At 49.6% G+C, this 115343-nt stretch carries 117 protein-coding genes, 1 tRNA gene and 2 CRISPR repeat arrays (1 of these 120 only partly in view); of the genes, 42 read left to right on the top strand and 76 right to left on the bottom strand.

The window, feature by feature from the left end; all coding sequences use genetic code 11:
• Positions 1-96: 96 nt before the first annotated feature.
• From cydD to FEK43_RS07425, 5 genes are all read left to right on the top strand, one after another.
• Positions 97-1863 carry a cysteine/glutathione ABC transporter permease/ATP-binding protein CydD gene (gene cydD, locus FEK43_RS07405; RefSeq protein ID WP_138158486.1) on the top strand — a complete coding sequence of 589 codons (1767 nt, stop codon included), beginning with the start codon at positions 97-99 and terminating at the stop codon, positions 1861-1863.
• Positions 1864-3585: a cysteine/glutathione ABC transporter ATP-binding protein/permease CydC gene (cydC, locus tag FEK43_RS07410; RefSeq protein WP_135406302.1), complete on the top strand. Its 1722-nt coding sequence runs from the start codon at positions 1864-1866 to the stop codon at positions 3583-3585.
• A 44-nt stretch (positions 3586-3629) separates the two neighbouring features.
• Entirely contained in the window at positions 3630-4334 is a 705-nt protein-coding gene (aat, locus tag FEK43_RS07415; protein ID WP_130205277.1) for a leucyl/phenylalanyl-tRNA--protein transferase, read from the top strand.
• 284 nt (positions 4335-4618) lie between these two features.
• Positions 4619-4837 carry a translation initiation factor IF-1 gene (infA, locus tag FEK43_RS07420; RefSeq protein ID WP_001040187.1) on the top strand — a complete coding sequence of 73 codons (219 nt, stop codon included), beginning with the start codon at positions 4619-4621 and terminating at the stop codon, positions 4835-4837.
• 111 nt (positions 4838-4948) lie between these two features.
• A CRISPR array of direct repeats spans positions 4949-5276; the repeat unit is 28 nt; unit sequence TTTCTAAGCTGCCTGTACGGCAGTGAAC.
• Positions 5277-5619: 343 nt separating this feature from the next.
• Positions 5620-5707 (top strand) — tRNA-Ser (locus FEK43_RS07425).
• Between the two features lie 301 nt (positions 5708-6008).
• Here FEK43_RS07425 and FEK43_RS07430 read toward each other — a convergent pair.
• The 13 genes from FEK43_RS07430 to FEK43_RS23020 form a co-directional block, all read right to left on the bottom strand.
• Positions 6009-7022, bottom strand: a complete 1014-nt coding sequence (locus tag FEK43_RS07430; RefSeq protein ID WP_135408966.1) for a fimbrial protein — start codon at positions 7020-7022, stop codon at positions 6009-6011.
• Between the two features lie 11 nt (positions 7023-7033).
• Positions 7034-9520: a fimbrial biogenesis outer membrane usher protein gene (locus tag FEK43_RS07435; RefSeq protein WP_135408964.1), complete on the bottom strand. Its 2487-nt coding sequence runs from the start codon at positions 9518-9520 to the stop codon at positions 7034-7036.
• Positions 9521-9534: 14 nt separating this feature from the next.
• Entirely contained in the window at positions 9535-10215 is a 681-nt protein-coding gene (locus tag FEK43_RS07440; RefSeq protein ID WP_138158488.1) for a fimbrial assembly chaperone, read from the bottom strand.
• Between the two features lie 53 nt (positions 10216-10268).
• Positions 10269-10817 (bottom strand): fimbrial protein YehD, encoded by a 549-nt coding sequence (gene yehD / locus FEK43_RS07445; protein ID WP_135408962.1) that lies wholly within the window; start codon positions 10815-10817, stop codon positions 10269-10271.
• Between the two features lie 385 nt (positions 10818-11202).
• Positions 11203-11757 carry a type I-F CRISPR-associated endoribonuclease Cas6/Csy4 gene (gene cas6f, locus FEK43_RS07450; RefSeq protein ID WP_130261260.1) on the bottom strand — a complete coding sequence of 185 codons (555 nt, stop codon included), beginning with the start codon at positions 11755-11757 and terminating at the stop codon, positions 11203-11205.
• A gap of 10 nt (positions 11758-11767) precedes the next feature.
• Positions 11768-12769, bottom strand: a complete 1002-nt coding sequence (gene csy3 / locus FEK43_RS07455; RefSeq protein WP_135408960.1) for a type I-F CRISPR-associated protein Csy3 — start codon at positions 12767-12769, stop codon at positions 11768-11770.
• A gap of 10 nt (positions 12770-12779) precedes the next feature.
• Entirely contained in the window at positions 12780-13703 is a 924-nt protein-coding gene (gene csy2, locus FEK43_RS07460) for a type I-F CRISPR-associated protein Csy2 (RefSeq protein WP_135408958.1), read from the bottom strand.
• Complete coding sequence (csy1, locus tag FEK43_RS07465; RefSeq protein WP_131162678.1) at positions 13700-15007, bottom strand: type I-F CRISPR-associated protein Csy1; 1308 nt, start codon at positions 15005-15007, stop codon at positions 13700-13702. Before csy1 ends, csy2 begins: the two co-directional genes overlap by 4 nt.
• Positions 15008-15334: 327 nt before the next feature.
• Positions 15335-18568, bottom strand: coding sequence for a type I-F CRISPR-associated helicase Cas3f (gene cas3f, locus FEK43_RS07475; protein ID WP_138158490.1), 3234 nt, complete (start codon positions 18566-18568; stop codon positions 15335-15337).
• Positions 18565-19548: a type I-F CRISPR-associated endonuclease Cas1f gene (gene cas1f / locus FEK43_RS07480; protein WP_135408956.1), complete on the bottom strand. Its 984-nt coding sequence runs from the start codon at positions 19546-19548 to the stop codon at positions 18565-18567. The genes cas3f and cas1f overlap by 4 nt, the downstream gene beginning before the upstream one ends.
• 171 nt (positions 19549-19719) lie before the next feature.
• Positions 19720-20708: a CRISPR direct-repeat array (repeat unit 28 nt; unit sequence TTTCTAAGCTGCCTGTACGGCAGTGAAC).
• Positions 20709-20921: 213 nt separating this feature from the next.
• Positions 20922-23198: an ATP-dependent Clp protease ATP-binding subunit ClpA gene (clpA, locus tag FEK43_RS07485; RefSeq protein ID WP_130205255.1), complete on the bottom strand. Its 2277-nt coding sequence runs from the start codon at positions 23196-23198 to the stop codon at positions 20922-20924.
• 30 nt (positions 23199-23228) lie between these two features.
• Positions 23229-23549 carry an ATP-dependent Clp protease adapter ClpS gene (gene clpS / locus FEK43_RS07490; protein WP_000520781.1) on the bottom strand — a complete coding sequence of 107 codons (321 nt, stop codon included), beginning with the start codon at positions 23547-23549 and terminating at the stop codon, positions 23229-23231.
• A gap of 98 nt (positions 23550-23647) precedes the next feature.
• Entirely contained in the window at positions 23648-23722 is a 75-nt protein-coding gene (locus FEK43_RS23020; RefSeq protein ID WP_214251107.1) for a hypothetical protein, read from the bottom strand.
• A gap of 149 nt (positions 23723-23871) precedes the next feature.
• Between FEK43_RS23020 and cspD the strand changes: the two genes are divergently transcribed.
• On the top strand, positions 23872-24096 hold the full coding sequence (gene cspD / locus FEK43_RS07495) for a cold shock-like protein CspD (protein WP_064530179.1): 225 nt from the start codon (positions 23872-23874) through the stop codon (positions 24094-24096).
• Positions 24097-24168: 72 nt separating this feature from the next.
• Here cspD and macB read toward each other — a convergent pair whose 3' ends face one another.
• Together macB and macA are read right to left on the bottom strand one after the other, a co-directional pair.
• A complete protein-coding gene (macB, locus tag FEK43_RS07500) occupies positions 24169-26115 on the bottom strand; it encodes a macrolide ABC transporter ATP-binding protein/permease MacB (RefSeq protein ID WP_135406294.1) in 1947 nt (648 codons plus the stop codon).
• Positions 26112-27227: a macrolide transporter subunit MacA gene (gene macA / locus FEK43_RS07505; protein ID WP_135406293.1), complete on the bottom strand. Its 1116-nt coding sequence runs from the start codon at positions 27225-27227 to the stop codon at positions 26112-26114. Before macA ends, macB begins: the two co-directional genes overlap by 4 nt.
• Positions 27228-27378: 151 nt before the next feature.
• Here macA and FEK43_RS07510 point away from each other — a divergent pair, with 151 nt between their 5' ends.
• A complete protein-coding gene (locus FEK43_RS07510; protein ID WP_130261265.1) occupies positions 27379-28335 on the top strand; it encodes a VirK/YbjX family protein in 957 nt (318 codons plus the stop codon).
• Here the strand turns inward: FEK43_RS07510 and FEK43_RS07515 are convergent.
• Positions 28332-29990 (bottom strand): ATP-dependent endonuclease, encoded by a 1659-nt coding sequence (locus tag FEK43_RS07515; protein WP_130205249.1) that lies wholly within the window; start codon positions 29988-29990, stop codon positions 28332-28334. The two genes, FEK43_RS07510 and FEK43_RS07515, sit on opposite strands and share 4 nt — an antisense overlap.
• A 425-nt stretch (positions 29991-30415) precedes the next feature.
• Between FEK43_RS07515 and aqpZ the strand changes: the two genes are divergently transcribed.
• The 8 genes from aqpZ to FEK43_RS07560 all read left to right on the top strand — a co-directional run bounded on the left by aqpZ (position 30416) and on the right by FEK43_RS07560 (position 40687).
• Positions 30416-31111 (top strand): aquaporin Z, encoded by a 696-nt coding sequence (gene aqpZ / locus FEK43_RS07520; RefSeq protein ID WP_130205247.1) that lies wholly within the window; start codon positions 30416-30418, stop codon positions 31109-31111.
• 457 nt (positions 31112-31568) lie between these two features.
• Positions 31569-32468 (top strand): L-lysine exporter LysO, encoded by a 900-nt coding sequence (lysO, locus tag FEK43_RS07530; protein WP_130205245.1) that lies wholly within the window; start codon positions 31569-31571, stop codon positions 32466-32468.
• 143 nt (positions 32469-32611) lie between these two features.
• Positions 32612-34264 (top strand): hydroxylamine reductase, encoded by a 1653-nt coding sequence (gene hcp, locus FEK43_RS07535; RefSeq protein WP_130205243.1) that lies wholly within the window; start codon positions 32612-32614, stop codon positions 34262-34264.
• Between the two features lie 11 nt (positions 34265-34275).
• Entirely contained in the window at positions 34276-35244 is a 969-nt protein-coding gene (gene hcr / locus FEK43_RS07540; RefSeq protein ID WP_135406292.1) for an NADH oxidoreductase, read from the top strand.
• 132 nt (positions 35245-35376) lie between these two features.
• Entirely contained in the window at positions 35377-37095 is a 1719-nt protein-coding gene (gene poxB, locus FEK43_RS07545; RefSeq protein WP_130205239.1) for a ubiquinone-dependent pyruvate dehydrogenase, read from the top strand.
• A gap of 36 nt (positions 37096-37131) precedes the next feature.
• On the top strand, positions 37132-38133 hold the full coding sequence (gene ltaE / locus FEK43_RS07550) for a low-specificity L-threonine aldolase (RefSeq protein WP_135406291.1): 1002 nt from the start codon (positions 37132-37134) through the stop codon (positions 38131-38133).
• A 10-nt stretch (positions 38134-38143) separates the two neighbouring features.
• Complete coding sequence (locus tag FEK43_RS07555; RefSeq protein ID WP_135406290.1) at positions 38144-39574, top strand: SDR family oxidoreductase; 1431 nt, start codon at positions 38144-38146, stop codon at positions 39572-39574.
• 99 nt (positions 39575-39673) lie between these two features.
• Complete coding sequence (locus FEK43_RS07560) at positions 39674-40687, top strand: NAD(P)-dependent oxidoreductase (RefSeq protein WP_130205719.1); 1014 nt, start codon at positions 39674-39676, stop codon at positions 40685-40687.
• Here the strand turns inward: FEK43_RS07560 and FEK43_RS07565 are convergent.
• Both FEK43_RS07565 and FEK43_RS07570 read right to left on the bottom strand, forming a co-directional pair.
• Positions 40684-41514, bottom strand: a complete 831-nt coding sequence (locus FEK43_RS07565) for an N-acetylmuramoyl-L-alanine amidase (protein ID WP_135406289.1) — start codon at positions 41512-41514, stop codon at positions 40684-40686. The two genes, FEK43_RS07560 and FEK43_RS07565, sit on opposite strands and share 4 nt — an antisense overlap.
• Positions 41511-41834 (bottom strand): heavy metal-binding domain-containing protein, encoded by a 324-nt coding sequence (locus tag FEK43_RS07570; protein WP_135406288.1) that lies wholly within the window; start codon positions 41832-41834, stop codon positions 41511-41513. The genes FEK43_RS07565 and FEK43_RS07570 overlap by 4 nt, the downstream gene beginning before the upstream one ends.
• 125 nt (positions 41835-41959) lie before the next feature.
• Here FEK43_RS07570 and FEK43_RS07575 point away from each other — a divergent pair, with 125 nt between their 5' ends.
• The 6 genes from FEK43_RS07575 to artJ all read left to right on the top strand — a co-directional run bounded on the left by FEK43_RS07575 (position 41960) and on the right by artJ (position 46569).
• Positions 41960-42475: a lipoprotein gene (locus FEK43_RS07575; RefSeq protein WP_135406287.1), complete on the top strand. Its 516-nt coding sequence runs from the start codon at positions 41960-41962 to the stop codon at positions 42473-42475.
• A gap of 217 nt (positions 42476-42692) precedes the next feature.
• Positions 42693-43421, top strand: a complete 729-nt coding sequence (gene artP, locus FEK43_RS07580; protein ID WP_000027211.1) for an arginine ABC transporter ATP-binding protein ArtP — start codon at positions 42693-42695, stop codon at positions 43419-43421.
• A 17-nt stretch (positions 43422-43438) separates the two neighbouring features.
• Entirely contained in the window at positions 43439-44170 is a 732-nt protein-coding gene (artI, locus tag FEK43_RS07585) for an arginine ABC transporter substrate-binding protein ArtI (RefSeq protein WP_105454365.1), read from the top strand.
• A 6-nt stretch (positions 44171-44176) separates the two neighbouring features.
• A complete protein-coding gene (artQ, locus tag FEK43_RS07590) occupies positions 44177-44893 on the top strand; it encodes an arginine ABC transporter permease ArtQ (protein WP_130205229.1) in 717 nt (238 codons plus the stop codon).
• Positions 44893-45561 carry an arginine ABC transporter permease ArtM gene (gene artM, locus FEK43_RS07595; RefSeq protein ID WP_000464489.1) on the top strand — a complete coding sequence of 223 codons (669 nt, stop codon included), beginning with the start codon at positions 44893-44895 and terminating at the stop codon, positions 45559-45561. Before artQ ends, artM begins: the two co-directional genes overlap by 1 nt.
• Before the next feature lie 276 nt (positions 45562-45837).
• A complete protein-coding gene (gene artJ, locus FEK43_RS07600; protein ID WP_135406286.1) occupies positions 45838-46569 on the top strand; it encodes an arginine ABC transporter substrate-binding protein ArtJ in 732 nt (243 codons plus the stop codon).
• A 174-nt stretch (positions 46570-46743) separates the two neighbouring features.
• On the opposite strand, the gene rlmC is transcribed toward artJ, so the two are convergent.
• From rlmC to FEK43_RS07650, 10 genes are all read right to left on the bottom strand, one after another.
• A complete protein-coding gene (gene rlmC, locus FEK43_RS07605) occupies positions 46744-47871 on the bottom strand; it encodes a 23S rRNA (uracil(747)-C(5))-methyltransferase RlmC (protein WP_135406285.1) in 1128 nt (375 codons plus the stop codon).
• A 40-nt stretch (positions 47872-47911) separates the two neighbouring features.
• Positions 47912-48400 carry a YbjO family protein gene (locus FEK43_RS07610; protein WP_135406284.1) on the bottom strand — a complete coding sequence of 163 codons (489 nt, stop codon included), beginning with the start codon at positions 48398-48400 and terminating at the stop codon, positions 47912-47914.
• Positions 48401-48459: 59 nt separating this feature from the next.
• Complete coding sequence (gene potI / locus FEK43_RS07615; RefSeq protein WP_130258187.1) at positions 48460-49305, bottom strand: putrescine ABC transporter permease PotI; 846 nt, start codon at positions 49303-49305, stop codon at positions 48460-48462.
• On the bottom strand, positions 49302-50246 hold the full coding sequence (gene potH, locus FEK43_RS07620; protein ID WP_130205217.1) for a putrescine ABC transporter permease PotH: 945 nt from the start codon (positions 50244-50246) through the stop codon (positions 49302-49304). Before potH ends, potI begins: the two co-directional genes overlap by 4 nt.
• Before the next feature lie 9 nt (positions 50247-50255).
• Entirely contained in the window at positions 50256-51389 is a 1134-nt protein-coding gene (potG, locus tag FEK43_RS07625; RefSeq protein WP_130214734.1) for a putrescine ABC transporter ATP-binding subunit PotG, read from the bottom strand.
• A gap of 94 nt (positions 51390-51483) precedes the next feature.
• Positions 51484-52596, bottom strand: a complete 1113-nt coding sequence (gene potF / locus FEK43_RS07630; RefSeq protein WP_130205213.1) for a spermidine/putrescine ABC transporter substrate-binding protein PotF — start codon at positions 52594-52596, stop codon at positions 51484-51486.
• Between the two features lie 350 nt (positions 52597-52946).
• Positions 52947-53423, bottom strand: coding sequence for a YbjN domain-containing protein (locus tag FEK43_RS07635; RefSeq protein WP_000203025.1), 477 nt, complete (start codon positions 53421-53423; stop codon positions 52947-52949).
• Positions 53424-53510: 87 nt separating this feature from the next.
• Complete coding sequence (gene rimK / locus FEK43_RS07640; protein WP_130205211.1) at positions 53511-54413, bottom strand: 30S ribosomal protein S6--L-glutamate ligase; 903 nt, start codon at positions 54411-54413, stop codon at positions 53511-53513.
• Between the two features lie 60 nt (positions 54414-54473).
• Positions 54474-55196 (bottom strand): nitroreductase NfsA, encoded by a 723-nt coding sequence (nfsA, locus tag FEK43_RS07645; protein ID WP_130205209.1) that lies wholly within the window; start codon positions 55194-55196, stop codon positions 54474-54476.
• Positions 55180-55467, bottom strand: coding sequence for a DUF1418 family protein (locus FEK43_RS07650; protein ID WP_130205207.1), 288 nt, complete (start codon positions 55465-55467; stop codon positions 55180-55182). The genes nfsA and FEK43_RS07650 overlap by 17 nt, the downstream gene beginning before the upstream one ends.
• Positions 55468-55626: 159 nt before the next feature.
• Here FEK43_RS07650 and FEK43_RS07655 point away from each other — a divergent pair, with 159 nt between their 5' ends.
• Positions 55627-55884: a GrxA family glutaredoxin gene (locus tag FEK43_RS07655; protein ID WP_130205205.1), complete on the top strand. Its 258-nt coding sequence runs from the start codon at positions 55627-55629 to the stop codon at positions 55882-55884.
• A gap of 31 nt (positions 55885-55915) precedes the next feature.
• Here FEK43_RS07655 and FEK43_RS07660 read toward each other — a convergent pair whose 3' ends face one another.
• Positions 55916-56293: an inner membrane protein YbjM gene (locus FEK43_RS07660; RefSeq protein ID WP_130205203.1), complete on the bottom strand. Its 378-nt coding sequence runs from the start codon at positions 56291-56293 to the stop codon at positions 55916-55918.
• A 267-nt stretch (positions 56294-56560) separates the two neighbouring features.
• On the opposite strand from FEK43_RS07660, the gene FEK43_RS07665 reads away from it, so the two are divergent.
• On the top strand, positions 56561-58246 hold the full coding sequence (locus FEK43_RS07665) for an aspartate:alanine antiporter (RefSeq protein ID WP_130205201.1): 1686 nt from the start codon (positions 56561-56563) through the stop codon (positions 58244-58246).
• Between the two features lie 235 nt (positions 58247-58481).
• Here FEK43_RS07665 and FEK43_RS07670 read toward each other — a convergent pair whose 3' ends face one another.
• The 8 genes from FEK43_RS07670 to FEK43_RS07705 form a co-directional block, all read right to left on the bottom strand.
• Positions 58482-58700: an ogr/Delta-like zinc finger family protein gene (locus FEK43_RS07670; RefSeq protein WP_135406301.1), complete on the bottom strand. Its 219-nt coding sequence runs from the start codon at positions 58698-58700 to the stop codon at positions 58482-58484.
• A 90-nt stretch (positions 58701-58790) separates the two neighbouring features.
• A complete protein-coding gene (locus tag FEK43_RS07675) occupies positions 58791-59891 on the bottom strand; it encodes a phage late control D family protein (RefSeq protein ID WP_135406283.1) in 1101 nt (366 codons plus the stop codon).
• The gene (locus tag FEK43_RS07680; RefSeq protein ID WP_047612750.1) at positions 59888-60373 is read right to left on the bottom strand and encodes a phage tail protein; all 486 of its coding nucleotides are present in this window, start codon (positions 60371-60373) and stop codon (positions 59888-59890) included. The genes FEK43_RS07675 and FEK43_RS07680 overlap by 4 nt, the downstream gene beginning before the upstream one ends.
• Positions 60370-63447, bottom strand: a complete 3078-nt coding sequence (locus tag FEK43_RS07685; protein WP_135406282.1) for a phage tail tape measure protein — start codon at positions 63445-63447, stop codon at positions 60370-60372. Before FEK43_RS07685 ends, FEK43_RS07680 begins: the two co-directional genes overlap by 4 nt.
• Positions 63440-63559 (bottom strand): GpE family phage tail protein, encoded by a 120-nt coding sequence (locus tag FEK43_RS07690; protein ID WP_000763311.1) that lies wholly within the window; start codon positions 63557-63559, stop codon positions 63440-63442. Before FEK43_RS07690 ends, FEK43_RS07685 begins: the two co-directional genes overlap by 8 nt.
• A gap of 14 nt (positions 63560-63573) precedes the next feature.
• On the bottom strand, positions 63574-63876 hold the full coding sequence (locus tag FEK43_RS07695) for a phage tail assembly protein (RefSeq protein ID WP_001281016.1): 303 nt from the start codon (positions 63874-63876) through the stop codon (positions 63574-63576).
• Positions 63877-63930: 54 nt separating this feature from the next.
• A complete protein-coding gene (locus FEK43_RS07700) occupies positions 63931-64446 on the bottom strand; it encodes a phage major tail tube protein (protein WP_001207661.1) in 516 nt (171 codons plus the stop codon).
• Positions 64447-64455: 9 nt separating this feature from the next.
• Positions 64456-65628 carry a phage tail sheath protein gene (locus FEK43_RS07705; RefSeq protein ID WP_000046146.1) on the bottom strand — a complete coding sequence of 391 codons (1173 nt, stop codon included), beginning with the start codon at positions 65626-65628 and terminating at the stop codon, positions 64456-64458.
• A 186-nt stretch (positions 65629-65814) separates the two neighbouring features.
• On the opposite strand from FEK43_RS07705, the gene FEK43_RS07710 reads away from it, so the two are divergent.
• Positions 65815-66804, top strand: coding sequence for an acyltransferase family protein (locus FEK43_RS07710; RefSeq protein WP_138158492.1), 990 nt, complete (start codon positions 65815-65817; stop codon positions 66802-66804).
• A gap of 20 nt (positions 66805-66824) precedes the next feature.
• Here the strand turns inward: FEK43_RS07710 and FEK43_RS07715 are convergent, their stop codons facing one another.
• From FEK43_RS07715 to FEK43_RS07740, 6 genes are read right to left on the bottom strand one after another with little or no spacing between them, the layout of a single operon-like run.
• Positions 66825-67424, bottom strand: a complete 600-nt coding sequence (locus tag FEK43_RS07715) for a tail fiber assembly protein (protein WP_138158494.1) — start codon at positions 67422-67424, stop codon at positions 66825-66827.
• Entirely contained in the window at positions 67424-69049 is a 1626-nt protein-coding gene (locus tag FEK43_RS07720) for a phage tail protein (RefSeq protein ID WP_135406280.1), read from the bottom strand. The genes FEK43_RS07715 and FEK43_RS07720 overlap by 1 nt, the downstream gene beginning before the upstream one ends.
• Positions 69046-69651, bottom strand: a complete 606-nt coding sequence (locus FEK43_RS07725) for a phage tail protein I (RefSeq protein ID WP_103253977.1) — start codon at positions 69649-69651, stop codon at positions 69046-69048. The genes FEK43_RS07720 and FEK43_RS07725 overlap by 4 nt, the downstream gene beginning before the upstream one ends.
• A complete protein-coding gene (locus FEK43_RS07730) occupies positions 69644-70552 on the bottom strand; it encodes a baseplate assembly protein (RefSeq protein WP_135406279.1) in 909 nt (302 codons plus the stop codon). Before FEK43_RS07730 ends, FEK43_RS07725 begins: the two co-directional genes overlap by 8 nt.
• Positions 70539-70898: a GPW/gp25 family protein gene (locus FEK43_RS07735; RefSeq protein ID WP_000177580.1), complete on the bottom strand. Its 360-nt coding sequence runs from the start codon at positions 70896-70898 to the stop codon at positions 70539-70541. Before FEK43_RS07735 ends, FEK43_RS07730 begins: the two co-directional genes overlap by 14 nt.
• Positions 70895-71473 carry a phage baseplate assembly protein V gene (locus FEK43_RS07740; protein WP_135406278.1) on the bottom strand — a complete coding sequence of 193 codons (579 nt, stop codon included), beginning with the start codon at positions 71471-71473 and terminating at the stop codon, positions 70895-70897. Before FEK43_RS07740 ends, FEK43_RS07735 begins: the two co-directional genes overlap by 4 nt.
• A gap of 93 nt (positions 71474-71566) precedes the next feature.
• On the opposite strand from FEK43_RS07740, the gene FEK43_RS07745 reads away from it, so the two are divergent.
• A complete protein-coding gene (locus tag FEK43_RS07745) occupies positions 71567-72472 on the top strand; it encodes a hypothetical protein (protein ID WP_138158496.1) in 906 nt (301 codons plus the stop codon).
• Here FEK43_RS07745 and FEK43_RS07750 read toward each other — a convergent pair.
• From FEK43_RS07750 to FEK43_RS07800, 11 genes are all read right to left on the bottom strand, one after another.
• Positions 72461-72907, bottom strand: coding sequence for a phage virion morphogenesis protein (locus FEK43_RS07750; RefSeq protein WP_135406277.1), 447 nt, complete (start codon positions 72905-72907; stop codon positions 72461-72463). The genes FEK43_RS07745 and FEK43_RS07750 overlap by 12 nt on opposite strands.
• Entirely contained in the window at positions 72900-73331 is a 432-nt protein-coding gene (locus FEK43_RS07755) for a phage tail protein (RefSeq protein WP_113450089.1), read from the bottom strand. Before FEK43_RS07755 ends, FEK43_RS07750 begins: the two co-directional genes overlap by 8 nt.
• Positions 73294-73542, bottom strand: coding sequence for an Rz1-like lysis system protein LysC (lysC, locus tag FEK43_RS23025; protein WP_240783006.1), 249 nt, complete (start codon positions 73540-73542; stop codon positions 73294-73296). Before lysC ends, FEK43_RS07755 begins: the two co-directional genes overlap by 38 nt.
• Positions 73427-73855, bottom strand: coding sequence for an Rz-like lysis system protein LysB (lysB, locus tag FEK43_RS07765; RefSeq protein WP_135406275.1), 429 nt, complete (start codon positions 73853-73855; stop codon positions 73427-73429). Before lysB ends, lysC begins: the two co-directional genes overlap by 116 nt.
• Entirely contained in the window at positions 73852-74367 is a 516-nt protein-coding gene (locus FEK43_RS07770) for a lysozyme (protein WP_001069908.1), read from the bottom strand. Before FEK43_RS07770 ends, lysB begins: the two co-directional genes overlap by 4 nt.
• A complete protein-coding gene (locus FEK43_RS07775) occupies positions 74348-74563 on the bottom strand; it encodes an HP1 family phage holin (RefSeq protein WP_000171568.1) in 216 nt (71 codons plus the stop codon). The genes FEK43_RS07770 and FEK43_RS07775 overlap by 20 nt, the downstream gene beginning before the upstream one ends.
• Positions 74564-74566: 3 nt before the next feature.
• Positions 74567-74770: a tail protein X gene (locus FEK43_RS07780; RefSeq protein ID WP_000868175.1), complete on the bottom strand. Its 204-nt coding sequence runs from the start codon at positions 74768-74770 to the stop codon at positions 74567-74569.
• Positions 74770-75234, bottom strand: a complete 465-nt coding sequence (locus FEK43_RS07785; RefSeq protein ID WP_000673523.1) for a head completion/stabilization protein — start codon at positions 75232-75234, stop codon at positions 74770-74772. The genes FEK43_RS07780 and FEK43_RS07785 overlap by 1 nt, the downstream gene beginning before the upstream one ends.
• A 95-nt stretch (positions 75235-75329) precedes the next feature.
• The gene (locus FEK43_RS07790; RefSeq protein ID WP_135406274.1) at positions 75330-75980 is read right to left on the bottom strand and encodes a terminase endonuclease subunit; all 651 of its coding nucleotides are present in this window, start codon (positions 75978-75980) and stop codon (positions 75330-75332) included.
• Positions 75981-75983: 3 nt separating this feature from the next.
• Complete coding sequence (locus tag FEK43_RS07795; protein WP_085453641.1) at positions 75984-77039, bottom strand: phage major capsid protein, P2 family; 1056 nt, start codon at positions 77037-77039, stop codon at positions 75984-75986.
• Between the two features lie 16 nt (positions 77040-77055).
• Positions 77056-77889, bottom strand: coding sequence for a GPO family capsid scaffolding protein (locus tag FEK43_RS07800; RefSeq protein ID WP_001710117.1), 834 nt, complete (start codon positions 77887-77889; stop codon positions 77056-77058).
• A gap of 142 nt (positions 77890-78031) precedes the next feature.
• On the opposite strand from FEK43_RS07800, the gene FEK43_RS07805 reads away from it, so the two are divergent.
• Positions 78032-79798, top strand: coding sequence for a terminase ATPase subunit family protein (locus FEK43_RS07805; RefSeq protein ID WP_017465770.1), 1767 nt, complete (start codon positions 78032-78034; stop codon positions 79796-79798).
• Positions 79798-80823: a phage portal protein gene (locus tag FEK43_RS07810; protein WP_135406273.1), complete on the top strand. Its 1026-nt coding sequence runs from the start codon at positions 79798-79800 to the stop codon at positions 80821-80823. Before FEK43_RS07805 ends, FEK43_RS07810 begins: the two co-directional genes overlap by 1 nt.
• Here FEK43_RS07810 and FEK43_RS07815 read toward each other — a convergent pair.
• Genes FEK43_RS07815 through FEK43_RS07825 form a run of 3 tightly spaced genes read right to left on the bottom strand, consistent with a single transcriptional unit; the run spans position 80820 to position 83046 of the window.
• Positions 80820-81464 (bottom strand): hypothetical protein, encoded by a 645-nt coding sequence (locus FEK43_RS07815; protein ID WP_135406272.1) that lies wholly within the window; start codon positions 81462-81464, stop codon positions 80820-80822. The two genes, FEK43_RS07810 and FEK43_RS07815, sit on opposite strands and share 4 nt — an antisense overlap.
• A gap of 5 nt (positions 81465-81469) precedes the next feature.
• A complete protein-coding gene (locus FEK43_RS07820) occupies positions 81470-81883 on the bottom strand; it encodes a DUF4325 domain-containing protein (protein ID WP_095474242.1) in 414 nt (137 codons plus the stop codon).
• Positions 81884-81897: 14 nt separating this feature from the next.
• Positions 81898-83046 carry a hypothetical protein gene (locus FEK43_RS07825; protein WP_049143191.1) on the bottom strand — a complete coding sequence of 383 codons (1149 nt, stop codon included), beginning with the start codon at positions 83044-83046 and terminating at the stop codon, positions 81898-81900.
• Positions 83047-83454: 408 nt separating this feature from the next.
• Here FEK43_RS07825 and FEK43_RS07830 point away from each other — a divergent pair, with 408 nt between their 5' ends.
• A complete protein-coding gene (locus FEK43_RS07830) occupies positions 83455-83865 on the top strand; it encodes an ASCH domain-containing protein (RefSeq protein ID WP_096985638.1) in 411 nt (136 codons plus the stop codon).
• A gap of 190 nt (positions 83866-84055) precedes the next feature.
• On the opposite strand, the gene FEK43_RS07835 is transcribed toward FEK43_RS07830, so the two are convergent.
• The 7 genes from FEK43_RS07835 to FEK43_RS07865 all read right to left on the bottom strand — a co-directional run bounded on the left by FEK43_RS07835 (position 84056) and on the right by FEK43_RS07865 (position 88776).
• The gene (locus FEK43_RS07835; protein ID WP_001217575.1) at positions 84056-84289 is read right to left on the bottom strand and encodes a DinI-like family protein; all 234 of its coding nucleotides are present in this window, start codon (positions 84287-84289) and stop codon (positions 84056-84058) included.
• Positions 84290-84299: 10 nt separating this feature from the next.
• Positions 84300-84488 (bottom strand): hypothetical protein, encoded by a 189-nt coding sequence (locus tag FEK43_RS07840; RefSeq protein ID WP_001154434.1) that lies wholly within the window; start codon positions 84486-84488, stop codon positions 84300-84302.
• Positions 84489-84641: 153 nt separating this feature from the next.
• A complete protein-coding gene (locus FEK43_RS07845; RefSeq protein ID WP_135406268.1) occupies positions 84642-87056 on the bottom strand; it encodes a replication endonuclease in 2415 nt (804 codons plus the stop codon).
• Positions 87053-87910 (bottom strand): DNA adenine methylase, encoded by an 858-nt coding sequence (locus tag FEK43_RS07850; protein WP_135406267.1) that lies wholly within the window; start codon positions 87908-87910, stop codon positions 87053-87055. The genes FEK43_RS07845 and FEK43_RS07850 overlap by 4 nt, the downstream gene beginning before the upstream one ends.
• Positions 87907-88134 carry a TraR/DksA family transcriptional regulator gene (locus FEK43_RS07855; RefSeq protein ID WP_000752613.1) on the bottom strand — a complete coding sequence of 76 codons (228 nt, stop codon included), beginning with the start codon at positions 88132-88134 and terminating at the stop codon, positions 87907-87909. Before FEK43_RS07855 ends, FEK43_RS07850 begins: the two co-directional genes overlap by 4 nt.
• Positions 88134-88367, bottom strand: coding sequence for a DUF2732 family protein (locus tag FEK43_RS07860; protein WP_001244230.1), 234 nt, complete (start codon positions 88365-88367; stop codon positions 88134-88136). The genes FEK43_RS07855 and FEK43_RS07860 overlap by 1 nt, the downstream gene beginning before the upstream one ends.
• Positions 88368-88434: 67 nt before the next feature.
• Positions 88435-88776 carry a DUF5347 domain-containing protein gene (locus FEK43_RS07865; RefSeq protein WP_135406266.1) on the bottom strand — a complete coding sequence of 114 codons (342 nt, stop codon included), beginning with the start codon at positions 88774-88776 and terminating at the stop codon, positions 88435-88437.
• 81 nt (positions 88777-88857) lie between these two features.
• On the opposite strand from FEK43_RS07865, the gene FEK43_RS07870 reads away from it, so the two are divergent.
• Positions 88858-89106, top strand: a complete 249-nt coding sequence (locus FEK43_RS07870; protein ID WP_000934004.1) for a hypothetical protein — start codon at positions 88858-88860, stop codon at positions 89104-89106.
• Between the two features lie 85 nt (positions 89107-89191).
• Here FEK43_RS07870 and FEK43_RS23370 read toward each other — a convergent pair whose 3' ends face one another.
• From FEK43_RS23370 to FEK43_RS07885, 3 genes are read right to left on the bottom strand one after another with little or no spacing between them, the layout of a single operon-like run.
• Entirely contained in the window at positions 89192-89488 is a 297-nt protein-coding gene (locus FEK43_RS23370; RefSeq protein ID WP_135406265.1) for a phage filamentation protein Fil family protein, read from the bottom strand.
• A gap of 7 nt (positions 89489-89495) precedes the next feature.
• Complete coding sequence (locus FEK43_RS07880; protein ID WP_000460893.1) at positions 89496-90005, bottom strand: phage regulatory CII family protein; 510 nt, start codon at positions 90003-90005, stop codon at positions 89496-89498.
• 32 nt (positions 90006-90037) lie between these two features.
• Positions 90038-90259, bottom strand: a complete 222-nt coding sequence (locus FEK43_RS07885) for a hypothetical protein (protein WP_000188448.1) — start codon at positions 90257-90259, stop codon at positions 90038-90040.
• An 87-nt stretch (positions 90260-90346) separates the two neighbouring features.
• Between FEK43_RS07885 and FEK43_RS07890 the strand changes: the two genes are divergently transcribed.
• The 4 genes from FEK43_RS07890 to FEK43_RS07905 all read left to right on the top strand — a co-directional run bounded on the left by FEK43_RS07890 (position 90347) and on the right by FEK43_RS07905 (position 94533).
• Positions 90347-91285 (top strand): phage repressor protein CI, encoded by a 939-nt coding sequence (locus FEK43_RS07890; RefSeq protein ID WP_135406264.1) that lies wholly within the window; start codon positions 90347-90349, stop codon positions 91283-91285.
• Between the two features lie 43 nt (positions 91286-91328).
• A complete protein-coding gene (locus tag FEK43_RS07895; RefSeq protein ID WP_138158498.1) occupies positions 91329-93098 on the top strand; it encodes an AAA family ATPase in 1770 nt (589 codons plus the stop codon).
• 73 nt (positions 93099-93171) lie between these two features.
• Positions 93172-94203 carry a tyrosine-type recombinase/integrase gene (locus FEK43_RS07900; protein WP_135406263.1) on the top strand — a complete coding sequence of 344 codons (1032 nt, stop codon included), beginning with the start codon at positions 93172-93174 and terminating at the stop codon, positions 94201-94203.
• Between the two features lie 60 nt (positions 94204-94263).
• A complete protein-coding gene (locus FEK43_RS07905) occupies positions 94264-94533 on the top strand; it encodes a hypothetical protein (protein WP_001004343.1) in 270 nt (89 codons plus the stop codon).
• An 81-nt stretch (positions 94534-94614) separates the two neighbouring features.
• Here the strand turns inward: FEK43_RS07905 and FEK43_RS07910 are convergent, their stop codons facing one another.
• Positions 94615-95220 carry a TetR/AcrR family transcriptional regulator gene (locus FEK43_RS07910; protein WP_135406262.1) on the bottom strand — a complete coding sequence of 202 codons (606 nt, stop codon included), beginning with the start codon at positions 95218-95220 and terminating at the stop codon, positions 94615-94617.
• An 83-nt stretch (positions 95221-95303) separates the two neighbouring features.
• On the opposite strand from FEK43_RS07910, the gene FEK43_RS07915 reads away from it, so the two are divergent.
• The 3 genes from FEK43_RS07915 to ybjH all read left to right on the top strand — a co-directional run bounded on the left by FEK43_RS07915 (position 95304) and on the right by ybjH (position 97696).
• Positions 95304-96512 (top strand): MFS transporter, encoded by a 1209-nt coding sequence (locus FEK43_RS07915; RefSeq protein ID WP_135406261.1) that lies wholly within the window; start codon positions 95304-95306, stop codon positions 96510-96512.
• Positions 96512-97327, top strand: a complete 816-nt coding sequence (gene ybjI / locus FEK43_RS07920) for a 5-amino-6-(5-phospho-D-ribitylamino)uracil phosphatase (RefSeq protein ID WP_130205195.1) — start codon at positions 96512-96514, stop codon at positions 97325-97327. Before FEK43_RS07915 ends, ybjI begins: the two co-directional genes overlap by 1 nt.
• A gap of 84 nt (positions 97328-97411) precedes the next feature.
• Positions 97412-97696, top strand: coding sequence for a protein YbjH (ybjH, locus tag FEK43_RS07925; protein ID WP_130259746.1), 285 nt, complete (start codon positions 97412-97414; stop codon positions 97694-97696).
• A 41-nt stretch (positions 97697-97737) separates the two neighbouring features.
• Here ybjH and mdfA read toward each other — a convergent pair whose 3' ends face one another.
• Positions 97738-98970, bottom strand: a complete 1233-nt coding sequence (gene mdfA / locus FEK43_RS07930; RefSeq protein ID WP_135406260.1) for a multidrug efflux MFS transporter MdfA — start codon at positions 98968-98970, stop codon at positions 97738-97740.
• A 273-nt stretch (positions 98971-99243) separates the two neighbouring features.
• Between mdfA and ybjG the strand changes: the two genes are divergently transcribed.
• Positions 99244-99840, top strand: coding sequence for an undecaprenyl-diphosphate phosphatase (ybjG, locus tag FEK43_RS07935; protein ID WP_135406299.1), 597 nt, complete (start codon positions 99244-99246; stop codon positions 99838-99840).
• A 57-nt stretch (positions 99841-99897) separates the two neighbouring features.
• Positions 99898-100656 (top strand): DNA-binding transcriptional repressor DeoR, encoded by a 759-nt coding sequence (gene deoR, locus FEK43_RS07940; protein ID WP_130259747.1) that lies wholly within the window; start codon positions 99898-99900, stop codon positions 100654-100656.
• 47 nt (positions 100657-100703) lie between these two features.
• Here deoR and dacC read toward each other — a convergent pair whose 3' ends face one another.
• Positions 100704-101906, bottom strand: coding sequence for a serine-type D-Ala-D-Ala carboxypeptidase (gene dacC, locus FEK43_RS07945; protein WP_130214756.1), 1203 nt, complete (start codon positions 101904-101906; stop codon positions 100704-100706).
• 246 nt (positions 101907-102152) lie between these two features.
• Here dacC and gstB point away from each other — a divergent pair, with 246 nt between their 5' ends.
• Positions 102153-102779 (top strand): glutathione S-transferase GstB, encoded by a 627-nt coding sequence (gstB, locus tag FEK43_RS07950; protein ID WP_130222154.1) that lies wholly within the window; start codon positions 102153-102155, stop codon positions 102777-102779.
• On the opposite strand, the gene FEK43_RS07955 is transcribed toward gstB, so the two are convergent.
• The 3 genes from FEK43_RS07955 to FEK43_RS07965 form a co-directional block, all read right to left on the bottom strand.
• Entirely contained in the window at positions 102776-103894 is a 1119-nt protein-coding gene (locus tag FEK43_RS07955) for a PQQ-dependent sugar dehydrogenase (RefSeq protein WP_135406259.1), read from the bottom strand. The two genes, gstB and FEK43_RS07955, sit on opposite strands and share 4 nt — an antisense overlap.
• Positions 103895-104003: 109 nt before the next feature.
• Positions 104004-104387 (bottom strand): biofilm formation regulator BssR, encoded by a 384-nt coding sequence (gene bssR, locus FEK43_RS07960; RefSeq protein ID WP_130259751.1) that lies wholly within the window; start codon positions 104385-104387, stop codon positions 104004-104006.
• Positions 104388-104491: 104 nt separating this feature from the next.
• Positions 104492-106546 (bottom strand): beta-galactosidase, encoded by a 2055-nt coding sequence (locus tag FEK43_RS07965; RefSeq protein WP_138158500.1) that lies wholly within the window; start codon positions 106544-106546, stop codon positions 104492-104494.
• Positions 106547-106779: 233 nt separating this feature from the next.
• Between FEK43_RS07965 and FEK43_RS07970 the strand changes: the two genes are divergently transcribed.
• The 3 genes from FEK43_RS07970 to rimO all read left to right on the top strand — a co-directional run bounded on the left by FEK43_RS07970 (position 106780) and on the right by rimO (position 110804).
• Positions 106780-107862: a LacI family DNA-binding transcriptional regulator gene (locus FEK43_RS07970; protein WP_131162159.1), complete on the top strand. Its 1083-nt coding sequence runs from the start codon at positions 106780-106782 to the stop codon at positions 107860-107862.
• Between the two features lie 253 nt (positions 107863-108115).
• On the top strand, positions 108116-109351 hold the full coding sequence (locus FEK43_RS07975; protein WP_130259824.1) for an oligosaccharide MFS transporter: 1236 nt from the start codon (positions 108116-108118) through the stop codon (positions 109349-109351).
• A 127-nt stretch (positions 109352-109478) separates the two neighbouring features.
• Positions 109479-110804, top strand: coding sequence for a 30S ribosomal protein S12 methylthiotransferase RimO (gene rimO / locus FEK43_RS07980; protein ID WP_130205175.1), 1326 nt, complete (start codon positions 109479-109481; stop codon positions 110802-110804).
• 46 nt (positions 110805-110850) lie between these two features.
• Here the strand turns inward: rimO and FEK43_RS07985 are convergent, their stop codons facing one another.
• From FEK43_RS07985 to gsiD, 3 genes are all read right to left on the bottom strand, one after another.
• Positions 110851-112179 (bottom strand): GGDEF domain-containing protein, encoded by a 1329-nt coding sequence (locus FEK43_RS07985; RefSeq protein WP_130205173.1) that lies wholly within the window; start codon positions 112177-112179, stop codon positions 110851-110853.
• Positions 112180-112186: 7 nt separating this feature from the next.
• Positions 112187-114535 carry an EAL domain-containing protein gene (locus tag FEK43_RS07990; RefSeq protein WP_138158502.1) on the bottom strand — a complete coding sequence of 783 codons (2349 nt, stop codon included), beginning with the start codon at positions 114533-114535 and terminating at the stop codon, positions 112187-112189.
• A gap of 177 nt (positions 114536-114712) precedes the next feature.
• Positions 114713-115343, bottom strand: the 3' portion of a protein-coding gene (gsiD, locus tag FEK43_RS07995; protein ID WP_135406257.1) for a glutathione ABC transporter permease GsiD. The gene runs 281 nt beyond the window's last position; 631 of the gene's 912 nt are visible here — the last part of the coding sequence; its start codon lies off the right edge, out of view — the gene reads right to left on this strand; it ends in the stop codon at positions 114713-114715.

Consider the following 115343-nt stretch of genomic DNA (forward strand, 5'->3'; position numbering starts at 1 on the left):
GAAGGCGACACCATGCGACTATGGGTCGCCTTTATTTTTTCCCCGTTGTAACATTGCTCTGCAAATAATTCTGATAACTCACCTGCTAAGCGTGCAATGAATAAATCCCGTCAAAAAGAGTTAACCCGCTGGTTAAAACAGCAAAGCGTCATCTCCCAACGTTGGCTGAATATTTCTCGTCTGCTGGGCTTTGTGAGCGGCATATTAATAATTGCCCAGGCCTGGTTTATGGCGCGAATTCTGCAACATATGATTATGGAGAACATCCCCCGAGAAGCCTTGCTGCTTCCCTTTACCTTGCTGGTGATGACCTTTGTGCTACGTGCATGGGTGGTCTGGTTACGCGAACGGGTGGGCTATCACGCCGGGCAACATATTCGTTTTGCCATCCGCCGCCAGGTTCTTGACCGTTTGCAGCAGGCGGGGCCGGCCTGGATTCAGGGCAAACCTGCGGGGAGCTGGGCGACGCTGGTGCTTGAGCAAATTGACGATATGCATGATTACTATGCTCGCTACCTACCGCAAATGGCGCTGGCAGTCTCAGTGCCACTACTGATTGTCGTCGCAATTTTCCCTTCTAACTGGGCCGCGGCACTTATTTTACTCGGCACTGCACCGTTAATTCCGTTGTTTATGGCTTTAGTTGGGATGGGTGCTGCCGATGCTAACCGACGCAACTTTCTCGCGCTTGCTCGCTTAAGTGGGCATTTTCTCGATCGTCTGCGCGGCATGGAAACCCTGCGTATTTTTGGTCGTGGCGAGGCTGAAATTGAAAGTATCCGTTCGGCTTCGGAAGATTTTCGCCAACGGACCATGGAAGTATTACGCCTGGCGTTTTTATCCTCCGGTATTCTTGAATTCTTTACCTCGCTGTCGATTGCCCTGGTCGCGGTGTACTTTGGTTTCTCTTATCTTGGTGAGCTGGATTTCGGCCACTACAGCACGGGCGTGACGTTGGCTGCGGGCTTCCTTGCGTTGATCCTCGCCCCCGAGTTTTTCCAGCCGTTACGTGATCTCGGCACGTTTTATCATGCCAAAGCCCAGGCTGTTGGCGCGGCTGACAGCCTGAAAACATTTATGGAAACACCGCTCGCCCATCCACAGCGTGGTGACGTTGAGTTAACGTCTACCGAACCAGTGACCATTGAAGCCAAAGAGCTGTTCATCACATCGCCTGAAGGTAAAACACTGGCTGGCCCGCTGAACTTTACACTACCTGCAGGCAAACGTGCGGTACTGGTGGGACGAAGCGGATCCGGGAAAAGTTCACTATTAAATGCGCTTTCCGGTTTTCTCTCTTATCAAGGCTCGCTGCAAATCAACGGCATTGAATTGCGGGATTTATCTCCGGAATCATGGCGAAAACATCTCTCATGGGTTGGCCAGAATCCGCAATTACCCGCGGCAACAGTACGAGACAATGTGCTGCTGGCACGACCGGATGCCAGCGAGCAAGAGTTACAAACGGCCCTGGATAACGCCTGGGTCAGTGAGTTTCTGCCGCTCCTGCCGCAAGGTATCGATACTCCCGTGGGCGATCAGGCAGCTCGCCTTTCCGTAGGTCAGGCACAACGTGTGGCCGTAGCGCGTGCATTACTTCATCCCTGCTCACTGTTATTACTGGATGAACCTGCAGCCAGCCTCGATGCACACAGCGAGCAGCGTGTGATGCAGGCGCTAAACGCAGCCTCGCAGCGCCAGACAACGCTGATGGTCACCCACCAATTAGAAGATCTCGCTGACTGGGACGTCATTTGGGTGATGCAGGATGGCCAAATTATCGAGCAAGGTTGTTACGCTGATTTAAGCGTGGCTAACGGTCCATTCGCCACGTTGCTGGCCCACCGTCAGGAGGAGATTTAAATGCACGCGTTACTTCCTTATCTGGCTCTATATAAGCGTCATAAGTGGATGTTAAGTCTTGGTATTGTGCTGGCAATTGTCACACTGCTCGCCAGTATCGGCTTGTTGACGCTTTCTGGTTGGTTCCTCTCCGCTTCGGCAGTGGCGGGAGTTGCAGGACTGTACAGCTTTAACTACATGCTACCTGCCGCAGGTGTACGTGGCGCGGCAATCACCCGCACCGCCGGGCGCTATTTTGAACGTCTGGTGAGTCACGATGCGACTTTCCGCGTGTTGCAGCATTTGCGCATTTACACCTTCAGCAAGCTGTTGCCTCTCTCCCCTGCCGGGCTGGCCCGCTATCGCCAGGGCGAATTGCTCAACCGCGTCGTCGCCGATGTTGATACGCTCGATCATCTTTACTTGCGCGTTATCTCACCGCTGGTAGGGGCTTTTGTGGTAATTATGGTGGTGACTGTCGGGTTAAGTTTTCTTGATTTCACCCTCGCCTTCACGCTGGGCGGCATTATGTTGCTGACGCTTTTCCTGATGCCGCCGCTGTTTTATCGAGCGGGGAAAAGCACCGGGCAAAACCTTACCCATCTTCGCGGTCAGTATCGCCAACAGTTAACCGCCTGGCTGCAAGGGCAAGCTGAACTGACCATTTTTGGTGCCAGCGATCGTTATCGTACGCAGTTAGAGAACACCGAAATTCAGTGGCTGGAAGCGCAACGTCGTCAGTCCGAACTGACTGCGCTCTCGCAGGCAATTATGCTGTTGATTGGCGCGCTGGCGGTGATTCTGATGCTATGGATGGCCTCCGGCGGCGTTGGCGGTAATAGCCAGCCGGGTGCGTTAATTGCGCTGTTTGTCTTCTGTGCATTGGCTGCATTCGAAGCCCTGGCTCCGGTGACAGGTGCATTTCAGCATCTGGGGCAAGTTATTGCTTCTGCCGTGCGTATCACTGACTTAACTGACCAAAAACCAGAAGTGACCTTTCCGGATACTCAGTCCGCCGTTCCTGAGCAGGTTTCCCTGACATTACGGGATGTTGTGTTCACTTATCCGGAACAATCCCAACAAGCGCTCAAAGGGATTTCTCTTCAGGCAAACGCCGGAGAACATATTGCGATTCTCGGGCGAACCGGATGCGGCAAATCAACGTTGTTACAACTTCTAACCCGTGCATGGGACCCGCAACAGGGTGAGATTTTGCTTAACGGCAGCCCGATCTCTGACCTGAATGAATCGACATTGCGCCAGACCATCAGCGTTGTGCCGCAGCGAGTGCATCTGTTTAGCGCCACACTGCGCGATAATCTGTTACTCGCCGCACCTGGCGCTACTGATGAGACTCTTGCTGAAATTCTCCGTCGTGTCGGTCTGGAGAAACTACTCGAAGACACAGGGCTCAACAGTTGGTTGGGAGAAGGCGGACGTCAGCTTTCCGGCGGCGAACTGCGTCGTCTGGCTATCGCCCGTGCGCTATTGCACGATGCGCCGTTAGTATTGCTGGATGAACCAACCGAAGGCTTAGATGCCACGACTGAAAGTCAGATCCTCGAATTACTGACTGAAATGATGCGTGAGAAAACGCTATTGATGGTTACACATCGGCTGCGTGGACTTTCACATTTTCAGCAAATAATAGTGATGGACAACGGGCAAATTATTGAACAAGGTACTCATGCAGAACTGCTTGCCAGACAGGGGCGTTATTACCAGTTTAAGCAGGGTTTGTAAGCTATTATTGAACGATCCGACTTGCGTAGTGGAGTTTTGCAGTCATGCGCCTGGTTCAGCTTTCTCGCCATTCAATAGCCTTCCCTTCCCCGGAAGGCGCATTACGTGAGCCTAACGGTCTGCTGGCGCTGGGAGGCGATCTTAGCCCTGCGCGGCTGCTCATGGCTTATCAGCGCGGTATTTTCCCGTGGTTTTCTCCGGGCGATCCTATTCTCTGGTGGTCGCCTGATCCTCGTGCGGTTTTATGGCCTGAATCACTGCACATCAGCCGCAGCATGAAACGTTTTCATAAGCGCTCTCCCTATCGCGTCACGCTGAATTACGCGTTTGGTCAGGTCATTGAAGGCTGCGCCAGCGATCGCGAAGAAGGGACCTGGATAACGCGTGACGTCGTCGAAGCCTACCATCGTCTTCACGAGTTGGGCCATGCCCATTCCATAGAAGTGTGGCGTGAAGGCGAAATTGTCGGCGGCATGTACGGCGTAGCGCAGGGAACACTGTTTTGTGGCGAGTCGATGTTCAGCCGCATGGAGAATGCCTCGAAAACAGCGCTCCTGGTTTTTTGTGACGAATTTATCCGCCACGGCGGCAAGCTTATCGACTGCCAGGTATTAAATGACCATACGGCCTCGCTTGGTGCCTGCGAAATTCCTCGCCGGGATTACCTCAATTATCTCAATCAACTGCGCCCCGAACGGTTACCAAATAATTTCTGGGTACCACGGCGATTGTTTTCACCACAAGAATGAATGTTTTCGGCACATTTCTCCCCAGAGTGTTATAATTGCGGTCGCAGAGTTGGTTATGCTCATTACTCCGCTGCCGATAAGGAATTTTTCGCGTCAGGTAACGCCCACCGTTTATCTCACCGCTCCCTTATACGTTGCGCTTATAGTGCGGCTTAGCCGTGTGTTTTCGGAGTTATGTGCCAAACCTGTTTGTTGCGAATTAGCGCACAAATCTTTACTTATTTACAGAACTTCGGCATTATCTTGCCGGTTCAAATTACGGTAGTGATACCCCAGAGGATTAGATGGCCAAAGAAGACAATATTGAAATGCAAGGTACCGTTCTTGAAACGTTGCCTAATACCATGTTCCGCGTAGAGTTAGAAAACGGTCACGTGGTTACTGCACACATCTCCGGTAAAATGCGCAAAAACTACATCCGCATCCTGACGGGCGACAAAGTGACTGTTGAACTGACCCCGTACGACCTGAGCAAAGGCCGCATTGTCTTCCGTAGTCGCTGATTGCTTTACCGCCTGATGGGCGAAGAGAAAGAACGAGTAAAAGGTCGGTTTAACCGGCCTTTTTTGCGTCTGGAGTTACGGGGAATAAATATTGGAGGATGGAGTGTTGTGTTTGAAAACTGCCTGTACGGCAGTGAACGCTTGCCCCCTCAAGCCCCGCGCCGCGCATCGTTTCTAAGCTGCCTGTACGGCAGTGAACCAACGCGGTTTGAGTCGGCTGGCTCATACCTGTTTCTAAGCTGCCTGTACGGCAGTGAACGGCCTGCTGCGTTTTGGCTGGTCTACGCTCACTTTCTAAGCTGCCTGTACGGCAGTGAACACCGTCGGAACGGACGTCTCGCCGTTCGAGGCTTTCTAAGCTGCCTGTACGGCAGTGAACAAAGAGCGGGGAATGATTTTTAACGGCGAGATTTTCTAAGCTGCCTGTACGGCAGTGAACTGGAATAATAGCAGACTATCCGATTGATTTACTGTTAAAACTTACACAGTCGTAGATTCAAACCCTTTTTCCAGACTTCAAAATAGAAATAAACAAAATCAATGAGTTACATTTCAACCTAAAAAAAGGGTCGATTTGGTACTTCTTCAATCTCATATTTTATACATAGCTTTTGATAAACTATCGAACAGAACACATACGATCATAATCTCCGTCACGCAAACTGCGTGTTCATTGCGTAACCAAACGAATCAATCTCTATAAATTCTTCTTGACCGTTTTACTCCAACTCCCTATAGTAGCGCCCCGTTGCCACCCATGAGGTCAGGCAGCAAAACAATTTGGTGAGGTGTCCGAGTGGCTGAAGGAGCACGCCTGGAAAGTGTGTATACGGCAACGTATCCGGGGTTCGAATCCCCGCCTCACCGCCATCTTCTGAGAAGAGCTCGTACGAAAGTACGGGCTTTTTTTCGCATGTGACCCGTCCTGGCGGGGTGAGAAGCCCGGACCCGGGTTCGACAACTGGCGGCAGCCAGTTGGACAGACCGCGAACGCAGTGAGTGGGCTGCCCGCAGGGCGAGCGAAGCGAGTCAATCCCCGCCTCACCGCCATCTTCTAAGAAGAGCTCGTACGAAAGTACGGGCTTTTTTTTCGCATTAATGCGCCTTAAATAAAAAACACGTACTTCCTCTTCGAAAGTACGTGAAAATCAGTGGCTGATTACTATACCCACTAGTCGTAGGATACGGCAAATATGGCTTTGCTTTGGACTTCTCCAGGCTGTAGTGCTTCCTCCTTCACGCGGACATATTTCGCGGTAATCGGGAAGGTGTACTGATTCTCAATGGCGACCATTTTAGTTAATTTGTTCATCAGTGTATCGCCCAGCTTTAACGGTGTCGTTGCGTTACCATTATAAATCTGGAACCCAACTCCCTTAGCACCATTAAGCGATGTGTTTTTCAGAATGGTTCCACTATCATCCCATTCACCGCGCGCAACTTTAAAAGTCACTGGATTAGTCGTGACGTTATAAACACTGTCACAATTTAAAACCAGATCTATAGAACCTGATTTTGTGTTATTGGCAGATTGCATCTCACTTATCGTTGTTTCTGGCATTCTTATTTCGTAAGTCGGTTGCGAGAAACTACAGGTTGTAGGTTTGTGTTTGATGCTAAATTCTATATTCTGAGTATAAGAAACATCACTATTTAGTCGCCCAGAAAACCAACAATAAAGCCATGATATGATATTATTATTGCAAGAGTTATCTGTTAGTATGCTAATAGCGGGGCGCGGGATGGTTATCTTGTCGATATTGGTGGTTATTGTATGGTCTACTTTACTCGTTGGTGCAACATATTCTGCCTTAAGAGTGAATGGCTTGGTATTTATAACATCCTGAGTGTTATATTCTTTTGGAGAAGCACCCAAGGAATCAGTTCCAGTAGAAACAGGAAAACCACTACTCTCAAGGTTAAATTTCATAAAAATTGATTTCCCCGAATCCGACTCTCTAAGTTCAACGATATAATCTTTTAACGGTGTTGCATAATACATTTTATCGCTTGTTGCATTACATGTGAACGTATCCACTAAGTTTGTATTAATCACAGCCGTTACCGTATCTTGTGCCATATCTAGTTCTATCGTTTGGCTTGCTGTTGTATTAGGCCCCAAGGTACATTTAGCCTGTCCCAAAAATGGCAAAGCCAGTAAAAACAAAAACCAATATTTCTTCATAAACAAATCCTTTAACGACAAATATAAACTTTATTCTCATCAATAACATTATCAAAGGTAATAGTGCAGAATTGTTCCTGCTGTTTATTAACCGAGACGCGAATCGACGCGGGAACATCATTGGTGCGAATAAATATCCGACTTCCCTGTCCTACTAAGCCCACATTATTGCCACTTTCATCTTCAACCTCATAACCAAACGGCAACGGAGAGCCATCAGGTCGTTGGGAGATGAAATACCAGGGTTTGCGTTTATCAGTATCAAACTGCGTCATCACTACCGCCCCACGATAAGGAACGGTGTTTTTACGGTTACCCAGTAGCGCCACATCGCTTTTACTGTCGGCAATATCCAACATCAACGTATTTTCACGATACGGCGTCAGGTTGTCATAAATAGCGTAGCCTCTGCTATCCGTTGTCAGGTAACGATATCCCTGCACCGCCGCTCCCTCCAGTCCCGGCGCTTTGACGATGGCGAACGTATCGGAAAGTCTGGGAGCCAGTGCCACACCGTCTGACCACGCGACTAAACCGCCTTGAATATTACCGCTAATCTGTTGATATCTTTTCGACTGGCTATAGCTGCCACCAATAGTCGCCAATGGCGCACGCCAGGTCAGGTTTCCACCTGCTGTTGTTTCGCTGTCCTGGTGTTGATGGCTTAAGTTAGCCCCGTAGCTGAACTGATCGCGACTCCCCGCTACACCGCTGAGGCTGGTATTATTCGACCGATAGCCGTCTTTATCAAAAGTGGTTGAGTTAGAAACAAATAAATCTCGTCGTTTTTCAGTGATTCCATCGCCCCACGAGAAGGGAATTGAGAAATATAAGTTAATGCGTCTATCTTCGCGGTTATCTTCATCGTAGGTCTGGCTAACAGACAAGGTATAACTAAGGCGTTCCCAGGAGTTCGAGTAGCTGAGTTGATAATCTTTCCCTGTCCCGCTGCGTTCCCAATAATCCCGCCATTGACCGCTGACCGACAGATATCCCCAATTTTCCGGTAATGACTGGTTTATATTTACAGAAAAGCTGTTCTTACGACCAAAATCGTACTGATAATAGTCAGCGATATCATAAACTGAGTCATCTTCTCGACTATAGCTTTTCCTGTTATTTGCCCAAACGTGATCGTTAAAAGTACGATAATCCCGAGAAGAATAACGCCAGGCTGCCAGCGAAAATTGCGTTCCACTTTGAGAGAGATATTTGTTCCAAGCAATCTGATAACTTTGACCATTAAATACATCACCGTTATCTTGCTCACTGTGTGAATGGGTAAAATCAACCGATACAGCACCAATCGGTGTATTCCATCCCGTGCCGAGAACAAACGATGAGTAATTATCAGACAGCTGCGTGCCAGCATAGAGAGTCAGCAAATTATTAAGGCCATACTGATAGCTTCCCTGAATAAAATCTGACTGATCGCTGGCGCCCTCAATACGGCTACGTCCGGCAGCAAATTCATATTTCGAAACGCCCGGTTGCAACATATTTGGTACAGATGAATAAGGTACACGATAACGCGACACCGAACCGTCAGCTTCTTTTACGGTAACTTCCAGATCTGCACCACCACCAGCAAGTTGCAAATCATCAATGGCGAATGGACCTGGCGGAACCTCTTTCTGGTAAACCACAAAGCCATTTTGTTCGATAGTGACAAGCGCGTTACTTTGGGCAACACCTCGTACCACAGGAGTAAAATTCTGTTTAGAGTTCGGCAACATCTGCATATCGCGCCAAAGGCGTACACCGCGAAAACGCACGGAGTCAAAAACATCGGAGCCAGTATACATTTCACCAGCACGCAATGTGCCAAGAATTTGTGGAATTCCGCGCTCCAGATATAACGTGTTACTCTTCCATTTACCGCTGCTCTCGTCACTTTTCGTATAATTGGCATTTGAATGCAACTGCCAGCCCAGAAGATTCAAACCACTATTCAGATTTAAATAGCTACTTTTATTATCTCCTCCGTGCTTATAATTACTGTAATACTGACTGGCATAATAAGACGTATATAATGCGTTTATCCCGCGATCCCATGCCTCAGGCGGGACATATCCGCGTTCATACTCAATGACATAGGCCTGGGGTACACTTAACTTCAGGTTAAAATGCCCAATATCATAGTCAACGCTGCCGCCCTGTACCGCTTCCCGAAGTGGTACGCATTCTACGCTTTTATCGATATTAATTCCTTCAGTGAGGATACCTATTTGCTTTAACTGCTCCCAGGATAAACATGTTGCATCCGGATCATCTTTAATATCGACATTATAATGTCCGCGCCACTGATTATTCAGGTAAACATCCATATCATAGATACCGGGCATCGGCTTATCACTATCAATATGATAGTCAGAAATTTTTTCCCCATTTAATCCGCCAATCATAAAATGGGTGTCAAATGTTTCATCTTCCGCCCATGCAGACGAAGTTGCCAACACCGACAGGATAGCCAGCGTAATAGAATTAAGTTTAGACATAATCAATCCCTGATCTATTTGACAGTTTTTACTTTTTCACTCAAATAGTTTCCATGATCATCAATCAGCGTAACATTGTACTGGCTAACAACGGAAGATGTGGTGACGGTCTGTTCTGACCAGGGTGCTAGCACCAGCGTTTCTTTATTTAATTTGGTATTGCCTTTCAGTTCAGGAATAGTTATCCAGTTCGCTGAATTATTTTTTATATTAATACCATTACTGACAGTTCTTATATTCAGTCGAGAAAAACTTCCTTTATCGACACCAGCTATACCCTCCGGACGATAAATAAATTTGATGCGGTTTTGCATCGCGAATTTGATGCCATTTTTACCTTCTAATTCGGGATGATTAGGTGGGATGTCTAACACATTAAGGAAGAACAGGCTTTCGCGATCTTTAGGTAGTGTATTCGCCAATTTTTTGATTTTGAGTTGTTGCCCTTCCCCCCCTTTTACATGAGCGACCGGTGGCGTCAACACGAACGGGACGTGAATTTTTTCTGGAGGCTGACTGGTATCGCCATCATCAATCCATGACTGAACCAGGGCGCTACGATTACCTTCATTCATTAGCTGAACGGTAATCTCTTTTTTCTGTTCTGGATAAATAACACGAGTGCCGTAGATATAGACACCACCCCACGCAGGCGTGACCATGCTGGCCAGCAAGAAGGCTATTAATTTTTTCATTAAACAATCCTTGTTTGAGAAATCGGCGGCCAAAGCCGCCGATAAACATCATATTATTCTGTTACAACGGTCATTGTTATAGTAGATTTCACCCCACCCTTACTCACGTCAGCACCTGCTTTTGCGTATTGCGCCGTAAAATGCAAATCATACTCACCATTTTCAGATGGTGTTAATTCAACAGGTTTATTACCAGTAATCTGGTTGCCGGTACTAGCCTCTTGTCCATAAAAGACAGCAAAACCAACATCATTTGCATCACCAGTATTACGAGTAATATTTAAATCCGCGCCTTCAAATTGGGTACTGGAGAAAGTAATTCTTGGTTTAACACCAACCCCACATTTAACTTTTAATGGTAAAGATGTTGTATTTGAATAAGTAGTAACGGGGGCGCCAACTTGTACATTTTCAAATTGATCAATACCAATCTCGCTCATCTCAATTGTTGCATTATCACTACCACTCAGGAACTGACACGTAGTCCCTACAACTTTACCGTTAATAATTAACGTACCCATTGCATTCTCCACTTCCGCTGCATTCCCGGCACTCATAAAAAGAGAAGATAATACTGCAACTGCAATAATTGAACGTTTCATAGTCTATTCCTTAACTAATTTATTCCAGGTAATTAAGAGTCTTTGTCCTCTCGGAAATGAATTTCGCAAATTACATTTGCTATCGCAATGTAAACAAGTTGTTTTCGTGATTTAAATCAAATTATAAAAAACACATACCCAGCAAAAAATACCCATAAAAATATTTTCCTTGTTTACTATTCGGCATTATTTGATGTCATTGCAAGATAGATTAATACGTATAATTCATTGCGGATTGCTTGTTTTAAATAAATATCCATATACTGATGAAAGTGTAGGGCATTGAATTCTTTATTCTATTTCCAGCCAGAAATCGGCTTTTCAATAGACAAAAAGACCTGACGGTAAGGCCAGGTCTTTTATACATTACATTACAACTAACCAATCAAAACCAGGGAATTGTAGCGGTTGCGCTTAATCCATAACTACTGAATACCCCTTTAACCGGTTCTGTACGCAAATCCCCGTGTCGGATAAACAATTTGAACTGTTGCTGACTCGACAAACTCTTCATATTAAGAAAAGGTAAGTCGGTCCGCTGTTCAGCTTGCATCGCCAGTCGCTCAATCGCCTGTTCTTCAGTAAGCCAGCCTTTTTTCACTGAACGCCTTAACAGACGCTGGGGGTTACTTTTAACCTGCACACGGCTTACTACTCGCCAGCCCTTTATTTCTGGAACGGGAGTGACAGGTGAACATTGGCAATAGTCCGTTAGTCCTTTACGCCACGCTGAGGCTTCAAGCGCCTGTAATGTCTGGGCGCTACCATGCAAGCGTAAACGCGCTCCTGGCATAACATTTACGTCCGGGAAACTTACGCCGATATCGCCTTGCCCTCTTGCACCTAATGCCCGATGCAGTTTGGCAAATAACGCCGCCATCAACATTTCGCTCGAAAATTCAGGATCTGGTAGAACGAGGATCTCAAGGTAGTGATCCATTGGCAGCTCCTTATTCCGATTTCTCACCAAAGACACCGCCGCGGATCAGCACAGCCATCACGTAGTGCTGCTGCTCAACGTCTGGTTTCATCCCTTTAGTCACCCAATTGTCCAGTAAGGTATAAAAGTCGAGTTTTTCTTTCGGTTGACGGCAGGCCACACCGCGACTGGTTACAGAACCGTATGGTTCCACGGCGATAGCACCTAATTCATCCACTTTTGGATGCCAGGTATCGATGGTACGTAAAGCATTGCCAATCTTCTGAGAGTGGATACCGGCAATGCCAGCCACCTGGTATAACACGCGACTTTTGCTACTGTTGCTGTCGAGTACCAGCTCCTGCGACGGGAAAACTTCTTGCCCGGCACCAAGACGAACCAGCGCTTCAACGGTAAGCATCACCCACTGTTTTCCGCTCAATCCTTGTTCAATCGTTGCCGCCAGTTTTGTGACGCTACTCTGGCCCTGTTCAAATTGACGTAAAGAGAAGTCATGGCTGTTAAAAGTCCATGATTTGTCGTTAGCGGTGACTTTCACCTGAATTTGCTCGGCACCGATACGGTTACGCCACAGAAAACGACCATTTGCCAGATTCAGGGCATAGCGAAGCGCCAGTTCTTTAAAGCCATGTTCGCTGATATAACCTTCAATAACGTCAGAAAGCACCTCCTGATAGGCCATATCATTACATACTGAAGGTGAGGATAAATTACCCAGCACGCGCAGCGTAAACATCACTTTTAGCGTATCCGCATCAACCGGAAGCGCTGCCACATCTACCCGCTGCAAGTTGGCTTTTTGGATTTCTGCATTCAGCTTTAACTCATTACTGGAAATTGCATCTTTCAGGCGATTGGAGATGGTTCCGCGAACGGCTTTCTCCTGAATCTCAATAGGTTGCCATTCATTTCCTTGCCAGTTACCTGCGTACATCACCGCGTCAGAGGTTGCCAGTTTGCGCTCAAATGCCAGTACCGACGCCGTTTTTATTGTTACAGGAGCCTTTGCCATAATTATGTCCTTATTCTGTATCGTCATCTTCATTAGTAATAGGGTCGTCAACGACTGGTATTGCCGAGCAATAGTAGCCAGTGTCCGTTGTACGGTAACGCCACATCAGCGGTTGCAAGCCAGTAATACGATGTAATCCGCGCCATTCGCCAATGCCATAAACTGCTTCGGCAAAGGCAAATGGTGTCGAGGTATCGCGCGCATTTTCAACTTCACCGGGTGCGTAAACAGGAGAAATGCGTTGGTAGCCACACATTAACGGTACCAGGAAACCAGGCATTGGCTTCGGCTGGTATACCCATTGTGCGCTGTTGTCTTCTGCCGGAGATTCGGCCTGATATTTAATCGCAGCAAAATCAAGCCAGGCATCAAGCAACGATATGTCGGGATGTTGTTGGTGATGTTCAGCCAGCCATTCACTGCGATCGTAAAGCGCATAGCCAGGCATTAAACGCCAGATGATTTTACGCAGTTGCTTTTCATCTTCAGGGGCATGAAAAAGCTGTGGTTCGCGCATGTCAACAATGCTGCCGCCCGCCAGTTTGTGGCTCTGGCAGAGCATTTTCAGATGGTCGCAAAGAGCTTTTCTGCCATATTCACCATTGGTAATTTCGCCATTACATTCAATCAGCAGAGAAACCGTCAGGTGCATACGGCCCTCTTCATTGAACGAGGCGGTTTTACCTTCTCTGGTTAATGGGTTACGGGTGAGAGCGAATTGAAAATCGCGCCCGGAGCTGTACGCCTGAATATGCTGTTCATGGCTTACTACCGCACAACCGTCAAAACTTACGCCAAATTCATCCACGACTTTTCGAGAAAGCGCATGGACATAACCGAGAAAATGGGTCATCGACGGGAATCCCCAGGTCAACCCGGAGACGGCGTTAGCGTTTTCGATGCGTAGATGGGGTAACAAGAGCAGATAACTCATTTCAGCGCCTCCTGCAAAACGGCTTCCATTTCACGCATCCGTTGAGTAAAAAGGGACTGACTGCGCCACTCCCTTTGCTCGACAGCACCGACATCGAAACGGGCTTTTTTTAGTCGGTAGTTCAGCCAGCGCGCGAAATCATCGGCTACCGTCTCTTGCCAGTCGTTTTTCTCACGCTCCTGTTTGAAAGTCTCATCTGAGAGGCTTCGCCACGGGTCCAGCCAAAGTTGTTGGTGGCGAGGTAAGTCTGGTGATTGCACGGACCATCCCTGCCATTTTTCTTGCTGAAATGAAGACGCCTGCATGAACAGCAGATCAATCAACTCATCAATATATTTCGCCCGCGCAGTTCGGATATGAACATTGTTTATGTCAACCTTCAGCAGGTAAGTCATCCGGGCTACGATGCCTGAAGCCGCCCGATTGAAATCGCCGCGTAGGGAAAAAATACTGCGCATGTTTTGTGGTGCGCGATCCAGCGTCTCCCAGGTAGGTGGCATTGATGGCAACAGCCAGACACGACCACCACGCACACTATTGAGCAGAGAAATATTCTGCGGTTTTGTGCCACCAAAATGCATTTCGGCAAGATTAGGAAACCGGATATCTGGCTGGGAGTGCCATTTTCCTGCTTTGCGGGCATCGCGAATGGCTTTCGATTCCTCACTAAAGCGAACAGCCGTTAGCTTTTCATACATCGCCTGCGCCAGTGAACTGGAAAACAGTGGGCATAACAGGTGATAACTATCTGCAACAGGGAAATAGATTTGTTTTGCCAGTTTATGGCTGGCAGGCTGTCCAGTTGTCCATGCCTGGCTAAACCCAGCTACCCACAACTCCAGTTGCGCTTTATCCTCTGCAAACGTACTTAATGCCTGATAATCACCACGCTTCAGGCTGGCAAGCAGTGAATCTCCGTTCACATCGGTTTGTAGCAACTTTGCGACGTCAAGTGCGGCTGCGTTACCAATCGCGTCAGTAGCGACATTCACCAACGATGCCGTGTTTAAATAGCTTTCGTTAGCGGAGGTTTCCAGATAAAAGCTACTGGCTTTAGAATCACCATGACTGAATTTAGCGCCATGAGTGACTAATTTGATTTGCCCGGCACGCTTTGCCGCATCCGTTAACCAGTTACGTGGCAGGTAGCGTGCTTCGAGTTCCTGTCGCTCCAGAGCGATAACGCTGGCGTCCTCGCCCTGCTCCAGTCGCTTTGCTGCTTCTTTTTCAAAGGCTTCGATTTTGGGTTGCCTTCGCGAAGCGATGTAGTCAGTTATAAATTGTATTAGCGCCGTTTTTTCCATCTCGGCTCCTTTCGTTAATCCATCAAATTGAAGTTGCTCCCTGACTTCACTGAAAAATCTCCGTAGCCCAACCAGGCTTCAGTACAACGACACACACAGCAAAAGGGGCAACGCCCGTGGTGATAATCATGGATAGTTCACCTAGAGGTATCTACGTTTCAATCTAGTTAAACCCATGCAATAACTAAGAGTGATATTACCATGCATAAAATATTTGCCACACAATGGTTTAATAACTAACATTCACGCACTGCCATCGGCAGCTAAGAAATAGAGGTATCTCCGGATACGGACTTGTAAACTGCCGCACAGGCAGCTCGCCCCCTATCACAGGTTGCGAAACACCCCTAACCACGGGTGATAACGCCAGTCATCGACCGCATCTTCTTCACTGACCGGTACTCTCACTTCAGCAAACATTTCTCCAACACGCTGTATTTCACAACCTTGCTTATCAGCTAAATTCAACAAAACGTGTCGGTAATCCATCACGCCCCAGCAAGCGACGCCGCTGGCGCATCTCACCTCTTCTCGCCTGAAATTCCCTTGCGCTTTACGCTCGTTGTCGCCCGTGCGGGAATAGAAACGCGCTTCGCTTTCTTCATCATCCATATGCAAAAAAAACACCGCCTCCGGCAAAGGGGAATAACGAAATGGCGTCTGGCGTTGCATCCAGCCGTTCCAGCTTAGCGGTGCACGCCACCATTGCGCCGCCACCACATGTTTGCTTTTACTGCTCATTAATTCGGCGGATAAACGACCATGCTCAAGCTCCGCCAGTTTGTTGTCATTATTGGCAGACAGGATCCGCGGCAAGGCGTTAATCGTCCGGTAGTCCGCGATCGGAATCAGCTCGCAAATATCGTGACTATTCAGCAAGTGTTCTTTTGTTTCGAAACCTGGTTTACAAAATGCGGGGGCTTTTTTCTGCAATGATTTGATGTTGCTACGCAAAATAACCAGATTCTCACTGGTCGGCACATTTCTACGGTGGCGCTGAATACGTCCGGCAAATTGAATAATCGAACGCATGGAGCTTGGTTCAATAATTCCCCAGTCCGCATCCCAGTCACGCCCCACTTCTATAACCGATGTCCCCAACACCACAAAAAGATGGTGCGATTCCGGACTGTTATGTAAGGCATCTGCGATATCTTCGTTGCTCCAGAAATCGAGTTCGTTATGACGAGTAAAAGCGCGATCCAGCCGCTTCTCAATATCTGAACGCACCGCCAGCGGGTGTCGGGAGTGGTAAACACAGTAATGAATGCAGACATCTTCTGGTGAAGGAATGGCAATCAGGGCTTTGGTCACCGCAACCAGTGGGTTGATATTCGCGAAACGCACCAGGCCCAGCGAAACGGTTTTACCGCTTTCGTGTCGCTGGCGATGCGCCTGATGCAACTTCAGCATTTGCGTATGCACCGTCTGGGCCACACTTTCGGTAACGTCTTGTATCGCGCTTGATGCAGATGAAATTGAAGCAACACGCCCGAAATGCAGTCGCTCTTTTTCAGCCAGCATCACCGCTCGCCGTGCAACAAATTTGGCATGTGCATCACGAAACCCAGGCCCGTCGCAAATTTGCGTTGCATCAGCATCTTTTTCATCAAACCAGGCACAGCAGATATTGACGGGCCTGCCGTTGGTACCACAAGACGTCTGCCACATTTTACGCCCGGCGAGATAAGCCGCGAACAACGCCTGAATCAGCCCTGGAGGTAGCGTCGCCGAGGAAAGTAATACCCGCGTTCCTAGCATCCCGGCCCAGTTCATCAAACGACATACCGCATGAAGATCGGCAATATCAAAGTCATCAGGTTCGTCGAGCACTAAATCGCTGGTTAACAGGCGCAACATCGCCGGAAGCTGTTTCCCGCCACGCACACCCTCGGTCGCAGAAATAAGATGATCAATCGTCGCGACCAGAATCGGTGCGCTAACTAACTCCTTAAGTTTGCTGTCATCCTTCAACCATTTTTCCAGCGCCCCGGTATGCAGGCTGCCTTCGTACTTAACGAACTGTTGCTCCTCTGTTGGCGACTCTTGTGAAGCACTTCCGTAATCATTGTCTATTTTTTCCTGCTGCCACAGTTGCTTAACTGCCGCCGAACCAATCAGTACCGCCAGCTCATCCTCACCCAGTCCAAGCCGACTGCGCAGAGCATCGCCGGTTTGCAAAGTCAGCGTGCGCAATCCCAGCGCAACGGTAAATCGGCACCCTTCTCGCTCGTCGGCAAGTGCATACATAATGCGGGCGTTCGCAAAGGTTTTACCACAACCCGTCGAGGCCATATTGACGCCGAAAAATCCCTCTTCACGACTTCGTTCACGTAGCGCTCGCGCCACATCCCAGGCTTTATCTTGCCAGCGATATTTCACATCTGTGACCCGCTGGCTAAAACCTTTATGTCGGGCAATTGCCGGAAGCGATGCCCGTGTGTGCATCAGTTGCCGCCCAAGCAGATACGCATGATGCGCGACGCCCACAAGGTGCTCGTCTACCCGTTGTTTGAGCGTGCCGCTTTGGCGATCGCTATTTGCCCAGACGATATATTCCGGGTCCTGCCATTTTTGCTGCGCGTCATTAGATGAATAGTAGTGATCGGCAAGCATCAGGCAAAAACGCGCCATATGTAAGGGGAACAACTGTTCCATCTGCCCGTATGTCTTTAAACCGAGCGCGTTGCTTGCCCGGCGAGAAATCTGACGCGCTTTTTCCCGCCAGCTCGCGCTTTGAAGCGGCGTTCCTGACGGAAACTGCCAGACTTGCTCAAAATCCTGTTGCGTCCAGTCATTTTTGCGGTGGTTAACGGCATTCCAGTCAGCATTCAGTTGCTTCTCCAGCCAACTTTCACACCCTTTGCATGATTGTTCCGGCTGTGGAGAAAGATTCTCCGGCATTCGATGATGGGAAAGGATCAGCCAACCTACCGTCCTGGCTAGCGGTTGCAGCGAACTGAATGGACTATTTGAAAAATGAGGTGTGTCTTTTTGTAGACGTTCAAGAATCGCAACTTCATCATCTGCCGTTAATTCCCCGAGTTTCTCCAGCCACACATCGTCTGGCTGTTCACCAACAAACGCCTGGAAAAACCGCAGTGAGATCCATTCATGCCGATAAGGTTGATAACTGCGTGCGCTCTTATGGGTCAGGCTTTGCTGAAAGCTGCGTCCTGCTTTACCAAAATCATGAAACAACCCGGCGATAGCCGCCAGCAGCGCAATGCTCTCCGCGCATTGCCAGCGATTTTCTTCCTTGTTCACCAGGCTGCTTTGGGTTGTTCGATTCGTGGGAACGCGCCCCTGAGCATTAAAACGACGAATATTACCCACAATCCACATCAACTCCATTTGCCCGTTCTTCTTCAGCCAGTGACATGCCACTGCGGTATTTCGCCTTGCTGTTTTGCGCAGTAAACGGCGGAGTGTATTAACGCCTTCCAGTGTAATCACCGTTTGCCATGCGGCATCACCGGTGCGTTCAGCAAACTGATCAATAATACGGCAGCTCTCCATGCGGGCGTTTTTTGTACAGCGCGAGATAATCAGAACATTCATTGATCAGCCTTAGCCAGTGCCTGGGCCGTATCTTGCAAAGAGGTGATCATGACATCCAGCGCATCCGCTTGTTGAAAGATATTGATGCAGCGTTGACGAAACTCCTGAGCATCTTCTCCCGCCATTGCGGCAATAAATGCTTGTGGCATCACAAGGGCATCTTTAATCAGATCGGCAAGGTCAAAAACGAGGCCACCGCGACGTGTTTTACCGTGCATTACTGCTAAACCGTGCGGGATCCCGGTTACCCACGCTGCCACTGCTGCAAGCCCATAAGCCAGATAATTACCCTGATCGAGGAAGCGGTTGGCCATATCAATCCCACCGCCCCGTTTTGCGCGAGTAAAGTCGCCATAGCCCACGGTTTGGCTCACCATTTTGTAGAGTGCTTTGGTCAATTTGGCCTCTACGAGCATAAGCTGCGTATGGTTTTCTGCCGCGTCTATTTCTTCACGAGTACGATTTAGTAGGGTCTGCAGTGCATTAGCATCAGGCTGAAAGGCGTGTTCACGCTGCATTTTCGCGCTGGTCCAGTGCTTATCGATATGTGTCAGGCGGATTAACTGAAAACGTTTCGCGGCGGCAAGTCGTTTATCTTCAGCAAACCAAAAAGAAACCCACTGCTGAAGATATTCAGTAGGACGATATTCGCTTTGCGGACTGAGCCAGGAGACATCAACATCAACTTCATTTGCCGAATACAGCGGCGTGCCATCCGTACCACAAAAGCCCACCATCACCCCGGCATGGGCAAATTCACGCATCGCCGCCTGAGTAACGGATGTTCCCATCCCCAACATCAATGCCGTGGTATTCGCAATGGGGATATTCCAGTAGTACGACTCCTTACCTTCACTGGTAACATATTCCACTCGCCCACCATTCACCTGCACCCGGCATTTTTCCAGATAATAAATATTGGCGCGTTTAGAGTGGAGAATGGTTTTGAGGTCAGATGGAGTAAGGTAATTGGAAGACATAAACACATCCTGTGATTATTTTTATTTGAAGGAGCTAGGATTAGTACAGCATTGATTTCTGCGCGAGAAATTGATTTCTATCGCAATTATCACAATTGTTATTGCACGTTGCGGCTAATGGTTCGGAGTTGAGAGCGCCATAACGCAGCTAAATTTCTGCCATCATCGTATTTGTGAAACTGCCTGTACGGCAGTGAACGCGACAACAGCCAATGTCCCGGTAATCTGAGATTTCTAAGCTGCCTGTACGGCAGTGAACCTGGACGTTCAGTTTCTGGCGGTTCAGTTTCTTTTCTAAGCTGCCTGTACGGCAGTGAACTTAGTCGGTTCCAGTGAAAACGGATTCCAGCCTTTCTAAGCTGCCTGTACGGCAGTGAACTCGAGCTGAAATCACAGCTCGGTCTGAGTACGTTTCTAAGCTGCCTGTACGGCAGTGAACGCGTAACGGCCTCACAATAAATTTGCCGTCCTTTTCTAAGCTGCCTGTACGGCAGTGAACCGGGGGAAATAATAATTTCGTCAGCGCGTAACTTTCTAAGCTGCCTGTACGGCAGTGAACACGTTAACCCCCACTCTAACTCCCGTTCGTAATTTCTAAGCTGCCTGTACGGCAGTGAACTCAGTTCCTGTAGTAACCACAGAGTTGTTGGCTTTCTAAGCTGCCTGTACGGCAGTGAACAATTTTGATGGGATGATGAAGAATTTTAGTGGTTTCTAAGCTGCCTGTACGGCAGTGAACGCACGTTGGACGAAAAACGCAGCGCGGCATTCTTTCTAAGCTGCCTGTACGGCAGTGAACGAGAGCATACGGCGAGAAACACTACTCTCTGATTTCTAAGCTGCCTGTACGGCAGTGAACGCAAAAAGACGCCTTAGCTTGACGGTCTGGCGTTTCTAAGCTGCCTGTACGGCAGTGAACGTGATTTGCTTCAGTCCGGCCATATCAGCTTCTTTCTAAGCTGCCTGTACGGCAGTGAACTTAAGCTGTTATTACTCCGGTAATTTTGATACCTTTCTAAGCTGCCTGTACGGCAGTGAACGCAAAAGTGATATCAGGAAGATGGCGCAACTTTTTCTAAGCTGCCTGTACGGCAGTGAACGCATTAACAGAGAGAAAAACGCATAGGCCACGTTTCTAAGCTGCCTGTACGGCAGTGAACTCAAATACTACACGTTTAGCCCGTTGTTAATAAAGCAAAACCATCTCATTTTCCTGCTGCAACCCTTTTTTATTCTTACCTTTCAGCAGCATTAATTATCAACAACTTACCATCATCATCAAAAAAAGGGTCCGAACTTCCCCCACCCCATAAACAAAAAGTCCGTAACCCCTGACGAGATTACGGACTTCACCAACCTACTTAACAGTCTGATTAATGCGCGGCTTCCGGTTTATGCTTTTGTGCACTCTGGAACCCGTAGGTCAGCTCATTTTTCTCTTTATCCAGCGCGACTGTCACCTGGCCACCATCCACCAGCGAGCCAAACAGCAGTTCGTTAGCGAGCGGTTTTTTCAGGTTATCCTGAATCACACGAGCCATCGGACGTGCGCCCATCGCCCGGTCGTAACCTTTCTCAGCCAGCCAGTTACGCGCTTCCTGGCTCACTTCCAGAGAAACACCTTTCTGATCCAACTGAACCTGCAACTCGACGATAAACTTATCAACCACCTGGTGGATCACGTCTGTAGAGAGATGATCGAACCAAATAATGTTGTCAAGACGGTTACGGAACTCCGGCGTAAAGATCTTCTTGATCTCTTCCATCGCATCGGTGCTGTTATCCTGCTGGATAAGACCAATGGATTTGCGCTCGGTTTCACGCACCCCGGCGTTGGTGGTCATCACCAGTACCACGTTACGGAAATCGGCCTTGCGCCCGTTGTTATCGGTCAGCGTGCCGTTGTCCATCACCTGCAACAGAATGTTGAATACGTCCGGATGCGCTTTCTCGATTTCGTCCAGCAGCAGCACCGCGTGCGGATGCTTGATGACCGCATCGGTCAACAGACCGCCCTGATCAAAACCAACGTATCCTGGAGGCGCACCAATCAGGCGGCTGACAGTATGACGTTCCATATATTCGGACATATCAAAGCGCAGAAGCTCAATACCCAGTGCTTTGGAAAGCTGTACCGTCACCTCGGTTTTCCCGACCCCGGTTGGACCAGCAAACAGGAATGAACCAACAGGTTTATGTTCGTGACCTAAACCCGCACGCGCCATCTTGATGGCCTCGGTAAGCGCTTCAATGGCTTTATCCTGACCGAAGACCAGCATTTTCAGGCGATCGCCAAGATTTTTCAGCGTATCGCGGTCACTCTGAGAAACGCTCTTCTCAGGGATACGTGCAATACGGGCTACCACGGACTCGATATCCGCCACATTCACCGTTTTCTTGCGCTTGCTTACCGGCATCAAACGTGCGCGAGCGCCCGCTTCGTCGATAACGTCAATCGCTTTGTCCGGCAGATGACGATCGTTAATGTATTTCACCGCCAGCTCCACCGCCGCACGCACCGCTTTCGCGGTATAACGCACATCGTGGTGCGCTTCGTACTTCGGTTTCAGGCCATTGATGATTTGCACAGTTTCTTCGATCGACGGTTCAGTAATATCGATTTTCTGGAAGCGACGCGCCAGAGCACGGTCTTTCTCGAAAATGTTGCTGAACTCCTGATAGGTCGTCGATCCAATCACGCGAATTTTACCGCTGGAGAGCAACGGTTTGATCAGGTTGGCTGCATCTACCTGCCCGCCAGACGCTGCGCCCGCTCCAATGATGGTATGGATCTCATCGATAAACAGGATGCTGTTAGTATCCTGTTCCAGCTGCTTGAGCAACGCTTTAAAACGTTTTTCAAAATCGCCGCGATATTTGGTGCCTGCTAACAGGGAGCCGATATCGAGAGAGTAAATCGTACAGTCAGCCATGATTTCCGGCACATCGCCCTGAACAATTCGCCAGGCAAGACCTTCAGCAATCGCAGTTTTACCGACGCCAGACTCCCCAACCAGCAGCGGGTTGTTTTTACGGCGGCGGCAGAGAACCTGAATGGCGCGCTCCAGTTCCTTCTCACGACCAATCAGCGGGTCAATTCCGCCCACGCGTGCAAGCTGGTTCAGATTAGTCGTGAAATTCTCCATACGGTCCTCCCCACCAGCTTGTTCTTCACTGCTCGGCTGGTTTCCTGGTTCAGAAGACTGAGATGGCTCGTCTTTACGCGTGCCATGAGAAATAAAGTTCACCACATCAAGACGGCTGACTTCATGTTTGCGCAACAGATACGCCGCCTGCGACTCCTGTTCACTAAAGATAGCGACCAGAACATTCGCACCGGTAACCTCACTGCGACCGGAGGACTGAACATGGAAGACCGCACGCTGCAATACACGCTGAAAACTCAAGGTCGGCTGCGTGTCGCGCTCCTCTTCACTGGCGGGCAGAACAGGTGTGGTTTGTTCAATAAAGGCTTCCAGTTCCTGACGGAGCGCAACCAGGTCCACGGAACACGCTTCCAGCGCCTCCCGGGCCGATGGGTTACTGAGCAATGCCAGTAACAAGTGCTCGACGGTCATAAACTCATGACGGTGCTCGCGCGCTCTGGCGAAAGCCATATTTAAACTGAGTTCCAGTTCTTGATTGAGCATAGGCACCTCCCCCAATTTTTATACCTGCATTCAGGCTTTTTCCAGCGTACACAGCAATGGATGCTCGTTCTCCCTTGCGTACTTGTTCACCATCGCCACTTTGGTTTCTGCAACCTCAGCGGTAAAGACTCCGCAAATGGCCTTCCCCTGGTAGTGAACAGCAAGCATCAATTGCGTTGCACGTTCTACATCATAAGAAAAGAATTTTTGTAACACGTCAATAACAAACTCCATTGGAGTGTAATCATCATTGACTAATATCACTTTATACATAGATGGCGGTTTTAGCGCGTCGCGAACTTTTTCTTCCGCCAGTTGATCAAAGTCCAGCCAGTCGTTCGTTTTACCCATTGTCAGTTATCATCTTCGGTTACGGTTACCGGCAGAACGCTCTGCCGCTGACAAGAGCGTATTTGCCTGACCAATCTACTCCACATGATAGATAATTATCATCTATCGTTGGTATAAGCGACATCAGTGACATTACTGTCAATAGCGTTAACTGCTTCAAATTTTTGATGCATACCTACCCCCTGGCCCCTGTCAAACGCTTGACGACTCGCCCCATTTCTCTAAATTGTATTTCAAGAGTTGGCGAGGTTTTGAACTGCCCCCTCTCTGACCCCGGTTTATTCCATCTTACTTATATAAGATTTGCGAAGGATGTCGAAGCATGGAAAAGGGTACTGTTAAGTGGTTCAACAACGCCAAAGGGTTCGGTTTCATCTGCCCTGAAGGCGGTGGCGAAGATATTTTCGCTCATTATTCCACCATCCAGATGGATGGTTACAGAACGCTAAAAGCTGGACAACCCGTTCAGTTTGATGTCCACCAAGGGCCAAAAGGCAATCACGCCAGTGTTATTGTGCCCGTCGAAGTAGAAGTAGCAGTCGCATAGCTCTTCTGTCTCATTGTGTACATCCTAAAGGCAAAATGCCAGCCCGATCGGCTGGCATTTTTATCTCAAAAATCACTCTCGCGCCAAAGCATCCACTGGATCCAGCCGTGCCGCATTTCGTGCAGGTAGCCAGCCAAATAAAATGCCTGTAACGGTTGAGCATAAAAACGCCAGCAGCAACGCCAGTGGAGAAAAGCCTATCTCCCAGCCGGGTAAAAAAAGCTGTAGGGTGAAGGCAATTAACAGCGACAGCATTATCCCCATCGCGCCGCCCACCAGGCAAACCAGCACGGCTTCAATCAGAAATTGTTGCAGAACATCGCTGGCACGCGCGCCAACAGCCATGCGAATACCAATTTCCCGCGTCCGCTCCGTTACTGACACCAGCATAATATTCATAACGCCAATGCCGCCTACCACCAGCGAAATCACCGCCACCAGAGTCAGAAACAGTTGTAAAGTACGTGTGGTTTTTTCGACTGTTTTCAAGACGCCGTCCATGTTCCAGGTAAAGAAGTCTTTTTTGCCATGGCGCAGCGACAACAAACGGGTGAGTTGTTGTTCCGCTTCGGTGCTGTCATAGCCTTCTTTTACTCTTACAGTGATGGAGTTCAGCCACGACTGGCCCATAACCCGCCCGGACATGGTGCTGTAAGGTAACCAGACGCGCAGCACTTTACTGCTACCAAACATCGACTGTTTTTCTTCCGCCACGCCGATGACTCTCGCAGGCATATTACCAACCAGAATGACCTCACCAATCACATCGGCCTTATGCGGGAAAAGCTGGCGACGGGTGTTACTGTCGAGAACCACCACCTGTGCGCGGCCGTTCAGTTGCTCCTGGTTAAAGGTGTTCCCTTCGCTGAAGGTCATGCCGTAGACATTGAAATAATCGCCGCTCACACCGTTGGCGCTGGCGGCAACATCAACATTGTTATAACGCAGGCGCAGGTTTTGCGAGACAGCGGGCGTGGCAGAGGCGACCCACGGTTGTTTTTGGATGGCGATTAAGTCGTCGTACTTTAGCGCCTGCTGATATTGCGGATCGTCATCGCCAAAATCTTTCCCGGGATAGACATCAATAGTATTCGTACCAATAGAACGAATATCCGCCAGCACCATTTGTTTGGCGGCGTCGCCCACCACGACGATAGAAACCACCGACGCAATACCAATAATAATCCCCAGCATGGTCAGTAAGGTGCGCATTTTATTCGCTGCCAGCGCCCGCCACGCCATCTTCAGCGCCTCATTAAAACCACTGACGAATTGCCGCCAGCCAGACGCCGTTTTGACTATCGATTCCGTCCCCGTGGCGGCATTCACCTTTTCAATGGCGGGAGGATTACGCACAATTTCGCCGTCACGAATTTCGATTACCCGCTCCGCCTGAGCCGCAACCTGTGGATCGTGGGTAACGATAATCACCGTGTGCCCGCGATCGCGCAACTGATGCAATATCGCCATCACCTCTTCGCCAGAATGGCTGTCCAGTGCGCCGGTAGGTTCATCGGCGAGGATCACCTGCCCACCGTTCATTAACGCACGAGCAATACTGACACGCTGCTGCTGGCCACCGGAAAGCTGGGCCGGATAATACTCTGCACGGTCTTCCAGCCCCAGTCGTTGCAGCAACTCCTGAGCGCGCAGCAATCGCTGTTTCCGCTCAAGACCAGCATAGACGGCGGGTACTTCAACGTTCTGCTCGGCGGTTAAGTGCGAAAGCAAATGGTAACGCTGGAAAATAAAGCCGAAATGCTCGCGACGAAGCTGCGCCAGCGCATCGGCGTCCAGCGTGGCAACATCCTGGCCGGCAACGCGATAGGTTCCACTGGTCGCTTTATCCAGGCAGCCGAGAATATTCATCAGGGTCGATTTACCGGAGCCCGAAGCACCGACAATTGCCACCATCTCACCTGCATAAATATCCAGGCTGATGCCCTTTAGCACCTCAACCTGCTCGTCTCCAGCAGGATAGCTACGGCGAATATCCTTTAGTTCGAGCAAGGGCGTCATTGTTCAGCTCCTGGTTTGGCCTCACCAATCACCACTTCATCGCCCGCTTCCAGTCCTTTGACAATCTCAACATCGGTGTCATTGCGCGCGCCAATCGTCACTTCGCGCTCGCGTATTTCGCCATTACGCAGCAGTGTGATTTTATAACGGTTATCACCAACCGAATCCCCCAGTGCCGACAACGGAATGGTGAGTACGTTTTTCACATCAGTGAGTTGAATGTGGACTTGCGCAGTCATATCCAGGCGCAGTAAACCATTGGGGTTTGGCACTTCAAAACGGGCGTAGTAGAAAATGGCGTCGTTGACCTTTTCTGGCGTCGGCAGCACATCTTTAATCTGCCCCTCGTAGCGCGTCAGCGGATCGCCAAGCACGGTGAACCAGGCTTTTTGACCGGGTTTCAGGTGAATGACATCTGCTTCCGACACCTGCGCTTTTACCAGCATGGTACTCATATCTGCCAGCGTCAGAATGTTTGGCGCTTGTTGTGCGGCAATTACCGTCTGCCCTTGCAGAGTGGTGATTTGCGTAACTTCACCTGCCATCGGGGCAACGATGCGGGTGTAATCGAGATTCGTTTTCGCCGTGTCGAGTGACGCCTGATTCCGTTTGATTTGCGCGTCGATAGTGCCTATTTGCGCCTGTTTAACTGCCATCTCCGTCGCTGCGGTGTCGAGATCCTGTTGCGAAACCGCCTGCGTTTGCGCCAGTCGTTGCTGGCGTGAGTATGTCACCCGTGCCAGTTTCAGTTCTGCTTCTGCCTGTTGCCTTTGCGCACGCAGCTCCATCAGTGTCGCTTCCACTTCCTTGATCTGGTTTTCAGCCTGTTCAGGATCAATAACCCCTAAAAGCTGGTCTTTTTTTACTTTATCGCCAATCGCCACCGACAGCGTTTTCAACTGACCGCTGACCTGCGCGCCCACGTCAACCTTACGCAGCGCGTCCAGCTTTCCGGTCGCCAGCACGCTTTGCTGCAAATCACCGGGGCGGACAATCAATGTCTGATAAGTCGGCACGGGCGCGTTGAGTGTTCTCCACAACGCAATCAGCGCAGCGATGACTATCACCAGCGCAATAGCGTAACGCTTCTTAAGGTTTTTTCGCTTTTTCATAAATACTCTGAATGCTCCATATGCGCGCACGGGGCTGCCAACTTCAACGAAACATCAACAAAAATCTAAAATTTACGTTAGTAATTATACGATTGATGTTTGGTTAAGATGCCCGATGGTGAAATCGGTGTTACGTATAATCATTGATTTTATGAATATGTCTCAGATCACTGAACGAGCATTTACACCATCTGAATCTCTTAGCAGCATGTCTCTTTTCCTTAATCTGGCAGGGGGTCAGTGGCGGCCGGGTAAATTCTGGCATCGCCGTCGGTTTCGCCAGAAATTTTTGCTGCGCTCTTTGATTATGCCGCGTTTAAGCGTTGAGTGGATGAACGAACTCTCCCACTGGCCTAATCTCAGAACGCTGTTAACGCGTCAGCCGCGCCTGCCGGTTCGCCTGCATCGCCCTTACCTTGCCGTGAATATGACCCGTAAGCAATTGCTGGAGGCGTTACGTTACCATTATGCGTTGCTGCGCGCGTGCATGTCGGCGGAAGAGTTCAGCTTATATTTGAACACCCCGGGACTGCAACTTGCGAAGCTGGAAGGAAAAAACGGCGAGCAGTTCACGCTTGAACTGACCATGATGATCTCAATGGATAAGGAAGGTGACAGCACAATTCTGTTCCGCAACAGCGAAGGTATTCCTCTGGCGGAGATCACATTTACACTGTGTGAGTATCAGGGGAAAAGGACGTTATTTATAGGCGGGCTGCAAGGTGCGAAATGGGAAATTCCACACCAACAGATCCAGAATGCGACGAAAGCCTGCCACGGGCTATTTCCCAAACGACTCGTGATGGAAGCGGTCTGCCTCTTCGCCCAACGCTTACAGGTCGAACAAATTATTGCTGTCAGCAATGAAACACATATTTACCGCAGCCTGCGTTATCGCGATAAGGAAGGAAAAATCCATGCTGACTATAACGCGTTCTGGGAATCGGTCGGTGGCGAATGCGACGCTGAACGCCATTACCGCCTTCCAGGTCAGATAGCACGAAAAGAGATTGTGGATATCGCCAGTAAAAAACGGGCTGAATACCGTCGACGCTACGAGATGCTTGACGCTATTCAGCCGCAGATGGCAAGGATGTTTTGCGGTTAATCAGCCCGACCGCGCGCCAGCCACAGCACGCGTGAGAACATTTTTTTCAGCAGCGTCGGTACGGAGTCCACACCACGACGTCCGGCCTCCATTGCCACTTCAATGGCAAGGTCGGGCTTGGAAGAGCGATGGATCGCTTTTGAAATAATTTTGCGCAAATTCATCGGCACGTTTTCCGGGATCTGCGCCACGCGATGGAACACGTCGGAAAACCCCTGGCGATACATAAAATGTTCCATATCCAGCGCCGGTAACGTTGTCAAATGTTCACGTTCAGCTTCGCGATCGTTATTCAGCAGGCTGCGCACCGTTGCGGCATATTTCTTCCCGGCTTCATCGCCATCGACCAGCACATGCCACTCAATCCCCATCCGCCGGGCAAATTTCACCAGTGGTTTTAGCCCGGACTGAGCAAACTCAATGACCTTAATCCCTTCGGCATCGAAATGGTGTCCACATTGGCGCGCCAGTTCGTTGATAACCCAGGTTTCTGTTTCCCCTTCCACCAGCAACCAGCAGCGAGCAAACAGCGATGACGGACGATTAAAACGAATGTGAAAAGAGATGCGGCGGCTGTCTTCGGTGCTCAAGCCACTTGGCCCCAGACGCCAGGCGGCAACACGAGAAGATTCACGCACCAGGCGGCAAACATGTTCAACTGGAGTTAACGAAAGCAGCTCGCCAGAGTTGGTGGTAGCAATACGTTGTAAAGGCAAAAGATTCAACAGATGCCAGGCAACGGAAAGCATAATCGGATGCAGGCGGGTTTCTGGATCTTCAATTAGCAATAACGGACGCGCGTCTTTATCCAGTCGCAATGACCCTTTTGCCTGCAATAAAGTGGCAAACAGACCGAGTAAAATGACCCGATACGAACGCCCCCCTGGTCTGTCAATCATCCGGTTGATGATATCGAGATAACGCCAGCTCCGTTGCTCATTGCTGGCTCGCCGACGCATCAAGCGATATCTCGCCTGCCCGGCCCCTTGCTCCGAGAAATAATGCTCAAGCAGTTGCACCATTGCCGAAAGCCCCTGGCGAATCTGCCCATCGGAGAGATTTTGCGGGTGTGAGGATAACTCGCGGGCGAGAAAATCCAACTGGCGCGCGGTGACTTCCACATTGGGTACATTTGGTACAGTTCCATTGCGAATGCGGCGCATAAAACGGGCGTCGCGCAAACGCAGAACCGGCATTAAACGCACCACATGACGCGCCTGATCGTTAATATCTTCGACATCAATCGGATGACCGTCTTTATCAAGAAAGCTGCGTAACGTCATCACGCTACCGTCTTCCGCACTTTCCCCTTCCAGGCGATAAAAAATGCGGTGATAACCATCGGTGCATGGCGTCCAGCACGCTTCCAGCGGACGATAACGGCGCACCCGATGCCGTCCTGGCTGCAACTCACGAAAGGTCAGAATGATATGCAAATGATGTTCTCGCCCGTTGATATCCCCCGGCGGAAACCAGAAATCATCGCGCTCAAAATGGTAGAGATCTGACTCTGGCGATAACAGCAGGGTTAAGGCGTCCAGTAAACTGGATTTACCCCACGCGTTCTCCCCAATCAGGACGTTGTTTTGTTCCAGCATCAATGACAATCGATTAATGCCGCGAAAGCCCACAATTTCAACGCGCTCAAGAATCATATCCCCTCCAGAAATATGTAACTTATCCTTTACCCCAGCAGTATAACGAGAAAGGCAGTAGCAATACGTGATGACATCACAATTAAGCATGGCAAATGTCTGAAAAATGAGCGAATAATTGTGTCAGATGCCTTCTCGCTGATTTCTCCCGAAAAAACAATGAAATCAAATAATTAACCTTGTGGATTATTTTTATTACCCCCAAAGGTTTAATTTCGTGGTTTGCACTACACTGTCAATCAGGCAAATGACTATATGAGGGAACTGACTATTGCCCTAAATCAAAATTACTGGATTTATTTATCTGGCGAATAGCTCGTCTTCGTTTTTAAAATACCCACGCATTATTTCTGTCGTCACTTTTTTACGACGACCCGATAAAACGACCATATTTTTCACAGGGTCAATTTTTAATTGAGGTGGATATGTTCAGAAAATTAGCAGCAGAATGTTTTGGCACTTTCTGGCTTGTATTTGGTGGCTGCGGTAGCGCAGTGCTTGCAGCAGCATTCCCGGAATTAGGTATTGGCTTTGCCGGTGTTGCACTGGCGTTTGGTCTGACCGTGCTGACCATGGCCTTCGCTGTCGGTCATATTTCTGGTGGTCATTTTAACCCGGCGGTCACTATTGGTTTATGGGCTGGTGGCCGTTTCCCGGCAAAAGAAGTCGTTGGTTACGTGGTAGCCCAGGTTATCGGCGGTATTGTTGCGGCGGCACTGCTGTATTTAATCGCCAGCGGTAAAGCTGGGTTTGACGCAGCGGCCAGCGGCTTTGCTTCTAACGGTTATGGCGAGCATTCACCGGGCGGCTATTCCATGCTTTCTGCACTGGTGGTTGAACTGGTATTGAGTGCCGGTTTCTTGCTGGTGATCCACGGTGCAACCGACAAATACGCGCCGGCAGGCTTTGCGCCGATCGCGATTGGTCTGGCGTTAACCTTGATTCACTTAATCAGTATTCCGGTGACTAACACTTCCGTTAACCCGGCGCGCAGCACCGCGGTTGCTATCTTCCAGGGCGGCTGGGCGTTAGAACAACTGTGGTTCTTCTGGGTAGTGCCAATTGTCGGCGGTATTATTGGTGGTCTGATTTACCGGACCCTGCTGGAAAAACGCGATTAATTAGCATTGGCATTTTATCTGCCCTGATTGTTTTATCACCGACGTTACAAACCGCACGGGTGTTGGTGGCGTCAAAATCGCTGAAGCGTTCCCCGAAGGCCGGGGCAGCCCACATGGATGTGGGCTGAGGGCGCGTCTTACAGGGACGTTACCTCGCGCCCGACCCGGTAGCCGAAGGGGATAAGCTGAAGGTACCGCGCAGCGGCGATTTTGTTCGCCAGAGCCCGGGGGTGCAGGGGGCGGCGGCGATTGGCCGCCCCCTGCGTGCTCCCTGCGCCAGTGGCTTTATATGGCATTGCACATGAAAGGAGCGCAACAATGCTAAACACTCATAGAGAATTAAAAATCCCCCTCTGATGCATAACATTTCCTTTTAATTGCAACTTTACTCGTCCTTCCGCTTTCAGTAGTGTGTCATCGCGCATTTCGACTTCTTCTTTGCAAGGACTGGGTTTTCATGTTTTCTGGGCTGTTAATCATTCTGGTTCCCCTGATTGTGGGTTACCTCATTCCGCTTCGCCAAAAAGCTGCGTTAAAACGCATTAATCAGCTATTAAGCTGGATGGTTTATCTCATTCTCTTTTTTATGGGTATCAGTCTGGCGTTTCTCGATAATCTCGCCAGTAACCTGTTGGCGATTCTGCATTATTCCGCTGTCAGTATTACCATTATTTTACTGTGCAATATTGTCGCCTTGCTGTGGCTGGAACGCGGTTTGCCGTGGCGCAATAGCCACCAGCAAGAGAAATTGCCGTCGCGTATTGCGATGGCACTGGAATCGCTGAAACTGTGTGGCGTCGTGGTGATTGGTTTTGCTATTGGCCTTAGCGGATTAGGTTTTTTACAGCACGCTACCGAAGCCAGCGAATACACGTTAATTCTGTTACTTTTCCTCGTCGGTATTCAGCTGCGTAACAATGGCATGACCTTAAAGCAGATTGTCCTTAATCGCCGGGGAATGATTGTCGCCGTGGTGGTGGTTGCCAGTTCTTTAATTGGCGGTTTAATTAACGCCTTTATTCTTGATCTCCCCATCAATACCGCGCTGGCAATGGCCTCCGGTTTCGGCTGGTATTCTCTTTCCGGTATTTTGTTGACCGAATCTTTTGGTCCGGTAATCGGGAGCGCGGCGTTCTTCAATGATTTAGCGCGTGAGTTGATCGCCATTATGTTGATCCCTGGCCTGATTCGCCGTAGCCGCTCTACTGCACTGGGCTTATGCGGTGCCACATCAATGGATTTCACCCTGCCCGTTCTTCAGCGTACAGGTGGGCTGGATATGGTCCCGGCAGCGATTGTTCACGGTTTTATTCTCAGCCTGTTAGTGCCGATCCTCATCGCCTTTTTCTCCGCATAATACCTCTCTGGCGGTAGATCCCTGCCGCCAAAATTGCGCTAAATCAATCTCCCTTAAAGTTGCATGAAAAATCCCTTTTATCCCCGCGTTAAGCGACTTAACCTTAAACATGTATATTAAATATAACTTTAAAAGGTGTGATCATGTTTTGTGTGCAATGTGAACAAACTATCCGTACTCCGGCAGGAAACGGCTGCTCATACGCGCAGGGGATGTGTGGTAAAACGGCGGAAACCTCTGACCTTCAGGATTTACTCATCGCGGCGCTGCAGGGGCTTTCTGCCTGGGCTTTAAAAGCGCGTGAATACGGCATTATCAACCACGATGTAGACAGCTTCGCGCCGCGCGCATTTTTCTCAACCCTGACCAACGTTAACTTCGATTCTCCGCGTATTGTCGGCTACGCTCGTGAAGCGATTGCCCTGCGCGAGGCGCTGAAAGCACAATGCCTGGCTGTAGATGCCAACGCCTGCGTCGATAACCCGATGGCTGACCTGCAACTGGTGAGCGATGATCTCGGCGAACTGCAACGTCAGGCAGCTGAATTTACGCCAAATAAAGATAAAGCCGCGATTGGCGAAAACATTCTCGGCCTGCGTCTGCTGTGCCTGTATGGCCTGAAAGGTGCAGCGGCCTATATGGAACACGCCCACGTTCTCGGTCAATACGACAACGATATTTACGCCCAGTACCATAAAATCATGGCGTGGCTGGGGACCTGGCCCGCCGATATGAACGCGCTTCTTGAGTGTTCAATGGAAATCGGCCAGATGAACTTCAAAGTGATGAGCATTCTGGATGCAGGCGAAACCGGTAAATACGGTCACCCGACGCCAACCCAGGTCAACGTCAAAGCGACGGCGGGCAAATGTATCCTGATTTCCGGTCACGATCTCAAAGATCTCTACAACCTGCTGGAACAGACCGAAGGTACGGGCGTTAATGTCTACACCCACGGCGAAATGCTGCCTGCTCACGGCTACCCAGAGCTGCGTAAATTCAAGCATCTGGTCGGTAACTACGGCAGCGGCTGGCAGAATCAGCAAGTGGAGTTCGCTCGCTTCCCTGGCCCTATCGTGATGACTTCGAACTGCATCATCGATCCAACCGTAGGGGCTTATGACGATCGTATCTGGACCCGCAGCATCGTTGGCTGGCCGGGCGTGCGTCATCTGGATGGCGAAGATTTCTCTGCGGTCATCGCCCAGGCGCAACAAATGGCGGGCTTCCCGTACAGCGAAATTCCGCACCTGATCACCGTGGGCTTTGGTCGCCAGACGCTGCTTGGCGCAGCAGATACGCTGATTGATCTGGTGAGCCGTGAAAAACTGCGTCATATCTTCCTGCTTGGTGGCTGTGACGGCGCACGCGGCGAACGTCACTACTTCACCGATTTCGCCACCAGCGTGCCGGATGACTGCCTGATCCTGACCCTCGCCTGTGGTAAATATCGCTTTAACAAACTCGAGTTTGGCGATATCGAAGGTCTGCCGCGTCTGGTGGATGCTGGTCAGTGTAACGATGCTTACTCAGCGATTATTCTGGCTGTCACTCTGGCAGAAAAACTGGGCTGTGGGGTGAACGATCTGCCGCTGTCGCTGGTGCTCTCCTGGTTTGAACAGAAAGCGATTGTCATTCTGCTGACACTGCTTTCTCTGGGCGTGAAAAATATCGTCACCGGCCCGACGGCACCTGGTTTCCTGACACCAGATCTGCTGGCGGTGCTGAACGAGAAATTCGGCCTGCGTTCTATCACCACTGTTGAAGAAGACATGAAGCAACTGTTGAGCGCGTAAGGAGTTTGTCGATGACGATGCCAACGAATCAATGCCCGTGGCGGATGCAGGTTCATCACATTACGCAAGAAACGCCGGATGTGTGGACGATTTCCCTGATTTGCCACGATTACTACCCATATCGCGCCGGGCAATATGCACTGGTCAGCGTGCGAAACTCAGCGGAAACGCTGCGTGCTTACACCATTTCCTCCACGCCTGGCGTGAGTGAATACATCACCCTGACCGTGCGGCGGATTGATGACGGTGTTGGCTCCCAGTGGCTGACCCGCGATGTGAAACGCGGTGACTATCTCTGGCTTTCGGACGCGATGGGGGAATTTACCTGCGACGATAAAGCAGAAGATAAATTCCTGTTGCTGGCGGCAGGCTGCGGCGTCACACCGATTATGTCGATGCGTCGCTGGCTGGCGAAGAACCGTCCGCAGGCCGATGTGCAGGTGATCTACAACGTGCGTACGCCGCAGGATGTAATTTTCGCCGATGAGTGGCGTCATTATCCGGTAACACTGGTGGCGGAAAATAACGTTACCGAGGGGTTCGTTGCCGGACGCCTGACTCGTGAACTGCTGGCAAGCGTTCCTGATTTAGCCTCACGTACCGTGATGACTTGTGGTCCGGCACCGTATATGGATTGGGTGGAACAGGAAGTGAAGGCGCTCGGCGTGACGCGTTTCTTTAAAGAGAAATTCTTTACGCCAGTGGCGGAAGCGGCGACCAGCGGTCTGAAATTCACCAAATTGCAACCGGCGCAAGAATTTTACGCTCCGGTTGGCACCACGCTGCTGGAAGCACTGGAAAGCAATAAAGTTCCGGTTGTCGCCGCCTGTCGTGCGGGTGTTTGCGGCTGCTGTAAGACGAAAGTGATTTCCGGTGAATATACGGTGAGCAGCACAATGACGCTGACCGACGCCGAAATCGCTGAAGGTTACGTACTGGCCTGCTCCTGCCATCCGCAGGGGGATTTGGTTCTCGCGTAATCACCTTATGCCCGATGATATTCCTGTCATCGGGCTGTTTAACCGTTAGTGCCTCCTTTTTCTCCCATCCCTTCCCCCTCCGTCAGATGAACTAAACTTGTTACCGTTATCACATTCAGGAGACGGAAAACCATGAAACAAACGGTTGCAGCTTATATCGCCAAAACACTCGAATCAGCAGGCGTAAAACGCATCTGGGGAGTCACGGGTGACTCTCTGAACGGCCTTAGTGACAGTCTTAATCGCATGGGCACCATCGAGTGGATGCCTACCCGCCATGAAGAAGTGGCTGCCTTTGCCGCTGGCGCTGAAGCACAACTTTCAGGAGAACTGGCGGTCTGTGCCGGATCGTGCGGCCCCGGCAACCTGCACTTAATCAACGGCCTGTTCGATTGCCACCGTAATCACGTTCCGGTACTGGCGATTGCCGCCCATATCCCTTCCAGCGAAATTGGCAGCGGATATTTCCAGGAAACCCACCCGCAAGAGTTATTCCGCGAATGTAGTCACTATTGCGAGCTGGTTTCCAGCCCGGAGCAGATCCCACAAGTGCTGGCGATTGCCATGCGCAAAGCGGTGCTTAACCGTGGCGTTTCCGTTGTCGTGTTACCGGGCGACGTGGCGCTAAAACCTGCACCAGAAGGGGCGACCACGCACTGGTATCATGCGCCACAGCCAGTCATAACACCGGAAGAAGAAGAGTTACGCAAACTGGCGCAACTGCTGCGTTATTCCAGCAATATCGCCCTGATGTGTGGCAGCGGCTGCGCGGGGGCGCATAAAGAGTTAGTTGAGTTTGCCGGGAAAATTAAAGCGCCTATTATTCATGCCCTGCGCGGCAAAGAGCATGTCGAATACGATAATCCGTATGATGTCGGAATGACGGGATTAATCGGCTTCTCGTCAGGTTTTCACACTATGATGAATGCCGACACCTTAGTGCTGCTCGGCACACAATTTCCCTACCGCGCCTTCTACCCGACCGATGCCAAAATTATTCAGATTGATATCAACCCAGCCAGCATCGGCGCGCATAGCAAGGTAGATATGGCGCTGGTCGGCGATATCAAATCAACCCTGCGCGCATTGCTGCCACTGGTGGAAGAAAAAACCGATCGCAAGTTTCTGGATAAAGCGCTGGAAGATTACCGCGATGCCCGTAAAGGGCTGGACGATTTAGCTAAACCGAGCGAGAAAGCCATTCACCCGCAATATCTGGCGCAGCAAATTAGTCATTTTGCCGCCGATGACGCCATCTTTACCTGTGACGTTGGCACACCTACGGTATGGGCGGCACGTTATCTGAAAATGAACGGCAAGCGTCGCTTGTTAGGTTCGTTTAACCACGGTTCGATGGCTAACGCCATGCCGCAGGCGCTGGGCGCGCAGGCAAGCGAGCCAGAACGCCAGGTGGTCGCCATGTGCGGCGATGGCGGTTTTAGCATGTTGATGGGCGATTTCCTCTCGGTAGTGCAGATGAAGCTGCCAGTGAAAATTATCGTCTTTAACAACAGCGTACTGGGCTTTGTGGCGATGGAGATGAAAGCTGGTGGTTATTTGACTGACGGCACCGAACTACACGACACCAACTTTGCCCGCATTGCCGAAGCGTGCGGCATTACGGGTATTCGCGTGGAAAAAGCCTCTGAAGTCGATGAAGCCCTGCAACGCGCTTTCTCCATCGACGGTCCGGTGCTGGTGGATGTGGTGGTTGCCAAAGAAGAATTAGCCATTCCACCGCAGATCAAACTCGAACAGGCAAAAGGTTTTAGTCTGTATATGCTGCGCGCAATCATCAGTGGACGCGGCGATGAAGTAATCGAACTGGCGAAAACGAACTGGCTAAGGTAAAAAGGGTGGCATTTCCCGTCATAATAAGGACATGCCATGATTGATTTACGCAGTGATACCGTTACCCGACCGAGCCGCGCCATGCTCGACGCGATGATGGTCGCCCCGGTTGGGGACGACGTTTACGGAGACGACCCTACCGTTAATGCTCTGCAGGACTATGCGGCAGAGCTTTCCGGTAAAGAAGCCGCCATTTTTCTGCCTACCGGCACTCAGGCCAACCTGGTCGCTCTGCTCAGTCACTGCGAACGCGGCGAAGAGTATATTGTCGGTCAGGCGGCGCATAACTATCTGTTTGAAGCCGGTGGCGCAGCAGTGCTGGGCAGTATTCAACCGCAACCCATCGATGCTGACGCCAACGGCACGTTACCGCTGGATAAAGTGGCGATGAAAATCAAACCCGACGATATTCACTTCGCCCGCACCAAATTGCTCAGTCTCGAAAACACCCACAACGGCAAAGTGCTGCCGCGTGAATACCTGAAAGAAGCATGGGAATTTACCCGTGAGCGCAATCTGGCGCTGCATGTTGACGGTGCGCGCATCTTTAACGCCATCGTGGCTTACGGCTGCGAACTGAAAGAGATCACGCAATATTGTGATTCGTTCACCATTTGTCTGTCGAAAGGTCTTGGTACGCCAGTCGGTTCGTTACTGGTCGGTAACCGTGACTACATTAAACGTGCCATCCGCTGGCGGAAAATGACCGGCGGCGGGATGCGCCAGTCCGGGATTCTGGCAGCCGCCGGGATGTATGCGCTGGAAAATAACGTCGCGAGGCTGCAGGAAGACCACGATAACGCCGCCTGGATGGCGGAGCAGTTGCGTGAAGCAGGCGCAGATGTGATGCGTCAGGACACCAATATGCTGTTTGTTCGTGTCGGGGAAGAAAATGCTGCCGCGTTAGGCGAATACATGAAAGCGAGAAACGTGCTGATTAACGCCTCGCCGATCGTCCGCCTGGTGACCCATCTCGACGTCTCACGCGAGCAACTGGCTGAAGTCGCCGCCCACTGGCGCGCATTCCTGGCGCGTTAAGGAGAGAGACGTGCCGCAACGCATTTTAGTTCTCGGTGCCAGTGGCTACATTGGTCAGCATCTGGTGCGTACACTCAGCCAGCAAGGGTATCAGATCCTGGCGGCGGCACGTCATGTCGACAGGCTTGCAAAGCTGCAACTGGCAAACGTCAGTTGTCATAAAGTCGATCTCAGCTGGCCGGATAACCTTCCGGCCCTGTTGCAGGATATCGATACCGTCTATTTTCTGGTGCACAGCATGGGCGAAGGCGGCGATTTTATCGCTCAGGAGCGTCAGGTGGCTCTCAACGTCCGTGATGCGCTGCGCGAAGTGCCAGTTAAGCAATTAATCTTTCTCAGCTCGTTGCAGGCTCCGCCACATGAGCAGTCGGATCATCTGCGCGCCCGTCAGGCCACGGCGGATATTTTGCGAGAAGCCGGTGTGCCGATTACTGAATTGCGCGCCGGAATTATCGTTGGTGCAGGTTCAGCGGCGTTTGAAGTGATGCGCGATATGGTCTACAACCTGCCGGTATTAACGCCGCCACGCTGGGTACGTTCACGCACCACGCCCATCGCGCTGGAAAACCTGCTGCACTATCTGGTGGCACTGTTAGATCATCCGGCCTGCGAACATCGGGTCTTCGAAGCCGCCGGGCCAGAGGTGCTCAGTTATCAACAACAATTTGAACATTTTATGACCGTGAGCGGTAAGCGCCGCTGGTTGATCCCCATCCCCTTTCCGACCCGCTGGATTTCGGTGTGGTTTCTCAATGTGATTACTTCCGTACCGCCCACCACCGCCAAAGCGTTGATTCAGGGGCTGAAACACGATCTGCTGGCAGATGACACCGCATTACGTGCACTCATTCCACAACCGCTGATCGCTTTCGATGATGCGGTACGTCGCACATTGAAAGAGGAAGAAAAACTGGTCAACTCCAGCGACTGGGGATATGACGCGCAGGCTTTTGCTCGCTGGCGACCAGAATACGGTTACTTCGCCAAACAAGCCGGTTTTACGGTTAAAACGTCCGCCAGCCTTCACGCGCTATGGCGGGTAGTCAATCAAATCGGCGGTAAAGAACGTTATTTCTTTGGCAATATTTTGTGGCAGACCCGGGCGCTAATGGACCGCGCGATCGGTCATAAACTGGCGAAAGGTCGCCCTGAGCGGGAATATTTGCAGACGGGAGATGCGGTAGATAGCTGGAAAGTGATTGTCGTTGAAGCGGAAAAACAACTTACGTTGTTATTTGGTATGAAAGCACCGGGACTGGGGCGGCTTTGTTTTACGCTGGAGGATAAAGGCAACTACCGCACCATAGACGTTCGCGCTTTCTGGCATCCGCACGGCATGCCAGGCCTGTTTTACTGGCTTTTCATGATCCCTGCGCATCTGTTTATTTTTCGCGGTATGGCAAAACGAATCGCCAGACTTGCAGAACAAATCACAGATTAATCGAAAAAAACCTGCGTGATTCTTTCATGTTTCCCATTGCATCAAGGGGGAAATCACGAAAGAATGCGCACGTCGACTTATCAACAACAGTGGAATGATATGAAGGTACTGGTTACCGGCGCTACCAGCGGCTTAGGTCGAAACGCGGTTGAATTTTTATGCCAGAAAGGCATCAGCGTGAGAGCGACCGGTCGCAACGAAGCTATGGGCAAATTGCTGGAAAAACTGGGCGCCGAGTTTGTCCGGGCGGATCTGACCGAACTTGTCTCATCGCAGGCTAAAGTGATGCTCGCAGGCATTGATACGCTGTGGCACTGCTCCAGCTTTACCTCGCCGTGGGGAACGCAGCAGGCTTTCGACCTGGCCAACGTTCGCGCTACGCGTCGCCTGGGCGAATGGGCTGTTGCCTGGGGAGTGCGTAACTTTATTCATATTTCTTCGCCTTCACTGTACTTCGACTATCATCACCACCGGGATATCAAAGAAGATTTTCGCCCTCACCGCTTCGCTAACGAGTTTGCCCGCAGCAAAGCTGCCAGCGAAGAAGTGATTAATATGCTTTCGCAGGCGAATCCACAAACACGCTTTACTATTCTGCGTCCACAAAGTCTGTTCGGACCGCACGATAAAGTGTTCATCCCCCGCCTGGCGCATATGATGCACCACTACGGCAGCATTCTGTTACCGCACGGCGGCAGTGCGCTGGTCGATATGACCTACTACGAAAATGCCGTGCATGCCATGTGGCTGGCGAGCCAGGAAAACTGCGACAAACTGCCGTCCGGCAGGGCATACAACATTACCAATGGTGAGCATCGTACACTGCGCAGCATCGTGCAGAAGCTCATCGACGAACTGAATATTGATTGTCGTATTCGTTCAATTCCCTACCCGATGCTGGATATGATCGCCCGCAGCATGGAGCGTTTAGGCCGCAAGTCAGCGAAAGAGCCGCCGCTAACCCACTACGGCGTCTCCAAGTTGAATTTTGACTTTACGCTGGATATTACGCGTGCACAGGAAGAGTTAGGTTATCAGCCTGTCATCACGCTGGATGAAGGGATCGAGAAAACTGCCGCCTGGTTACGCGACCACGGAAAACTGCCGCGCTAATCCTGACCGTATTTCTCCAGCAACGCTTGTGCAATTGCCAGAGTTTCTGCATCCGCTTCGCCGTTATATAACGTCGGGCGGAAGTGCATCTGGAACGCCATAATCACTCGTTGCTGTTCGCCAGGAGTCATTTCTGGTTTCACGTCATAGCCGTAACGGGCCAACAGTTCCAGCAATGAGGCGGTATCTACCGGTGTGTGCGGCGCGCGCCCGGCAAGATAAAAGTTCACCCGCTGCGCATCAGGCCAGGCACCAATCCCCTCTTGTGCCAGTTGCTGCCAGGGAAATAATGGACCGGGATCATCTTTGCGCTGCGGTGCAATATCTGCATGAGCTACTACGTTTTCCGGTTTGATGTGATAGCGGGCGATAATATCCTTCGCCAGTGGAATAAGCGCCTGAATTTGTGTCGGTTCAAATGGCGCAAAATATTTCACCCCCGCTGATGTTTTCCAGCCGCGATTTTCCAGCTCAATGCCAATAGAGGTGTCGTTAAGACGTGTCGCCCCACGCCAGGCGCTAATCCCCGCATGCCAGGCCAGTTCCTGTTCCGGTACCAGTTGCCAGATACGCGGCTTGCCGTTGTAAAGTGGTGGCTCGGCAGGAACCAGGTAATGCGAACTTACGTGCTTATCGGTCAGTGTCGCCAGTGACGTACCAAAGTCCTCTGCGGTGTAGTGGATCACCAGCACTTTAATGCGCGGATACGCCGCCTGCGCCTGGCGTCGGGTATCAAGCTGGTATCCCCCTTTCTCGACAATGCCTTTTTCGCCTGCACACCCAGCCAGGAACAAAGCTGCGGCAACCAGCCAGAAGACTCTGCTCATCGACGCGTTTTCACCGCCGTTCCGCTGACGCTAACCATCAGCATACTGTCGTTTTGCCCGACCGTTTCGTAGTCGATATCAATGCCGACCACGGCGTCAGCCCCCAGCGCTCGCGCCTGCTCACCAAGTTCCTCAAAGGCTATCTCCCGCGCTTTACGCAGTTCTTTTTCATACGCACCGGAACGTCCGCCAACGATATCGCGGATCACCGCAAAGAAATCGCGAAAAATGTTAGCGCCTAAAATCGCTTCGCCGGTCACCACACCGCAATATTCAACGATGGTCTGGCCTTCAAGTGTTGGGGTTGTGGAAAATTGCATGATCGATCTCCTTGTTTGCTAAGCCTTCGATCTTCAAAGCATTATCGGACTGATACGCTATTATTGAAAGGATATCATTATTATCGTAGAACGCTTTCAAGGTGTTCGCTTATAAGGAAATCATTATGCGCTACAGCAAATTGACTATGCTTATCCCTTGCGCACTGTTACTCAGTGCTTGTACCACCGTCACGCCTGCCTATAAAGATAATGGCCCCCGTACGGGATCTTGCGTTCAGGGCGGACCTGACAGCGTGGCCCAGCAGTTTTATGACTACCGCATTTCGCACCGCAGTAACGACATTACCGCTCTGCGTCCATATTTAAGTGACAAACTGGCAACTTTGCTGAGTAATGCCAGCCGCGATAACAGCCATCGTGACTTATTAAGCAGCGATCCGTTCTCCAGTCGCACCACTTTGCCTGACAGCGCACAAGTTGCCAGCGCCTCGACCATCCCAAATCGCGATGCGCGCAATATTCCGCTGCGGGTGAATCTGAAACAAGGCGACCAGAGCTGGCAGGATGAAGTGCTGATGATTCAGGAAGGACAGTGTTGGGTGATCGACGATGTGCGCTATTTAGGTGGCAGCGTACACGCACCTGCCGGCACTCTGCGCCAGTCCGTTGAGAACCGCTAAAACCTTGATTAAACGATAACCCCCATAAATTGTCTGGCATTCTGTGAAGAATGCCGACATTTATGCTCGCCGCCCTTCGCCGCCGTTATTTTGTGCTATGTTTATTGAATAATGCGCTTTGCTTTTAACTTTTAAAGCAGAAATATTGCATAATTATTCTGTCAAAGGTACTATCTTCGACTTCAATAGCTATCCGACTGCCAGTATACGAGTGTCAATGAGTATTCAATTAAACGGCATTAATTGCTTCTACGGCGCGCATCAGGCGCTGTTCGATATCACGCTGGATTGCCCGCAAGGCGAAACGCTGGTGTTACTTGGCCCCAGCGGCGCGGGGAAAAGCTCGCTGCTGCGTGTACTCAATCTGCTAGAGATGCCGCGCTCCGGTACGCTCAACATCGCAGGCAACCATTTCGATTTCACTAAAACGCCATCTGACAAAGCAATCCGCGAGCTGCGTCGTAACGTCGGGATGGTGTTTCAGCAATACAACCTATGGCCGCATCTGACGGTACAGCAAAACCTGATTGAAGCGCCCTGCCGCGTGCTGGGGTTGAGTAAAGATCAGGCACTGGCCCGTGCAGAAAAACTGCTGGAACGTCTGCGTCTCAAACCTTATAGCGATCGTTACCCGCTGCACCTGTCTGGTGGTCAGCAACAACGTGTCGCTATCGCCCGCGCGCTGATGATGGAACCGCAGGTACTGCTGTTTGATGAACCGACCGCCGCGCTGGATCCGGAAATTACCGCACAAATCGTCAGCATTATTCGTGAGCTGGCGGAAACGAATATTACCCAGGTGATCGTCACCCACGAAGTTGAAGTGGCGCGTAAAACCGCCAGCCGTGTGGTGTATATGGAAAACGGTCACATCGTAGAACAAGGCGACGCGAGCTGCTTTACCGAGCCGCAAACCGAAGCATTTAAAAACTATCTCTCTCACTAAGATTCGGGATAACAACAATGAAAAAAGTTCTGATTGCCGCGCTAATTGCAGGTTTTAGTCTTTCCGCCACAGCTGCTGAAACCATTCGTTTTGCTACCGAAGCCTCTTATCCTCCGTTTGAATCGATGGATGCGAATAACCAGATCGTCGGTTTTGACGTCGACCTGGCGCAGGCGCTGTGTAAAGAAATTGATGCGACCTGCACTTTCTCTAACCAGGCGTTTGACAGCCTGATCCCAAGCCTGAAATTCCGTCGCGTAGAAGCGGTGATGGCCGGGATGGATATCACCCCGGAACGTGAAAAGCAGGTGCTGTTTACCACCCCGTACTATGACAACTCCGCACTGTTTGTTGGTCAGCAGGGTAAATACACCAGCGTTGATCAGCTGAAAGGCAAAAAAGTCGGCGTTCAGAACGGGACGACGCACCAGAAGTTCATTATGGATAAGCATCCGGAAATCACCACCGTGCCGTATGACAGCTACCAGAACGCAAAACTGGATCTGCAAAACGGTCGTATCGACGGCGTCTTCGGAGACACCGCGGTAGTCACCGAGTGGCTGAAAGATAACCCGAAACTGGCGGCAGTGGGCGACAAAGTGACCGATAAAGACTACTTCGGCACTGGTCTTGGCATCGCGGTACGTCAGGGCAATACTGAGCTGCAGCAGAAATTCAACACTGCGCTGGAAAAAGTGAAGAAAGATGGCACTTACGAAACCATCTACAACAAATGGTTCCAGAAGTAATTCCTGATGAATGAATTTTTCCCTTTAGCAAGCGCCGCCGGGATGACCGTCGGCCTTGCCGTTTGTGCATTGATTGTCGGACTGGCGCTGGCGATGTTCTTTGCGGTATGGGAGTCGGCAAAATGGCGTCCTGTCGCGTGGGCAGGTTCAGCGCTGGTGACGGTTCTGCGCGGCCTGCCAGAAATTCTGGTGGTGCTGTTTATCTATTTTGGCTCCTCACAGCTGCTGCTGACGCTTTCGGATGGCTTCACCATCAATCTTGGGATCGTACAGATCCCGGTGCAGATGGACATCGAGAACTTCGACGTTAGCCCGTTCCTTTGTGGTGTCATTGCTCTGTCGCTGTTGTATGCCGCCTATGCCTCGCAAACGCTACGCGGTGCATTAAAAGCGGTGCCAGTTGGCCAGTGGGAATCCGGTCAGGCGCTGGGGCTGTCGAAATCGGCTATTTTTTTCCGCCTGGTGATGCCGCAGATGTGGCGTCATGCGTTGCCTGGCCTCGGTAACCAGTGGCTGGTGCTGCTGAAAGATACCGCGCTGGTCAGTTTGATTAGTGTGAATGATTTAATGCTACAAACCAAAAGCATCGCTACCCGTACCCAGGAACCATTTACCTGGTACATTGTGGCGGCGGCGATTTACCTGGTGATTACTCTATTGAGTCAGTACATTCTCAAACGCATTGACCTGCGCGCGACACGTTTTGAGCGGAGGCCCAGCTAATGTTTGAGTATTTACCCGAACTGATGAAAGGGCTGCACACCAGCCTGACGCTAACCGTTGCCTCGCTGATTGTAGCGCTGATTCTGGCGTTAATTTTTACCATCATTCTGACGCTGAAAACGCCAGTGCTGGTATGGCTGGTGCGGGGTTATATCACGCTGTTTACCGGTACGCCGCTGTTGGTGCAGATCTTCCTGATTTATTACGGGCCGGGCCAGTTCCCGACGTTGCAGGAATATCCGGCACTGTGGCATTTACTGTCAGAACCGTGGCTGTGTGCACTGATTGCGTTGTCGCTGAACAGTGCGGCGTATACCACGCAACTGTTTTACGGCGCGATCCGCGCGATCCCGGAAGGTCAATGGCAATCCTGTAGCGCCCTGGGAATGAGCAAAAAAGACACGCTGGCGATCCTGCTGCCGTATGCCTTTAAACGCTCGCTATCTTCTTATTCCAACGAAGTGGTGCTGGTGTTCAAAAGTACCTCTCTGGCTTACACCATTACGCTGATGGAAGTGATGGGTTACAGCCAGTTGTTGTACGGGCGCACCTACGATGTGATGGTATTTGGCGCGGCGGGGATTATTTACCTGATCGTTAACGGCCTGCTGACGCTGATGATGCGCCTGATCGAGCGTAAAGCGCTGGCGTTTGAGCGACGGAATTAATATGGCTGCGTGCTGATGCCGGATGCGGCGTACATTAGCTGGATGATTTGTAGGTCTGATAAGACGCGTCAGCGTCGCATCAAACACCAGCACAGAACCCACATACTGCATAAATTATTATAATAAAGACGGACAACCCACTAAGTTGTCCGTCTTTTTTTATTCCAATTAAATTATTTAATCATATTTATTGCATATAAATTCACTTAATGGCATTGTTATCCCATGCCGCAGACACGGCCAAAAATCATAAGATTGACAGACGGGAGTTCCATCATGAAAAAGTTAGTTCTTGCCGCATTACTTGCATCCTGTGCGTTCGGCGCTTCTGCCGTGGAGAAAATCAATTTTGGCGTATCAGCGACCTATCCTCCGTTCGAGTCGATGGATGCCAATAACCAGATTGTCGGCTTTGATATCGACCTGGCAAAAGCCTTGTGCAAACAAATGCAGGCAGAATGTACTTTTACTAATCACGCGTTCGACAGCCTGATCCCGTCGCTGAAATTCAGAAAATATGACGCCGTTATCTCCGGTATGGATATCACGCCAGAGCGTAGCAAGCAGGTATCGTTTACCACGCCCTACTATGAAAACTCAGCCGTCGTAATTGCCAAAAAAGATACCTACAAAACGTTTGCCGATCTGAAAGGTAAACGTATTGGGATGGAAAACGGCACCACGCACCAGAAATATATTCAGGATCAGCACCCGGAAGTGAAAACTGTCTCCTATGACAGTTATCAGAATGCCTTTATCGATCTGAAAAATGGCCGTATTGATGGGGTATTTGGTGACACAGCGGTGGTGAACGAATGGCTGAAAACCAATCCGCAACTGGGCGTTGCGACTGAGAAAGTGACCGATCCGCAATACTTCGGCACCGGCCTGGGTATCGCTGTACGTCCTGATAACAAAGCTCTGCTGGAAAAACTGAATAACGCACTGGCAGCGATTAAAGCAGACGGTACATATCAGAAAATCAATGACCAGTGGTTCCCGCAGTAATTGAGACTGATAACAAAAGTAAGATTGCCTGATGCGCTACGCTTATCAGGACCACATCAACTCTGCAATGTATTGATTTAGCATGATTTTGTAGGCCGGATAAGGCGTTCACGCCGCATCCGGCATGAACAAAGCGCACCTGATCAGCAATCTGAAGCCGCACCTGCGGCTTTTTTATTGCTTCACCAGCAGCGTCAGCACTTCATAGTGCGCGGTGTGCGGGAACATATCAAAAAGCTGTACCCGCTCAATGCGATAACCAGGCAGTTCGCGAATATCTTTCGCCATCGTTTGAGCGTTACAGCTGGAGTAAATGATAAAACGTGGTGCCATCGTTGCGAGATAATCACACAGCGGTTTACCAATGCCGCGGCGCGGCGGGTTAACCAGTACCAACTCCGGCACCTCCCCCTGAGCGGTGGCAAACTGAGTGGAGTCCAGCGCCTGAAATTGCAGACGCGTTAAGCCCAGTTCAGCGGCTGATTGCTTCGCACAGGCAATGGCTTCTGGCGCAATTTCGATCCCGGTTAACTGCATGTCAGCCGTCGCGCAGTGTAAACCAAAACCCCCCACGCCGCAGAACAGATCCCACATATGTTTAACCGGCAGCTGCCGTACCCAGTCGCGCGCGGTGGCATACAGCTGGCTGGCGACCGCCGGATTAGTCTGGAAGAAACTTTGCGGGCGGATCCACAGCGGCACATCGTTAAAACGCTCTGCCAGCGACTGTTGTTCCGTCAGGTAGATCTCCGTCTCCCCTTCCATAATCGCCATATGTACCGGCTGAATATTGACGGTAATGACTTTCAGCTGCGGCAATTGTGCCTGTAACCACGGCAATGCCTTACGCAGTTGTGCCAGTTTGGTTTCAGAACGCAGTACAAAGCGCAGCATCATGCCGCCATCACTCTGGCTTTCAGTCAGCAGAATGTATTTCAGTTCGCCACGCTTACGCGCCACGTTGTAGGGCGTTAACCCCGCACGGGCGATAAACGGTTTTAGCACCGCAAAAACGGGCGCAAATGAGGCAGGATAAAGCGGGCAATCGCAAAGATCTTCCGGCGTGCCGTCGCGATGCAGCATTCCGAGCCGTGGTTTTTCAACACTGCCACTCACCACCATTTTGGCTTTATTACGAAACCCTTGTTTCGGGCCAGACACCGGCGCGCACCATTCCTCAACCGGAAAATCGGCCAGCAGATTCTTAAGATCGGCGGTTTTAGCGGAGAGTTGCTGTGGTATCGGCTGCGTTATCCACTGACAGGAACGACAGCGACCCGCGTCGTAAAGTGCGCACTGCATACATTGACCTTCACATCATCAGGGGCGACGATTATACACATTATTGCAACTGGAAGAACCGCCGACTGGTCGAGGGAACGAACAGCAGCATCAGGATGAGCATATCCGGCAGCTTCTGCAGCATCAGACTATGGAAGATTTCACGTTTTGATTCACCGGGAATGCTGAACAACTCCGGATAACCATAACCCAGCGAAGCCGCCCACAAGTAACTGGCGGCCGTGATTTGTGTCAGCAGATACAGCCAGCGCGCCCAGCGACGCCCTTTCACCAGCGAAAACGCACACCAGATCTCAATAAAAACCAGCGCCAGACTGCTTAAAAAGACCAGCGTTAAACTCCAGGTTTGTACGCTGCGATGAATGAACTCGCCAATACCGCGCACGCCTAATGTATTGAAAATCATCAACACGTCGAGGCCACGGATCATAATAATGGCGAGCGCCGCCACCTGCACCAGCGCAGGCACATTCAGGCGAGCATGTGATGAAGATGTTTTCTTAAAAAATCCCAACGATTCGTCTTCCATGAAAACAATGCCGCGACATGCGCGGCATTATGTAGCCAGGTTGGCAAATTTTAGTGTCTTCAGCCACGTCTTGCACGCTGGATATCGCGTATCCGCTGCTTTTCTGCGCGAGCCATCAGATACCAGGCGATAAATCCGACAATTCCGACCGCACCGAGAATTAACGTTGCAAGTGCGTTAATTTCTGGATTCACCCCCATCCGCACGCTGGAGAAGACCAGCATCGGTAACGTGGTGGCTCCCGGCCCGGAAACAAAGCTGGCAATAACCAGATCATCAAGCGACAAAGTAAAAGCCAGTAACCAGCCAGAAATGATCGCCGGCATAATCATCGGTAGCGTAATGACGAAAAACACTTTCAGCGGCATCGCACCGAGATCCATCGCCGCTTCTTCTATCGATCGATCCAGTTCCCGCAGACGCGACGAAATAACGACTGCCACATAAGCCGTACAGAAAGTGACATGCGCCAGCCAGATGGTGAGCATACCGCGATCCGCAGGCCAGCCAATGGCATGAGCAAGCGCGACGAACAACAACAACAGCGACAAGCCCGTGATCACATCTGGCATCACCAGCGGCGCGGTGATCATAAAGGCAAAACCATTTGATCCGCGAAACCTGCCAAAACGCACCAGCACCACCGCCGCAATAGTCCCGAGGATCGCCGCCGCCGTCGCCGCACAGGCAGCAATTGTCAGGCTTAAACCAACCGCACTCATCATTGCGTCATCGCGCAATAACTCACCGTACCAACGCGTTGACCAGCCCGCCCACACCGTCACCAGCTTCGAGCTGTTAAATGAATAGATAACCAGCATCAGCATTGGCGCATAAAGAAAGGTGAAGCCCAGCAGCAAAATCACAATCCGCCAGGGCGAACGAACGACCGGTAAATTATTCATCCGTGTTCTCCCACACTTTTTTGCTGATACTTGTGGAACCACATAATAGGCACGATTAGCAGCAACAACATGATAATCGCCACTGCCGAGGCGACAGGCCAGTCACGGTTATTGAAGAACTCCTGCCACAGCACGCGGCCAATCATGATGCTATCCGGACCGCCGAGCAGTTCCGGGATCACAAACTCGCCAACCGCAGGAATAAAGACCAACATCGATCCGGCAATAATTCCGCCTTTGGTGAGTGGCACGATCACGGTAAAGAACGTTTTCAGCGGTCGTGCACCGAGATCCAGTGCCGCTTCCACCAGCGAATAATCAATACGCATCAACGCGGTGTAGATTGGCAGCACCATAAACGGCACATAGGCGTAAACAATGCCAATATAGACCGCCAGGTTGGTATGCAGAATGGTCAGTGGTTGATCGATAACGCCCAGCCACAGCAGGAAGTTATTCAGCACGCCATTGTTTTTTAATATTCCCATCCAGGCATAAACGCGGATCAGAAACGAGGTCCACGACGGCAGGATCACCAGCAGCAATAAGATATTGCGGGTCGAGGGTTTACTGTGCGCCACCGCCCACGCCAGCGGGTAGCCAAGCAATAAGCAGCAGATGGTCGAAATCGCTGCCACCTGTAACGACTGGAGATAAGCATCGAAATAGAGCGGATCGTCGGTAAGTTGCAGGAAATTACCAAGATTGAGGGTGATTGACAGTTGCCCGTCGGCCCACTCCATCAGTTCGGTATAAGGCGGAATAGCTCGCGCCATCTCTGCAAGACTTATTTTAAAGACAATCAGAAATGGCAGCAGGAATAGCAAAATTAACCAGATATACGGCAGGGCAATCACCAGTTTGCGCCCGTGCTTCATCTGCCACTGCGTAAGCCACTGTTTTAACCCGCCCGGCTGGACAGGAGGTTCAAGTGTACTCATCTTTGCTCCTTAAACCGTCAGCACCACACAACTGTCCACTTCCCAACATAAACGAACTTCATCACCCCAGGTCGGTAGCCCTTTGCGGTGACGATGCGCGTTTTGTAGCTGGGCGCTAATCATCTGCCCGCTTTTCAGTCGAACGTGATACACCGAAAGATCGCCGAGATAGGCAATGTGTATCACCTCCCCCACCGCGAAGTTACAACCATTGGCGGGCGGCTCCTCGCAAAGCATGATTTTTTCCGGTCGCAGCGCCACATGTACCGGCACGTTATCAACCACTGACGCCAGCGGATCGACTTTCAGTGGATGGACCAGCCCCGGTGAATCGAGCAACAGGCCGTCTTCCTGACGCTCTTTTAGTAGCCCTTCAAAGACGTTGACTGAACCAATAAACTCGGCGCTGTAGCGGGTTGTCGGATGCTCGTAAATCTCTTCCGGCTCGCCAATCTGAACAAATTTCCCGCGATTCATAATGGCGATACGCCCCGCCATGGTCATCGCCTCTTCCTGATCGTGAGTCACCATTACGCAGGTCACGCCGACACGCTCCAGAATATCCACCACTTCAAGCTGCATCCGGTCACGCAATTTTTTATCCAGCGCGCCCATCGGTTCGTCGAGCAGTAATAGTTTTGGGCGCTTGGCAAGGCTTCGGGCCAGGGCCACACGCTGGCGTTGGCCACCGGAAAGCTGGTGCGGTTTGCGTTTGGCGAACTCCTGCATATGTACCAGTCCGAGCATCTCGTTGACCCGGCTGGCAATTTCCGCTTTTGGCAATTTGTCCTGCTTCAGGCCAAAGGCGATGTTCTGTTCCACGGTCATATGGGGAAACAACGCGTAAGACTGAAACATCATATTGATGGGGCGTAGATAAGGAGGAACCCGTGACAGGTCGACGCCATCAAGCATAATCTGCCCGGCAGAAGGTTGTTCAAAACCTGCCAGCATACGTAGCAGCGTGGATTTACCACAGCCGGATGCGCCCAGCAGTGCAAAGATTTCGCCTTTATAAATGGTCAGACTGACATCATCGACCGCATGTTGACCATCGTAGGATTTGGTCAAATTACGGATTTCTAATAGTGGTGTCAGCGACTTACGACTTTTCGCCTGCGGGCGAGGGATAGCGTCATTCACGGCTGCTCTCCGGCATTGAATGTGTGCAAGCGCACCATGATGGTGCGAATTGCCGGCGGGTGTGGTGCACCCGTCCGGCATCTACAACAGCAGATTATTTTCCGCTCTTCACTTTGGTCCAGGCGCGAGTGCGCACTCGATCGATTTTTGGATCCTGCACTTGTAGTGTGAACATTTTGGCGCGAACGTCCGCAGGCGGGTAAATTCCTGGGTTATCACGGACTTCCGCACTCACCAGCGGCGTGGCTGCTTTATTGGCGTTAGCATAGAACACATGGTCGGAGATATGCGCGACCACATCCGGACGCAGCAGGTAATTCAGGAACTGATACGCTTCGTCTTTATTTTTGGCATCCGCAGGCATGGCGAATACATCAAAGAATGCCATCGCCCCTTCTTTCGGAATCGAGAAAGAGACATTCACACCGTTTTTCGCTTCTTTCGCGCGGTTAGACGCCTGCCACACATCGCCCGCCCAGCCAATAGCGACGCAAATATCGCCGTTTGCCAGATCGTTAATGTATTGAGATGAATGGAAATAACGAATATTTGGACGCAGCTTTAACAGCAGATCGGTTGCCGGGCCAGTGTAATCATCCGCTTTGGTGCTGTTGGGATCTTTGCCGAGATAATTCAGCACGGTGGCAAACACTTCTTCCGGCGCATCGAGGAACGAGACTCCGCAGCTTTTCAGTTTTTCCAGATTTTCAGGTTTGAGGATCAAGTCCCAGCTATCGACGGGCGCGTTTTCGCCCAGTACCGCTTTGACTTTATCGACGTTGTAGCCAATTCCGGTGGTCGCCCACATATACGGCATGGCAAATTTATTGTCGGGATCGTGTTTTGCCACCAGCTTCAGCAGTTCTGGATCGAGATTCTTCCATTCTGGCAATTTGCTTTTATCCAACGGCTGGAATACACCAGCAGTCAGCTGGCGTTCAAGAAAACTGGCTGATGGAACGACAAGATCAAAGCCGGTGCTCCCCGCCATTAACTTGCCTTCCAATACTTCGTTGGAATCGAAAACATCGTAGACGACTTTTATACCCGTCTCTTTTTCAAAATTTGCCACTGTATCCGGGGCGATATAATCAGACCAGTTATAGATGTGGAGTGTTTTTTGTTCAGCCGCGAGCGTGCCGACAGAGACGGCCATCAGAGCACCTGCAACCAGACCCGATAGCCATTTTTTATTTAAGGCGGTCATATCTCTTTCCTTCTGAAAGTTCGTTAACAAACGAACAAAAGTTGTCACACTGAAAGATATGCAATAAACGTGCATATTTTTTATCGGCGCGGCGCAAGAAAAGAGAACTCTCTCCCGGCCAGCATTGCTCGCTATATAAAAGCCTTGCAAGAATAACTTTAGCCAGGGTTTGAAACTATAGCTGTAATTAAAAAACAGTATTTAACAAATTTTTATGCGCATTTGCTCTATGTGATAAAGCAAATTCGGCATAAGGCAAGTGAAAAAACCTTTAATGGAAGGTTAAATTTAGCAGGAAATATTATAATGCGCAGTCACTGCGGCAGCGACTGCGTGCTCAAAAAGAATTATCAGTGAAGGAAATAGTTTTCGGTAACGTTATTTTGCCCTTCATCGTCAGTCGGCAACAGCAGTTGATGGGCATTGGCTTCAAGGATGACCATCGAAATCTGCTCTTCACTCTGGCGTACGAACCATGCAAATTGTTCATAGGTTACGCCCTGCATAACGGATAAAGACTGGCAAACCACCAGCTTTGGCAGATTATCATCCTGCATATCAAGAAATGCTTTCACAGTCAGCGAACTGGCATTGATGGCCGACAAATCCGCCGCCAGCGGCAACACGGCTGAAGGTCTGACTTCCGCCATGGCAGAAAACAGGATCGTGTTATCAATCAGGTCGATTTTGGCATCAAAGACACCGTCAAAATTCTGCATATGCGGCAGATGTAGCGCCTGACAGTTATCACATTCAAAAAAACTCATCCCCAGGTCATCGAGCCATTGACGCAACGTATCCAGACCAGGAACGACCAGCGATGTCATAATTTTGTACAACCTCTTCCGATAAAAAGACTGGCACAGCTTACGCAAAAAGCGCAGGCAAAACCATGATCAGTCACGTTATTGCGACTAACCACCGGTTTTTAAGCAATATTCTGCCGTGGCGTGGCGCTCAATCCAGCGGATCATTTTACCCGCGATGTCGATACCGGTGGTTTTCTCTATCCCTTCCAGACCGGGCGACGCATTCACCTCCATCACTAACGGTCCGCGATTTGCACGCAGAATATCCACACCAGCAACATCCAGTGCCATCGTTCGTGCGGCTTTTATGGCGATTTCACGCTCCTGCGGCGTAATACTGGCAATGCTTGCCGCACCACCGCGATGCAAATTGGAACGAAAATCGCCCTCCTTCGCCTGCCGTTCAATTGCCGCGACCACTTCATCGCCAACGACCAGACAACGAATATCACGGCCTTTTGCTTCTTTTATATATTCCTGCACCAGAATATGCGCATTAAGACCGCGAAAAGCGTCGATTACGCTTTCTGCTGCCTGACGCGTCTCCGCCAGCACCACTCCAATCCCCTGCGTGCCTTCGACCAACTTGACCACCAGCGGTGCACCACCGACCATCTCGATTAAGTCGCTGGTATCATCCGGCGAATGCGCCATGCCTGTTACAGGCAGGTCAATGCCCTGTCGCGCTAACAGTTGCATGGAACGCAATTTGTCACGCGCACGGGCAATCGCGACCGATTCATTCAACGGATAGCTCCCCAGCATTTCGAACTGGCGTAACGCCGCCGTCCCATAAAAGGTAATGGCGGTGCCAATGCGCGGGATCACCGCGTCAAAATGGGGTAGCTTGCGGCCTTTATAATGAATAGAAGACGCCGCAGGATTAATGTTCATATAGCAAGAAAGCGGATCGAGAATTTCAACCAGGTGACCGCGCTGTATGGCGGCTTCACGCAACCGCTTACACGAATAGAGCGTTCCATCCCGGGACAATATGGCAATTTTCACCCTGCACCTCTCTGTCAGACCTGGTCAAAAGCCCGCGTATAATACATCGGCGTTACGGTTTTAGCGCGTCGCCCAACCTTGTTTATGCAAATAATCGAGAATAAAAGGACGGCTTTCTTTGATAATCGTCCGACGAATATGGTCGCTCCAGGTATCCCGACGATTATTGCTGCCACGGGTGAGATAATATTCCGCCAGTTGCTCGTCATACTGCGCCAGAGCGTCTTTATCCAGCGGTTGATAGCTGTTTTCATGCACCACAATAGAGGCGGGTAAACGCGGTTTGAGATCCGGTTTATCCGCAGGCCAGCCAAGACACAGACCAAATAGCGGCAAAACATGCTTCGGTAACTTCAGCAGTTCCGTCACCGCTTCGATATTATTGCGTAGGCCACCAATATATACTCCGCCCAATCCCAGAGATTCCGCTGCAGTTAACGCATTTTGCGCCATCATCGCCGTATCAACGACACCGAGCAACAGTTGTTCCGCCAGGCCAAGTTGTGCATCCGGACAGATCTGTAAATGACGGTTAAAGTCGGCACAGAACACCCAGAACTCCGCCGCTTGCGCCACATGTTTTTGCCCCCCGGTCAGCGTTACCAGTTCTTCACGCAGCGTTCTATCGGTAATGCGAATAATGCTACTGCATTGCAAAAAACTAGAACTGGAAGTCGCTCGGGCGCTGTTGATAATCGCCTCACGCTGCGCCTCAGAAATGGGGTCATCAGTGAAATGGCGAATGGAGCGATGGCCACAAATAAGTTCAATGGTTGGCGTCATTATCTTTTTCTCTTTCTGAACGTGAAGATTCCAGTGGACGGTTCATCAGTTGTGGGGCAAGCCGTTTTGCCACCTGAAGAATAACCACCACCGCAGCGGGAAGCATGAGCAAAACACCGAGAAAAATCATCAGAATTTGTATCTCTGGCGTCGAAAACGGCACCGGAAGCGAAAGGTAATGGCTTAACGACAGCAGCGCCGTCACCAGTAACATCATGCCGATGAATTCCAGTATCAACACGCTTTTAGGTAATTTACCGATCGCGCGCATAAGCTTCCCTCTGCAAAGTGAATTGCTATTTTAAAACCTTTCGTTGCGTTGTGCTTAACAGTTATAGCTTTAAGCAATCAATGCAACAGGTTAAACCTACTTTCAGCGAGTAAATTTTGGCGTAATCATGGCGGACATAAACAGATGAGGAGAGAAACAATGCAAACCGTTATTTTTGGTCGTCCGGGTTGCCCTTACTGCGTGCGTGCTAAAGAGTTGGCAGACAAACTGAGTAATGAACGCGATGACTTTGAATATCAGTATGTTGATATTCGTGCAGAAGGGATTAGCAAAGAAGATTTACAACAGAAAGCGGGTAAACCAGTAGAAACCGTACCGCAGATTTTTGTCGATCAGCAACACATCGGCGGCTATACCGATTTTGCTGCCTGGGTGAAAGAGAATCTTGAAGCCTGATTGCCGGATAAGCCCTCTCTGTTTGAGGGCTTTATTGATTTTTTCTGTGCTGTGACTTGAACAAACTACTAATAAACAAGAAACACAACGCCCCCAACGCACACCAGAAGACGGCGCTCAATAACCATGCCAGCTCTTGCCAGAATGAGCGTGTTGGTGAAAAAAACAGACGCATAATTAACATAGAACACGGTGCCGCCAGCATTGCGCCAAACAGCGGTTTAAGGACTTCTCTACGCTGCGAAAAAAAGCTGGCAACCGCCCCAGGAAGAATGAAAAACAGCAAGCCGATTTCAGGATGCCCGGCAGCCCGAAAAGCGCCTTTCATTTGCGTCGCCAGGAACAGGCACACTACAATGAAGAGGACAAAACAGCAGATTGCCCCCGCCCAACGTTGTTTATGTTTCACTCGCTCCTCCTGACACTGCCTCTATCGAACACATTTTCGCCACTATGGCGTTCAGTAAGATAAAGCCGCTTCGCATTCCATGCTAATATAGGCCAACGCAATTTTTATAGCCGTTGGTACTTAATGTGATTACACTAGTAAAATATATTGTTTCTTTACTATTGCTTAAGTGCGCTGAATGAATTCGCGCCCTGATTTCAGGTAAAAACATTATCTTAAATTACCATTTCTTTCAACAGCTTACTCGTAAACAAGAAGTTAGTCTCCGTGAATATAAACGTCGCCGAATTGTTAAATGGGAATTACATTCTGTTATTATTTGTAGTCCTTGCGCTTGGACTATGTCTAGGAAAATTACGACTTGGTTCAATCCAACTGGGTAATTCCATTGGCGTTTTAGTCGTATCGTTACTATTAGGGCAACAACATTTCAGCATTAACACCGACGCGCTTAATCTTGGCTTTATGTTGTTTATTTTCTGCGTCGGGGTCGAAGCCGGACCCAACTTTTTTTCCATTTTTTTCCGCGATGGGAAAAATTACCTAATGTTAGCTCTGGTGATGGTTAGCAGTGCGCTGGCGATCGCCTTAGGGTTGGGTAAGCTGTTTGGCTGGGATATCGGTCTGACGGCCGGTATGTTGGCTGGCTCCATGACATCGACACCGGTTCTGGTCGGTGCTGGCGACACATTACGCCATTCCGGTATGGAAAGCGGACAGCTCTCCACAGCACTGGATAATCTAAGCCTTGGGTATGCGTTAACTTATTTAATTGGCCTGGTGAGTTTAATTGTCGGTGCACGTTATTTACCGAAGTTGCAACATCAGGATTTACAGACCAGCGCCCAACAAATCGCTCGCGAACGTGGCCTGGACACCGATGCCAGCCGCAAAGTTTATTTGCCGGTGATCCGCGCCTACCGTGTCGGCCCGGAGCTGGTGGCCTGGACCGACGGCAAAAATCTGCGTGAATTGGGTATTTATCGTCAAACCGGTTGCTACATTGAACGTATTCGTCGTAACGGGATTCTGGCAAATCCAGATGGCGACGCCGTACTGCAAATGGGCGATGAGATAGCGTTAGTGGGATATCCAGACGCCCACGCCCGCCTCGATCCCAGCTTCCGTAACGGTAAAGAAGTTTTTGATCGTGACCTTCTCGACATGCGTATCGTCACTGAAGAGGTCGTCGTCAAAAACCATAACGCGGTAGGTAAACGTCTGGCACAACTAAAGTTGACCGATCACGGTTGCTTCCTTAACCGCGTCATCCGCAGCCAGATTGAGATGCCAATTGATGACAACGTTGTGCTTAATAAAGGTGATGTTTTACAGGTGAGCGGCGATGCCCGTCGCGTGAAAACCATTGCTGACCGCATCGGCTTTATCTCGATTCACAGCCAGGTCACAGACCTGCTGGCATTCTGCGCGTTCTTTGTTATTGGCCTGATGATCGGGATGATTACCTTCCAGTTCAGTACATTTAGCTTTGGCATGGGTAACGCTGCTGGCTTGTTATTCGCCGGCATTATGTTGGGCTTTATGCGCGCTAACCACCCGACCTTCGGTTACATTCCGCAGGGGGCGTTAAGCATGGTGAAAGAGTTCGGCTTGATGGTGTTTATGGCAGGCGTTGGTTTAAGCGCCGGTAGCGGCATTAATAACGGCCTGGGCGCGATCGGTGGTCAGATGTTAATTGCCGGATTGATTGTCAGTCTGGTGCCGGTGGTTATCTGCTTCCTGTTCGGCGCTTATGTACTGCGTATGAACCGCGCACTCCTGTTCGGCGCGATGATGGGCGCGCGTACTTGTGCTCCGGCAATGGAGATCATCAGCGACACCGCACGCAGTAACATCCCAGCCTTAGGTTATGCGGGCACTTATGCAATAGCTAACGTACTGCTAACGCTGGCCGGGACAATCATTGTCATGGTATGGCCAGGACTCGGATAAAACTGAAGTTGCCCTGAAAATGAAATTTTTTTGTACAATCGGCGAACTTTTCTTTGGGGCATCAGTCTTAATTAGTGCCACTGCTTTTCTTTGATGTCCCCATTTTGTGGAGCCCATCAACCCCGCCATTTTGGTTCAAGGTTGATGGGTTTTTTGTTGCCTAAAATTTATGCTCTTTAAAATCATGATGTTAGAAGCACTGTTTTTTAATGATGGCGACAAATTGGCGGCAGCGTCAAAGAGAGAGCGCCACCTGTCCTGATTTCATTGGATGCGGCTGAACCGGATTTGACTCTTTTGGCATTGCAATCGAACGAACAAAAGTTTCATGGGTAACAAAAGTATGGCTGCAGTTAATGTTCTGGCACTGGTTGTAACGCTCTTTGGTCAATGAAGATACCTGAAAACTGCTGCGAGTATGGGCGGCACTTCCACACAGTGGGCAAATCATCATTTTTCGAGTTCTCCCCATTTTTGCTAAATTCACAATAACGATACCGCATTATTCCATTTTGAAAACCTAAAAGTTCTCCATTGCGAAGAATCATTCCATTTCGAAATCATCAATCTTCACTTCAAGCTCCAGACTGGTCGTAAAACCGTTATCCGGGCTGACTGTATGCGTCAGGGTGGTAATGGTCCATTCCGCATCATCTATCGGCTGTTTAAAGCCACTGACTTTCACAGGCATTTCCGTGTAGAGATCTGCCCGACCTTCCGCCAGTTGTAGCGAGAATGACGCAACACCGCGTTGCAGTCGTTCCCACTGCATTTTCGCGGCCCGTTCGGCGTTGCTCCGGGTGGCATAAGTGCGATTAAGTACCAGCACATTTTCATCCGTCCCCACAAGGTAATCGCCCTGCTTCGCTTCTGGCTCTTTCTTCTGCTTCTTAGTCCTGCGCTTACGCTTCACTGTAGTGCTTTCTTTCTTGGTGGGTTCGCGGGTATGCAACCAGCTGGCAATTACGCCCGTATAGGCTCCGCGATCTGCCAGGGTAAAGCGGTGACTGTCGCCGTCCTTGCGTGTGATAGTGATCACCGGCAGTGGTTTACCGCTGGCACTTTTACCCTGTCCCTGCCGGATGAATAACAGATTGCTATTTTTCACCGACGCAATAGCACCGTACTGGCGCGCCAGCCGCATCAGAAAACTGCCGTCACTCTCATTAGTCTGGTCTATATGATCCACGGTTTTATCCGACAGGTCTTTACCCAGTGCCATCTTCAGTTTGTGACGCGCAGCTATTTCCTTCACCACTTCCCCGACCGTGGTCTTGTGCCACGATTTTTCACGGCGGGTATTCAGCGTTTCCCGAAAATCAGCACTTCGCGCCCGGATGGTCAGGCGGTCCGGTGCGCCAGTGTGTTCAATCTCATCCACCGTGAATGCCCCTTTTGGGAAAAGCGGCTGCCCCTTCCAGCCCAGCGCCAGCGTAATGACCGCACCACGGCGCGGCAGCACGATTTTTCCGTCGGCATCATCCAGTTCCAGATCAAGCTGGTCCGCTTCAAAGCCCCGATTGTCCGTCAGCGTCAGACTCATCAGGCGGTTATCCAGCACAGTGGTGATATCCCTGCCCTCAATACTGATGCTGAATGCGGGAGTTTTGTTACCTTTGTTAAGCAGTTCAGAGCTGAAATTCACGACAGCAGCCCTCCCACCGTTTTACTGATATCGCTTAATGCAGATGTTGCCGTGTCCTGCAGATTATTCAACTGCGAACTGAGATCACCGAACATATCGGACAGGGATTCATCCACCCGTTTGAGCGACAGGGTGAACTCAACCCGGCGCGGCATACCGTCGCGGAAAAACTCCGTTTTAGTCTGATTCAGTCCCTCAATCACATACATGCCGTAAATCGTGCCGCTGCCTTCAATCAGAGGCCATGCTTTCCCCTGTTCTGCCATCTGCTCCAGTGCCAGCAACGACAGCCTGCCGCCTGTTATCTCCGGCATAAGAACGCCAGAAAGCGTCAGCATGTCGTTATCCGGTCCCAGAAACTGCGTTGACGGGCGTCGGTTAACCCGGCTGTTAGCCGCATGTCGCCAGCTGCGCTGATACTGCAGCTCCTGATACGGCACGGTGCGCAGCATAAACACGTACAATCCCAGCACCATCATCATGCGTCGTATCCCCCCTGATCGCTGTAGTTACTCCTGGCCTTTGCCTTCAGCCTGCGTTCACGTTCATCAAGCTGGCGTGCCACCTCCCGCGCAATATCCTGCGCACTTTGTCCTGGCTGCGTCTGGATGATGATCTGCGTCGGTGCCTCAATCCGTTGAATGGGCGGCACAGTAGCTGCGCGACTCACCATCGCTTCACCGCCTTTCGCGGGAAGTGCCAAAGGATGCAACGGTGGAAGCTCTGCTGGCGCGGCAGCAACGCCCATCATTCCGGCAACAACCGCAGCCAGTGCAGCGGTATTTCTCCGGCTGGTCACGTTTGCCGGGCCGTTAACAATTTCCGGCCCATTTTCACCGACGATGCCAAACTGCCCACGCGGGATATACCCGCCGCTGTCATACATCCCCGCAAAGCCATATCCCCATGACGGAAAACCACCCGATGTCATCATCACTTTACCGTCTGCATTCACCGTCGCAGGTTGCTGACGCGTCACGCTTTCCGGCAGTTTTGCCTTTGCGGCCTCTTTACTGACAATGCCGAGTTTATCCAACAACCAGGAAACGCCGGATTTCAGGGAGTCCAGCGGATGCATGACCATATTCAGCCCTTCCGCCAGTGCCTCCCCGAATCGCCGCCCCATTGCCGCTGCACTCTGCAGTTCGGCAGAGGTCGACTTAACGGGCGTCAGCAGATCAGTAAACCAGCCCCACAGCGCCTGTACTTTGTCGCCAACCCACTGGAACACGGGCTTAAGCGGTTCGAATGCGGCACTGACGGGACCTGCCGCCGCTTTGAATCCTTCCACCACGCCACCGAGAAATGCGGTGATGGGTTGCCAGTATTTCCAGACAACCAGCGCCACACCCGCCAGAGCAGTAACCACAAGACCTATCGGACTGAGCAGAGCACCTAACAGACCAGATATGGCATACAGGGCAACGCGCAGCATCGCCAGCGGACCGGATGCAAGCACACGAAGCACCGCGCCTGCGGCAGCCAGTCCACCGCGCAGTACCGCCAGAGGATTCATAAACATCACAGTAACAGCACGTAAACCGGATAATCCAGACCGCAAAAGTGCAACCGGCGCAGCTGCCACAGTTTTCAGGGCATTCCCCGTCAGTGATGCCGTGCGGCGCAAAGACAACAGCGGCGCAGTAAGCAAACCCGCACTGCTCCTCGATGAAGCAAGCCCGCGTCGCAGCAGTGCCAGTGGTGCGCCAGCCAGGCAGGACAACGCGTTGCTGGTTCGAGTTACTGCTGCCGTAACGGAAGGTAACGTTTTGATACCCAGCACAGAGAATCCCAGACGGATCACTGCCAGCGGCCCCAGCACTGCAGCCAGCGCCACCGCTAAGGTGCCGAGGCCTACGGTAACCGCAGCCACAACAGCCGCTACTTTCATCAGTGTGCCTGTCAGTTCCGGGTTAGCTTCCACCCAGCGGCGCAACGCCCCCGTGATGCTTTTCACCGTGTACAGAATATCCATCAGCGGCTGGCGCAGCGTTTCGCCCAGGCTGCTGAAGGTGTTCTGCGCTCCGGTTTTGACCAGCAACCACTGAGCAGAAAGTGAGTCTTTGTTGATGTCGGATTCTTTCTGCATGGAACCGAGCGCATCATTGCCCGCTGTCAGTTTTAGCTGGCGCTGCAGTTCCGGAAGGTTGTTTGCCAGTTTCGCCGCGTCATCACCAAACTCTTTACCAAACAACATGGTCATGGCAGACAGACGCTTGTCCTGCGGCAGTGCGTTCACCTTCTCCAGCACACGCTGGATAGTTCCCATCGCATCCTTCGTCATCTGCTTTTCAATCACTTCAGGATTGAGTTTCAGCAGATTCATCCCTTCAAAGAAACTCTTGCTTTGCATGGTGGCAATGGACAATTCACGCACCATCGCGTTTGCTGCACTGGCTGCAACCTCCGGCGCAGCGCCCAGTGTCAGAAAGGTGGAACCCAGTGCCGCCGCTTTACGATAATCCAGACGGTCAGCCACACCGCCCAGACGTTGCATCACATCAATGATGTCCGCCCCTTTCGACATGGCGTTATCATCCAGATAGTTCAGCGCATCGCCGAGCTGTTCAATATTGCGGGTAGGTATTTTGTAGAGCTGGGCGATTTTCCCCAGACTTTCTGACAGTTCATCCGCTGGCAGCTCAAAGGCTGTTGCCGCCTTTGCTGCCGTACTGGCGAAGGCCAGCAGGTCACGTTTCTGGTCTTCCCAGCTGTCGTCAGGGTTTGCGACGTTCATGCGCGCACCACCTTCAACCAGTGCAGCGAAGTCCACCGCACCGTTTTCCATCGGCAACTGTTCGCTGGCAGCCTTGATGGCATCCTGCATTTCATAAAAACGTGCAGTGCGGTTGCCATTATCGTCACGCAGACCATTGACCTGCTTTGCCACACCTTTCATGGCATCTTCCATGCTGGTATAGCTTTTTACTGCCGCCATCACTGGTGCGCCCATTGCTAGTCCTGCAGCCGTGGTGGTGGCTCCGGCACCTGCAATACGATCACGCACCTCCAGCGAACGGGCATAACTGGCACGCGCTGCATTCATCCTGCGCTGAGCTTCCCCCAATCGCTTCAGCCGCGCCTCCTGTTTCGAAAGTTCCTGGTTATAACGTGATGTTTCACGGGCTAAACGGGCGGTTGCTCCCGCATCGTCTTTCGCAGAAATTCCCGCCCGGTACAGTTCTGCACGCACAAGCGCCGTTTGCTTCTGCAAATATTTTTGTTGTTCTTCCAGGCGTTGGACTGCCAGCGTTTGCCGACCTAAAGCCACAAGGTGCCGTTGTGATGGTTGTTCCATCGCTTCCAGCTCAGAACTAAGCAAATTTGCCTTCTGTCTGGCATAGTTCAGCCTGTCGCCTAACTTTTTGTTATCGGCCTGCAGCTTGCGAAATTTTTCCAGGCTGTTACCCGCCTGATTGAGTTGCTTTAATGCGTCACGGGAGTTTCTGATTGCGCCAGCCAGCTCTTTCGAACTGGCCTGTGCAGCACGGAATGGGCGGGTGAGTTTGTCAACCGCATTAAGAATGACCTGCAGGCGCAGGTTATTATCACTCATCGTTGGCCCCGCTTCTCTGAATCGCTTTATACCGCCATTCCAGCACTTCGGTCAGCGGCATAACGTCAGTAACGGATGGCGGCCAGTGAAAAATGGTGGCGATATCTGCCACCAGATCGTCAACCGTCAGGCTGTCGGTAAACCGGCAAGCACCGACTTCTTCAACAAAAAAGTGACAACCTCAACCGACATGGCAGTGAGGTCTGCTGGGTCCATCTCTGCAATTTCCTGTGCAGTCAGTGCCGGACTGGAAATGCGGGGGATCACGGTCATCATCGCGTTCACATCCATATCCATAATGGCCTGCAGGCGTGTACCGCGCAGCGCACCGGACTGCGGTTTACGCAGCACAATTTCGGTAATTTCTGTTTTACCGCGCATGATGGGGGTGTCCAGTTGAATGGTCTTTTCAGTCTGCTTATCGCTCATTTTGCTGTCCTGTAAATTGGGTTCTGGCGCGGCATTCCGCGCCGTTCAGATACATCAGAGGCCAAGGGCGTTGCGGTGCGCTTCCATCAGGTCCACACCGTCCACAATTTCCACCATGTTGATAAGGTCCACTTCATAGAGCACCTCACCATTGATAGTCAGCTTCGCGTAGCTGTTGGTACTGGTCACTTTGGTGGTGTTGCTTTCGCCCGTCTTCCACTCGCCGGAGTCCACTTCTTTGTGACGTCCACGCACCACAAGCTCCACGGACTGTACTTCCCCGGTATCATCACGCTGGATAGAGCCGGTAAAGCGCAACTGGATGCCATCCACCGTGGCTTTGCCCATCTGTTTAAACAGCAGCAGTTCAGTACCACCAATGGAAAATTCTGTGTCCAGCGCACTGTCATCAAGCCCCAGATCCACATCCACTGCACCCGGCATTCCGCCGCCGCGATACTTCTCATATTTGCGGGTGAATTTCGGCAGCGTCAGCGACTCAACGATCCCCTGCCAGTTGTTCCCATCGTTAAACAGGTTCAGGTGTTTTAATTTGCGTGGTAAAGCCATGTTGTCCCCTTACGCGCTAACCTGGCTGGCGAAATTCACCAGGTACTGATCGGTGATGCGCTGACGCAACATCAGGTTTTCAAGTGGCGGCACTGGCGTGTAGTCGTAGTCGATTGTGAGTTTTCCGGCTTTCAGCGTGTCTTTGTCGTTCACCGACTCGTCCAGCCAGCAATCACCACCAATGAGATACCCCTGACTGACCAGGCTGCGCATTTTGGCGCGGATGCCCTCGATAATGTCGCGCGCCAGCGACGGGTTCAGCGGTTTGTCCACTGCCCACATGTGCGCTTCTGCCATTGTGTCCGTCAGCACCTGCGCCGTGCGGGTGTAGTTTTCGAAGGCAAAGAGCGGGTCATCACTCAGGCAGCGAGAACCCCAGAAGCGGAAACCGTCTTTACGCACAAGCGTGGTGACGTCGTTCTGGTTCAGCAGACCTGCATCGGTTGCCGGGTCCTGCAGATCCCAGAACACATCTGCAGAAATTCCGGTGACACCGTTCACGCCCACGTTGGACAGGCTTTTGTGCCACCCGGTCTGCTCATCAATTTTGGCACGCAGACCAAGCGCACGGGCGGTGGCATATGCCGTTGCTTCGGCATTCAGCACCGTGTCCCAGCCAGTAAAGTCAGGCCAGATCAGCATTCCTTCGCGCTGGCTGAAATTTTCACGGTAAGTGATCGCCTCCTGTACCGTCTTGCAGCCATACGCTGACAGGTAGGCAAACCCACGCAGGCTTTGCGCCACACTCAGCAACTCAGTAGCAACGGCTTTGTTATCGTGACCTGGCACGCCGAGAATGCGCGGTTTAACGCCGAGCTGTGTCTGGGCAGATAACAGGGCTTTCATGCCTGTTTTTTTACCTTCAGCAGTCACTGCGCCGATGATATTGGTCGTGGTTTCTTCTTCCGTTTCACCCTGCGGCACACGCACAACAACGGTCACGGGTTTTGCCTGGTCAGCGATGGCATCCAGCGAGCGGGCCAGTGTGCCGGACTCACCCGCTTTACCGCTGGCAGTCAGCACATCAGTGATCAGCACGGGTTTATTAAGAGGAAACATTTTTGCATCGGCATCATCGCCCGTGCAGACCATGCCCACGATGGCGGTGCTCACCGTGGTAATAGATCGGGTGCCTTCGTTGACTTCAACAACGCGCACCCCGTGGTGGTAATCCTGAGCCATAAGGCAGTCTCTCCGGTTTACAGGGATAATGCCTACTATGAAAATAAAGTTGCCTTAGGTCACGCGAGGTCGTTTGTACGACGGCCAGCACAATTATCAGATTCTCATTTAATACTTTTAATTGAATCCGTTACCCTGGATACTGTCTTCAACAGAAAACTAACTATATACACTTAAGGATTGTCCGTGGCACAACAGATCGATAATCGTGATAACACTATCGATACGCTCAAAGGCGCGTTAATTTTCCTGGTGGTTATGGCGCACATACTTGGCGGTGGCGTAGAACATGAACAAGTGAAATACATATATGATTTCATTTACACATTTCACATGCCCGCCTTTGTATTAATTTCTGGTTTTCTTAGCAAGGGATGTAGCAATCTTGACATATACAAATTAAGCAAACATATTCTTGTTCCATTCATTGTTTTTAATTTTATTTATGAATTTATCAACTTCTTGCTGACAGGAAGTATTTCTGGTTATCTTAAGATTGGCGCGCCTTATTGGATAATGTGGTATCTTTTAAGCCTTTTTTTCTGGCAAATAATTGCTTCTGTTCTATTCACCTTCCGTTACCCTCTTTGTCTTTCTTTACTTATAAGCTTCGCATTTCAATTCATTGATTTCAGTTCGCAGACTCTATCCATTATGAGGACAATTAATTTTCTACCCTACTTCATTATAGGAGCGTTATTTTATCGGAATAATTTATTACGTATAAGGCACGACAAAAATACGATATACCTCATTTTATTCTCAGCAGTTATTGCATTAGTGATTTTATCGATACTTGCACCTACCATATTTCTCTACGGCGCTTTTCCATTCTCTTATTTTGATAAATCTATAGTTGTACTTATGTTATACAAAGTAGTCAACTACGCAGCGGTTCCGGCTTTTGTATTAGCTCTTATGCAGCTAAAACCCACCTGTGTAATTTTAGAGCGGTTTGGAAAAAATAGTCTTAGTATATATCTGTTACATGGTCTATTTATATTATACATTTCCACTTACCTAAATAAGATGTTGTCATGGCCGTTCATATTGGTAGGTACAGTAATAATCAGCTTTGCTATATGTTACTTATTAAGCAGTACAATTTCTTCCAGAATCATGGACCGATTATTTTCACACATACAAAGTATATTGCTCTCAAAAGCCAGCCAATAAATGGCTAGCTTTAGGCAATACTAACATTCTGGCTTAGCAGGCAATAAGGAAGCTTTATCAGAAACAAATACCGCTTCCTTTAACTCATTAATATAGTTTAACCATACCTGCAAAATTTCTTTATTTCGCTCCGAAATACTCCCTAATAATAATTCACTCTGTAAAGGAGATATGTAATTCAGAGCTTCATTAATCGCCATATCTCTTTCTGTTATAAAAACTTTCTCTAATGCGTTTTTTTTCGCCTGTAGGTCCACAACCCATTCATTCCCATTCCAAACATCATATGGTGTGGATGGTGCAAGAGTGGTCACATTTTCCGGGTATTCACCAATGGTTTTTATTTCTATCGGTTTACCGTTCAATGTGTTATAGACCGTTTCACCACGGTGGTCAGGGACATATTCCCATGATCTCAAATCCAGAGTTCGACAGGACACATAACCTGACTTATATGAACCAGGAGCATCTAAACACGAATGTGCGGGAATACCGACGCCAACAGCAAGATATTCAGTTGATTCAGAAATATATTCCCGTGTTTCACCATCATAGTTATAGACGGTAATATTCCCCGCCTTCGTGGCAATAAGTTCGCTATTTAATACGGCTTTATCCATTATGCAGCTCTCACGATATAGTTAAATGCAATATTTCGTGGACGGGTTTCGCTCCCACCTGTGTTACCAATACTCCCTCGTGTATGTAGCGTTGGTGATGGAATCAGAGTCCCTCCGGCATCGGCAGCATCAAGCCCCCGGCCTTGCGTATATGCTTTTCTGAAGATTGCCGCCAGTTCCCATTCCTCTTTTGAATCATACCCATCGTTGGCTACAACCATATGGCGGTGTTTTTCCAGCATTCCAGCCTGAAGGCTTAATAAAGCACGTCCAGCATCAATACCACGCCCATCATCCCAGCCGCGAATAAACTCACCACGTAAATCAGGCAATTTATTTGTCGGATAAACCTTTGCCAGTTTGGGATATTCTTCTGCCGAAAAAGCCGCTCCGTTGCATTTCAGCCAGCCTGTCGGTGGAATGGCAGAAGGCCACGGAACAGGGACACCAACAGGTAATGCAGAGCCATCCCCTAAACCAAGATAATCAAGAACGCCCTGTGCGCTGGGCTTGCTAAGAATGGCACGCCCAACACTTGTCAGTGCAGTTAAGGCAGCCTGATCTTCCCCTGTAAAATAAGGGAGTTTATCTTTTGATGTAGAAAGCCCTGCCAACGCCGTTAAAGTAGCATCCTTTGGCTGCTTCCCCGCAAGGGCGTTAGTTATTGTCGTGGCAAAGTTCGGGTCATTCCCCAGCGCCGCCGCCAGTTCGTTCAGTGTATCCAGTGCCGCAGGTGCAGAACCCACCATTGCCGCAATCGCCGATTTCACAAATGCCGTGGTGGCAATCTGTGTATTGTTGACCGATTGCGCCGCCGTGGGGGCTGTCGGCGTTCCGCTGAGTGCCGGACTCGACAGTGGTGCTTTCAGTGCCAGCGCATTGTTAATAGTGGTGCTGAATTTCGGATCATTGTTTATGGCTGCGGCTATTTCTTTCAGCGTGTCCAGCGTGGCTGGCGCACCATTAATAAGAGCCGTCAGTGCCGCCTGAACAAATGCGGTGGTCGCAACCTGCGTGGTATTATTCCCCGCCGCTGGCGTTGGCGCTTTGGGGGTTCCGGTAAACGTTGGACTTTCTTTGGGTGCATACTGTGAATGCGGGTCCTGTGCGGCAAGATGTTTTGCCATCAGGTCATCCACGTACACCTTCAGCTCCAGTGCCTTGTCATCCACATACTTGCGGGTTGCCAGCACTACAGCAGGGTCGATTTTCAGGATGATATTGTCCGTACTGCTGGTAATCAGCACCATGCGCACGGTCTGGGTACGCCCGCTGCCTTCAGCCAGTTGCGGCTTATAGCTTTCCGGGCAGTTGCCCACGGCAATCAATGCCCCGGATTCATCAAACAGGCCCACTTCACGGATCCACCAACCGCCCTCGTTTTCGGGGATCACCTGTTCAGCAATAATCTGGCTGCTGTTCTGCGGGTCGATATAGAGCATATTCAGCGCAGCCCGGCGTTTCTCATTTACCAGTGCCGTCTGCTTTGCGTCCGGCGTCGGCAATGCTCCACCACCATCCCCCACCGCCATATGAGTAATTTTAAGCGGCACACCAAGTGCAGTGGCGCTGGCAAGTTTCGCCGCACCAATCTCCGTCAGCAGGGTATAAAATTTTGTGCTCATGGATTCACTCTCACTGTGTCAATAACGTGGACCGCCCCGCCTTCATGCGCGGTGCCGCCGGAAATAATTGTTTCGTTGATATACGGATAGATCGTGATTTCTTCGCCAAGATAGCTGGCGGCTCCCACCCAATGCAGGCCGCTGGTCTGCAGATTGATGGACATGCCGATCATGTGACGGCTACATGGTTTGGCATCGCTTATCAGTCGCTCAAGTTCCAGATAGGTATCTTCGGTGATGCCCTGGTCCTGCACGCCGATATCCAGGCGAAACGTGCCTGGTGTTTCTCCGGTCTGCCACCACTCAATAATGCGGATCAGAAAGCCGAACGGCTCCACCACCCGCCGCACGGCACTGGTGGTTCCTTTGTGCTGATGAATATAAAAAGCATCCTTCACCACCTGGCGTTTGACGCTTTCCGTCCAGTCCTCGTCCCAGCGATCCACAGAGAACGCCCAGGCGAGATAAGGCAGGAAACTGACCGGACAGGTAGCCGGATCCCACAGGTCACGCAGTGGCACCTGCAGATCAGAAATCCCGCTGCAGGTTTGCGCCAGTCGGCGCTCCAGTGGTGTTGAACCCGGCGGCAGCAAACTATTCATCCGTTCCTCCGTTGGTTACGCTCCACTGCGTACATGATGCCGCCTGTGTTTTGTTCAGGACCACATCCGCCAGCGGCGAAGCCAGTTCCACACGCTGCACTCCCTCAACATGCAGGGCGGCAAAGATGGCGCTACGGCGAATATCCCGACCAAGCCGCGTCTGACTGGCGATGTACTTCTGCAGGCTGGCTTTTGCCGCTGCCATTACCGGCTCTGCTTCCGGTCCCGGATAAAGAAAAATGGTGGCTTCCACTCGGTACGGGATGATTTCTGCGCTGCGAACCGTCAGACGATCAGCCACCGGGCGGACGTTCTCACTGTTCAGGGCGTTCTCCACCACATCCAGCAAGTCTTTTTCTGCTGTTCCGTCGCCTTCGCGGCTAAGAACTGTCAGCACCACCTCTGCAGGTGCCGGACTGGTTGCACTGGCATCCGCCACCCGACCGTCGGCGCTTTGTGCATGAAACTCATAAGCGGCAGTTGGCCCAGCAACAGAAAGCCCTTCAAAGGCTGCAGGCACACGCAGGCGTAACGCTTCATCACTTTCCATCACAGCCGCAACGGGCGGTACAGCGTCATCATCAGCAGGTGTCACCGTCAGGCGTTTCACGTTGTAGTTAGCAGCGAGCTGGTCAAGATCGCCGCCCATCGCGTAAGCCACCATCACAGCCTGCGCGGCTTCGTTAATGCGCTGGCGCAGAAGCAACTCACGGTAAGCGTTCTCCTGCAGCAATTTAGTGACGGGTTCAGATTCCAGTTCCAGCGTACGCATCACTGCTTCCTGCTCATCTTTCGGATGAAGCGCCACAAATTCTGCCTTGCGTTCGGCAAGCAGCGTCTCAAAGTCCGGCACATCCACAATCTGCGGCGCAGGTAACTGCGAAAGGTCAATCACTGCCATTCTCTGCTCCTGTTGATACGGAAAGGGAAACAGGCACACCGTTATTCCGCCGCCCGGTCAGCTCCACCACCATTGAACCGTCAAAATTGCTGTTGATGGTGATGGAATCCAGCGTCAGCCGTGGCTCCCAGCGACTCAGCGCGACATACACTGCCGACATGACCTGCAGGCGTAACGCCGGATTTTGTGGCTGGTCTATCAGTGCCGACAGCAGGGAACCATATTCACGACGGGCAATGCGGCTACCCTGCGGTGTCAGCAGAATGTCCCGCACCGACTGGCGCAGATGGTCAATATCAGTAATAGCTTTACCGCTGGTATTGTTCATCCCGCTATAAAGCGTCATACCGGGCCTCCGGTGGTATCGCCGCCTTTCAGGACGCCAGTATGCTGATGCGCATTAACCACGATCCCGTTAGAACTCATTGCACCGCCACTCTGGGTAACACCACCATTGATCACCACTTCGCTGTTAATACGCGTGCGGTCAGCCTCCAGCACAAACTCACTGGTTTTCAGGGTGATGTTGTCGACGGCCTCAATGACCATAGATTTGATGCCCCTGACATACCAGCGCCCGGTCGCGGGTTCGTATTCAAACCAGCCACCGTCCGGGTACTCAACCACGTTGCCGTCCTCAGAGTCTGAAGGTGGTGGAAACTGATTTGAGTAGACAGCAGGCAGGGCAAACGCGGTTTCCAGATTGCCACCCAGGCTGAACAGCACAACCTGCTCGCCCACAGACGGTTTCCACCAGGTGCGCGATTTGCCCGCGCGCAGTGTCAGCCAGTTAATCCAGTTGGTTTCGAGGTCGCCCGTTTTCACCCGACACAGCCAGTTTTCCCGGTCCACTTCGGTGACTACACCTGTGCGGATCAGATTGGTGATAAGGCGCATGATTTCGGTTAGTTGTGCATTCATGTCGACGATATTTGCACAAACATATATTGTGGGACATTGAGTCAGAAATGTATGACTTACTACACAATGTTTATCCGCGCAAAGGAGTTACAGATGACACAAATCGGTATCTATGGATATTGCTTCACGAAAGAATTTACTTTTAAAGGAGGGACACTGATACCTCGTTACAAATCCTTTAAGGAACTAAAAGAGAATAAATGCGATGGAAGCGAATATGTATTAAGTGGATTTTTCTCTCCCGCACATGCTTCTGAAAACACCGTCACTCAAATAATTTATGATCTTTCAGCTGTTTTAAGTTTCATTGAACAAAAAAATGTAATCATATCAAACTTCCTAGAGAAACATGAAACACCTGAAAAGTTAGATAATAATTTCCCACTAAAATTGAAGTCAAAAAGAAAGTCATCACTAGGAATAATTGTTGAAGATTGCTTCTCTGAAAAGAGTCGCTCAGCGTTCATTGAGCTTGCGATGGATAAACTTCATAGAAATATTAATTCTCATCAAAACCCTTTTAGAACTGCGTTCTATAAGTCTATATTTTCTTTTAGGGAAAGAATGGACTATGTAGATGTTAAATACTTCCTTAATTTCTCAGCATTAGAATCCCTGTGCAGATATATCGATAACGAGTCGACATCTAGTTATACACCACAAATAATTACAAAGGTTTTAAAAGATTATGGTTTTAATGTATCTAAAGAAGGCAACCCTGTACCACAAAGAAACGTGATTCACTATTGCACGCTTCGAAACTCTCTATTCCACAATGGAAATTATATTGGATACATTAAGAAAGATGATCCAAGCAGTATCATTAAATTAAGTGATTATTATTCAAATCTAAATTTACTTTTACCTTTAGTATTAATGAAATATATAGGATTCGATGATGGATTAATTAACTGGGACTCATGGATAGACTATGAACCATTTCTCGCCCTCAGGCCTAAAAACTTAACTCCATCGATTGGTAAACAATCAATTAGATAGCCAGCGCAATAATACATCGTGGGTTAAGGATTCTACGTCATCATTAATACCTAACAAACGACGCTCTGCGTAACGGACCTCCGGTCCCTTACGACTGACGCGATCGCGCAGGCCGTAGTGATGAACGCGGGCAATGCGCTGCACCTTACCTTCAAACTGTACGCTGGCAGAATCGGCGCTGGCGGCAGTTTTCAGGTATTTTGTGGTGCGCAGCTTTGTAAACATCTGACGTTTGATGCGCCCCTTCTTGCTGCGTGCTGTTACCCTGCGCGGTTCATAACTGCTGCCATCAGGATTGCGCTGCATCCTGATATTCTGCTGCTGTGTCCGGCGCAGTTCCTGCGCCAGCTGGCGCATCATGAGGCTTCTTGCGGCTGGCTCCAGATTCGCCAGCAAGGCACTCAGCCAGTCGTCCACCTTCTGCAATTCAGCCACGTTTCACCGTCCACATTTCTTCAGGTTCATCGGGTTCCGCTACCGCTTCAACACTCGACACACTGCCGTCAGTGCTGACCAGCACACGCTCCGTCAGTTGCAGGTTCAGGCTGATATCACAGACATCATTGCGCAGAATATCCACCTCAAAGGTGAATACCTTTTCCCGTAACGCCGGATTATTGATGGCATCAGGCTGGTTATCCCGCAGCCACAGCAAAACCGGGGCCATCAGCAGATTCTGGTCGCCGCTGAAATCCTCAATCACCACGTTCAGGGTGTAACGGTACTCCCATGACATGGAGCTGGCCCCCGTGGCAACCAGCGAACCGTTATCCACAAACAGATGCAGTTTGTCCGGGTTATTACAGACATAAGGCACCGCTTTATTGAGGGCATGGCGCAGGGATTGTGGTTTGTTCAATGTTTCGCTCCTGACACGCAATAATCATGTCCACTTTGTCTGCACAGACCGCCCAGGCGGCCTCCGTTTCATCCAGCAATGCGTTCAGATCACCGTTAGTGCGCGGCGCTGCCTGCTCCAGCCGACACGGCGTCACTCGCGGACAACCACTGACGGTAAGCTGCACCTCCGGTGAGTGTCGGACGTTCCCGCAGCCGGATAATGTCAGCAGGCAAAGGAGTATCAGCCCAGCGGCGTAAACCCTCGTTCTCACGTTTCAGTTCCTCGATCCGGTGTTGTCGTTGTCTCAGCAGTGCACTGGTCTGTTCTGCTTCGGCGTAGAGCCGCGCCTGCTCCCGGTTGTTGGTTTCAGCCAGAATGGACAGACTGATCAGCTGGCTATTTTTCTTCGTTAGTTCGTGCGCTTTACTTTTCAGCGCCGCGCGCTGCGTTTCGATGGTGTGGCTGGCGCTGTTAAGCCGCCACGACTGCCAGACCAGCGCAACGAGTGCCAGCGCCGCCACTACCGCCAGCGCACGTGTCATAGTCCAGCTCCTTTAAGGCACCAGGCCATCTCCCGCGCACGGCGGTTATCCAGCCCCTGATTAAAAACACCTTTCACATAAACCCAGCGCGGCAACTGTCGGCACGCATCCGCCCAGCGCCGCTGATTGAGCAATTTCACCAGCGTGGAACTACAGGCATTGCCCGTCCCCACGTTGAAGGCAAACGACACCGTAGCGTCATACACCTTCTGCGGCGGCTGTTGCTTCACACACCTTTCCAGCGCCCGCTCCACACGTAGCACGTTGGAGATCAGCCCTTCTGCTGCCTGTCGTTCCGTAATAGTTTTGCCGGGAATGACGCCCGACGTATTACCAATGCCGTCGGTCCAGACACCCGCGCTGCACTGATACGGCTGCAGACGACAGCCTTCGTAATCGGCAATCAGTTTCAGCCCCTCCACGGAGGTGTGAAGCTGCTGAAAACCCGGCAGCGTGGCAGCAATAGCCAGCACGGCCCCGACAAGGCAGCGTTTAACGATTGATGGATTCATAGTCCTCCCGCGAGATCTGCCCGTCGCGCAGAAGCTGGTAGGCTTTGTGTTTGTAGTACCAGTTGATAGCCAGCATCAGCACACCGATCATCAGGCCGCCCAGCGTTGAGGCATCCTTGATGGATAAATCGCCCAGCCAGGCCAGCACGACGGCGATGCAATACGTGATAAAGGCGCTGATTCGCTCAAGCGTCATAATTCAGTCCCATAACTGGACGGTCTGCACGGTGGTGGTGGTCGGAATGTCCGGGAGCTCCACCTGCAGCCCGTGAGGTAAAAAGGGGCCGTATTCGGCAAGCCCCGGATTTGCCTTCAGTACCTGCTCCGTGACACCCTGCGTGCGCCCGTAATGACGCCAGCAAAGCGCGTCCACCGTGTCATACTGATGCGCACGCACTTTCATCAGATAAGCTCCACTGTGCAGTGCGGCGCATCCTGCACCCGGCTGATGGCCCAGCGGGCGTCACGCCACAAATCACCGCTGGCTTCTGCCAGTTCCTCGCCCCGCTTCACACCGGATGCCGTGGCGTCATAGTCCTGGTATCGTTCGTTGAGCATGGCGCGTGCCCAGCAGTAAACCGCGTTGAAATAGTGCTGAATACGCTCACTTTTGCCGTCCAGCTGTTCCGCCGGAACCTCTGCCAGCGAGGCATACCCCAGCATCTGCTGGCGTCTGCGAAACTCATACAGCTCTGCGTTGACCTCCGAAATTGCCGACAGCGCAACCTGCTTTAAACGCGGCTGCGTCACCGTGCCGTCAGTGCGCATCACACTGCGGAACTCCGACAGGTCCACATCAGGCCAGAACGGCGTATTTCTGATGATTTCCGCCTGTTCCGGTGCCTGTTCTGGCGCAACAAACTTCATGCTGCTTTCTCCTGAAATAGAGGGCGGTGGACGGAGTTTTGATGTGGCTGTGCCTTTCGCCACCCCGTGCCGCCCGTGCGCGGGGGCACGTTCTGTCAGCGGCTGTCATTGCGCAGTCTGCGCTCCAGCTGCTGTTTGTCTTTTTTCACGCCACAGCGGTGATCGAGCTGCAACGCATGGTTGAGATGGTTAAGGGCGGAAGCCGGATTGCTTTCACTCAGGACAGCGCCAATCGCTTTATGCAGACGCGCCCGTGACTGGTCCGGCATATCCAGACCGTCTGTCAGCTCCAGCGTCTGCAGCAACAGATCGGCATCAAAGCCGGTGGCGGCAAGCATTGCGCTCTGCGCCGCGTCTGCCATTTCCTCTGCCAGCACGGTCTGCACATTGCGGTTACCCAGTGGCATCACCCAGCTATGACGCAGGGCATGACGCCCGATCTCCAGCGCCCCGGCATAATCTCCGGCATCAATGCGCCACAGCATCACGTACATCAGCACGTCATCCTGTTGAGTGCCTCCGGCAGCCAGGACGCCCTCTGCCCAGGCGGCGTACTTCGGCAGCAGCTCCACCTTGATTTCCGCTTTTTTGACCGTGGACTGAACGCCCTTGAGACGGCGGCGGTCTTCCGCCAGTTGCAGCAGCATCAGGTCATAGCCCGACGCGTGGCGAACACTGCCACCCTCGCGGGCGGCCTGTTCAGCCTGAACGCGCAGGCGATGCTGCCGTGCGGGACTCAGGCTCATGGTTTATGCTCCGGCTTCTGCGGCGACGCTGAAGTCGCCAATCTGGATGTTTTCCACCAGTGCTGCGCAGCGGTAGTCCTCAACCACATAGGCTTCGTTAACGGATTCAAAGTTTTCAATCCGGTCACGTTTCGGGTTGTCGATAACTGAACGGCGGCGGGTGTCTTCCTGCCAGTAGATGGACAGGTTATCCAGACGAGTGATCAGCAGCGCATTCGGCGGGAAGAACGGCGCACGCACGGCCTGCAGGCCACCCATGCGTTTCTGGCTGATGATCATATCGGCAGCCAGTTTTTCACTGTTTTCCTGCTCTTTGTTGACCAGCGGGAAATACTTATCAGACAACAGTTCACGACCGCAAATCACCACCAGATCGTCATCGTCCTGGTAGACCACGTCGATAAGCTCATTAACGGCATCCATCACCACGGCGTCCAGGTTGGCATATTCGCCACCTTTACCGACTTTCACCGCGCCCGGTGTGGTTTCACCGCCCGTGGTGGTGCTGCCCATGACGTGATCCGGTGCATCCTCACGGATTTTCTGTAGCCAGCCTTTATTCACATCCTGCAGCAGCGGGTTTTCGCTGCGGTTGGAGGTTTTCGCACGCTTCACGCCGTTAAAGCCGATCATGATGCGGTCCAGTGCCTGACGTTTCACGATGGCGTCACGGATACGCACCTGGAAATCCTGAAACTTCGCCCACAGGTCCAGCTTCGCGTAGGTCAGCACCGTGTCAAAGTTGGTCTGCTCGCATTTATATTCCACATCGACCATCAGCGTCGGATCGACAGGCTCACGCTCTTTTGCGGTGGTATCAGTGGTTCCGGCAATGGTGCTGCCAACACCCAGCCCCAGCAACTGACCAGACTGCTCAGTCACTGGCGTGACGTTAATCAGCGTCAGGAATGCGGCGGATTGCTGGATCTGGTCTTCCAGCGTCTGCTGCACAGACGGCTCTACAGTGAACTTGCTGGACAGTTCTTCAACTGCCACACCGTTCAGACGCGCCAGCTGCTGCAGGTAAGCGTTAAAAGCAAAGCGGGTATTCTTCTTCATCAGGTTTTGTGCTCCATCAGCAATTGGTCAGAGTGTCAGCGGGGGCGTTACCGCCTGTTGCACGCTGGCGATAGTCCTGGCGGCTGTCTTCATGACTCAGCTTATCCACCAGTTCGTTAAAGGCGGCTTGTTGTGCCTGCAGAGCAGTCTCCATCTCAGACAGGCGTTCTTCCTGCTCAGACAGGGACTTTTCGGTGCGCGTGCTCAGGTTTTGCTGCTCAGTGGCGACCAGTTCCACGGCCTTATGCACATCAGAGAACCTGGCATCATCGGACTGCTCTTTTTTGGTGAACAGCGCCGTGACGCGGGCAAACAGAGACGGCTTGTCCTCCTGGATTTCTTCCAGTTCGATCACCGTTTCCTCTGCAGCGGTAAAAAGATTGGCGGGATTCTGCTTGCGGTTTGCCAGCGGGTTATGGGCTGCACTGGCGCTGAATGTCAGCATTTCCGTACCCAGACTGGCGGGATCATCAGTAGCAGCCAAGCCGACCAGATAGGCTTTGCCCGTATCAGCAAACTTCGGGCTGACTTCCATAGAGGTGAATAATTTCTGGCCTTTTTTCACCAGCTCCACCAGAGATTCCGTTGGCTCAACGTCGGCATACAGCGCCATCTTGCCTGCCAGCGGACCTTCCGTGATTTCTTCAGCAAACAGCGCCGTCACCTTGCCGTAGCGGTTAAAGGTGCTGTCCGGCAGATAAGACTTGATGTGCTCAAGGTTAATCAGCGCGGTATACACCGCCGGGTTGTAGCTGGCTGCCATCTGTTCCAGCCATTCACGCTGGATTTCGCGTCCGTCGGTGGTGGCACCTTCCACCCCGATGCGAAAACGCTTTGCTTTCACTGTCATGAGCCGTGCTCCGTTAGAAAAAACTTACTGGAGCCTTATGGTTGCGGTGATGGGGGCAGTGAAACAATGCGCGGTATTTGTACCGACAACCACACAAACCGCAGGCGGGGAAAGCCTTCATTCAAGGCTGTAGGTTTGTGCCATGAACACCACACTGACACCCGCAGATCTCGATCCCCGTCGGCAGGCCATGCTGCTGTACTTTCAGGGATACCGCGTAGCCCGCATTGCTGAAATGCTGGGCGAGAAAGTTGCAACCGTTCACAGCTGGAAAAAACGCGACAAGTGGGGTGACTATGGGCCGCTGGATCAGATGCAGCTCACCACCGCCGCACGCTACTGCCAGCTCATTATGAAGGAGCACAAAGAAGGGAAAGATTTCAAAGAGATTGACCTGCTGGCGCGCCAGTCGGAACGCCACGCGCGGATCGGCAAGTTTAACAATGGCGGCAACGAAGCCGACTTAAACCCTAACGTCGCCAACCGCAACAAAGGCCCACGCCGTCAGCCGGAAAAGAACGTTTTCACCGATGAACAGATTGAGAAGCTGGAAGAAATTTTCCATTCCTCCATGTTCAACTACCAGCGCCACTGGTGGGAAGCCGGAAAAACCAACCGCATCCGCAACCTGCTGAAGTCACGCCAGATCGGCGCGACCTTTTACTTTGCCCGTGAAGCCCTGATTGACGCCCTGCTTACCGGACGTAACCAGATTTTCCTTTCCGCCAGTAAGGCACAGGCCCACGTCTTTAAACAGTACATCATCGACTTCGCCAAAGAAGTGGAGGTGGAGCTGAAAGGCGATCCGATGGTGCTTCCCAACGGGGCCACGCTTTACTTCCTCGGCACCAATGCCCGCACGGCCCAGAGTTACCACGGCAACCTGTATCTGGATGAATATTTCTGGATACCGAAATTCCAGGAGCTGCGCAAAGTGGCTTCCGGTATGGCTATTCACAAGAAATGGCGACAGACCTATTTTTCCACACCATCCAGCCTGACCCACAGTGCTTATCCGTTCTGGTCCGGTGCGCTGTTCAACCGTGGGCGCAACAAAGCCGATAAGGTGGACATCGACCTGTCCCACAGCAATCTGGCTCCCGGCCTGCTGTGTGCAGACGGGCAATACCGCCAGATAGTCACCGTGGAAGATGCGGTGCGCGGCGGCTGTAACCTATTCGACCTCGACCAGCTGCGCATGGAGTACAGCCCGGACGAATACCAGAACCTGCTGATGTGCGAGTTTGTGGACGATCTCGCGTCCGTGTTCCCGCTCAGCGAGCTGCAGGCGTGCATGGTGGACAGTTGGGAAGTCTGGACCGACTTTCATGCACTGGCCCTGCGTCCGTTTGGCTGGCGCGAAGTGTGGATCGGATATGACCCGGCGAAAGGTACGCAAAACGGCGACAGTGCCGGATGCGTGGTGGTGGCTCCGCCAGCGGTGCCGGGCGGTAAGTTCCGCATTCTTGAGCGTCACCAGTGGCGCGGGATGGACTTCCGCGCCCAGGCTGACGCCATCAAAAAACTGACTGAACAGTACAACGTGACCTATATCGGTATCGACTCAACCGGCGTCGGTCACGGGGTTTACGAGAACGTGAAAGCGTTCTTTCCTGCCGTCCGGGAGTTTGTCTACAACCCCAACGTTAAAAACGCCCTGGTACTCAAGGCCTACGACATTATCAGTCACCGCCGCCTGGAATTTGACGCCGGACACACCGACATTGCGCAATCATTTATGGCAATCCGTCGCGCCACTACCGCCAGCGGCAACCGCCCGACCTATGAAGCCAACCGCAGCGAAGAAGCCAGCCACGCCGATCTGGCCTGGGCAACAATGCACGCACTGTTTAACGAACCACTGCAGGGCGAGTCCGCCAATACCAGTAATATTGTGGAGATTTTTTGATGGGAAAGAGTAAGAAGAACCGCGCTGCGGCGACGAATCAGCTCAAGCATAAAAGCCAAACTTCAGCCGAAGCATTCAGCTTTGGCGATCCCGTTCCTGTTCTGGACCGCCGTGAACTGCTGGACTATGTGGAATGCGTACAGATGGATCGCTGGTATGAGCCGCCTGTAAGTTTCGACGGACTGGCGCGAACCTTCCGCGCCGCCGTGCATCACAGCTCACCGATTGCGGTGAAATGCAACATTTTGACCAGCACCTACATCCCTCACCCGCTGCTCAGCCAACAGGCTTTTTCACGTTTTGTGCAGGACTATCTGGTATTTGGTAACGCCTACCTGGAGAAACGCACGAACCGATTCGGTGAAGTTATCGCCCTTGAGCCTGCGCTGGCAAAATACACCCGACGCGGATTAGATCTGGATACCTACTGGTTTGTGCAATACGGCATGACCACGCAACCGTATCAGTTCACGAAAGGCAGCATTTTTCACCTGATGGAACCGGATATTAATCAGGAGATCTACGGCCTGCCCGGTTATCTTTCTGCCATTCCGTCAGCCCTGCTCAACGAGTCCGCCACGCTGTTCCGTCGCAAGTATTACATTAACGGCAGCCATGCGGGCTTTATCATGTACATGACCGATGCCGCGCAAAACCAGGAGGATGTGAACAACCTCCGCAATGCGATGAAAAGCGCCAAAGGCCCTGGCAACTTCCGCAATCTGTTTATGTACTCGCCTAACGGCAAAAAGGACGGGCTTCAGATCATTCCTCTGTCAGAAGTCGCGGCGAAGGATGAATTTCTGAATATCAAAAATGTCAGCCGCGATGACATGATGGCAGCACACCGAGTGCCGCCGCAAATGATGGGGATAATGCCTAATAATGTTGGGGGGTTTGGGGATGTGGAGAAAGCTGCCAAAGTATTCGTAAAAAATGAATTAGAAATTCTTCAGAAAAGAATAACAGAGCTAAATATTTGGTTAAACATAACAGTAATTAACTTTGAGGATTACCGTTTTTAAATCAAACCAAGAATGATGGCTTTTGCTTCACTACATTTTTTCGATATAGCAAAGGCCTTTGTTTTATTGGGAGGCCTAACCTCTGCTTCGAAATCTTCACCAGATGCCAAATCATAAATATCAGAAGAAAATTTCTCCAGCTTATTTTTATTTAAAGACTTGTTTTTTAACGGTAAATTATCAACCATAAACCTAATATTTTTATCCAAGGTCATTAACATGGCTTTGATATTAATCTCATCACAAATATTGCTTTCATTATCAGCACAAGATGAATCGTGCCCTCTGACCCAATAACGTACTGCAATATCCTCCAATTCATTTATCAAGGATAACATTGCTTCACCAGATTTGGTGAGACGTTTTGCCTTAGCGTCAATTCCTTTTTGAATCAAATTAAAGAAAAAAGCACTCAACGCACCTGCTAATGCAAGTATAATCCCATCAGAAAGTGTGGTGTTTCCTGAGTTACTAATAGCTTCTGCAACAGATGAAAAACCACCATTGATAATATGTACCAAGTCGACATCATCAACAGCCGAATGAGAAAAAACAAACCCATATTGCTGAGCATCATAACCCGCCCTAAAATAAAGCTCATTATTACTCATCATATAATGATAATTATAATTGGGCTCCATTTGCTTTACTCCTTACGTGTTTTTTGCGTCAACAACTTAGACAAATAAATAGGTTTGGTACTTTCATAAACCTTTGAATCAAACACTGCCTCGTTAATATATTGTATTATTTTTCTCTTAAACAAAGCAAAATCAGGATCTCTCTGAATTAACTCAAGTTTACTTAATAGTTGTTGTTTATCCATATATCCATATTTTACTATACCGGCAAAACCTTCAACGAGGAAAGAAGAACCATAACCTTCAACGTCATCATCCAAAATAATGTCGATCTTTTGCTTTTCTTTAAGCAATTGTAAGCGAGGCCATAAAAGCTCCTCTCTAAACTGTTCGCCGCTGCTATCTGTCATATCAGAATAGAAACGTCCTGAAGGAGTAGAAGAAAACTCTTTCCCTATATTAATTTCTAGATTTTTCATATTAAACCTCCATCTCAATCAAGAGATACACTCCAAGTTATTAGTGTACCATAGATTGGGGATGCAAAACTCTTAGTTTTTATTTTTGTATTACCTTGATTCATTGAGTGTTTATAAAGTCCCTTAAGGCTCATGATTGATAAATAACCATTTTCTCTTTGTTTAATAAACTCAAGTAGATCCTGTAGGCCTTTACCACGATCTCCCTCTTCTGTACTTGTCCTATCCAACTCTACCGCAGCTTTCAAGAGTGCTTCATCACGATATCGCTCCAATACAGGAATTGATGCTAATACATTTAATGCCTTTTCCCAAACTTTTGATGCAGGTAAAGTTTTAGGGATACCAACACCCTGATCATAAAAAACTATCTTCAATTCCTTACTTTCTAAATGATAAGATCCTGTTAGATACCAGTTCTTATCATATTCTTTATATCCGCAATCAGAAGGATATGCATGATGAGAAACATTGGTAATAGCCTCACTTAGGCCCCCATGTAAGAAAGTCCATTTTTCAATAGACTCACCAACTAATTTAATAATCTCCTCTTTTAATACTTTTGTTTTCTTAATTTCCCCACACTTTCCTTTAAGATATTTTACAAATCGCTTACCTTTTATTTTTGAATACTCATCATTAAAATTTAATTTTATATCCCTGCTTTTTTTGAATAAATCAAAGAACCCCAATTCATAGAAATTACGTAGAACATTTTTATCCCAACCGTCTATTTTTGGAGTCAACCTCTGCCTAATCGCATCATCCCATTTAGATAACTCTGCAGTTAACACAAGAGCTGCAGATGTCGATATTTTCTTCAAATTACAAAAATTAACAGATGCTAATTGATAACCTGCATTAGGCAATCCTTTTCTCTCTGATAACATTCGAATCGCATTAATATGCTGAACAGTAACATCGTAGTGTGTAGAAAAATTCATTTCAGAAGGTAAAGTTAGAATTAACCCTTTCTTTTTTTTACTTACAAATTGTACATCTAATCCATTTTTTGATTGTTCTTCAATCCAATAGTTAGCCTTACGCCATTCAACATTATAGTGAAATGATTTACCTTTTTTTCTAACTTTAGCACGCCCTTGTCGTAACTTTATCGAGCGTTTTACGTCAATCTCTCTTTGTCTCGCAGTTAACTTCTTCATATTCTTTTCTTTTTTCTGGATTTTGGTAATTTTCCTATTTAAACATCTGATATGTCAATACTTAACGATGTCAGCGCGCGCTCGTATCCCCGCCACGCCTGCCCGCTTTATGCAGTGGTTTTCATGCACCTGCATGACATGAGTAAAAGCCCGCCAGTTCTAGCAGGTCTCTGCAAAAACGATCCTCAATCGATCATGCGATTTCATGCAGCATAGTCATGCACAGCCAAGGGAAGCGTAAATCCGTATCTGAATGACCGCTGAAAAGCGAATCATACGGGTTTACAAAGATGAAAGTCCGCTGTGAACGAGAAACGGACTATGATACTAACAAGAGAGCATCACTGTTAATATTTGAACAATTAATGCTCAGCTATTTATCTATTTTACAATCAGAAAGGACTTGTAATGGTTACGGTTGATGAATTAAAGATGAAATATCCGGACGCGAATGCCTGGCAAGTGGGCGACAGCCCTGAACTGGCTAACGAGCTTGCAGCACTTATCAAAAAAGGGATTAAAACGGCCTCCTGCGGCTCTTATGCCTCTTACCAGAAGGAAGAGTTTGCCCCAAGGATTGGGAGCTATAACATCATCCTTAACGGCCAGGATGTACCGGTATGCGTGACCCGGCTGGTGTCGATGCGACTGGTGCGTTTTTGTGATGTTACTGCCGAGTTCGCTCGCAAGGAAGGTGAAGGCGATTTGAGTCTTGAATATTGGCAGAGAGAGCATCAACGATTTTTTACATGTGAAGGTTACTTTTCTGACGATATGGAGCTGATTATGGAAGAGTTTGAAGTTGTTGATGTTTTGTAATCCAACAACGTTTATGCATGTCAGATTAGAATAACTGAGTACCGTTTTATCACGTGAAATTTGTATTAATGCCCGCCTCTGGCACAAAGCGAACGAGCACTTATCAAAATGCCCACCCACCTTACGCCTCGTTTCACTCGTTGCCCAAACTAGCCCCCATCAGAATGAATCCTCCTGGGGGCAACGTTTCTTAATGCAGCCAGCTGTCGTCTTCCCACACCTTCTGCATAATTTTCATCACTTGTTTTCTTTCTTCATCCAGTTGCAGTCCGGTCAGTTCCACACCGTTAGAGCTACCTTTACGGATACGAATTACCGTTTTGGGATACAGGGGGCGCAGATTGCGGTAAAGCTCGGATTCAAGGGCGTCCAAGGTAGACTGGCTAATCTTCTGCTCTTTATCGATCATTATTTCAATGCGCATAAAAGTCACCTCAACTGATGACATCCATTGAGCGGTTGTATTCGTGGGTTCTGATTTTTGCCATGAGTTCATCTGTCAGTTCAGAAACCCACTGCAGGGCCAGTCCCTTCTCTTCATCACTACACTCACTAGCCGCTACAAGCTTAAGAAAAAAATCAATGCGCTGGAGCTTCAAAGACTCCAAAAAATAGTCCTGCATTTTTCCTCCTATGACACCACAAGCAATACTGTACACATAAACACTGTTTATATTTACAGTATATAATAATCTTACTGATGTAAAACGTTTTTTTACGCTCATCAGCCTGATATGCCTGGTATTATTAAGAGCACGAATTGTTAACCAGCGTAATTAATACAGGTTCCGCCATTTATCATCCTCCTGCAGACGCTGGTTCCGATAGAAGATACGCAGGCCTGCTCCTGACGGAATACTGCCGCCGCGAAGGAGTAAATCGACCTCTTTCTCGCTGCCATCAAATCCTCTGGACTTCAGCTCATAAACGAGCTGCTGTCGCTGATGATCTGTAATTCGCTGTTTGTAGTCTTTACGCCGTTTCGGTTTCACCAAGCGTAACCTTGCAGCCAGTTCCCGGCGCTCTTTTTTGCTCATACTGTGCAGGTAATCGTGCAACTCCTTGTCATCCATGCGGGTAATGTCCGTTCTGGTGTCCCCATCAGCTGATTTATCTTTCTCCTGTTGGTTCAAATTTTCAGCAAGGGGACAGTTATTGCCACGAGTCCAAGGGGCGCAAGCGCCCTGGTCGGCTGCCGCCTCCTGAACGTCAACGGCCTTACGAACCATTTTCCATTTCATTGCATGAGTGCAGATCTTGCCCTGTACAATGGGTGACCAGATGCCATAAATACGAATACCGTGATCGCCATAAGCGGTCGGCTCTTCGTTAATTTCATAAGCTGTTCTGATAAGGTGATATTTGCGGGGAACCAGTACGCCGCCCTGCTTCATGATGTAGGTGGCAAAACAGCCAGCATCAGCGGCAGCCAGGATGGCATCAAGGCGCGGGTCATCCAGTACCGGCGCACCTGCTTTTTTGTCACCCTGTTGCCTTGCCGCCTGACCAGCCAGCAAGCGAAGTTCACGGTACGCCTGACGCCCCGGAATACCAAAGAAGCGGAACTGCTGAACACGATGCAGAGACGCCCAGGCATTAACGTATTCGGCGTTATCACGCAGGGACTTACCCGTTTCCTTGCTGATCTCGCCAGCCAGACCACGTCCGTCAATGTTCTTACTGATGTATTTCGCGATGTAGCTTGTCGGCGTTCCTTTGCGCGGGTTTATCAGCTCAGACTTAAAGCGTGGACCCGTGTTATTGCCCAGTTCCTCGCGGTCTTCACGGATGGCAAACTTACGCAACAAAGCAGTAATGGCGCGGCGGTCTTTTTTGCGCATGAAACACATGAGATGCCAGTGCACAGTACCGTCATGGTGCGGCTCAGCCACCCGCACGCCATACCAGCGCAACCCGGCTTTGTGCATCGCCTTACGAAATGCAGCAAACATGCCGACCAGATAATCGCTGCTTTGTCTTACCGTCGCATTTGTCCAGGTCGGGTTGGGTCTGCCGTTGTTGAGCGTGGAATGGAAACGTGACGGACAGGTGATGGTGTAGAAAACGGCGCAGTCACCGCGCATTTCCGCGATAAGCTCCAGACCTTTAACACAGGCCATCATCTCATTGCGGCGATGCGCAGGGTTGCTGCTGCTGGCGTTTACCACGTCTTCCATATCCAGCGTGTCGCCGTCTTCGTTCACCAGTTCATGAGAACGGAAAAACTCCAGCGACTTACGGCGCTGCTCACGTTTATGCGTCACTGCTTCATAGCTGACATAGGGAGATGCTTTTTTGCTGACCAGGCAAACAGCACGCAACTGCTCTTCCCGCCATTCGCTACGCATCTTCCATAATTTCCGATACCACCAGTCGGCGCAAAGCATACGCGCCAGCGAACCCGGAATGAGTTCATAGGGCACGGGTTTGCGGCGGTTTCTTTTCCGACGAAGTTTCTCAAACGCAGGCGGGATAACATCCAGACGCAGGGTTTCCGCTGCCACCTTTTCCCATGTCTTGCGGATTTCTTCTGGCTTAACGTCATCGGTGGCATACAAATCACCACAAGCGGCCTCAAGACACATGCTCATATGCGCTGCTACCAGGGTGGACAGGCGTTTTACCTGATCCTGACTCATTTCAGGCAGGATCAGCAGGCCCTCAAGCCCTTGATGGCTTGCCATAAAACGGAAAGAAGCGGATAGCTGACTGTCGCGTACATACTCCAGTCGCTCCAGACATGGCTTAATCGTCTCACGCAAATAGCGGGAATAAGCCTTTGGCCTGCCCAGGCTGCTGAAGTATTCGATACGTTGCATCAGCGGCTTGCTGATGTGGGTAGGCTGGGCGCTGACGTCCGCCAGAATGACCATGTCCGGGTCAAAACGCTGCTGCTCATGCGCCAGCTTTGCCCGGCTAATGAGCTTATCCTGCTCCATTTCGCGCTGGACAGGATCACGGGATTCATTAAAGAAATAACGTTCCCAGACCTGATCACTCAGTGCCTCGCGGCGCTGCTGTTCCTGCTCGTTATCGGCAGCGTACAGAGTGATCATGTTTGAAAGTGCAGACTCCGGCGCAACTTCCGCCGGTTCCAGATAAGGGTTAATGGCCTTTTTCGGGCCGTTCCATGAAAATGCTGCGGCAGCCTCGTTAAAGCCGCTAGAGTTGCTCATATCGGCATGACTCATACACGCACCTCGTACACAGCAGAACTATCCACGCCACGCGAAGGATCAAATCCCATCCAGCAGCGCGGCCCGGAAACAGCAATGATTTCTGTTGCAGATTTACTCTCGCCAGCTGACACGCCGATGCTGCGTTTTGCCTTGATGTAGTGGTGAGTGAAATTGCGATACAGCGAACGGATCAGGGATGTGTCACTGTTAGAAACAATGACCGGATGACCTTCTGATGATCGATGTTCAAGAACGGATGCCAGGTGATACTGGTCATCTTCAGTGAAACCATCAGTGTGATAGCCGGAAAACGTACCGTCATAAGGCGGATCGCAATACACCACATCCCCCGCCTTCAACATCGCCAGCGTTTCATCAAAGCTGGCGCAGATAAACGTTGCCCGCTGGGCTTTTTCTGCAAATTCGCGAATTTCTTTTTCAGGGAAATACGGATTTTTATAATTACCGTAGGGAATGTTGAAATGCCCGCTCTTGTTATAGCGACATAAACCACGGTAACCGTGACGATTGAGATACAGGAAATATACCGCTTTCATGAAATCAGTAATTTCAGTTGAGTAATTAAACTCCTGCCTTATGTTGTAATAAGCCACCTCCCTGTTTGCTTCCTTAAATAAAACTCTGGCGCGAGATATAAATGATTCACAATCAGCGGCAACCTTTTTATAGAGGTTGATTAAATCAGGATTAATATCCGCAACCAGATAGCTGGGATAATCCGTCTCCATCATCACAGCACAGGAACCCGCGAAAGGTTCAACCAGTCGCGGGCCAGCAGGAAGGTGTTTTTTCAGTTCGGACATAATGGCGGTTTTATTTCCCGCCCATTTCAGGATGGTGCTCATACAGCACCTCCGTTGTAATGTTTGCCTTTCAGCTCTGCGATTTCCTGACAGGTAATGCAAAGCTGCACTCCAGGAATGGCGCGGCGGCGTGCTGGCGGAATTGGCGCTTCACATTCAATGCAAAGTACGCGTGACACGCCCGGTGTTTTGGCACGGGCAGCTCGGATATGGCGCTGGCGTTCTTCTTCAACGCGCTGCTGTACGAGATCCATTGCATCAGCCATTAGTGGATCTCCTGCGCTTCGTTCTGGATTGCTTCAGCGGTCACACGCAGCAGTTCTGCTGCTTCGACGTGGTTTAGCTGGCGGGATGTGATATGACACGCCAGGCTATCAAGGCGGGCAGCCATTGCCTCAGCCCTTGCCCGACGTTCTTCAAGACGGGCCTCTGTCAGTAAAAGATTAAGACCTGCATCATCCGGTCCGGTTTTAGTCGTGAGGGTTTCAATATTACGCATAATCAATTCTCCTGAATTTAGATAAAGGGATGCCCGGCGGGTTTACGCCATGAATTTCATTAGTTGGTTAATTCGGCATGGTTAGCCGTCTGGGAAATAAGCTCACCACTGCACGAAAATGATTCATTGCTTTAATCAACTCCCGCTTTTCGTCAGTGGTCAGCTCATTAATGTTGATGCTATGACGTTCAGCTGGAATTTTTGCCATAAAGAATATGGCAGCCAGTGCCCGTTTATTTTGTTCATTATTGATATCCCGTGGATCACGCATATCTTTAATAAACCGCTCAAGCTCTGACTCAATATTCAAACCAAAAACTTTCGCCCTTAACTCCGCAATATGATTAAGTCCATTCAGGCGTTCACCGGGTCTTAATGGAACAGTCGCCGCAGCGCCTTCAATAGCCATTTATGCATCCCACAACACATCTACTAAAAAATTTTTGATATGATCTATTACCAACGTATTGATAGCTAGAAGGAATCATCAATGTTGAACCCGGTTGAAAGAGAGCGTATAGAGCAACTTGAAAACGAGATCTCCAGTCTTCGCGATGAGGTTGCTGTTCAACGAATTCTTGTTTCAGGTCTGATCCACTCCTTATTTCGAACTGACTCAGCAAATCAATCAGCATTTTTTGAGCTCCTCCGCGAAGAATTAAACAAACTTCCTTTAGGTTCGGTTAAACAGCAAGAATTCACTCATCTGATACAGACACTGATAGATCGTTACCGATAAATATTTCGCCGATAACGTTCAAGAGGTGATGTCTTTATACGCATCACTTCTTGTACTCTTTCACCACGTATAAAGGTTCCATCCTTTAGCGTGAAAAAGTAGCTACCATCGCCCGACAACGACGGATAGCAACAGAGCAAATCATCTTCAGGTACTGAATAACTCTCCCCTCTGTAACGAAACTGATAAACCACTTCACTTTCTGCCGAATACATTTGGACTTTCTCCGTTTCCTCGTGGTCAATTCAGACAGCAATTCATCTTGTGAATGATATGGATGCCAGCGTTTGCCATCCTCACCCATGATCCAGCCGTGACCGTAGTGCATTGCCGGGCTTTGTTTTACCAGCAGCGATGCAAATGATGGTTCTTTCGTCAGCATAAGCACCTCACAGCAAACCGAATGAAGCACCGAGGCCAGTCACGGTATCAACTGCACTCGCCATCGCAGGATTAGCCTGTAAACGGGCCTGCAATGAAACAGCAGCCAGCGCCATCAGTCGTGTAACAGAGTTAATGCTGCTGATCGCATCACGACGGCCTGCACTGGTTTTTACATCGCCAGAAACCGCACCTGCCGCGACACGCCCTATCTCTGCAGTTGCACTCATGACGTAATGCGGCAGTTTCTCTTTTGCCACCTCATTAATCGGTACACATGGCAGGCAGTGAATCTGTGCCAGAAAGCCATCTACCAGCGTTGAATCTTCAGTCAGATCGGTAAGCAACCAGATTTCTGGTGCGGTTAATAAATGAGGTTGAGCTGGATTCAGCTTGTTCCGCAGAATCTGCACATTCATACCTGCACGTTCTGCCAGTTGCACAAGGTTGTGGCGCAATGCAAATGCACGACAGGCTTCATCAAAATGTGGATGTTTGGAAACTTGGTAATCAAACATAGTCGACACTCCTGATGCACCCCAAAATGGAACTAGTTGAATACAACATTGCAATCAGTAAGTGCATCAACGGTAAGAGCAGCAAGGTTGATCATTACCTTTTCTCTTTTCTTGTCTTTCCGAAGGCGATGGCGAGGGATGCGACCATCAGCCAGCATATCGTTGATGGTGTCGATAGAAAGACCAGTAAGTTCGCTATAACGCTCAATTGTGACGTGTGGCGTATTCAGAGTTATTGAAATGTTAGGGGTCATGATGCAACATCTCCTATTGGCTTGTGGTGAGCCGGTATTAATCGTGACAAAACATCACAAAACGGAGAATAGGTTCACATAAAGAATATGTCAACTCAAAAAATCACATTTCGCCATATCGAAGATAGTCTGAAAGCTATGGTCATGCAGAATCGTGGAGGGCAAAAAGTCATTGAGAGGATACTCAAGGCCTATGGTTTCAAATCACGCCAAGCCTTCTGTAAGCATCTTGGTATTTCACAAAGTACAATGGCTAATAGATATGCACGCGATACCTTCCCTGCTGATTGGGTTGTTATATGTTCAATGGAAACTGGCGCATCCCTAGAATGGCTGGCCTTTGGTTCTAACAATGCAGAAGAAAGTTTCCCCCCTTATGTGGAACAACATGATGAAACAGTCCCACATGAGGGGTTTAACAGCAACGCTCATCAATCATCCTTAAAGCGCCACATTGAGAATCACATTGAGCTTACTAACGGAGGAAAAGCCGCGATAGAGAGGATTGTTAATGCTTACGGGTTTAAAACCCGCCAAGCCTTAGCCGATCACCTTGGTATTTCAAAAAGCACATTAGCCACACGATACATGCGAGATTCTTTCCCTGCGGATTGGGTGATTAAATGCGCATTAGAAACCAAAGCGGACCTCACCTGGCTAGTTACAGGAATCGAAACGCCAAATGGTTCACAAAAAGAAAACACTGTGATTTTAAATAAGTTCAATTTGGTCAATGGCGAGCTTGTCGAGTCAGGTTTTTTATCCATGGATCGGTGTCTACTTCCGAAGCAAGAAACCAGCAGTTTGATGTTTGTAAGCAATGGAGAAAAACATGTCATATGTGATAAAGAATTTCACCTAATTAGAGATGGAAAATGGTTAGTAGGAATTGACAATGAGTTATCTTTAAAAGAGTTAACTCGTTTACCTAAGAACAAAATTCTTGTTTCTGGTGGGAGTAAGGATTTTGAGTGTTCCATTGAGGATATTCAAATTATAGCCAGCATCATCTTAACAATACAATAACATTGCAGGCATTACTTTTAAATATTTACTGGAGGAGTCTAAAATGAATCATCATCTTTCAAAGATTTCTATAAAAAACTTTAGATCTTGCAAAGATATTGATATCAATTTTTCTTCATTCACGCCTTTAATAGGTTACAACAATGCAGGTAAGTCAACGATTTTAAATGCTATTGAATGGCTTTTTAAGAAAAAACTTTTGTCCTCTGATGATTATACTAATCCAGATAACCCTATAGAAGTTATAGGTACAGTTAAGGGTATTACTGAAGATATTTTGTCAGCTTTAACAGAAGAAAACAGAACTAGAATTTCACCCTACATTATTGATGGGGTATTGATATTTAAGCGTCAACAGATTGTTGGTGCTCAAAGTGCAAAAGACGTCAGGTTATTAATTAAAAACCCAGAAAATAACGAATTCAGGACATCACCAACGGGTATTGAGAATGCGATAAAAGCTTTATTTCCAGATCCAATACGTATAGGTGCAATGGAAAATGCAGCGGATGATTCTTCAAAATCAAAAACAGGTACTACAATAGGTAAGTTGCTGGCAGAATTGAGTTGCAAAATAGAAGAGAAGCACACTCAAAGGATACTAAGCCATTTAAATGCCGTTAACAGAAGAATGACTGCAACCGGTAATAAACGAATATCGGACCTCAATGATATTGATAATTCAATAAGTAGTAAAGTTGCTGATTTCTTCCCAGGGATAAGTTTAAAACTACACTTCGAACTCCCTGACTTCAAGGATATATTTAAATCAGGAACTGTAAAAGTATATGAAGATTCATTTCCCGGAATTGCTCGTGACTGTTCTTCTTATGGTCATGGCACACAGCGTTCGATTCAGATGGCTCTAATAAGACATTTAGCTGATATAACCAACGGTGATGATATTAAAACAACTACTCTACTGTTAATAGATGAACCTGAGTTATATCTTCACCCATTTGCTATCGAACAAATTAGAGAATCTCTAAAAACACTATCTCATCATGGATATCAAATAATTTTCTCTACCCATTCATCTCAAATGATTACCTCTGACTTAGCAAAAGACACTGTATTAATCAGAAAAAACAGTCAGCGTGGCACTCATTGCAGATTAACATTAAAAGAAGCAGTCAATAAAGTAATCGAACAACGACCAGCACAAGCAACCCATTTATTTTCATTAACACAGTCGTCAAAAGTTTTATTTGCTAACAATGTAATACTAACAGAAGGTAAAACAGAGACTACTCTGCTCCCATTTATTTTTAACAAAGTTAAAAATAAAACATTAGGTCAGATGCAAATAGCACTAATTGAAACAGGGTCCGTTGAAAGTATATCTAAAACGATGCAAATTCTAAATTCAATGGATATACCTACAAAAGCAATTGTTGATTTAGATTTTGCGTTCCGCGGTGCAATAAGGAACAACTTCTTAGAACATAATGACGAGGATATTTTACGACTAAAAGAAATCTTGAGAAGTATGCATGCTAATGGAGAATGCACTCTCGATGGATCCGGTTTGCCTACAAAGGGTAGTAACACTACCGCAGCTGAAGCATTTGCTCTTATGTCTCAAAAGCCCGGCGCCAGAGAATTTTTGTCATCATTAGCCGCAAAACTGAGAAATGCAAATATTTGGATTTGGCTAAACGGTTCGATAGAAAACCATTTGGGTCTTACAGAAAAAAATGAATCAGTATGGGCTGATTTCAAAACAAAAGCAGATACACAACCTCTTTCAGATATCTGTGCAGATTTCGAAAGTATTGAGGCTTTAGTCGACTGGATTACCCCTGACGTATGATTTAATATTTACATACATTGATCACTGGTCAAACATACAGTTAAATTTAGCCCTCTGACATGAGGGCTTTTTTATGGCAGTACGAAAACTCACCACAGGAAAATGGCTTTGCGAATGTTACCCCGCCGGACGTAGTGGACGTCGTGTGCGTAAACAATTCGCCACCAAAGGCGAAGCTCTGGCTTTTGAGCGTCACACGATGGAAGAAACCGAAGCAAAGCCCTGGCTGGGTGAATCAGTAGATCGTCGAACACTGAAAGACGTGGTTGAGCTATGGTTCAAGCTACATGGTAAATCACTGACTGCTGGGCAGCATGTCTATGACAAATTGCTGCTGATGGTTGACGCTCTGGGCAATCCCCTTGCAACCGATCTCACATCTAAAATGTTTGCCCATTATCGAGATAAACGACTGACAGGTGAGATCTACTTCAGCGAGAAATGGAAGAAAGGAGCCAGCCCGGTCACCATTAACCTGGAGCAAAGCTATCTAAGTAGTATTTTTAGCGAACTATCCCGCCTGGGCGAATGGTCGTATCCAAACCCACTGGAGAACATGCGAAAATTCACCATCGCAGAAAAAGAGATGGCATGGCTTACCCATGAGCAGATTGTTGAACTGCTGGCTGATTGCAAACGTCAGGACCCAATTCTGGCTCTGGTAGTCAAAATATGCTTAAGCACAGGCGCACGCTGGCGAGAAGCCGTAAATCTTACCCGCTCACAGGTGACCAAATACCGAATTACCTTTGTAAGAACGAAGGGGAAGAAAAACAGAAGCATCCCTATCAGTAAAGAGCTTTACGAAGAGATCATGGCGCTTGATGGGTTCAATTTCTTCACAGACTGCTATTTTCAATTTTTATCCGTGATGGAAAAAACGTCTATCGTGCTCCCTCGCGGTCAACTGACACACGTTCTGCGCCATACGTTTGCGGCGCATTTCATGATGTCGGGTGGAAATATCCTTGCTTTGCAAAAAATCCTCGGACATCACGACATAAAAATGACCATGCGTTACGCACATCTGGCACCGGATCACCTGGAAACTGCATTACGGTTTAATCCGCTGGCAACACTACCAACATCAACAGCAACTGTTTGAAAATGCGTGTTCTGCCCTATTGAGCTAATATTCTGTTTTCTTTCACATGGAGCACGACCAATGAATGAGTTACAGCATCAGGGAGCTGAACTACGCAACAAAGCCAAAGAATTGGCTTTATCCGTACTCAGAACTCACCCAGATGGTCAAAAAAACGGTAAAGGGGTTAAACAAGCTGAAGTATTTCGCCTTAGTGGCCTAGATTGGGGAGAAAAACGAAAAGCAACAAGTTCGAACCAACAATATTGGGTTGTTGCGTTATTGCGTGAACTAGAAGACGAAGGTTTAGTCGAGCAGGTTGAAGAAAAAGGCCCATGGCGTCTAAGGTAAAACAAGTGGCGACAAAGTGGCGGCAGCGGTTGGCATTACCCCGTAATAACCACCACTGACCACCAACCTAACTTATTGTTTTTAATCTAACTTATTGTTTTCATTAACCCGTTTACATAAATGGGTTTTTTGTTGCCTGAAATTTATCTCCTGCCCCGCCACTCGTGCCACCATCCGTAAAATCTCCTCGCGCGATAGCGGCTTACGGTCAGTGACAAAATGCAGCGTCATCCCTTCAATAAAAGCATCCAGAGCCCGGGCCGTTCCAGGTTCAAACCATTGTTCGAGCGTTTGCTGACTGCGCTGCATCCAGTTTTGCATCACTGTTTTTAATAACGGTTTTCGACTGGCCAGCGTGTAGAGTTGATACATCAGTTCCATGTTGTCCGGCGTTGCAACCTGCGAGCTGTAGATCATTTCAGTGATGGCCTGGCAGGCACTGGGGGCATCGCTGACATCGAGAAAAAATGCCTGATATTGCCGTGACATAGTCTGCGTAAAGCTACTGAACGCTTCCAGTAATAGCTCATCAATTCCTGAAAAATAGTAGGTCATCGACCCTAACGGTACCCCGGCAAGGGTAGCTATTTTACGGTGCGTCACGGCATGTATTCCGTAAAGTTTCACCGCCTCGAGAGTGGCCTGGATGATTTTTTCTCGCCGTTGTGGATCGTTAGCGCGACGCATGTCATTTCCTCTCTCTGCAATTGTGTACAAATGTACACAACCTTGCTAAGGTTGTCTTCTCTCTTCTTTTTTTGACGTGATCTATGACAGTAAATTCTTCACGTAATGCCTTGAAACGCCGTACCTGGGCGCTGTTCATGTTCTTCTTTTTGCCGGGCCTTCTAATGGCTTCCTGGGCAACCAGAACGCCCGCTATCCGCGACATTCTTTCTGTCTCTATCGCCGAAATGGGCGGAGTGCTCTTTGGTCTGTCAATCGGTTCGATGAGCGGCATTCTCTGCTCGGCGTGGTTAGTAAAACGCTTTGGGACGCGTAATGTCATCCTGGTCACGATGTCCTGCGCATTGATCGGGATGATGATATTAAGTCTGGCGCTCTGGCTGACATCTCCTGTGCTCTTTGCCGTTGGTCTTGGCGTTTTTGGCGCCAGTTTTGGTTCCGCAGAAGTGGCGATAAACGTTGAAGGTGCTGCCGTTGAGCGAGAAATGAATAAAACGGTTTTGCCGATGATGCATGGCTTCTACAGTCTCGGTACGCTGGCGGGGGCTGGTGTAGGGATGGCGCTGACGGCCTTTGGAGTTCCGGCAACTGTTCACATTTTGCTGGCGGCGCTGGTGGGCATCGCGCCTATTTATATCGCTATTCAGGCAATCCCTGACGGTACGGGAAAAAATGCTGCCGATGGCACGCAGCATAGTGAAAAAGGGGGTCCTTTTTATCGTGATATTCAGTTGCTATTAATTGGTGTCGTGGTGCTGGCAATGGCTTTTGCAGAAGGTTCTGCCAACGACTGGTTACCCTTATTAATGGTTGATGGCCACGGATTTAGCCCAACATCCGGCTCATTGATATACGCAGGTTTCACATTGGGGATGACCGTTGGACGTTTTACCGGCGGCTGGTTTATTGATCGCTACAGCCGCGTTGCCGTGGTACGTGCCAGTGCACTAATGGGTGCGTTGGGTATCGGGCTAATTATTTTTGTTGATAGCGCCTGGGTCGCCGGGGTATCTGTCGTTCTTTGGGGACTGGGTGCCTCGCTGGGCTTCCCGCTGACCATTTCAGCCGCCAGTGATACCGGCCCCGATGCACCAACCCGTGTCAGCGTAGTGGCCACGACCGGTTATCTGGCTTTCCTCGTCGGGCCGCCACTGCTGGGCTATCTCGGCGAACATTATGGATTACGTAGTGCAATGCTGGTTGTACTGGCGCTGGTTATTCTCGCGGCTATCGTCGCAAAAGCCGTCGCCAAACCCAATACAAAAACGCAGACTGCGATGGAGAATAGTTGATGGGCATTAAATTAATTGCGGTAGACATGGACGGTACTTTCTTAAGCGATCAAAAAACCTATAACCGCGAGCGGTTTATGGCCCAATATCAGCAGATGAAAGCACAAGGTATTCGCTTTGTGGTTGCCAGCGGGAATCAATATTATCAGTTGATCTCATTCTTCCCCGAAATTGCCGATGAAATTGCTTTTGTGGCGGAAAATGGCGGCTGGGTAGTGAGCGAAGGCAAAGATGTTTTTAATGGTGAGCTATCGAAAGATGCTTTTGCCACTGTCGTGGCGCATTTGCTGACGCGCCCGGAAGTGGAGATTATTGCCTGCGGCAAAAATAGCGCCTATACCCTCAAAAAATATGACGATGCCATGAAAACCGTGGCGGAAATGTATTATCACCGTCTGGAATACGTCGATAACTTTGACAACCTAGAAGATATCTTCTTCAAGTTTGGCCTGAATCTTTCCGATGAACTGATTCCACAAGTGCAGAAAGCATTACATGAAGCCATCGGCGATATTATGGTGCCAGTGCATACCGGCAACGGCAGCATCGATTTAATCATCCCCGGCGTACATAAAGCCAATGGCCTGCGTCAACTCCAGAAATTATGGGGAATAGACGACAGCGAAGTCGTGGTCTTTGGCGATGGCGGTAATGATATTGAGATGCTGCGTCAGGCAGGGTACAGCTTCGCAATGGAAAATGCCGGCAGCGCGGTTGTTGCAGCGGCGAAATATCGTGCAGGTTCCAATAACCGTGAAGGCGTACTGGACGTGATTGATAAAGTTCTTAAACACGAAGCGCCATTTAATCAATAAAACGGCAGCACGCCCGGCAACACAACGCCTGAATGAAGGCTGCATAATTCGCAGAAATTAACTCACCGGATTATTTCAGACGAAATGATTATGAAGAATTATGTTTTGCTGGGCGCGTTTCTCATGAGCTTTGCCGGTACAACGATGGCGCAAAGCGTTACCGTCGATGTGCCAAGTGGATACAAAGTGGTAGTGGTCCCTGATTCTGTCAGCGTTCCACAAGCCGTCAGTGTCGCTACTGTGCCGCAAACCGTCTATGTGGCCCCGACTCCTGCTCCGGCTTACCGTCCACATCCGTATGTTCGTCACCTTGCCAGCGTTGGCGAAGGAATGGTTATCGAACATCAGATCGATGACCATCACCATTAATACGAAAATGCCTGATTGCATTGTGCAATCAGGCATTTTTTTTACCCTTCGTGCGAATTTCCTACCTGTTTATTTTTTAAAAAGATAAACATCAGCAGCAGCCACAAAATTCCGTTGGCAAGGTTGAAGAGATTAAACAGACCATTGCCGCCGTTCAGATACGCGTGTTTACTGATCTCAATACCGACAGTGAAAATCAGCATTTGCAACATCCCCATCGCCGCAGAAACCGTACCTTTACTCATATCGCTGGCAAACAACGTCAGACGCACCAGTCCCGCATTCGCCAGACCAATACCAAAAGCATAAATACTTAACCCAGCGGTCATCCACAAATACGCGTGCGATGAGATGACCGTTGCCGCAGCGGCGACCAACAGACCAATCATAATCGGCCAACCGCCCATAATGATCAGCGAACGTACGGTGCGACGCGAGGTCAGTCGCGCCAGCAGTAGGTTCCCCGCAATTAATGCGCCGAAAATGGGAACTTGCAGCAAACCATATTCATAGCTGCTCAACTGCTCGCCGGTTATGATAATAATCGGCGACTGGGCAATCCACGCCAGCAACGGCAGACTAACAAACCCCAGTGCCAGCGCCCCCGCAACAAAGCGACCATTCTTCAGCACCAGCTTGTAGTCACGCCCGAGCTCTTTCAGCGACAGTTTCTCACCTATACGCGTGGCGGTTTCTGGCATGGCACGTTGCAGACCGAAGAAGGAGATCGTTGCCAATGCGGCAAATAATACAAACATCCCTTCCCAGGGCAGCACATGGATCCACGCCGCCCCCACCAACGGGCCGAGTAGCGGAGCAATCAGCGCCACGTTCGCCATCAGCGCGGTGATCTTGATACAAACCGCCTCTTCGAAGGATTCCTGAATTGCGGCGTAACCCACAGCGCCAATGAAACAGAGGCTTATGCCCTGCAAGAAGCGCAACAGCGTGAATTGTTCAATGTTTTGCGCCAGTAATATCGCCAGACAAGTGATGATAAACCACACTACGCCCGCCAGCATCACCGGACGGCGACCAATACGATCCGACAATGGCCCCAGCAGCCACTGTAAAAACATCCCACCCGCAAGGTACGCGGTCATCGAGGTAGGAACCCAATCAATGCCCGCCTGGTACTGTTCCACCACGGCCAACATACCGGGCTGAATCATATCGTTACCGATATAGGTTGAGAATTCGTAGAGCACCAGACAGAGAGGGAAAAGTAATGCCTGACGTCCAAGTCTGGCACCATTAGCTAATCTATTTTGCATGCAATTTCTTCGCCAAGAATAATCGCGCAAAGTTTAATAAAAGCGTGGCTAACGAGAAAGCAATTTTTGCTCCTTAAGCACATTCTTACATTAATCGGCGATTAGATTCTCTTTTTTAAGCTTTATTTAACTACCGCGCGTTACCATTACTTCACGTAATACGGGCCGCTTATGAGAAATAAGACGATGCCGCTTTACCCTGTTTAACATGCACCTTATTCTCACCGCCTTGCCTGACGGCTCCCCATTAAACACCTTATGAGTCTGGAAGTTATGCTGGAAAATCTCAATTACTCATTATTCTCTCTAATTAATGCCACGCCAGATTCTTCTCCGTGGATGATCTCGTTGGCGATTTTTATTGCCAAAGATTTGATTACTGTGGTGCCGCTACTGGTCGGGGTACTTTGGCTGTGGGGACGTACGGCGCAACGGCAGATAGTGATAAAAATAGCGATCGCACTGGCTGTAAGTCTGTTTGTTTCCTGGTGGATGGGTCATTTATTTCCACATGACCGCCCGTTTGTCGAGAATATCGGCTATAACTTCCTGCACCATGCGGCGGATGACTCTTTCCCGAGCGATCACGGCACGGTGATCTTCACCTTCGCTCTGGCATTTTTAATCTGGCATCGTTTGTGGTCCGGATCGCTTCTCATGGTGCTGGCCGTAATTATTGCCTGGTCGCGGGTCTACCTTGGCGTCCACTGGCCACTGGATATGCTTGGTGGGTTGTTGGCGGGAATGATTGGTTGCCTTAGCGCGCAGATTATCTGGCAAGCTGCGGGGGCGGTGCTCTACCAGCGACTGCAATCGTGGTATCGCTTCTGTTTCGCCTTACCGATCCGTAAAGGCTGGGTACGTGGCTGATTTCGGATAAAACGTGTAATATCAGGCGGCTCGCTTCAATAACTATTCAGAGGGAATATGGAAACACGTCGCGAAGAGCGCATCGGGCAATTACTCCAGGAATTAAAACGCAGCGATAAGTTACATCTGAAGGACGCCGCCGCCCTACTTGGGGTTTCAGAGATGACGATTCGTCGCGACCTGAATAACAACAGCGCCCCCGTCGTATTACTCGGCGGCTATATCGTTCTCGAACCACGCAGCGCCAGCCATTACCTGCTAAGCGACCAAAAATCCCGTCTGGTGGAAGAAAAACGCCGCGCTGCGAAACTGGCCGCGACGTTGGTAGAACCCGGTCAGACCCTCTTTTTTGACTGCGGCACCACTACGCCCTGGATTATTGAAGCGATTGATAATGAAATCCCTTTCACCGCCGTTTGTTATTCACTAAATACCTTTCTGGCGCTGCAAGAGAAACCACATTGCCGGGCGTTTCTTAGTGGTGGAGAATTTCACGCCAGCAACGCCATCTTCAAACCTATCGATTTTCAACAAACGCTGAATAATTTTTGTCCGGATATCGCTTTTTATTCCGCTGCGGGTGTACATATCAAAAAAGGCGCAACCTGTTTTAATCTTGAAGAGTTGCCGGTAAAACACTGGGCTATGTCGATGGCGCAAAAGCATGTGCTGGTTGTCGACCACAGTAAGTTTGGTAAGGTACGTCCGGCACGCATGGGCGACCTGAAACGCTTTGATATCGTAGTAAGCGATCGTTGTCCGGAAGATGAGTATGTGAAGTACGCGCAAACGCAGCGTATTAAGTTAATGTATTAATTAAGCATCGCCGGATGACGTCAACGCGCCATCCGGTCATCTAAAGATTAAGAGAACCAGCTACCAAACCACTGATGGAATTTCATCATCACGAAATCCCACATCCGACCAAAGAATCCCCCCTCTTCCACATTCTCCATTACGATCAGCGGACGCTGTTCAATAGATTTACCGTTAAGCTGGAAATCAATGGTTCCGACGACCTGGCCTTTTTTCAGCGGTGCGGTGAGCTGCGGTTCGGTTAATGTATAACTGGCTTTCAGGTTTTTCAGTTGTCCACGCGGAATAGTCACCGATCCGCCTTCGCCAGCACCGAGATTCACTTCACTCTTATCGCCAAACCAGACTCGCTGGGTCACAAAGGTGGCATCAGGTTTAATTGGTGTCACGGTTTCAAAGAAACGGAAGCCCCAGGTGAGCAACTTTTCGGACTCATTAAAACGGATACGATCGGTTTTCGCTCCCAGTACCACAGAGATCAAGCGCATGTCGCCCTGGGTCGCGGAGGCCACCAGGTTGTAACCGGCACCTGCCGTAGTACCGGTCTTCATACCATCGACATTGACATTACTACTCCACAGCAGACGGTTACGGTTAGGCTGGCGAATCTTGTTGAAGGTAAATTCCTTCTCTTTATGAATGGCGTACTCTTCCGGTACATCGTGGATTAACGCTTTGCCCAGCAAGGCCATATCGCGTGCGGTACTGAACTGCCCCGGAGCGTCAAGGCCGTGCACCGTCTGGAAGGTGGTGTTGGTCAGGCCCAATTTTTTAGCATAACCATTCATCAAGCCAATAAATGACTCCTGACTGCCCGCGACGTAATCTGCCAGCGCAATACAGGCGTCATTACCGGACTGAATAATCACGCCTTTGTTTAAATCGGCCACTGAAACCTGATCGCCCGGTTTGAGGAACATCACCGACGAACCGCGCAGCGCCGGATTCCCCGTCGCCCAGGCATCTTTACCGACCGTCACCATATCGGTGAGTTTAATCTTATCGGCCTTGAGCGCCTGCCCAACCACATAGCTGGTCATGATTTTGGTCAGACTGGCTGGGTCCAGTTTCTCATCCGCATTACCTTCAGCCAGCACTTTTCCGCTGGCGTAATCCATTAAAATCCATGCACGCGCATCCACGCTCGGCGCGTCAACGGTCTGTTCCGCCGCGAATGCCGTTGGGGCAAAAAGAAATAAAAATGCAGAACCCGCTGCAAGACCACGAAGGAGAGAGGAGTATTGCGTCATAAATGCCACCCGAGTATCCATTCAAAAAAAATACGTTATATCGCCGTATGATAAGTTCGGTGATTAATAACGCACACACAAACTTAAAGAAACCGTAAGTTGGTAAAGTTTTTAAAGTTTATGCAATATCCTGCCGCTCCGCTGCTTCTGGCGTCATTTTTTTGCCAACTGTTGCTTAAAAGTTAACTTTACTCCACCATCAGAGTCCTGTTCAGCCTGTGGCTGCCTGTGTAAAAAGGGGTGAGTATGATTACGCTGTGGGGTCGGAATAATTCAACCAACGTAAAAAAAGTGTTGCTGACGCTCGAAGAACTGGATCTACCTTATGAGCAAATTCTCGCGGGTCGTGAGTTTGGAGTAAACCATGACGCCGATTTTCTGGCGATGAATCCCAACGGGCTGGTGCCGCTGTTGCGCGACGACGAAAGTGATTTAATTCTCTGGGAATCGAACGCCATTGTCCGCTACCTGGCAGCACAGTACGGGCAAAACCGCTTGTGGATCGACTCGCCAGCACGTCGTGCAGAAGCGGAAAAATGGATGGACTGGGCAAACCAGACGCTCAGTAATGCCCATCGCGGGATCCTGATGGGATTGGTCAGAACACCGCCTGAAGAGCGCGACCAGGCCGCCATTGATGCCAGTTGCAAGGAATGCGACGCTCTGTTTGCCCTTCTTGATGCGGAACTGGCAAAAGTGAAATGGTTCTCTGGTGATAAATTTGGCGTGGGTGATATCGCTATTGCACCGTTTATCTACAATTTGTTTAACGTCGGTCTGACCTGGACACCGCGTCCAAATCTGGAGCGCTGGTATCAACAGCTCACTGAACGCCCCGCAGTGCGTAAAGTGGTGATGATCCCCGTTAGCTAATTATTACGTGGACTTACTTTCAGTAATTCGCCATTGGACTCGTCGGTCAATACGTACAAATAACCGTCGGGCCCAGTGCGAACATCACGAATTCGCTGCCCTCTGTCCGTTAATATGCGGCCATCTTCCGTTACCTGATTGCCGTTGACGCTCATCACGATGACATCTTTGTCTTTTAACGCGCCAATAAATAATTTTTGCTGCCACTGGGGGAATTTGTCGCTGTTATAGAAGGCCATACCGCTCACGGCGGGCGAATCTTTCCAGTAGAAAATCGGTTGTTCGGTACCGGCAACGATTCCCCCTTTCGCTTCCGGTATTTTAAGTCCCGAGTAATTGATGCCCCAGGATGCCAGCGGCCAGCCGTAATTTTTGCCTTTTTCCGGGATATTAATTTCATCACCACCGCGCGGACCATGCTCATTCAGCCACAGCGCATTGCTCCACGGATTCATCGCCATCCCTTGCGGATTACGAATCCCGTAAGACCAGATCTCAGCGCGCATGCCGGATTCCTTTGCAAAAGGATTATCATCCGGGATCTCGCCCTGGTCGGTCAGACGCACCAGTTTGCCCTGTAATTTATCCAGATCCTGCGCCGTCGGGCGCTGATTGTTTTCCCCCAGACCAATAAACAAATAACCTTTGCCGTCAAACACCAACCGTCCGCCAAAATGGTTACCTGTAGAAAGCTTAGGCATCTGACGAAAAACGGTGCGGAAATCCGTTATTTTTGTCAGATCATCGCTCAAACGGCCATAACCTACGGCAGTACCGGCTTTGTCATCATCTCCCTGTTCTGAATAACTTAACCAGATGCGGCGAGACTGGGCAAAATCAGGCGCTAAAGCTACATCCAACAAGCCTCCCTGCCCGTGCGCCCAGACTTCCGGCACACCAGCCAGCGGCGCAGATAATCCTTTTCCTTCTTGCCAGTGGCGTAACTCGCCACCACGCAGCGTGATTAACATACCGTGATTATCGGGTAAAAAGGCCAGCGCCCAGGGATGGTCGAGTTTGTCTTGCAATACTTCGACATTTACCGTTGCAGGCGCCGCCCAGAGAGCGGAAGAAACACAGAAAAGGGTCACAAGGAAAAGAGATTGTCGATGCATAACGCCTCCGGATTGACTCTGGCTTAAAGCGTAGTCAGTCAAAAGCGCAACAAATGCATTTTTACATAAACTTAAACATGAAGGGGGAGATGCATTCTCCCCCTAGTTTTCAGGCCTTCTCAAGCATGGCGTGCTTCTGCAGGCTCTGGATACTCAGCGTTAAGCTCATCAGACAATTTTCAAGCTTATCGGCGTTGACGGTAATAAAATTTGGGCAATCATGATACCCACTCATCAAACATACTGCGGCTGTCGCTAATGCTTCTTCAGCATGATGAAGAGCATCCCACTCTTCCTTATCCAGATGAAGATTCAACCGCAGCGATTTATCGTGCAATTCGCGATGCAGTTTAAAAAAGTTATCTCGTAGATGATTGCTTTCGCTGACGGACATGTATCCTTTGGCCTTCCTCAAATGCACGTATGCAGCGAGGTCAACTTGAGCGTCTTTCAACCGGTTCAGCAGGTCGATTCGCTGTCTGTCAACGAACATACTTCGATCCTCCTCTTTCCAACCTTGTTGCAATTAAATAGTATGGCTATTTTTTGAGCAAAATGCTGTCAAGGATCAATACTTCACATCTTATTAATATTAATTTACATTATTTCTCTTTCCAGTACCTCACATCCCCACGGTGCCAGTTCTAATTGTTGTGAACAAGCCTTGCCCGTTTCCGCCACTCGCCACGCTCCAGGAAGCACAACATTTTGTACATGAGCAGTGTAATTTTGTACAAAAACCCATTCCTGCTCGCCGTCTGTCCGACGCGTTGCAATAACGCCAGCAGGAAGTGCAGTAGCAAGTGCTTTTGGGAGATGAAGTGTGTTGATCAACATCGCGGCAAACGCTTGATGAAATGACGCATCATTACGCGAAGCCACATAGAAAGCACGACCTTGTCCGACGTGATTTACCGTTAACGCAGGTGTACCCGCATAAAAATCCTCACCATAGCGCGCCAGAACCTGAGCACCTTCGGCGTGAATAACCGCACATAATTCCCGTGCCTGCCATTGCCCCTGCAGTCCATACGCATTCGGCTCGCAGATAACTTCGTTATGCTGATAATCATTAAGACTATCAATCTCTTCAGCCCATACGCCCATCAGGTCACGCAACGGGCCAGGGAACCCACCCAGGTGACATAAATCGGTTTCATTGACAATCCCGGACCAGTAAGTGGTAACAAAATTGCCACCAGCTTCGACATAGGCACGAGCACGCGCAGCAAATCCATCGCGAACCATATAGAGCATTGGAGCGATAACTAACTGATAACCCGTAAGATCACAATCAGCATTGATAATATCGACCGCCACGCCCTGCTCCCAGAAAGGTCGGTAATGCTCCACTACCGTTTGTTCGTAGTGGATACCGCAATTGCGCGGCCCGGCAGCATCATTGACCGCCCAGCGGTTTTCCCAGTCGAAAATAATGGCAACTTTGGCCTGCGTTTTCGTCCCAACCAGTTGTTTAAGATGAGCCAGCCGTTGCCCCAGTTGTATGACTTCGCGCCCGGTACGCGTCTCCAGATGACCGACGTGATCAACCACCGCACCATGAAACTTCTCCACGGCACCACGACTCTTACGCCACTGAAAATAGTGCACGCCATCTGCGCCGTGAGCGACGGCTTGTAAGGAAGAAAGAATATTCATTCCCGGCTTTTTCAATTTGCTGGTTGGCTGCCAGCTTGTCTGACTGGGCGTGGATTCCATCAGAATAAACGGTTTATTTTTCAAGGTACGCATCAGGTCGTGATACATCGCGGTTTTACAGGCTACGGCGCGTTCATCTTCCTGTTTGTGCCACATGGGGTAGCTATCCCAACTCACAAAATCAACCACTTCGGCTAATGCCCAGTAGTTGTAGTCATTGAAATACCACATAAAATTGGTCGTCGCAGGTAAATCGGGGCGTTCTGCTTTTAACGGCGCGATTTCCATTTGATAGAACTCTTTTACCTGCGATGTGACAAAGCGCCGCCAATCAAGATTCAAACCGTGGTTGGACATTTCACCTATTGGGGAAGGAGATTCAATTTGTGACCAGTCACTGTATGTATGACTCCAGAAGCCAGTCCACCATGCCTGATTAAGCGCCTCAAGAGTGGTGTAACGCGTCTGCAACCAACGGCGAAACGCCTGTTGGCATCCATTACAATGACACTCTCCGCCATACTCATTACTGATATGCCATCCCAGAACCGCCGGATGATTGGCGTATCGCTGCGCCAGCTTACGGTTAATTTGCGTCACTTTATCTTTATACACTGGCGAAGAAAGGCAGTGATTATGGCGACCACCGTGAAGCATTTTCTCGCGTGAGGCGCTAACTCTCAGAACCTCTGGATAACGAGCAGCAAGCCAGGCGGGTTTGGCTCCGCTTGGTGTTGCGAGGAAGACAGAGATCCCACCAGCATGAAGTTTATCCAGCACCTCATCCAGCCAGTCAAAGCGATACTCACCCTCTGTGGGTTCCAGCATTGACCAGCTAAAAATGCCCACCGACATGGTGTTACAACCAGCCTGTTGCATCATAGCGATATCTTTTTCCAGAATCCCAGGGACATGTAACCATTGCTCCGGATTGTAATCAGCGCCATGAAGTAACCATGGGGCTCTGGGGATGATCGGTGGGTACTTGTCCATGTTGACTCCTGAATTGTTTTAAACAGACAAAAAATGTTATTCGTTCACAATAATGTCATCTAGTAATTTATTGCTTCGTTATGCAAGGAATGTCCGGCAGGAATGTGATCAAGTACGCGTTTTTCCCTTCAAACAGGTTCGTCGGTTCAGCTTACCGGCACTGAGACAGGTGAGCGTGATACGTATGACATTCACTGCGGTATACTGTGACAAATCTTTTAGCCGGGGCGAATATGAAAACCAAAGCTGCAACCCTTGCCGATGTTGCTCGTCATGCCAATGTTTCTTATCAGACAGTGTCGCGGGTGCTTAACAATTCAGCGAACGTGTCTGCTAAAACACGTCAAAAAATTGAACAAGCCATTGCCGAACTTAAGTACGTTCCAAATCGCGTAGCTCAACAGTTGGTAGGGAAAGAGAGCAAAACGGTCGGGCTGGTTACAACTTCACTTGCCCTGCATGCCCCCTCGCAAATTGCGGCAGCAGTGAAAAAATATGCCGGAGAACAGGGATATCAGGTGCTGATATCCATGATTGACGATGTTGATATTAAAGGTATTCAGGCTGCAATTAATGAATTAAAAGCACAACGGGTAACAAAGATTATTATCAACGCACCGCTGGAAACGGCATTGGCTGAAACACTGGTTGCTGAAAACAGCGATGTATTGTGTTTGTTTCTCGACGTGGACCCTTATAGCCCGGTATTTAACGTCACTTTTAATCCCGCAGAAGGTGCACGCGCCAGCGTGAAACATCTTTACGATTTGGGGCATCGTCAATTTTGCTTGATCTCTGGCCCTGAAAATTCAGTACCAGCGCGGCTACGACTCAATACCTGGCGCGACACCCTCGCTTCACTCCAACTGACGCCGCTGGCCATTCATTATGGTAGTTGGGACGCTCAAAGCGGCTATCTGGCGACGTTACAAATGCTACGTGAAACACCACAGGTAACCGCTCTTCTGATCGCCAATGATCAGATGGCATTGGGGGCATTAAGCGCCTTACATCAACAAAAACGTAAAATCCCGCAAGATATTTCTGTCATAGGCTATGACGACACCTATGAGAGTGCATTTTTTGAACCTTCGCTAACGACGGTCGCAATCGACTTTGATTTACAAGGGAAAATTGCCGTTCAACAAATTTTACAGCCGGACGATGAACACGCGATGCTCCGCTCTTCAACCATCCTTCCCAGCCGCCTGGTCGTGCGTAACTCTGCTGGTCCCCTGCACTCACCACAGACTGATCTGATGAATATTGCTGAACACCTTCGCACACTGGCAGATGAGCTAACACGAAAGGCATAAAAGTAATACGTTCTCATAAAAAGATTTAGTGATCTGTTTCGCTAAATCTTTTTTATTATCAGCAATAATTGTGATGTAAATCTCAAACATTCATTTAACACATTGCCTAATCATCGCGGTCAGGGTCAGAGTAAAAATGAAATTGTTAACGTATGACATTTCCGGAGATGCATACCAAAACAATAACCAGTAAGCACAGCTAATGCCTGTGCCAACGGTAAATGACCCAACGCCAGTGATTGAGGATATGGCTATGTTATTGCCCGGTAAACGTAATTATATTTTGCTCAGTATTTTCGATTTTCTGTACCTCTTCGCCTGGTCGGCAACGATGGCATTTTTTGTCATATGGACGACACAGCATCTGGAAATTACCGCCACACGCACAGGATTGCTTTATTCCGTTAATGCTTTCATTGCGTTATTAATGCAGCCGTTCTTCGGTTTCATCTCCGATAAATTTGGTCTTAAGAAACAACTCATCTGGCTCCTCGTCGCATTATTACTTCCCGTAGGCCCATTCTTTATTTATGTGTATGCCCCGCTTCTGGTTCATAACTTCTGGCTGGGCGCTGTTTTGGGTGGCGTTTACCTGGGGATCATTTTTAATTCTGGCTGTGGCGTTCTGGATTCCTGGATAGATAAAGTTTCGCGCCGTTATCATTTTGAATATGGTCGCGTAAGAATGTGGGGCTCTCTGGGATGGGCCGCTGCCGCGTGGATTGTGGGTAAATACATTGATACCAGCCCTAATCTCTCTTTCTGGCTGGCAAGCTGTGCCATTGTGATCGCCGCAATCTGCTTTATGTTTACCAAAATTGAACTGACCGAGGCGGAAATTGAAAAAACCAATTCGTTGAAAGCTATCCATGCGCTTGAACTGGCGAAAAATAGTCAGTTCTGGTTTTTATTGATGTTCACTCTGTTCGTAACGCAAATTTATGACACCTACGATCAACAATTCGCACAATATTTTTCGCTGCAATTCCCGACGCCAGAAGAAGGCAATCGCTGGTACGGGATTCTGGCTTCTGTCCAGGTCTGTGGAGAAACCTTATTTCTCTGTCTGATGCCGTGGTTTGTTAACCGCACTGGCGCCAAATGGGCATTAGTGATTGCCGGGACCATTATGTCGCTACGCATTGCCGGTTCTGCTATCCAACTGGGGCCAGTGTGGATTGCGGCCGTTAAAATGATGCACGCCATCGAAAAACCACTGATCCTGGTGTCTGTGTTTAAATTTATCGCGGCTAACTTTGATCATAAACTCTCTTCGACGGTATACCTGCTGGTGCTTTTTGTGGCATCCATCGCCACGGCAATCTATTCACCCATTGCCGGCTATCTGTATGACACCATTGGCTTTGCTGAAACCTATCTAATCCTGGGGGCGATTGCCGGTTGCTTCACACTTATTTCGGTCTTTACGCTGCGGGACAAATCCAGTAGCCAGCCTGCGGAGGCGCTAACTGAAAACCCAGTAGCATGACAATCATTTGCGCCCCGATATTTGGGGCGTTTTCCTCGCCTGTTGACCAGATTACGATACAAATTTTATCCAGAACTCTGTAGAATCCCTGCCCTGACCTTTCCTGTAACTGAATATTTTTTAAGCTATGAGCAAAGTAACTCCCCAGCCGAAAATCGGCTTTGTTTCCCTCGGCTGTCCGAAAAACCTCGTCGATTCAGAGCGCATTCTTACCGAACTGCGTACTGAAGGTTATGACGTAGTACCGAGCTATGACGACGCAGATATGGTGATCGTCAACACCTGCGGCTTTATTGACAGTGCGGTGCAAGAATCACTGGAAGCCATTGGCGAAGCGTTGAATGAAAACGGCAAGGTGATTGTGACTGGTTGTCTGGGGGCAAAAGAAGATCAGATCCGCGAAGTTCACCCGAAAGTGCTGGAAATCACCGGGCCTCATAGCTACGAGCAGGTTCTGGAGCACGTTCATCACTACGTGCCAAAACCGAAACACAATCCGTTCCTGAGCCTGGTGCCGGAACAGGGTGTTAAGTTGACCCCACGTCATTATGCCTATCTGAAGATTTCCGAAGGTTGTAACCACCGCTGCACCTTCTGCATTATTCCTTCAATGCGCGGCGATCTGGTGAGCCGCCCGATTGGCGAAGTATTAAGCGAAGCGAAACGTCTGGTGGATGCGGGCGTTAAAGAGATTCTGGTGATCTCACAGGATACTTCCGCCTATGGCGTTGATGTAAAACACCGTACTGGCTTCCACAACGGCGAGCCGGTAAAAACCAGCATGGTCAGCCTGTGCGAACAGTTATCGAAACTGGGGATCTGGACACGTCTGCACTACGTTTACCCTTATCCGCACGTGGACGACGTCATCCCGCTGATGGCTGAAGGCAAAATCCTGCCATATCTGGATATTCCGCTGCAGCATGCCAGCCCGCGCATTCTCAAACTGATGAAGCGCCCAGGTTCGGTGGATCGCCAACTGGCACGTATCAAAAAATGGCGTGAAATCTGCCCGGAACTGACCCTGCGTTCAACCTTTATTGTCGGCTTCCCTGGCGAGACGGAAGAAGATTTCCAGATGCTGCTCGACTTCCTGAAAGAAGCACGTCTGGATCGCGTTGGCTGCTTTAAATACAGCCCGGTTGAAGGCGCAGATGCCAATGCTCTGCCGGACCAGGTCCCGGAAGAAGTGAAAGAAGAACGCTGGAATCGCTTCATGCAACTGCAACAACAGATTTCCGCCGAGCGCCTGCAGGAGAAAGTTGGCCGTGAAATTCTGGTGATCATCGACGAAGTGGATGAAGAAGGCGCGATTGGCCGCAGTATGGCTGATGCGCCGGAAATCGACGGCGCGGTCTATCTCAACGGTGAAACCAAGGTTAAGCCAGGCGACATCCTGCGTGTGAAAGTCGAGCATGCCGATGAGTACGATTTGTGGGGTAGTCGGGTTTAATTAATGCCAGGCCGGGCAAATTTATTTTCCCGGCCTGCTATAAACATTATTGCCAGCTAATCTGCGCCCTGCCGTTTTTCTTACTCTTATACAGTCGCTCATCTGCCAGCATTTTCAGCCGTTCAACGGTGGTACATTCATTTGAATGCGCTACGCCGATACTGGTGCTTAAATTAATGCTTCCCACCTGGAAATGAACGATTTCTTTTAATATCGATAGCAACTCTTCCAGCGTTCCACCTGTATAAATCACCGCAAATTCGTCGCCGCCAAAACGATAGACTTTGCCTTTATCCACCGGAATTTGTGATTTAAGGATTTTCACAACCTTAATCAACACTTCATCGCCCAACAAATGACCGAAAGTGTCGTTAATGTTCTTGAATTTATCGACGTCAAACAGGCACAAATATCCGCCTTTTTCCGGCAAGGCTTTTAAGTCTTCGTCAAAGGATTTTCTGCCCATCGCTTTGGTCAGGTCGTCAAGAAACGCTGAGTTATACATACTGTAGAGTTTTTTGACATCCGCCGCCGAGAAGAAAAGCCCACCGTCCAGCACACGGTCAAAATGGTTATTAATAATGGCTTCTTTTTCAACAATGCCCTGATTGATCACTCTGCGTACCAGATAGAGGCAGCTGGCCCCTGATATAACCGCCACCAATGCGGCAAAGAAGATGATCAACGTACATACCTGAAAATAAACGTCTTTTTTATAGGCAAACACATACAATCCTGTCGGCAAATAGGAGAAGTGCTCCATCGCTTCCGAAACAGTGAAGATGGCGTTTTTAGCGTTATATTCATCACCAGTAACCGATTTGCCATTCTTAAAAAGTGAGAACATCAGGTTATCGCTGTCCATTGCCAGTGATTTTGACAGTAAAGAAAAGCGCTCCAGCCCAAGCAAAAATATCAGACTACGATTATGGCTAACCGGGTAGAGATAATAGACGAAGGTTTTACCGTCAAAAGAGATAAACCCCGTATTCTTAACATGCAAATACTTAACCACCTGCATGATATTTGTACAATAGTTATTCTCGTACTCCTTTACCTGAATACACTCATCACTGGAAATCAGATAAGGTCCAACATCATACAAATAAGAAGGAGAAACCGAATCGGCATAGGCTGTGCGTAAGCCAACCAGCAATTGTTCTTCCGTAGGGTTTAGCGTATTGATGAGATCAATTGCCACACTACGCCGATATTCAGCAATATTTGCCACCGCAAAAGCAGTATCAATAACGGACTGTTTCAGGCCATACACCCGTTCTTTCACCATTTGAGTGTAGATCCCGCAGGCAACTGCCGAAATCATAATAAAAATCAGCAGACTGACTGTAAGTACGAATTTATTGATTCTGGACATACCTAAACTACTCTTTTACTAACTTTCCACTTTTATCCCAGGCAGAGAATGGCATAGGCTTCTGGTACAGATACCCTTGGGCCTGAACACAGCCTAATTTGATTAATTCACGCGCAACCTCTTCGCTCTCAACACCTTCTGCAATCACCGGAATCTGGTTATAGCGTGCCAGGTCGAAGATAATGCGTACAATTTTTCCCGCGGTGCCGAAAATATCGCCGGTAAATTGCGAATCTACTTTTATGCTGTCAGGGTTAATTTCATAAAAACGTTTCAGGTTTGACAGCCCTGTGCCAAAGTCATCAATCGATATCCCTACCCCTTGTTTACGCAGTTGTGCAATATTGAGATAAAAATGTTCATTAATTCGTTCGATCACTGTTTCAGTGATCTCAATACAGATACTATTCGCCTGCAGATCATGTTCTTTCATGATAGTTGTAAAATGCTCATGAAAGTGTGGTTCGTTTAGCTGCCAGGGTGACACATTAATATGCAGTAAGAAACCGTCCTTCAGGGTCGCACGCTGGCTAAAATGCCTGAATTCACGCATTGCGGTTTTAATAATTTGATAGCCAAGCTCATTGATAAACCCAATATCTTCAGCAATCGTAACAAACTTCAGTGGTGAGATTATTCCTCGTTCCGCAGAGATCCAGCGGCATAATGCTTCTGCGCCGATAATGTCTCTGGTTTTCATATCAACAATCGGTTGATAGACTAAAAACAATTCACCTATTTCCATTGCATGGCGAATATTACGCGCAATCCAGATATTCTCTTCAATTTCGTTGAGTTTCGCGTCATCACAGAAAATAAACTCAGAGAACATATGGTCACGGATACTGGAAATCGCCAGTTTCAGCTTTTCGGCATAACTCCAGGCGTTTTCACCCTTCAACGGTTCACAAATGGCAGATTTGTGTATGCGCAGATTGCGATAACCAAAGCTGCTGTCGAAATCATTTACCATCGCTATCTTGCGGGTAAACGTCTGTACATTTTCCCGGCACAATAATAAATAGAGATCGGCATTGAATGTCACTATATCGCAGCATTGCGCATATTTCTCGGCAATTCGCTGACACAGTTTCCTGACGATTTTATTGCGTTCCTCGACGCCAAACACAGCTTCGACGGCTTCCAGTCCGCACAGTTTGATGATCCCGACTGCCAGATATTGGCTATTATTAGATTCAATAATCGCCATGTTTTTGATAAAACCACTCTCCTGATCGTAGGAGATTAGCGAGAGCAGTTTATTCGAACGTTCAATTTCGGCATCTTTCATTTCCGCTATGGAATTTTTGATGCTGATAATCTCTTTCGCATCGCCTTCGCGGATTTTCAGCGCCTGCATTTGTTCAGTAGAATCGGGCAAAAACTCCAGCGTATTGACCAGTTCTGTCATTTCGGAAAATTGTCGACGAAACACACGCGTGGTCATTAAGTAAACCAACAGCAGTACGGTAATAATAAATACAAATGGTAGATAAAAGAGTTTATCTGATGCGTTAAATAAATTACCTGTTGGATAATAAAAATATATTTCAAACAACGAGTTATTTGGAACTTCTGATGTTCTTGCGATATATTCCGTGTCGAAAGAATCAATAATGTTATAATTTCCTTCGCTATTATAAATAATCAGTTTTTCACGGGCGAGTTGGTTTTTGGCGATGATCTCATGGCCTTGTTTCAAAAACAGCACTTCATCAGTCGAACTGATTTGATCAAGATATTCATTCAGATAGCGCCAGTTTAAGTCAACATGAATTTTGTTAACCGCCAGTAAGTCACGGTCTTTTCCATTAATTCGTAGGGTAAAAGAGATACACTTTTTCCCTGGTCGATCAAAGCAATTGTAGGCCGGATTCCAACTACTGACCGAGTTGTCTGATGCCACCGACCAGGGCCGCTGCGACGGGTTAAAGTCGGCAAAGATGACGCGTCCTGCCTCATCGACAAGCGGCCCATTTACTTTTTCCTGATGGTAAACAAGGATCTTATCATTCGCCCGACGTGAAAAGAGATAATATTTATTATCATCCAGTACCAATCCTACCGAATCCAGAAATGGCATCATTTCCATTTTCAGAATGACGGCACGTTTAATTTCTTCACTGTTTTTTAATAAATACAACGAGTCCTTTAACGTTAAGGCAGAACGCTCAATATCTTTAAAAAAATAACCTACGTTTTTTTGAATAAGTTCAAAGCGGCTATCGGCACGTTTTACCGCCCTTTCCGATACCAACTGATAGTTAATGATGAAAAAAAGACCAATAAATGACAGCGTAGCCAACAAAAATAAAATAATCAGTCTTATCTTTATCTTTTCGTATAAACTAAGCATGTTAATACACGTAACAAAATAACTATCAGTACGCTGCCCTGCTGCATAAATAGACTTTTACAGCAGCATATTTACCCAATTACCTGATTCTACAAAATCGGCAGAAAGTTACAACATTTGCGTATAGCAATAATTTCCTATGACGCCATTACATTTTTAAGCAATATTCTGCCGTGGCTATGCTTTAATTTTCGGGTCCAGCGCGTCGCGTAAGCCATCGCCCAGCAAGTTGAAAGCCAGCACGGTAAGGAAGATAGCGAGTGCCGGGAAAACCGCCACATGCGGCGCGATGACCATATCCGCTCGCGCTTCATTGAGCATAGCCCCCCATTCTGGTGTCGGCGGCTGCGCCCCCAGGCCAAGAAATGAAAGGCTGGCAGCCGAGATGATCGAAGTGCCAATACGCATTGTGAAAAAGACGACAATGGAAGAGACAGTCCCGGGCAAGATATGGCGCAACAAGATGGTCATGTCGCTGGCACCAATACTGCGCGCCGATTCAATAAAAGTTTGCTGTTTCAACACCAGCGTGTTGCCGCGCACCAGACGGGCAAAAGCCGGAATGGAAAAGATGGCGACTGCGATAATTACGTTGGCAATACCGCTTCCTAACACCGCAACAACAGCAATCGCCAGTAAAATACCCGGGAAGGCAAACAGCACATCGCAAATACGCATAATCAATCGGTCCCACCAGCCTTCGTAATATCCCGCCAGTAAACCCAATAGCGTACCGATCGCCGCACCAATAAAGACAGCAAACACACCCGCCGCCAGCGAGATTTGCGCGCCGACCAGGACACGGCTG

The organism is Escherichia sp. E2562 (assembly GCF_005781075.1).
Lineage (GTDB): Bacteria > Pseudomonadota > Gammaproteobacteria > Enterobacterales > Enterobacteriaceae > Escherichia.

Excerpts from the sequence above, each read along its gene's own strand:
- FEK43_RS07820 (WP_095474242.1), bottom strand. The coding sequence starts at position 81,883 with ATGAAAAATCTAGAAATTAATATAGGGAAAGAGTTTTCTTCTACTCCT.
- FEK43_RS07830 (WP_096985638.1), top strand. The coding sequence starts at position 83,455 with ATGGTTACGGTTGATGAATTAAAGATGAAATATCCGGACGCGAATGCC.
- artJ (WP_135406286.1), top strand. The coding sequence starts at position 45,838 with ATGAAAAAGTTAGTTCTTGCCGCATTACTTGCATCCTGTGCGTTCGGC.
- FEK43_RS07565 (WP_135406289.1), bottom strand. The coding sequence starts at position 41,514 with ATGAGCAGAGTCTTCTGGCTGGTTGCCGCAGCTTTGTTCCTGGCTGGG.
- FEK43_RS07740 (WP_135406278.1), bottom strand. The coding sequence starts at position 71,473 with ATGAATGCACAACTAACCGAAATCATGCGCCTTATCACCAATCTGATC.
- hcr (WP_135406292.1), top strand. The coding sequence starts at position 34,276 with ATGACGATGCCAACGAATCAATGCCCGTGGCGGATGCAGGTTCATCAC.
- FEK43_RS07895 (WP_138158498.1), top strand. The coding sequence starts at position 91,329 with ATGAATCATCATCTTTCAAAGATTTCTATAAAAAACTTTAGATCTTGC.
- FEK43_RS07575 (WP_135406287.1), top strand. The coding sequence starts at position 41,960 with ATGCGCTACAGCAAATTGACTATGCTTATCCCTTGCGCACTGTTACTC.
- deoR (WP_130259747.1), top strand. The coding sequence starts at position 99,898 with ATGGAAACACGTCGCGAAGAGCGCATCGGGCAATTACTCCAGGAATTA.
- bssR (WP_130259751.1), bottom strand. The coding sequence starts at position 104,387 with ATGTTCGTTGACAGACAGCGAATCGACCTGCTGAACCGGTTGAAAGAC.
- aqpZ (WP_130205247.1), top strand. The coding sequence starts at position 30,416 with ATGTTCAGAAAATTAGCAGCAGAATGTTTTGGCACTTTCTGGCTTGTA.
- cydD (WP_138158486.1), top strand. The coding sequence starts at position 97 with ATGAATAAATCCCGTCAAAAAGAGTTAACCCGCTGGTTAAAACAGCAA.
- macB (WP_135406294.1), bottom strand. The coding sequence starts at position 26,115 with ATGACGCCCTTGCTCGAACTAAAGGATATTCGCCGTAGCTATCCTGCT.
- csy3 (WP_135408960.1), bottom strand. The coding sequence starts at position 12,769 with ATGGCAAAGGCTCCTGTAACAATAAAAACGGCGTCGGTACTGGCATTT.
- FEK43_RS07810 (WP_135406273.1), top strand. The coding sequence starts at position 79,798 with ATGGGAAAGAGTAAGAAGAACCGCGCTGCGGCGACGAATCAGCTCAAG.
- FEK43_RS07720 (WP_135406280.1), bottom strand. The coding sequence starts at position 69,049 with ATGAGCACAAAATTTTATACCCTGCTGACGGAGATTGGTGCGGCGAAA.
- artI (WP_105454365.1), top strand. The coding sequence starts at position 43,439 with ATGAAAAAAGTTCTGATTGCCGCGCTAATTGCAGGTTTTAGTCTTTCC.
- FEK43_RS07730 (WP_135406279.1), bottom strand. The coding sequence starts at position 70,552 with ATGGCAGTGATTGACCTTTCGCAGTTACCTGCGCCGCAGATTGTGGAT.
- cspD (WP_064530179.1), top strand. The coding sequence starts at position 23,872 with ATGGAAAAGGGTACTGTTAAGTGGTTCAACAACGCCAAAGGGTTCGGT.
- FEK43_RS07890 (WP_135406264.1), top strand. The coding sequence starts at position 90,347 with ATGTCAACTCAAAAAATCACATTTCGCCATATCGAAGATAGTCTGAAA.
- ybjH (WP_130259746.1), top strand. The coding sequence starts at position 97,412 with ATGATTATGAAGAATTATGTTTTGCTGGGCGCGTTTCTCATGAGCTTT.
- FEK43_RS07840 (WP_001154434.1), bottom strand. The coding sequence starts at position 84,488 with ATGCAGGACTATTTTTTGGAGTCTTTGAAGCTCCAGCGCATTGATTTT.
- clpA (WP_130205255.1), bottom strand. The coding sequence starts at position 23,198 with ATGCTCAATCAAGAACTGGAACTCAGTTTAAATATGGCTTTCGCCAGA.
- FEK43_RS07790 (WP_135406274.1), bottom strand. The coding sequence starts at position 75,980 with ATGAGCCTGAGTCCCGCACGGCAGCATCGCCTGCGCGTTCAGGCTGAA.
- ltaE (WP_135406291.1), top strand. The coding sequence starts at position 37,132 with ATGATTGATTTACGCAGTGATACCGTTACCCGACCGAGCCGCGCCATG.
- poxB (WP_130205239.1), top strand. The coding sequence starts at position 35,377 with ATGAAACAAACGGTTGCAGCTTATATCGCCAAAACACTCGAATCAGCA.
- potI (WP_130258187.1), bottom strand. The coding sequence starts at position 49,305 with ATGAATAATTTACCGGTCGTTCGTTCGCCCTGGCGGATTGTGATTTTG.
- FEK43_RS07795 (WP_085453641.1), bottom strand. The coding sequence starts at position 77,039 with ATGAAGAAGAATACCCGCTTTGCTTTTAACGCTTACCTGCAGCAGCTG.
- cas3f (WP_138158490.1), bottom strand. The coding sequence starts at position 18,568 with ATGAATGTTCTGATTATCTCGCGCTGTACAAAAAACGCCCGCATGGAG.
- artP (WP_000027211.1), top strand. The coding sequence starts at position 42,693 with ATGAGTATTCAATTAAACGGCATTAATTGCTTCTACGGCGCGCATCAG.
- FEK43_RS07715 (WP_138158494.1), bottom strand. The coding sequence starts at position 67,424 with ATGGATAAAGCCGTATTAAATAGCGAACTTATTGCCACGAAGGCGGGG.
- FEK43_RS07440 (WP_138158488.1), bottom strand. The coding sequence starts at position 10,215 with ATGAAAAAATTAATAGCCTTCTTGCTGGCCAGCATGGTCACGCCTGCG.
- FEK43_RS07860 (WP_001244230.1), bottom strand. The coding sequence starts at position 88,367 with ATGCGTAATATTGAAACCCTCACGACTAAAACCGGACCGGATGATGCA.
- yehD (WP_135408962.1), bottom strand. The coding sequence starts at position 10,817 with ATGAAACGTTCAATTATTGCAGTTGCAGTATTATCTTCTCTTTTTATG.
- FEK43_RS07910 (WP_135406262.1), bottom strand. The coding sequence starts at position 95,220 with ATGCGTCGCGCTAACGATCCACAACGGCGAGAAAAAATCATCCAGGCC.
- FEK43_RS07700 (WP_001207661.1), bottom strand. The coding sequence starts at position 64,446 with ATGGCTTTACCACGCAAATTAAAACACCTGAACCTGTTTAACGATGGG.
- FEK43_RS07775 (WP_000171568.1), bottom strand. The coding sequence starts at position 74,563 with ATGACGCTTGAGCGAATCAGCGCCTTTATCACGTATTGCATCGCCGTC.
- FEK43_RS07670 (WP_135406301.1), bottom strand. The coding sequence starts at position 58,700 with ATGATGATTTGCCCACTGTGTGGAAGTGCCGCCCATACTCGCAGCAGT.
- csy1 (WP_131162678.1), bottom strand. The coding sequence starts at position 15,007 with ATGGAAAAAACGGCGCTAATACAATTTATAACTGACTACATCGCTTCG.
- FEK43_RS07800 (WP_001710117.1), bottom strand. The coding sequence starts at position 77,889 with ATGACAGTGAAAGCAAAGCGTTTTCGCATCGGGGTGGAAGGTGCCACC.
- FEK43_RS07835 (WP_001217575.1), bottom strand. The coding sequence starts at position 84,289 with ATGCGCATTGAAATAATGATCGATAAAGAGCAGAAGATTAGCCAGTCT.
- lysB (WP_135406275.1), bottom strand. The coding sequence starts at position 73,855 with ATGACACGTGCGCTGGCGGTAGTGGCGGCGCTGGCACTCGTTGCGCTG.
- lysO (WP_130205245.1), top strand. The coding sequence starts at position 31,569 with ATGTTTTCTGGGCTGTTAATCATTCTGGTTCCCCTGATTGTGGGTTAC.
- FEK43_RS07745 (WP_138158496.1), top strand. The coding sequence starts at position 71,567 with ATGACACAAATCGGTATCTATGGATATTGCTTCACGAAAGAATTTACT.
- dacC (WP_130214756.1), bottom strand. The coding sequence starts at position 101,906 with ATGACGCAATACTCCTCTCTCCTTCGTGGTCTTGCAGCGGGTTCTGCA.
- FEK43_RS07725 (WP_103253977.1), bottom strand. The coding sequence starts at position 69,651 with ATGAATAGTTTGCTGCCGCCGGGTTCAACACCACTGGAGCGCCGACTG.
- FEK43_RS07650 (WP_130205207.1), bottom strand. The coding sequence starts at position 55,467 with ATGCGCGCGATCGGTAAATTACCTAAAAGCGTGTTGATACTGGAATTC.
- artM (WP_000464489.1), top strand. The coding sequence starts at position 44,893 with ATGTTTGAGTATTTACCCGAACTGATGAAAGGGCTGCACACCAGCCTG.
- FEK43_RS07695 (WP_001281016.1), bottom strand. The coding sequence starts at position 63,876 with ATGAGCGATAAGCAGACTGAAAAGACCATTCAACTGGACACCCCCATC.
- cydC (WP_135406302.1), top strand. The coding sequence starts at position 1,864 with ATGCACGCGTTACTTCCTTATCTGGCTCTATATAAGCGTCATAAGTGG.
- FEK43_RS07785 (WP_000673523.1), bottom strand. The coding sequence starts at position 75,234 with ATGAAGTTTGTTGCGCCAGAACAGGCACCGGAACAGGCGGAAATCATC.
- FEK43_RS07900 (WP_135406263.1), top strand. The coding sequence starts at position 93,172 with ATGGCAGTACGAAAACTCACCACAGGAAAATGGCTTTGCGAATGTTAC.
- FEK43_RS07435 (WP_135408964.1), bottom strand. The coding sequence starts at position 9,520 with ATGTCTAAACTTAATTCTATTACGCTGGCTATCCTGTCGGTGTTGGCA.
- FEK43_RS07970 (WP_131162159.1), top strand. The coding sequence starts at position 106,780 with ATGAAAACCAAAGCTGCAACCCTTGCCGATGTTGCTCGTCATGCCAAT.
- FEK43_RS07610 (WP_135406284.1), bottom strand. The coding sequence starts at position 48,400 with ATGGAAGACGAATCGTTGGGATTTTTTAAGAAAACATCTTCATCACAT.
- mdfA (WP_135406260.1), bottom strand. The coding sequence starts at position 98,970 with ATGCAAAATAGATTAGCTAATGGTGCCAGACTTGGACGTCAGGCATTA.
- ybjG (WP_135406299.1), top strand. The coding sequence starts at position 99,244 with ATGCTGGAAAATCTCAATTACTCATTATTCTCTCTAATTAATGCCACG.
- macA (WP_135406293.1), bottom strand. The coding sequence starts at position 27,227 with ATGAAAAAGCGAAAAAACCTTAAGAAGCGTTACGCTATTGCGCTGGTG.
- nfsA (WP_130205209.1), bottom strand. The coding sequence starts at position 55,196 with ATGACGCCAACCATTGAACTTATTTGTGGCCATCGCTCCATTCGCCAT.
- FEK43_RS07985 (WP_130205173.1), bottom strand. The coding sequence starts at position 112,179 with ATGTCCAGAATCAATAAATTCGTACTTACAGTCAGTCTGCTGATTTTT.
- FEK43_RS07635 (WP_000203025.1), bottom strand. The coding sequence starts at position 53,423 with ATGACATCGCTGGTCGTTCCTGGTCTGGATACGTTGCGTCAATGGCTC.
- FEK43_RS07430 (WP_135408966.1), bottom strand. The coding sequence starts at position 7,022 with ATGAAGAAATATTGGTTTTTGTTTTTACTGGCTTTGCCATTTTTGGGA.
- FEK43_RS07915 (WP_135406261.1), top strand. The coding sequence starts at position 95,304 with ATGACAGTAAATTCTTCACGTAATGCCTTGAAACGCCGTACCTGGGCG.
- FEK43_RS23370 (WP_135406265.1), bottom strand. The coding sequence starts at position 89,488 with ATGCTGACGAAAGAACCATCATTTGCATCGCTGCTGGTAAAACAAAGC.
- FEK43_RS07975 (WP_130259824.1), top strand. The coding sequence starts at position 108,116 with ATGTTATTGCCCGGTAAACGTAATTATATTTTGCTCAGTATTTTCGAT.
- FEK43_RS07515 (WP_130205249.1), bottom strand. The coding sequence starts at position 29,990 with ATGATTCTTGAGCGCGTTGAAATTGTGGGCTTTCGCGGCATTAATCGA.
- aat (WP_130205277.1), top strand. The coding sequence starts at position 3,630 with ATGCGCCTGGTTCAGCTTTCTCGCCATTCAATAGCCTTCCCTTCCCCG.
- FEK43_RS07955 (WP_135406259.1), bottom strand. The coding sequence starts at position 103,894 with ATGCATCGACAATCTCTTTTCCTTGTGACCCTTTTCTGTGTTTCTTCC.
- FEK43_RS07735 (WP_000177580.1), bottom strand. The coding sequence starts at position 70,898 with ATGACGCTTTATAGCGGGATGAACAATACCAGCGGTAAAGCTATTACT.
- FEK43_RS07855 (WP_000752613.1), bottom strand. The coding sequence starts at position 88,134 with ATGGCTGATGCAATGGATCTCGTACAGCAGCGCGTTGAAGAAGAACGC.
- FEK43_RS07780 (WP_000868175.1), bottom strand. The coding sequence starts at position 74,770 with ATGAAAGTGCGTGCGCATCAGTATGACACGGTGGACGCGCTTTGCTGG.
- FEK43_RS07685 (WP_135406282.1), bottom strand. The coding sequence starts at position 63,447 with ATGAGTGATAATAACCTGCGCCTGCAGGTCATTCTTAATGCGGTTGAC.
- rlmC (WP_135406285.1), bottom strand. The coding sequence starts at position 47,871 with ATGCAGTGCGCACTTTACGACGCGGGTCGCTGTCGTTCCTGTCAGTGG.
- artQ (WP_130205229.1), top strand. The coding sequence starts at position 44,177 with ATGAATGAATTTTTCCCTTTAGCAAGCGCCGCCGGGATGACCGTCGGC.
- hcp (WP_130205243.1), top strand. The coding sequence starts at position 32,612 with ATGTTTTGTGTGCAATGTGAACAAACTATCCGTACTCCGGCAGGAAAC.
- potF (WP_130205213.1), bottom strand. The coding sequence starts at position 52,596 with ATGACCGCCTTAAATAAAAAATGGCTATCGGGTCTGGTTGCAGGTGCT.
- cas6f (WP_130261260.1), bottom strand. The coding sequence starts at position 11,757 with ATGGATCACTACCTTGAGATCCTCGTTCTACCAGATCCTGAATTTTCG.
- FEK43_RS07655 (WP_130205205.1), top strand. The coding sequence starts at position 55,627 with ATGCAAACCGTTATTTTTGGTCGTCCGGGTTGCCCTTACTGCGTGCGT.
- FEK43_RS07680 (WP_047612750.1), bottom strand. The coding sequence starts at position 60,373 with ATGATGATGGTGCTGGGATTGTACGTGTTTATGCTGCGCACCGTGCCG.
- FEK43_RS07965 (WP_138158500.1), bottom strand. The coding sequence starts at position 106,546 with ATGGACAAGTACCCACCGATCATCCCCAGAGCCCCATGGTTACTTCAT.
- FEK43_RS07705 (WP_000046146.1), bottom strand. The coding sequence starts at position 65,628 with ATGGCTCAGGATTACCACCACGGGGTGCGCGTTGTTGAAGTCAACGAA.
- infA (WP_001040187.1), top strand. The coding sequence starts at position 4,619 with ATGGCCAAAGAAGACAATATTGAAATGCAAGGTACCGTTCTTGAAACG.
- FEK43_RS07570 (WP_135406288.1), bottom strand. The coding sequence starts at position 41,834 with ATGCAATTTTCCACAACCCCAACACTTGAAGGCCAGACCATCGTTGAA.
- clpS (WP_000520781.1), bottom strand. The coding sequence starts at position 23,549 with ATGGGTAAAACGAACGACTGGCTGGACTTTGATCAACTGGCGGAAGAA.
- rimO (WP_130205175.1), top strand. The coding sequence starts at position 109,479 with ATGAGCAAAGTAACTCCCCAGCCGAAAATCGGCTTTGTTTCCCTCGGC.
- ybjI (WP_130205195.1), top strand. The coding sequence starts at position 96,512 with ATGGGCATTAAATTAATTGCGGTAGACATGGACGGTACTTTCTTAAGC.
- FEK43_RS07885 (WP_000188448.1), bottom strand. The coding sequence starts at position 90,259 with ATGACCCCTAACATTTCAATAACTCTGAATACGCCACACGTCACAATT.
- FEK43_RS07880 (WP_000460893.1), bottom strand. The coding sequence starts at position 90,005 with ATGTTTGATTACCAAGTTTCCAAACATCCACATTTTGATGAAGCCTGT.
- FEK43_RS07805 (WP_017465770.1), top strand. The coding sequence starts at position 78,032 with ATGAACACCACACTGACACCCGCAGATCTCGATCCCCGTCGGCAGGCC.
- FEK43_RS07990 (WP_138158502.1), bottom strand. The coding sequence starts at position 114,535 with ATGCTTAGTTTATACGAAAAGATAAAGATAAGACTGATTATTTTATTT.
- FEK43_RS07870 (WP_000934004.1), top strand. The coding sequence starts at position 88,858 with ATGTTGAACCCGGTTGAAAGAGAGCGTATAGAGCAACTTGAAAACGAG.
- potH (WP_130205217.1), bottom strand. The coding sequence starts at position 50,246 with ATGAGTACACTTGAACCTCCTGTCCAGCCGGGCGGGTTAAAACAGTGG.
- csy2 (WP_135408958.1), bottom strand. The coding sequence starts at position 13,703 with ATGAGTTATCTGCTCTTGTTACCCCATCTACGCATCGAAAACGCTAAC.
- FEK43_RS07825 (WP_049143191.1), bottom strand. The coding sequence starts at position 83,046 with ATGAAGAAGTTAACTGCGAGACAAAGAGAGATTGACGTAAAACGCTCG.
- FEK43_RS07845 (WP_135406268.1), bottom strand. The coding sequence starts at position 87,056 with ATGAGTCATGCCGATATGAGCAACTCTAGCGGCTTTAACGAGGCTGCC.
- FEK43_RS07815 (WP_135406272.1), bottom strand. The coding sequence starts at position 81,464 with ATGGAGCCCAATTATAATTATCATTATATGATGAGTAATAATGAGCTT.
- FEK43_RS07560 (WP_130205719.1), top strand. The coding sequence starts at position 39,674 with ATGAAGGTACTGGTTACCGGCGCTACCAGCGGCTTAGGTCGAAACGCG.
- FEK43_RS07865 (WP_135406266.1), bottom strand. The coding sequence starts at position 88,776 with ATGGCTATTGAAGGCGCTGCGGCGACTGTTCCATTAAGACCCGGTGAA.
- cas1f (WP_135408956.1), bottom strand. The coding sequence starts at position 19,548 with ATGTCTTCCAATTACCTTACTCCATCTGACCTCAAAACCATTCTCCAC.
- FEK43_RS07510 (WP_130261265.1), top strand. The coding sequence starts at position 27,379 with ATGAATATGTCTCAGATCACTGAACGAGCATTTACACCATCTGAATCT.
- FEK43_RS07850 (WP_135406267.1), bottom strand. The coding sequence starts at position 87,910 with ATGAGCACCATCCTGAAATGGGCGGGAAATAAAACCGCCATTATGTCC.
- FEK43_RS07770 (WP_001069908.1), bottom strand. The coding sequence starts at position 74,367 with ATGAATCCATCAATCGTTAAACGCTGCCTTGTCGGGGCCGTGCTGGCT.
- gstB (WP_130222154.1), top strand. The coding sequence starts at position 102,153 with ATGATTACGCTGTGGGGTCGGAATAATTCAACCAACGTAAAAAAAGTG.
- FEK43_RS07905 (WP_001004343.1), top strand. The coding sequence starts at position 94,264 with ATGAATGAGTTACAGCATCAGGGAGCTGAACTACGCAACAAAGCCAAA.